General features: G+C 44.3%; 111 protein-coding genes, 4 tRNA genes and 1 pseudogene. 49 read left to right on the top strand and 67 right to left on the bottom strand.

Annotation, left to right across the window (positions count from 1 at the left end; translation table 11 throughout):
* Positions 1-138: 138 nt before the first annotated feature.
* Entirely contained in the window at positions 139-351 is a 213-nt protein-coding gene (locus D9A03_RS07050) for a DUF3126 family protein (RefSeq protein WP_120496751.1), read from the bottom strand.
* 143 nt (positions 352-494) lie between these two features.
* Here D9A03_RS07050 and D9A03_RS07045 point away from each other — a divergent pair, with 143 nt between their 5' ends.
* Entirely contained in the window at positions 495-695 is a 201-nt protein-coding gene (locus D9A03_RS07045) for a hypothetical protein (RefSeq protein WP_120496508.1), read from the top strand.
* 12 nt (positions 696-707) lie between these two features.
* Here D9A03_RS07045 and D9A03_RS07040 read toward each other — a convergent pair whose 3' ends face one another.
* The 8 genes from D9A03_RS07040 to ssb form a co-directional block, all read right to left on the bottom strand.
* Entirely contained in the window at positions 708-1,739 is a 1,032-nt protein-coding gene (locus tag D9A03_RS07040; protein WP_120496507.1) for a M23 family metallopeptidase, read from the bottom strand.
* Positions 1,736-2,500, bottom strand: coding sequence for a 5'-methylthioadenosine/adenosylhomocysteine nucleosidase (locus D9A03_RS07035; RefSeq protein WP_120496506.1), 765 nt, complete (start codon positions 2,498-2,500; stop codon positions 1,736-1,738). The genes D9A03_RS07040 and D9A03_RS07035 overlap by 4 nt, the downstream gene beginning before the upstream one ends.
* Before the next feature lie 183 nt (positions 2,501-2,683).
* A tRNA-Lys gene (locus tag D9A03_RS07030) sits at positions 2,684-2,759 on the bottom strand.
* A gap of 38 nt (positions 2,760-2,797) precedes the next feature.
* Positions 2,798-2,873: transfer RNA gene (locus D9A03_RS07025), tRNA-Lys, on the bottom strand.
* A gap of 152 nt (positions 2,874-3,025) precedes the next feature.
* The gene (gene coaD, locus D9A03_RS07020) at positions 3,026-3,544 is read right to left on the bottom strand and encodes a pantetheine-phosphate adenylyltransferase (RefSeq protein ID WP_120496505.1); all 519 of its coding nucleotides are present in this window, start codon (positions 3,542-3,544) and stop codon (positions 3,026-3,028) included.
* A gap of 33 nt (positions 3,545-3,577) precedes the next feature.
* On the bottom strand, positions 3,578-6,400 hold the full coding sequence (gene gyrA, locus D9A03_RS07015) for a DNA gyrase subunit A (RefSeq protein ID WP_120496504.1): 2,823 nt from the start codon (positions 6,398-6,400) through the stop codon (positions 3,578-3,580).
* A gap of 258 nt (positions 6,401-6,658) precedes the next feature.
* Positions 6,659-7,111, bottom strand: coding sequence for a GNAT family N-acetyltransferase (locus D9A03_RS07010; RefSeq protein WP_120496503.1), 453 nt, complete (start codon positions 7,109-7,111; stop codon positions 6,659-6,661).
* 73 nt (positions 7,112-7,184) lie between these two features.
* The gene (ssb, locus tag D9A03_RS07005; RefSeq protein ID WP_120496502.1) at positions 7,185-7,715 is read right to left on the bottom strand and encodes a single-stranded DNA-binding protein; all 531 of its coding nucleotides are present in this window, start codon (positions 7,713-7,715) and stop codon (positions 7,185-7,187) included.
* Positions 7,716-7,944: 229 nt separating this feature from the next.
* On the opposite strand from ssb, the gene uvrA reads away from it, so the two are divergent.
* Entirely contained in the window at positions 7,945-10,785 is a 2,841-nt protein-coding gene (uvrA, locus tag D9A03_RS07000) for an excinuclease ABC subunit UvrA (RefSeq protein ID WP_120496501.1), read from the top strand.
* Between the two features lie 56 nt (positions 10,786-10,841).
* Here uvrA and D9A03_RS06995 read toward each other — a convergent pair whose 3' ends face one another.
* Positions 10,842-12,095, bottom strand: a complete 1,254-nt coding sequence (locus tag D9A03_RS06995) for an adenylate/guanylate cyclase domain-containing protein (protein ID WP_120496500.1) — start codon at positions 12,093-12,095, stop codon at positions 10,842-10,844.
* A 150-nt stretch (positions 12,096-12,245) separates the two neighbouring features.
* Between D9A03_RS06995 and trmFO the strand changes: the two genes are divergently transcribed.
* A complete protein-coding gene (gene trmFO / locus D9A03_RS06990) occupies positions 12,246-13,607 on the top strand; it encodes a methylenetetrahydrofolate--tRNA-(uracil(54)-C(5))-methyltransferase (FADH(2)-oxidizing) TrmFO (protein WP_120496750.1) in 1,362 nt (453 codons plus the stop codon).
* A 57-nt stretch (positions 13,608-13,664) separates the two neighbouring features.
* On the opposite strand, the gene D9A03_RS06985 is transcribed toward trmFO, so the two are convergent.
* From D9A03_RS06985 to yajC, 5 genes are all read right to left on the bottom strand, one after another.
* Positions 13,665-14,534 (bottom strand): phytoene/squalene synthase family protein, encoded by an 870-nt coding sequence (locus D9A03_RS06985; protein ID WP_120496499.1) that lies wholly within the window; start codon positions 14,532-14,534, stop codon positions 13,665-13,667.
* Between the two features lie 21 nt (positions 14,535-14,555).
* Complete coding sequence (locus D9A03_RS06980) at positions 14,556-14,933, bottom strand: Mth938-like domain-containing protein (RefSeq protein ID WP_120496498.1); 378 nt, start codon at positions 14,931-14,933, stop codon at positions 14,556-14,558.
* Between the two features lie 12 nt (positions 14,934-14,945).
* Entirely contained in the window at positions 14,946-15,923 is a 978-nt protein-coding gene (gene secF / locus D9A03_RS06975; protein WP_120496497.1) for a protein translocase subunit SecF, read from the bottom strand.
* A 15-nt stretch (positions 15,924-15,938) separates the two neighbouring features.
* Positions 15,939-17,507 carry a protein translocase subunit SecD gene (gene secD, locus D9A03_RS06970; protein ID WP_120496496.1) on the bottom strand — a complete coding sequence of 523 codons (1,569 nt, stop codon included), beginning with the start codon at positions 17,505-17,507 and terminating at the stop codon, positions 15,939-15,941.
* Between the two features lie 124 nt (positions 17,508-17,631).
* Entirely contained in the window at positions 17,632-18,009 is a 378-nt protein-coding gene (yajC, locus tag D9A03_RS06965) for a preprotein translocase subunit YajC (protein ID WP_120496495.1), read from the bottom strand.
* 212 nt (positions 18,010-18,221) lie between these two features.
* Between yajC and D9A03_RS06960 the strand changes: the two genes are divergently transcribed.
* Positions 18,222-19,094 carry an ATP-binding protein gene (locus D9A03_RS06960; RefSeq protein WP_120496494.1) on the top strand — a complete coding sequence of 291 codons (873 nt, stop codon included), beginning with the start codon at positions 18,222-18,224 and terminating at the stop codon, positions 19,092-19,094.
* 105 nt (positions 19,095-19,199) lie between these two features.
* Here D9A03_RS06960 and D9A03_RS06955 read toward each other — a convergent pair whose 3' ends face one another.
* The 15 genes from D9A03_RS06955 to D9A03_RS06885 form a co-directional block, all read right to left on the bottom strand.
* A complete protein-coding gene (locus D9A03_RS06955) occupies positions 19,200-20,396 on the bottom strand; it encodes a M23 family metallopeptidase (protein ID WP_120496493.1) in 1,197 nt (398 codons plus the stop codon).
* Between the two features lie 47 nt (positions 20,397-20,443).
* Positions 20,444-21,085 (bottom strand): protein-L-isoaspartate(D-aspartate) O-methyltransferase, encoded by a 642-nt coding sequence (locus D9A03_RS06950; RefSeq protein ID WP_120496492.1) that lies wholly within the window; start codon positions 21,083-21,085, stop codon positions 20,444-20,446.
* On the bottom strand, positions 21,082-21,870 hold the full coding sequence (gene surE, locus D9A03_RS06945) for a 5'/3'-nucleotidase SurE (protein ID WP_120496491.1): 789 nt from the start codon (positions 21,868-21,870) through the stop codon (positions 21,082-21,084). Before surE ends, D9A03_RS06950 begins: the two co-directional genes overlap by 4 nt.
* Complete coding sequence (serS, locus tag D9A03_RS06940; RefSeq protein ID WP_120496490.1) at positions 21,863-23,140, bottom strand: serine--tRNA ligase; 1,278 nt, start codon at positions 23,138-23,140, stop codon at positions 21,863-21,865. Before serS ends, surE begins: the two co-directional genes overlap by 8 nt.
* Positions 23,141-23,291: 151 nt before the next feature.
* Entirely contained in the window at positions 23,292-24,101 is an 810-nt protein-coding gene (tatC, locus tag D9A03_RS06935; RefSeq protein ID WP_120496489.1) for a twin-arginine translocase subunit TatC, read from the bottom strand.
* 3 nt (positions 24,102-24,104) lie between these two features.
* On the bottom strand, positions 24,105-24,566 hold the full coding sequence (tatB, locus tag D9A03_RS06930) for a Sec-independent protein translocase protein TatB (protein WP_120496488.1): 462 nt from the start codon (positions 24,564-24,566) through the stop codon (positions 24,105-24,107).
* Between the two features lie 66 nt (positions 24,567-24,632).
* Positions 24,633-24,842, bottom strand: a complete 210-nt coding sequence (locus D9A03_RS06925) for a twin-arginine translocase TatA/TatE family subunit (protein WP_120496487.1) — start codon at positions 24,840-24,842, stop codon at positions 24,633-24,635.
* 127 nt (positions 24,843-24,969) lie between these two features.
* A complete protein-coding gene (locus D9A03_RS06920; RefSeq protein ID WP_120496486.1) occupies positions 24,970-26,031 on the bottom strand; it encodes an ABC transporter ATP-binding protein in 1,062 nt (353 codons plus the stop codon).
* 134 nt (positions 26,032-26,165) lie between these two features.
* On the bottom strand, positions 26,166-26,858 hold the full coding sequence (gene scpB, locus D9A03_RS06915) for an SMC-Scp complex subunit ScpB (RefSeq protein ID WP_120496485.1): 693 nt from the start codon (positions 26,856-26,858) through the stop codon (positions 26,166-26,168).
* Positions 26,859-26,906: 48 nt separating this feature from the next.
* The gene (locus D9A03_RS06910; RefSeq protein WP_120496484.1) at positions 26,907-27,710 is read right to left on the bottom strand and encodes a ScpA family protein; all 804 of its coding nucleotides are present in this window, start codon (positions 27,708-27,710) and stop codon (positions 26,907-26,909) included.
* A gap of 17 nt (positions 27,711-27,727) precedes the next feature.
* The gene (locus tag D9A03_RS06905; RefSeq protein ID WP_120496483.1) at positions 27,728-28,420 is read right to left on the bottom strand and encodes a site-2 protease family protein; all 693 of its coding nucleotides are present in this window, start codon (positions 28,418-28,420) and stop codon (positions 27,728-27,730) included.
* Between the two features lie 57 nt (positions 28,421-28,477).
* A complete protein-coding gene (gene nagZ / locus D9A03_RS06900) occupies positions 28,478-29,494 on the bottom strand; it encodes a beta-N-acetylhexosaminidase (RefSeq protein ID WP_120496482.1) in 1,017 nt (338 codons plus the stop codon).
* A gap of 17 nt (positions 29,495-29,511) precedes the next feature.
* Positions 29,512-30,585 carry an SPOR domain-containing protein gene (locus D9A03_RS06895; protein WP_120496481.1) on the bottom strand — a complete coding sequence of 358 codons (1,074 nt, stop codon included), beginning with the start codon at positions 30,583-30,585 and terminating at the stop codon, positions 29,512-29,514.
* A complete protein-coding gene (argS, locus tag D9A03_RS06890) occupies positions 30,585-32,339 on the bottom strand; it encodes an arginine--tRNA ligase (RefSeq protein ID WP_120496480.1) in 1,755 nt (584 codons plus the stop codon). The genes D9A03_RS06895 and argS overlap by 1 nt, the downstream gene beginning before the upstream one ends.
* Complete coding sequence (locus D9A03_RS06885) at positions 32,336-33,523, bottom strand: deoxyguanosinetriphosphate triphosphohydrolase (protein WP_120496479.1); 1,188 nt, start codon at positions 33,521-33,523, stop codon at positions 32,336-32,338. Before D9A03_RS06885 ends, argS begins: the two co-directional genes overlap by 4 nt.
* Positions 33,524-33,775: 252 nt before the next feature.
* Between D9A03_RS06885 and erpA the strand changes: the two genes are divergently transcribed.
* The 4 genes from erpA (at position 33,776) to ilvD (ending at position 37,751) form a co-directional block, all read left to right on the top strand.
* Positions 33,776-34,123, top strand: coding sequence for an iron-sulfur cluster insertion protein ErpA (gene erpA / locus D9A03_RS06880; protein ID WP_120496478.1), 348 nt, complete (start codon positions 33,776-33,778; stop codon positions 34,121-34,123).
* Between the two features lie 62 nt (positions 34,124-34,185).
* Positions 34,186-34,971, top strand: coding sequence for an exodeoxyribonuclease III (xth, locus tag D9A03_RS06875; protein ID WP_120496477.1), 786 nt, complete (start codon positions 34,186-34,188; stop codon positions 34,969-34,971).
* Between the two features lie 166 nt (positions 34,972-35,137).
* Positions 35,138-35,746, top strand: a complete 609-nt coding sequence (locus D9A03_RS06870; protein ID WP_162938012.1) for a rhomboid family intramembrane serine protease — start codon at positions 35,138-35,140, stop codon at positions 35,744-35,746.
* A 154-nt stretch (positions 35,747-35,900) separates the two neighbouring features.
* Positions 35,901-37,751 carry a dihydroxy-acid dehydratase gene (gene ilvD / locus D9A03_RS06865; RefSeq protein WP_120496475.1) on the top strand — a complete coding sequence of 617 codons (1,851 nt, stop codon included), beginning with the start codon at positions 35,901-35,903 and terminating at the stop codon, positions 37,749-37,751.
* Between the two features lie 82 nt (positions 37,752-37,833).
* Here ilvD and D9A03_RS06860 read toward each other — a convergent pair whose 3' ends face one another.
* The 15 genes from D9A03_RS06860 to ruvX form a co-directional block, all read right to left on the bottom strand.
* A complete protein-coding gene (locus tag D9A03_RS06860; RefSeq protein WP_120496474.1) occupies positions 37,834-38,457 on the bottom strand; it encodes a TetR/AcrR family transcriptional regulator in 624 nt (207 codons plus the stop codon).
* Positions 38,458-38,663: 206 nt separating this feature from the next.
* The gene (locus D9A03_RS06855) at positions 38,664-39,197 is read right to left on the bottom strand and encodes a GNAT family N-acetyltransferase (protein WP_120496473.1); all 534 of its coding nucleotides are present in this window, start codon (positions 39,195-39,197) and stop codon (positions 38,664-38,666) included.
* 113 nt (positions 39,198-39,310) lie between these two features.
* A protein-coding gene (locus D9A03_RS06850) for an IS3 family transposase (RefSeq protein ID WP_120496176.1) occupies positions 39,311-40,545 on the bottom strand; the annotation gives its coding sequence in 2 pieces (ribosomal slippage) (positions 39,311-40,203 and positions 40,203-40,545; 1,236 coding nt in all).
* A 98-nt stretch (positions 40,546-40,643) separates the two neighbouring features.
* A complete protein-coding gene (gene rpmG, locus D9A03_RS06845) occupies positions 40,644-40,811 on the bottom strand; it encodes a 50S ribosomal protein L33 (RefSeq protein ID WP_046507740.1) in 168 nt (55 codons plus the stop codon).
* A 143-nt stretch (positions 40,812-40,954) separates the two neighbouring features.
* Entirely contained in the window at positions 40,955-42,547 is a 1,593-nt protein-coding gene (locus D9A03_RS06840; RefSeq protein WP_120496472.1) for a S41 family peptidase, read from the bottom strand.
* A 149-nt stretch (positions 42,548-42,696) separates the two neighbouring features.
* On the bottom strand, positions 42,697-44,970 hold the full coding sequence (gene rnr, locus D9A03_RS06835) for a ribonuclease R (protein ID WP_120496471.1): 2,274 nt from the start codon (positions 44,968-44,970) through the stop codon (positions 42,697-42,699).
* A gap of 23 nt (positions 44,971-44,993) precedes the next feature.
* Positions 44,994-47,630, bottom strand: coding sequence for a type I DNA topoisomerase (topA, locus tag D9A03_RS06830; RefSeq protein WP_120496470.1), 2,637 nt, complete (start codon positions 47,628-47,630; stop codon positions 44,994-44,996).
* A 145-nt stretch (positions 47,631-47,775) separates the two neighbouring features.
* On the bottom strand, positions 47,776-48,921 hold the full coding sequence (gene dprA, locus D9A03_RS06825; protein ID WP_120496469.1) for a DNA-processing protein DprA: 1,146 nt from the start codon (positions 48,919-48,921) through the stop codon (positions 47,776-47,778).
* A gap of 77 nt (positions 48,922-48,998) precedes the next feature.
* Positions 48,999-49,616, bottom strand: a complete 618-nt coding sequence (gene plsY, locus D9A03_RS06820) for a glycerol-3-phosphate 1-O-acyltransferase PlsY (protein ID WP_120496468.1) — start codon at positions 49,614-49,616, stop codon at positions 48,999-49,001.
* Positions 49,617-49,682: 66 nt separating this feature from the next.
* Positions 49,683-50,984, bottom strand: coding sequence for a dihydroorotase (gene pyrC / locus D9A03_RS06815; RefSeq protein ID WP_120496467.1), 1,302 nt, complete (start codon positions 50,982-50,984; stop codon positions 49,683-49,685).
* Positions 50,981-51,955 carry an aspartate carbamoyltransferase catalytic subunit gene (locus D9A03_RS06810; protein WP_120496466.1) on the bottom strand — a complete coding sequence of 325 codons (975 nt, stop codon included), beginning with the start codon at positions 51,953-51,955 and terminating at the stop codon, positions 50,981-50,983. The genes pyrC and D9A03_RS06810 overlap by 4 nt, the downstream gene beginning before the upstream one ends.
* Positions 51,956-52,048: 93 nt before the next feature.
* Positions 52,049-53,275, bottom strand: a complete 1,227-nt coding sequence (locus D9A03_RS06805; RefSeq protein WP_120496465.1) for a CaiB/BaiF CoA-transferase family protein — start codon at positions 53,273-53,275, stop codon at positions 52,049-52,051.
* A 387-nt stretch (positions 53,276-53,662) separates the two neighbouring features.
* Complete coding sequence (locus tag D9A03_RS06800; RefSeq protein WP_120496464.1) at positions 53,663-53,842, bottom strand: PLDc N-terminal domain-containing protein; 180 nt, start codon at positions 53,840-53,842, stop codon at positions 53,663-53,665.
* 98 nt (positions 53,843-53,940) lie between these two features.
* The gene (locus D9A03_RS06795; RefSeq protein WP_120496463.1) at positions 53,941-54,159 is read right to left on the bottom strand and encodes a PLD nuclease N-terminal domain-containing protein; all 219 of its coding nucleotides are present in this window, start codon (positions 54,157-54,159) and stop codon (positions 53,941-53,943) included.
* 336 nt (positions 54,160-54,495) lie between these two features.
* A complete protein-coding gene (gene ruvX, locus D9A03_RS06790) occupies positions 54,496-54,984 on the bottom strand; it encodes a Holliday junction resolvase RuvX (RefSeq protein WP_120496462.1) in 489 nt (162 codons plus the stop codon).
* A 237-nt stretch (positions 54,985-55,221) separates the two neighbouring features.
* Here ruvX and D9A03_RS06785 point away from each other — a divergent pair, with 237 nt between their 5' ends.
* From D9A03_RS06785 to gatB, 5 genes are all read left to right on the top strand, one after another.
* Complete coding sequence (locus tag D9A03_RS06785) at positions 55,222-55,917, top strand: NnrU family protein (RefSeq protein WP_120496461.1); 696 nt, start codon at positions 55,222-55,224, stop codon at positions 55,915-55,917.
* A 183-nt stretch (positions 55,918-56,100) separates the two neighbouring features.
* Entirely contained in the window at positions 56,101-56,541 is a 441-nt protein-coding gene (locus D9A03_RS06780) for a YbaN family protein (protein WP_120496460.1), read from the top strand.
* A gap of 272 nt (positions 56,542-56,813) precedes the next feature.
* The gene (gatC, locus tag D9A03_RS06775) at positions 56,814-57,101 is read left to right on the top strand and encodes an Asp-tRNA(Asn)/Glu-tRNA(Gln) amidotransferase subunit GatC (protein WP_120496459.1); all 288 of its coding nucleotides are present in this window, start codon (positions 56,814-56,816) and stop codon (positions 57,099-57,101) included.
* Positions 57,101-58,582: an Asp-tRNA(Asn)/Glu-tRNA(Gln) amidotransferase subunit GatA gene (gene gatA / locus D9A03_RS06770; RefSeq protein WP_120496458.1), complete on the top strand. Its 1,482-nt coding sequence runs from the start codon at positions 57,101-57,103 to the stop codon at positions 58,580-58,582. Before gatC ends, gatA begins: the two co-directional genes overlap by 1 nt.
* Before the next feature lies 1 nt (position 58,583).
* On the top strand, positions 58,584-60,041 hold the full coding sequence (gatB, locus tag D9A03_RS06765) for an Asp-tRNA(Asn)/Glu-tRNA(Gln) amidotransferase subunit GatB (protein WP_120496457.1): 1,458 nt from the start codon (positions 58,584-58,586) through the stop codon (positions 60,039-60,041).
* Positions 60,042-60,203: 162 nt separating this feature from the next.
* Here gatB and D9A03_RS19745 read toward each other — a convergent pair whose 3' ends face one another.
* Complete coding sequence (locus D9A03_RS19745; protein WP_162938011.1) at positions 60,204-60,659, bottom strand: hypothetical protein; 456 nt, start codon at positions 60,657-60,659, stop codon at positions 60,204-60,206.
* 140 nt (positions 60,660-60,799) lie between these two features.
* Between D9A03_RS19745 and D9A03_RS06755 the strand changes: the two genes are divergently transcribed.
* Positions 60,800-61,123: an HlyU family transcriptional regulator gene (locus D9A03_RS06755; protein WP_120496455.1), complete on the top strand. Its 324-nt coding sequence runs from the start codon at positions 60,800-60,802 to the stop codon at positions 61,121-61,123.
* 284 nt (positions 61,124-61,407) lie between these two features.
* Positions 61,408-62,550 (top strand): PLP-dependent aspartate aminotransferase family protein, encoded by a 1,143-nt coding sequence (locus tag D9A03_RS06750; RefSeq protein WP_162938010.1) that lies wholly within the window; start codon positions 61,408-61,410, stop codon positions 62,548-62,550.
* Between the two features lie 149 nt (positions 62,551-62,699).
* Here the strand turns inward: D9A03_RS06750 and D9A03_RS20255 are convergent, their stop codons facing one another.
* From D9A03_RS20255 to D9A03_RS06735, 3 genes and pseudogenes are all read right to left on the bottom strand, one after another.
* On the bottom strand, positions 62,700-63,059 hold the full coding sequence (locus D9A03_RS20255) for a DUF805 domain-containing protein (RefSeq protein WP_371682948.1): 360 nt from the start codon (positions 63,057-63,059) through the stop codon (positions 62,700-62,702).
* Positions 63,060-63,261: 202 nt separating this feature from the next.
* A complete protein-coding gene (locus D9A03_RS06740) occupies positions 63,262-64,419 on the bottom strand; it encodes an amidohydrolase (RefSeq protein ID WP_120496452.1) in 1,158 nt (385 codons plus the stop codon).
* Between the two features lie 1,005 nt (positions 64,420-65,424).
* Positions 65,425-65,523, bottom strand: a pseudogene (locus D9A03_RS06735) (IS1595 family transposase); the annotation flags it as partial.
* Positions 65,524-65,729: 206 nt separating this feature from the next.
* On the opposite strand from D9A03_RS06735, the gene D9A03_RS20225 reads away from it, so the two are divergent.
* On the top strand, positions 65,730-68,090 hold the full coding sequence (locus D9A03_RS20225) for a calcium-binding protein (protein ID WP_120496451.1): 2,361 nt from the start codon (positions 65,730-65,732) through the stop codon (positions 68,088-68,090).
* A gap of 347 nt (positions 68,091-68,437) precedes the next feature.
* Here D9A03_RS20225 and D9A03_RS06725 read toward each other — a convergent pair whose 3' ends face one another.
* Entirely contained in the window at positions 68,438-68,755 is a 318-nt protein-coding gene (locus tag D9A03_RS06725) for a hypothetical protein (protein WP_162938009.1), read from the bottom strand.
* Positions 68,756-69,282: 527 nt separating this feature from the next.
* On the opposite strand from D9A03_RS06725, the gene D9A03_RS19740 reads away from it, so the two are divergent.
* Positions 69,283-69,972, top strand: coding sequence for a hypothetical protein (locus D9A03_RS19740; RefSeq protein ID WP_162938008.1), 690 nt, complete (start codon positions 69,283-69,285; stop codon positions 69,970-69,972).
* On the opposite strand, the gene D9A03_RS06715 is transcribed toward D9A03_RS19740, so the two are convergent.
* The 4 genes from D9A03_RS06715 to D9A03_RS06700 form a co-directional block, all read right to left on the bottom strand.
* Positions 69,884-70,411: a hypothetical protein gene (locus D9A03_RS06715; RefSeq protein WP_120496448.1), complete on the bottom strand. Its 528-nt coding sequence runs from the start codon at positions 70,409-70,411 to the stop codon at positions 69,884-69,886. The genes D9A03_RS19740 and D9A03_RS06715 overlap by 89 nt on opposite strands.
* 146 nt (positions 70,412-70,557) lie before the next feature.
* Positions 70,558-71,061 carry a hypothetical protein gene (locus D9A03_RS06710; protein WP_162938007.1) on the bottom strand — a complete coding sequence of 168 codons (504 nt, stop codon included), beginning with the start codon at positions 71,059-71,061 and terminating at the stop codon, positions 70,558-70,560.
* Between the two features lie 43 nt (positions 71,062-71,104).
* Positions 71,105-71,650 (bottom strand): hypothetical protein, encoded by a 546-nt coding sequence (locus D9A03_RS06705; protein WP_120496446.1) that lies wholly within the window; start codon positions 71,648-71,650, stop codon positions 71,105-71,107.
* A 236-nt stretch (positions 71,651-71,886) separates the two neighbouring features.
* Positions 71,887-71,961, bottom strand: a tRNA-Thr gene (locus tag D9A03_RS06700).
* Between the two features lie 118 nt (positions 71,962-72,079).
* Here D9A03_RS06700 and D9A03_RS06695 point away from each other — a divergent pair.
* The 8 genes from D9A03_RS06695 (at position 72,080) to D9A03_RS06660 (ending at position 78,425) form a co-directional block, all read left to right on the top strand.
* Positions 72,080-72,328: a hypothetical protein gene (locus tag D9A03_RS06695; RefSeq protein ID WP_120496445.1), complete on the top strand. Its 249-nt coding sequence runs from the start codon at positions 72,080-72,082 to the stop codon at positions 72,326-72,328.
* 217 nt (positions 72,329-72,545) lie between these two features.
* Positions 72,546-73,091: a dCTP deaminase gene (gene dcd, locus D9A03_RS06690; RefSeq protein ID WP_371682944.1), complete on the top strand. Its 546-nt coding sequence runs from the start codon at positions 72,546-72,548 to the stop codon at positions 73,089-73,091.
* A gap of 217 nt (positions 73,092-73,308) precedes the next feature.
* Complete coding sequence (gene murA / locus D9A03_RS06685; RefSeq protein ID WP_120496444.1) at positions 73,309-74,598, top strand: UDP-N-acetylglucosamine 1-carboxyvinyltransferase; 1,290 nt, start codon at positions 73,309-73,311, stop codon at positions 74,596-74,598.
* Between the two features lie 34 nt (positions 74,599-74,632).
* Positions 74,633-75,256, top strand: a complete 624-nt coding sequence (locus tag D9A03_RS06680) for a DUF2948 family protein (RefSeq protein ID WP_120496443.1) — start codon at positions 74,633-74,635, stop codon at positions 75,254-75,256.
* A gap of 78 nt (positions 75,257-75,334) precedes the next feature.
* Positions 75,335-75,997, top strand: a complete 663-nt coding sequence (hisG, locus tag D9A03_RS06675) for an ATP phosphoribosyltransferase (protein ID WP_120496442.1) — start codon at positions 75,335-75,337, stop codon at positions 75,995-75,997.
* Positions 75,987-77,279 (top strand): histidinol dehydrogenase, encoded by a 1,293-nt coding sequence (gene hisD, locus D9A03_RS06670; RefSeq protein WP_120496441.1) that lies wholly within the window; start codon positions 75,987-75,989, stop codon positions 77,277-77,279. Before hisG ends, hisD begins: the two co-directional genes overlap by 11 nt.
* A 206-nt stretch (positions 77,280-77,485) precedes the next feature.
* Entirely contained in the window at positions 77,486-77,980 is a 495-nt protein-coding gene (locus D9A03_RS06665; RefSeq protein ID WP_120496440.1) for a UPF0262 family protein, read from the top strand.
* Between the two features lies 1 nt (position 77,981).
* A complete protein-coding gene (locus tag D9A03_RS06660) occupies positions 77,982-78,425 on the top strand; it encodes a low molecular weight phosphatase family protein (protein WP_120496439.1) in 444 nt (147 codons plus the stop codon).
* Between the two features lie 2 nt (positions 78,426-78,427).
* On the opposite strand, the gene D9A03_RS06655 is transcribed toward D9A03_RS06660, so the two are convergent.
* Positions 78,428-79,201, bottom strand: a complete 774-nt coding sequence (locus tag D9A03_RS06655; protein ID WP_120496438.1) for an ABC transporter substrate-binding protein — start codon at positions 79,199-79,201, stop codon at positions 78,428-78,430.
* Positions 79,202-79,458: 257 nt separating this feature from the next.
* On the opposite strand from D9A03_RS06655, the gene D9A03_RS06650 reads away from it, so the two are divergent.
* From D9A03_RS06650 to D9A03_RS06625, 6 genes are all read left to right on the top strand, one after another.
* A complete protein-coding gene (locus D9A03_RS06650; protein WP_120496437.1) occupies positions 79,459-80,049 on the top strand; it encodes a nucleoside triphosphate pyrophosphatase in 591 nt (196 codons plus the stop codon).
* A gap of 6 nt (positions 80,050-80,055) precedes the next feature.
* Entirely contained in the window at positions 80,056-81,234 is a 1,179-nt protein-coding gene (locus tag D9A03_RS06645; RefSeq protein ID WP_120496436.1) for a ribonuclease E/G, read from the top strand.
* Between the two features lie 19 nt (positions 81,235-81,253).
* Positions 81,254-81,457 (top strand): DNA gyrase inhibitor YacG, encoded by a 204-nt coding sequence (locus D9A03_RS06640; RefSeq protein ID WP_120496435.1) that lies wholly within the window; start codon positions 81,254-81,256, stop codon positions 81,455-81,457.
* A 127-nt stretch (positions 81,458-81,584) separates the two neighbouring features.
* A tRNA-Phe gene (locus tag D9A03_RS06635) sits at positions 81,585-81,660 on the top strand.
* Between the two features lie 595 nt (positions 81,661-82,255).
* On the top strand, positions 82,256-83,635 hold the full coding sequence (locus D9A03_RS06630; RefSeq protein WP_162938006.1) for a TolC family outer membrane protein: 1,380 nt from the start codon (positions 82,256-82,258) through the stop codon (positions 83,633-83,635).
* A 246-nt stretch (positions 83,636-83,881) separates the two neighbouring features.
* Entirely contained in the window at positions 83,882-84,238 is a 357-nt protein-coding gene (locus D9A03_RS06625) for a hypothetical protein (RefSeq protein WP_120496433.1), read from the top strand.
* An 88-nt stretch (positions 84,239-84,326) separates the two neighbouring features.
* On the opposite strand, the gene D9A03_RS06620 is transcribed toward D9A03_RS06625, so the two are convergent.
* Entirely contained in the window at positions 84,327-84,965 is a 639-nt protein-coding gene (locus D9A03_RS06620; RefSeq protein WP_120496432.1) for a ribbon-helix-helix domain-containing protein, read from the bottom strand.
* A 106-nt stretch (positions 84,966-85,071) separates the two neighbouring features.
* A complete protein-coding gene (locus D9A03_RS06615) occupies positions 85,072-85,431 on the bottom strand; it encodes a hypothetical protein (protein ID WP_120496431.1) in 360 nt (119 codons plus the stop codon).
* A gap of 356 nt (positions 85,432-85,787) precedes the next feature.
* Here D9A03_RS06615 and D9A03_RS06610 point away from each other — a divergent pair, with 356 nt between their 5' ends.
* From D9A03_RS06610 to D9A03_RS06570, 9 genes are all read left to right on the top strand, one after another.
* A complete protein-coding gene (locus D9A03_RS06610) occupies positions 85,788-86,222 on the top strand; it encodes a hypothetical protein (RefSeq protein ID WP_216825406.1) in 435 nt (144 codons plus the stop codon).
* 158 nt (positions 86,223-86,380) lie between these two features.
* Positions 86,381-87,196: an LOG family protein gene (locus D9A03_RS06605; RefSeq protein WP_120496429.1), complete on the top strand. Its 816-nt coding sequence runs from the start codon at positions 86,381-86,383 to the stop codon at positions 87,194-87,196.
* Positions 87,197-87,656: 460 nt separating this feature from the next.
* Positions 87,657-89,345 (top strand): Na/Pi cotransporter family protein, encoded by a 1,689-nt coding sequence (locus tag D9A03_RS06600; RefSeq protein WP_120496428.1) that lies wholly within the window; start codon positions 87,657-87,659, stop codon positions 89,343-89,345.
* 237 nt (positions 89,346-89,582) lie between these two features.
* Positions 89,583-90,620: a putative 2-aminoethylphosphonate ABC transporter substrate-binding protein gene (locus D9A03_RS06595; protein ID WP_120496749.1), complete on the top strand. Its 1,038-nt coding sequence runs from the start codon at positions 89,583-89,585 to the stop codon at positions 90,618-90,620.
* A 321-nt stretch (positions 90,621-90,941) separates the two neighbouring features.
* Positions 90,942-92,063 carry a putative 2-aminoethylphosphonate ABC transporter ATP-binding protein gene (locus tag D9A03_RS06590; RefSeq protein WP_120496427.1) on the top strand — a complete coding sequence of 374 codons (1,122 nt, stop codon included), beginning with the start codon at positions 90,942-90,944 and terminating at the stop codon, positions 92,061-92,063.
* A gap of 1 nt (position 92,064) precedes the next feature.
* Positions 92,065-93,768: a putative 2-aminoethylphosphonate ABC transporter permease subunit gene (locus tag D9A03_RS06585; protein ID WP_120496426.1), complete on the top strand. Its 1,704-nt coding sequence runs from the start codon at positions 92,065-92,067 to the stop codon at positions 93,766-93,768.
* A 103-nt stretch (positions 93,769-93,871) separates the two neighbouring features.
* Positions 93,872-94,222 (top strand): nuclear transport factor 2 family protein, encoded by a 351-nt coding sequence (locus D9A03_RS06580; protein WP_120496425.1) that lies wholly within the window; start codon positions 93,872-93,874, stop codon positions 94,220-94,222.
* Positions 94,223-94,369: 147 nt separating this feature from the next.
* Positions 94,370-94,894 carry a TerB family tellurite resistance protein gene (locus tag D9A03_RS06575; RefSeq protein WP_120496424.1) on the top strand — a complete coding sequence of 175 codons (525 nt, stop codon included), beginning with the start codon at positions 94,370-94,372 and terminating at the stop codon, positions 94,892-94,894.
* 21 nt (positions 94,895-94,915) lie between these two features.
* Positions 94,916-95,317, top strand: a complete 402-nt coding sequence (locus tag D9A03_RS06570) for a YchJ family protein (protein WP_120496423.1) — start codon at positions 94,916-94,918, stop codon at positions 95,315-95,317.
* A 20-nt stretch (positions 95,318-95,337) separates the two neighbouring features.
* On the opposite strand, the gene D9A03_RS06565 is transcribed toward D9A03_RS06570, so the two are convergent.
* The 3 genes from D9A03_RS06565 to D9A03_RS06555 all read right to left on the bottom strand — a co-directional run bounded on the left by D9A03_RS06565 (position 95,338) and on the right by D9A03_RS06555 (position 97,608).
* On the bottom strand, positions 95,338-95,628 hold the full coding sequence (locus D9A03_RS06565) for a chorismate mutase (RefSeq protein WP_046509581.1): 291 nt from the start codon (positions 95,626-95,628) through the stop codon (positions 95,338-95,340).
* Between the two features lie 216 nt (positions 95,629-95,844).
* Entirely contained in the window at positions 95,845-96,633 is a 789-nt protein-coding gene (locus tag D9A03_RS06560) for an ABC transporter substrate-binding protein (RefSeq protein WP_120496422.1), read from the bottom strand.
* Between the two features lie 96 nt (positions 96,634-96,729).
* Positions 96,730-97,608 (bottom strand): LysR substrate-binding domain-containing protein, encoded by an 879-nt coding sequence (locus D9A03_RS06555; protein ID WP_120496421.1) that lies wholly within the window; start codon positions 97,606-97,608, stop codon positions 96,730-96,732.
* A 167-nt stretch (positions 97,609-97,775) separates the two neighbouring features.
* On the opposite strand from D9A03_RS06555, the gene D9A03_RS06550 reads away from it, so the two are divergent.
* The 4 genes from D9A03_RS06550 to D9A03_RS06535 all read left to right on the top strand — a co-directional run bounded on the left by D9A03_RS06550 (position 97,776) and on the right by D9A03_RS06535 (position 103,901).
* Positions 97,776-98,930 (top strand): 2-aminoethylphosphonate--pyruvate transaminase, encoded by a 1,155-nt coding sequence (locus tag D9A03_RS06550; RefSeq protein ID WP_120496420.1) that lies wholly within the window; start codon positions 97,776-97,778, stop codon positions 98,928-98,930.
* A 49-nt stretch (positions 98,931-98,979) separates the two neighbouring features.
* A complete protein-coding gene (gene phnA / locus D9A03_RS06545; RefSeq protein WP_120496419.1) occupies positions 98,980-100,230 on the top strand; it encodes a phosphonoacetate hydrolase in 1,251 nt (416 codons plus the stop codon).
* A 37-nt stretch (positions 100,231-100,267) separates the two neighbouring features.
* Positions 100,268-101,701: a phosphonoacetaldehyde dehydrogenase gene (gene phnY / locus D9A03_RS06540; RefSeq protein WP_120496418.1), complete on the top strand. Its 1,434-nt coding sequence runs from the start codon at positions 100,268-100,270 to the stop codon at positions 101,699-101,701.
* Positions 101,702-102,953: 1,252 nt separating this feature from the next.
* Positions 102,954-103,901, top strand: coding sequence for a LysR substrate-binding domain-containing protein (locus D9A03_RS06535; protein ID WP_120496417.1), 948 nt, complete (start codon positions 102,954-102,956; stop codon positions 103,899-103,901).
* On the opposite strand, the gene D9A03_RS06530 is transcribed toward D9A03_RS06535, so the two are convergent.
* The 3 genes from D9A03_RS06530 to D9A03_RS06520 all read right to left on the bottom strand — a co-directional run bounded on the left by D9A03_RS06530 (position 103,894) and on the right by D9A03_RS06520 (position 106,146).
* Positions 103,894-104,712 (bottom strand): metal ABC transporter permease, encoded by an 819-nt coding sequence (locus tag D9A03_RS06530; RefSeq protein WP_120496416.1) that lies wholly within the window; start codon positions 104,710-104,712, stop codon positions 103,894-103,896. The genes D9A03_RS06535 and D9A03_RS06530 overlap by 8 nt on opposite strands.
* The gene (locus D9A03_RS06525; protein WP_371682947.1) at positions 104,709-105,452 is read right to left on the bottom strand and encodes an ATP-binding cassette domain-containing protein; all 744 of its coding nucleotides are present in this window, start codon (positions 105,450-105,452) and stop codon (positions 104,709-104,711) included. Before D9A03_RS06525 ends, D9A03_RS06530 begins: the two co-directional genes overlap by 4 nt.
* Before the next feature lie 202 nt (positions 105,453-105,654).
* Positions 105,655-106,146, bottom strand: coding sequence for a Fur family transcriptional regulator (locus D9A03_RS06520; protein WP_120496415.1), 492 nt, complete (start codon positions 106,144-106,146; stop codon positions 105,655-105,657).
* Positions 106,147-106,272: 126 nt separating this feature from the next.
* On the opposite strand from D9A03_RS06520, the gene D9A03_RS06515 reads away from it, so the two are divergent.
* Complete coding sequence (locus D9A03_RS06515; RefSeq protein WP_120496414.1) at positions 106,273-107,349, top strand: zinc ABC transporter substrate-binding protein; 1,077 nt, start codon at positions 106,273-106,275, stop codon at positions 107,347-107,349.
* Between the two features lie 167 nt (positions 107,350-107,516).
* On the opposite strand, the gene D9A03_RS06510 is transcribed toward D9A03_RS06515, so the two are convergent.
* The 3 genes from D9A03_RS06510 to betI form a co-directional block, all read right to left on the bottom strand.
* Entirely contained in the window at positions 107,517-107,942 is a 426-nt protein-coding gene (locus D9A03_RS06510) for an HIT domain-containing protein (protein ID WP_120496413.1), read from the bottom strand.
* 44 nt (positions 107,943-107,986) lie between these two features.
* Positions 107,987-109,453, bottom strand: a complete 1,467-nt coding sequence (gene betB, locus D9A03_RS06505) for a betaine-aldehyde dehydrogenase (protein WP_120496412.1) — start codon at positions 109,451-109,453, stop codon at positions 107,987-107,989.
* Between the two features lie 69 nt (positions 109,454-109,522).
* Positions 109,523-110,110, bottom strand: coding sequence for a transcriptional regulator BetI (gene betI, locus D9A03_RS06500; RefSeq protein ID WP_162938005.1), 588 nt, complete (start codon positions 110,108-110,110; stop codon positions 109,523-109,525).
* A gap of 363 nt (positions 110,111-110,473) precedes the next feature.
* Here betI and D9A03_RS06495 point away from each other — a divergent pair, with 363 nt between their 5' ends.
* The 4 genes from D9A03_RS06495 to D9A03_RS06480 all read left to right on the top strand — a co-directional run bounded on the left by D9A03_RS06495 (position 110,474) and on the right by D9A03_RS06480 (position 114,404).
* Complete coding sequence (locus D9A03_RS06495; RefSeq protein ID WP_120496410.1) at positions 110,474-111,421, top strand: choline ABC transporter substrate-binding protein; 948 nt, start codon at positions 110,474-110,476, stop codon at positions 111,419-111,421.
* 189 nt (positions 111,422-111,610) lie between these two features.
* Entirely contained in the window at positions 111,611-112,471 is an 861-nt protein-coding gene (gene choW / locus D9A03_RS06490) for a choline ABC transporter permease subunit (protein WP_174233635.1), read from the top strand.
* A gap of 20 nt (positions 112,472-112,491) precedes the next feature.
* Positions 112,492-113,691 (top strand): choline ABC transporter ATP-binding protein, encoded by a 1,200-nt coding sequence (choV, locus tag D9A03_RS06485; protein ID WP_120496409.1) that lies wholly within the window; start codon positions 112,492-112,494, stop codon positions 113,689-113,691.
* A gap of 14 nt (positions 113,692-113,705) precedes the next feature.
* A complete protein-coding gene (locus D9A03_RS06480; RefSeq protein WP_120496408.1) occupies positions 113,706-114,404 on the top strand; it encodes an HAD family hydrolase in 699 nt (232 codons plus the stop codon).
* Between the two features lie 98 nt (positions 114,405-114,502).
* Here D9A03_RS06480 and D9A03_RS06475 read toward each other — a convergent pair.
* The coding region (locus D9A03_RS06475; protein WP_216825405.1) for an O-antigen ligase at positions 114,503-115,343 on the bottom strand (841 nt) is incomplete at its 5' end.

Raw genomic sequence — 115,343 nt, 5'->3', positions numbered from 1 at the left:
TCCTTTATTCTAAATCGTATGTATACAAACACGATACCCGGAACCAATCATTACAATTACATTCCGGGCATATGAAGCAAACTTAACCATAACGCAGAACAGGCCAAGAAACTCAGAGTTCGGCTTTAGGTACTTTTCTTACTTTGGTAGATCGTCAGCCAAAATAGCCATGTTAAAGGAATAAGAGAGTTCATCGTCTTCATCATCTCTGTATATGACGCCAATAAATTCACCACCCAGACTTACCTCAATAGAATCAGCCTTCTTTGTTTTTCTATCAAGTGCAATTGCTTCATTTCCAAAAGTTTGACGCAAGTATTTTTCTACGCTGGTAATTTCGTTGTTATCCACGCTTCCGATCTCCGACATTAAATCTAAAGGACCTGATTAACGAAACATCAGGTGAACTGAAAGTTTTTTCTCTCTTTAAATCACCAAAAAGTTCCCTATATTACATTAACACTTACTTAATATGTTTGTGTCAGGATGCAAATATGAACATTAATGCTACATCTTTCCAACCCACTGTCAGGTTCTCTGAACCTGCTGCTGCTATTGATATCAGCGTTGCTGAAAAAAATTCACAAGCAGCTGTGGAAACAAAGCGCCCTGTTGAAAACAGCGAAGCATCCGCTGATTCTAAACAGTTTAGCGGCGACAAAGATCGCGGACAAAACCTTGATATACAGGTTTAACAATCAAGTATTCTACGGCAAAATCATTGTTTTTTGACGAAAATCAATAGTCTGCCACTTTCCATCTACTAGCCTTTCCAGTGTAATTTCCCCTGTATATGGCCCTGAAATCCATCCGTTTTTTGGACGCTTTTTCCCTATATACTTAAAATATGACGCCTGATTTTTCTTCAATGCTTTTTGATCTCGCGTTACTTTCCCAAGCGGATTTTTATAACTGATTGTTAGGCGGTCAGCTATTCTCACCCCCCAAAGTTCAGCCCAAAACAATAGAATTTTAGGATCACTCTGCACAGAAATTCGTTTTTGTTCACTGCGAAATGCCAATAATTTATGCTTTGGTATCTCGGCAGCAAAGCCAGTATCGATAATTCCCGTACCTTTGTATGTAAAGTCCTTGTGTAATGAACGATCCCACAAAGATTGTTCTGTTGCTTCACCGCAACCTGACGGCTTCTTCCCCGTAAAGGGGTCCTTCAGTTCTTTGTTATGTGATACCTGAAAATGCAGGTGTGGAAATTCTGTTTTCCCACTTAACCCAATAATTCCAATTATATCACCAGAATTTACCTTATCACCAGGAGATACGGTAACAGATCCTTTTTTCAAATGAGCATAAGTTGTTTCCCAACCATTTGCATGCTCAATGATAACGCCATTACCAATCTCGCGCTGCTTTACAGCATCATTTCCCTTTAAAATATAGTCCCCCTCCTCAGCATTATTCCTCTTCCTAAGAACAACGCCATCAGCAGCAGCCAATACGGGAACTCCCTGATGATATAAATCATAGCTAAGAACCCTGAAATCCGTTCCTTTATGGCGTTCGTAACTCAGTGTTCCACAGGTATAATCACGATGTCCCGTTCCAGGGCGTGCATCTACATAATTCTGGATCGCACATTCCGTAGGAACAGAGCAGTCAACAGGGCTAATAAACTGCGGTGAACTGTCGGCAGAGAAGCTTGATGATGCTGTAAGAAGAAGGCCAAGAAAAGCGCTTAAACTACATGCAATAACTCTATTCTTAACGCCTGCACTCATAACAAGCGGATGATCCGTCTAAGCACCAAGGCTGCGCCCCCTGCGGTTTCTTCAAGGAACTTGATAAAGTCCATGGTACTTTCTTCTCCCGCCAGATCACTTAGCGAACGTATAATAACAAAAGGCATCTGATAGTGCTCTGCCACTTGCGCAATTGCAGCGCCTTCCATCTCAACAGCCAAACCACCTAACTCATTGCAAAGTCTGTCTCTTGCAATTGTACAACCAATAAACTGATCTCCGGTCAGAATCGTTCCCGATGTAATTATTGGCTTCCGTGCTTCTCCACCCGCAGCTTCGGCAGAGATCAGTGGGAGTTCGAAATTTTCAAGTTCACGAAGGAGTTTACTGATGAGTTCGACGTCAGCATCGTACCCAAGCTTTTCAGTTGGCATATGGATAGGTAAGTGTCCGGGCTGATAGGCTGTTAGCTTATCAGACACAATCATCCCGTAATCATGCTGGATAAGCTTGCTTCCGATAATAACATCCCCAACACCAAGCTTTGGATCCACACCACCAGCAACCCCGGAAAAAAGAACCGCGCGACAGTTAAATTGCTCTATCAGCAAAGTTGTTACAACAGCGGCATTAACCTTACCCATGCCAGCTTCGACAAGTACAGTGTGAACGCCATCCAGTTTCCCCAAAAAGAAAGAGAAGCCTGCGATCTGTTTTTCACCCGTTTTCTCGAAAGCTGACCCAAAATGCTGAATTTCATTTGGTATGGCACAAATCAGGCCAAGTGGTTTCTGGGACACGTTTTTTCCTTCTCAGCAGAGTGTATTTATCTGAAATAATTTTATGAGCGTGATATTAAAAATTTCAACATTTCAGCTTCCTCTTAAGACTATTATTCATAAAGGAAACGAACAAGAGAAGTTGTGATATTTTGAAAGCAGAAAAACAAAACCCCACCAGAAGGCGGGGTATTTTGTACAGAATGGTGGGCCCTACAGGATTCGAACCTGTGACCTGCCGATTAAAAGTCGGACGCTCTACCAGCTGAGCTAAGGGCCCAATCTGCAATATATAAATCCAGAATAATCTGGGGAGAATGGTGGGCCCTACAGGATTCGAACCTGTGACCTGCCGATTAAAAGTCGGACGCTCTACCAGCTGAGCTAAGGGCCCATTCTCATTTGCTTATCAACATTAAAGTGTAATGCTATAAGCGAGGCGGAAGATAGAACCACTTATTGATTCGGTCAACAGCCTTTTTCTCTTCTACAGTAAAAAAAGAAACATTTTTAAAGCAAGCAAGAAGAATTATACTTAAAAGTCAATTAATCCTTGGACTTACGCATAATTTCAAACTTCTCTTCCAGCTTCAATTTCGTCTCTGGGCTAACAAAAGAAGAAATATCCCCACCGAGATACCCAATCTCTTTGACAAATCGTGACGAAATAAACTGTTGTTTCTCAGAAGCCATTAAGAATACCGTTTCAATTTCAGCATCAAGACGGGCATTCATCCCAGTCATTTGAAACTCATATTCGAAATCAGAAACCGCACGTAGCCCACGCAAAATGACCCCGGCTCCAACTTCACGTGCAAAATTCACCAGAAGATTATCAAAGGGCAGAACTTCAATCTCAAAGCCTTTGTCCCGCAAAGGCGCTGTATCATGCAACACCATATTGACGCGTTCTTCGGTATTGAACAGCGGTCCCTTGCGGTCATTGCGTGCAACGGCAATAACCAACTTATCCACCACACGGCATCCGCGGGTAATAATATCCATGTGCCCTTTGGTTACAGGGTCAAAGGTTCCGGGATAAAGCCCAACATGTTTTTTCGTCATGCCCTTAAACTCTTCTTTATCAGGACGCGGGGATTACTCCCCACCCTTTTCCTCTTCAGACGCCTCAGATACAGCCTCTACGGCATCACCTTCTGCCGCATCCATAGCTTCAACACCTTCTGCTCCTTCAGCGCCCTCAAGGGTATCATCTTCCTCGTCTTCACCGTCATCAGCCAATCTGGATACAGAGACAATTTTCTCATCATCAGCAACATTGAACAGATTAACACCACGCGTTGAACGCCCTGCAATTCTAACATCGTGCACAGGACAGCGGATAAGCTTTCCTGCATCTGTCACCAGCATGATGTGATCAGCCTCGTCAATCGGGAACACAGAAATAACAGTCGTTGTTTTTCCCTTGGCTCTGGAAAGATCCAGATTTCCAATCCCTTTACCACCACGGCTGGTCACACGGTACTCATAGGAAGATGAACGCTTGCCCAAACCATCCTGAGAGATGGATAGAATGAACTGTTCACTTTCTGCCATACTATCAAGCTGTTCTTGAGACAATGTCGTCTCTAGCGCTGATGGATCAAATTCGCCCTCTTCCGCGTTTTCACTACGACGTTTTGCATTGGCATAACGAAGATACTGTTCACGGGTATCTGAATCGGCATCCATGTGATTGATAATGGCCATGGAAATAACCGAATCTCCTTCGGCAAGGGAAATCCCCCTCACACCAGTCGATGTACGGCCAGCAAAGACGCGAACACCGTTCACCGGGAAGCGAATACACTTGCCACGCGCAGTGGACAACATAATGTCATCGTGTTCGGTACAGGTCTGCACACCGATCAATCTGCTGTTTTCATCTTCCAACTTCATGGCAATTTTACCGTTTGCCATAACCCGGGTGAAATCTGACAACTTGTTACGGCGGATACCACCCGTAGATGTCGCAAACATAACGTACATTTCTGACCATGCTTCCTCGTTCTCAGGAAGTGGCATCATCGTAGAAATTGTCTCCCCCTGTTGCAGAGGTAACATGTTTACCAAGGCCTTTCCGCGCGACGTTGGTGTTCCAGGAGGAAGGCGGTAAACCTTCATCTTGTATACCATACCGCGGGAAGAGAAAAAGAGAACTGGCGTATGGGTATTACAAACAAAGATCTGGGATACAAAATCCTCGTCCCTTGTCGCCATGCCTGAACGGCCTTTACCACCGCGACGTTGCGCACGATAGGTGCTTAGCGGAACACGTTTGATGTAACCACTGTGGCTAACTGTCACCACCATGTCTTCACGTTGGATGAGGTCTTCATCGTCATATCCGAACACACCGTCCAGAATTTCTGTCCGACGCGGCGTAGCATATTTGGTCTTCATCTCGATGAGTTCTTCGCGAAGAATACCAAGAAGTTTTTCGCGAGAAGCGAGTATTTCGAGATAGTAGCGAATTTGATCCGCGATATCTTCCAATTCCTTGGCGATCTTATCCCGCTCAAGCCCGGTCAATCGCTGTAGACGCAACTCCAGAATAGCTCTGGCCTGTGCTTCTGAAAGGAAATAGTTACCGTCAGCATCGACATTACGGCCCGGCTCATCAATCAATTTAATGAGTGGTTCTACATACTTGGCTGGCCACGCACGGTTCATAAGCTGTTCACGCGCGATGACCGGATCAGAGGCAGCCCGGATAAGCTCAATAACCTCATCAATGTTCGCAACGGCAATCGCCAAACCAACCAACAAGTGGGCGCGATCACGTGCTTTATTGAGTTCAAAAATTGTACGACGCGTAATGACTTCTTCGCGGAATGCGATAAATGCTGAAATAATTGATTTCAGATCCAGCAGTTCCGGACGACCAGAATTCAACGCCAGCATGTTTGCGCCAAAAGACGTCTGCAACGGGCTATAGCGATAGAGCTGGTTCAGAATAACCTCTGGTTCGACATCACGGCGCAGTTCGATAACAACGCGAACACCGTGACGGTCACTTTCATCACGAATGTCTGTAATGCCTTCGATAGTCTTTTCACGGGCAATGTCTGCGATCTTTTCAAGCATTCTTGCTTTGTTAACCTGAAAAGGAACCTCGGTGACGACAATCGCCATCTTATCTTTACGGATTTCCTGAACTTCGGCCTTACCGCGCATAACAATCGAACCGCGCCCAGTATGATAGGCATCGCGAATAGTTGTACGCCCAAGAATAACACCGCCCGTTGGGAAATCAGGCCCGGGAATAATCTCGTTCAGTTGATCAATAGAAAGGTCCGGGTCATCAACAAAGGCACAACAGGCATCCAGAACTTCGCCAAGGTTATGCGGTGGGATGTTTGTTGCCATACCAACCGCAATACCACCAGCACCATTAACCAGAAGGTTCGGATAGCGGGCGGGAAGGACAATCGGCTCTTTCGTAGATTCATCATAGTTGTCCTGGAAATCAACCGTATCACGGTCGATATCTTCCAGAAGTGCTTCACTGGAAACGCGCTGCAGACGAGATTCCGTATAACGCATCGCCGCGGGTGGATCGCCGTCCATGGAACCAAAGTTACCCTGGCCATCAACCAGTGGCAGACGCATAGAGAAATCTTGTGCCATACGAACCATGGCATCGTAAATGGCCTGATCACCATGCGGGTGATACTGACCCATCACGTCCCCGACGATACGGGCAGACTTACGATAAGCTCTGTTCCAGTCATAGCCGGACTCTTTCATCGCATAAAGAATACGACGATGTACCGGTTTAAGGCCATCCCTGACGTCTGGAAGCGCACGCGACACGATAACGCTCATGGCGTAATCGAGGTATGATCGCTTCATTTCGTCTTCAATTGTTACCGGAAAAATATCCAGATTATCGGATGATGTATCAGAGTTCGAAGTCACGTAATTATCCTGTTTCTGTTTAACAGAAAGGCCCTCCTAACCCATGGACAGTACAAGACTGGAACACAAGTTATTTCAGGCGTAAAAAAAATCACATGAAATGTAACAAATTCATCGCGTAGCCACAACAAATTGTATGTAAAAAGAGAGGGAAAAATACTGTTCTACAGGGTTGAATTTAAATAATTTTTTAACCACAGCCTTAAATCGACAAATTCTACTTTATTTTAATTTGTCAAGGGGCAAGTTCTCACCATTTTATACAGCCTGGATCATGTCTACATGCGGTATACCCGCATCATCATAAGGCTCTTCAGAAACGGTTACATAATCAAGATTATTGTAGAATTTCTGTAAATGCTCCTGCGCTGAAATTTCAATTCTTTCCGCCGCTTCTTGCTTGGCAATAAAGTCATGTGCCCGCTCCATTAGCTCAACGGCAACCCCCTGTCCCCTAGCAGCCTTTGTAACAGCGACCCGACCAATCTTGAAACAGCTATGATCTTTAGGATCTTTCAGAATACGGAGAACACCCACAACAGTGTCTTCGTCGCCATAAGCGAGTACATGCCAGGCAACCGTATCCTGCCCGTCCATATCCCGATATAAAGATTCCTGCTCCAGAACAAAGACATCAGAACGAAGCTGCAAAACCCGATAAAGCTGCTCTATGGAAAGCTGCTCAAAATGAAGAAGATCAGTTTTGATCATAATGCCCTAAACCTACCATAAAAATAAAAAGCGACCCCAAAGAGCCGCTTTCATACAAGGTATACCAATAAGCTTAAAACGGGATCTCGTCGTCGAGGTCATCAACGGGCGCACCACCACCTGTTGACCCGCCACCAGAGGAGCCTCCACCGAAACCACCGCCGTATCCGCCGCCAGAGCTACCGCTGCCGCCAAAACCACCGGCGTCACCACCAGAAGAATCGCCGAAGCCGCCGCCGCCCTGACCATCGTTACGGCCATCAAGCATTGTCAGCTCACCACGGAAGTTCTGTAGAACGATCTCTGTGGTGTATTTTTCAACACCGGCGTTGTCCGTCCATTTTCGGGTCTGCAACTGGCCTTCCAGATAAACTTTGGAGCCTTTGCGTAAGAATTTCTCGGCAACATCAACCAGACGATCATTAAAGATAACTACGCGGTGCCATTCGGTTTTGTCCCGACGCTCTCCAGTATTACGATCTTTCCAGCTTTCTGATGTTGCTATGTTCAAATTAGCCACACGCTGCCCTGATTGCATGGAACGGATTTCAGGATCACGCCCCAGATTACCAACCAGAATCACCTTGTTAACACTACCAGCCATGGCCTCTTCCCTATGATTTACTTTAGAATCTAAAAAAATTGATCTGAAACCCTATCAGTCGGGTCGCTCAGAGCCAACGTCTAATAAAAGATCGATAACTTTTCTGCAAGATATTCACATTTTTCAGGAAGCTTTTCAGCAAAATATTCATCCCGTTTTATAAAAAAGGATGCATTTTGTTCACTGTTCGTCCATATATATTCCAACGAGAACATTTACAGGCGATAAAATGAGTTCAATACAGGAATCCCGCACTATTTCCGTACGTGGCGCGAGAGAACATAACCTGAAAAACATCAGTGTTGATTTACCCAGAAACGAACTCGTTGTTATCACAGGCCTCAGTGGGTCTGGCAAATCTTCTCTCGCCTTTGACACGATCTACGCAGAAGGGCAACGACGCTATGTCGAATCCCTTTCGGCCTATGCCCGCCAGTTTCTTGAGCTTATGCAAAAACCTGATGTGGATTCTATCGAAGGATTATCGCCAGCGATTTCAATCGAGCAAAAGACAACGTCAAAAAATCCACGTTCTACCGTAGGCACCGTTACAGAAATTTATGATTACCTGCGCCTTCTCTTTGCACGAGTTGGCATCCCCTACTCACCAGCAACAGGCCTTCCAATCCAAAGCCAGTCTGTCAGCCAGATGGTTGATAAAGTCATGGAAATGGAAAGTGGCACCCGTCTCTATCTGTTGGCACCGATTGTTCGGGGACGCAAAGGCGAATACCGTAAAGAGCTGGCAGATTTACAGGTTCGGGGTTTTCAGCGCGTTAAGGTCGACGGCGAACTTTATGAAATCGGCGACGTTCCCGCGCTTGATAAAAAGAAAAAGCACGATATCGAGGTTGTTGTTGACCGTGTGGTGGTCAAGGATGACATAAAAATACGTTTGGCTGACAGTCTGGAAACCGCCTTGAACCTTGCCGATGGCATCGCCTTTGCTGAAAACGCCAAGACAGGTGAACAGACAATTTTCTCGGCCCGTTATGCCTGCCCGGTATCCGGTTTTACCATTGACGAGATTGAACCCAGACTGTTCTCTTTCAACAATCCCTTTGGGGCCTGCCCCGCCTGTGACGGGTTGGGGAAAACCCTGATCTTTGACGGTGATCTGATCGTACTGGACCAACGTGTTACCCTCAAAGAAGGGGCCATTGCTCCCTGGGCAAATTCGACATCTAAATACTATTTGCAAACCCTTAAAAGTCTTGCCGAACACTACGGCTTTGCTCTTGATCTCGCCTGGAACGACCTGCCTGAAAAAATCAAAAAACTGCTTCTGCATGGCTCAGGTAAAGAGGTCATAGAAATGACCTATACAGATGGCAACCGGAGCTATCAGACCAAGAAGCCTTTCGAAGGCATTATTCCCAACATGGAAAGACGTTTTCGCGAAACCGACAGTGACTGGGTTCGCGAAGAGCTGTCAAAATACCAGACAAAACAACCGTGCCAGACATGTGATGGACATCGTCTAAAACCGGAAGCGCTAGCTGTTAAAATTGGCAAAAAACATATCGGTGAAATTGCCCAGCTTTCCATTGCCGAAGCCGAGAAATGGTTCAATGAGATTCCCGAGATTCTCAGCGACAAAGAAAATGAAATCGCAGTCAGAATTCTCAAAGAAATCAATGAACGGCTTTATTTCCTCGTAAACGTCGGCCTCGACTATCTGACCCTTTCCAGATCTTCGGCAACGCTGTCGGGTGGGGAAAGCCAGCGTATTCGATTAGCTTCTCAAATTGGATCGGGTCTGACGGGTGTTCTCTACGTTCTGGATGAACCTTCAATTGGCTTGCACCAACGAGATAATGCGCGGTTATTGGAAACACTGCGTCGATTGCGGGATCTTGGTAACACTGTTGTTGTTGTTGAGCACGATGAGGATGCCATTCGAACTGCGGATTACCTCGTTGATATGGGGCCGCGTGCCGGAAAGCACGGTGGGCAGGTCGTTGCCTGCGGCTCCCCCGATGAAGTCATGGCAACAAAAGGAAGTTTAACGGCTCAATATCTAACCGGCGAAGTCTCTATAACGCTCCCTGAAAAACGCCGTAAAGGTCATAAAGGGCAAAAGATTAAAGTCCTCAAGGCAAATGAAAATAACCTGCAAAATGTATCGATAGATGTTCCACTTGGCACTTTCACCTGCATCACAGGCGTTTCCGGTAGCGGTAAGTCAACATTGATCCTTGAGACGTTATATAAAGCCGTTTCACGTAAATTGCATAATGCCAAAGGACAGCCCGGAAGCCACGATGCAATAGAGGGGCTAGAGTTTATCGATAAGGTGATTGATATAGACCAATCCCCTATTGGCCGAACACCACGATCAAACCCTGCCACTTACACAGGCGCGTTCTCCCCGATCAGAGACTGGTTTGCCGGCCTACCCGAAGCCAAAACCCGTGGCTACAAACCCGGACGTTTTTCTTTCAATGTAAAGGGCGGACGTTGTGAAGCCTGTCAGGGGGATGGTGTCATCAAGATCGAAATGCACTTCCTGCCTGATGTCTATGTTGAGTGCGATGTCTGTAAGGGTAAGCGATATAACCGAGAGACACTTGAAATTCTCTATAAAGGTAAATCCATCTCAGATGTTTTACATATGAATGTTGATGATGGATTGGAATTCTTTAAGGCTGTTCCCTCTATTCGCAATAAACTGGAAACCTTGCAAAGAGTTGGATTGGGATATGTTCAGGTTGGTCAGGCAGCAACAACTCTTTCCGGTGGGGAAGCACAGCGTGTTAAATTGGCCAAAGAGCTTTCCAGACGGGCAACAGGGAAAACACTCTATATTCTGGATGAGCCCACAACCGGCCTACACTTTGATGATGTGAAAAAACTGTTGGAAGTCCTTCAGTCCCTCGTGGATCAAGGGAACACAATCCTCTGTATCGAGCATAATCTTGAAGTTATCAAAATCGCCGACTGGATTATCGACATGGGTCCAGAGGGCGGTGACAAAGGCGGACGCGTTGTTGCCACCGGAACACCGGAATCTGTTGCCAAGACAAAAGGTAGCTATACAGGTGAATATTTAAAACCCTACCTGAAATAACAAACAAGAAAGGTCGGTTAGAAATCTTTCTATCCGGCCTTTCTCGAATAATCTGATTAATCAGTCATACCTTTTGCTTCATCATCTAGCGTATAGATCTCACGGACCTCTTCGATCCCGCGTAATGTATGTTCCCCCATTGGCATACATTTGCGCCCGACGATTTCGGCGAACTCCTTGCTCATCAGAATGCGCCTACCAAGATCTTTGGTCAACGCTTCCAATCTGGCGACCTCGTTAACTGCCGGGCCAACCGTTGTGAACTGAAGGCGATCAGGCAGGCCAATATTGCCAAACATCACGTTTCCGACATGCAAACCAAGGCCAAAAGAGGCTTCGCATTTGCCATTATCACAGGCGCAAGCATTTAATTCCTTGATACGTTCGACCGCATCGTAAGCTGCCTTTACGGCCAACTCCCCGGTTTCGGCCTGTGTTTTATCTTCGGTAAACGGAAAAATCCCAAGAACAGCATCACCGATCAGTAACAAAACGTCGCCGCCATTATCAATAATGGCCCCCGCCGTACTTTCAAAATAGCCATTGAGTAGATCCAGATAATCCTCTTCCGGCATCATATCAGCCAAGGCGGTTGAATTTCTGAGATCACTGTACCAGATGACTGCGTGAATTTTTTCACCGTCACCACGTTGAATTTGCCCCTTGAGAACTCGTTGCCCCGCATTACGGCCAAGGTATGTTGTTGAGATATTATAGGCAATTTGCTGGGTGATAATGACTTTACAGGCAACAGCCAGACGATTTTGGACGCGAATAAGGGATTTTATATCGGTGTCACTCAAGCCCGCTTTAATATCACTCGACCAGGTTCCCAAAATCCCCCTGCCTTCGGTATCACCCAGAGATTCCTGATCAAAATGGATCGCGTAGCACAAGACATCTGTATAGCCATCGTCACGAAGATCTTCCATAAGCTTGAAGTCATGGATAGCTCCCTCGCCCACCAACCGTCGTCTAAGTAACCCGATCTCTTTGCTCAGCATGAAATAAAACGGACTTCTACGCCATTCTTCTGAACCGGAACTTTCATGCGACATACCGACCGTTTTAACGCCGTTGCCAAGTTCCCAGGTCAATCCCATGGCACTATACAAAGGATGGAGAGTACGAAAGGCAATATATCCACGAGCGATTGGAATGCCTGCCGATCTCATTCTGAGACAACATCCTTCGAATAACTCTTCGATCGTGGTATCGCGAAGCGCCTGAGCCATCACCCAATCGACTACAGAGCCAATCAGACTGTCTTCGTCGCCACCACGTCTAACGCGATCATCAATTCGTTGCATGAAATAAAGAGCTCCGGTTTATTGTGTTATTATAGGTTATGAGAAAGAAAATATATTTATTTAAAACATATGGGTGCAAAGCAGCTTTTTAGTAGATATAACACAAAAAATTTTATTATTGCAGACGCAATGAATAGTAAAGAGACAATCATGAGCAAGAATGACCTAAAAGAGATCCATGTCGTTGGCGGTGGTATGGCCGGAACGGAAGCTACCTGGCAAATTGCACAGGCAGGTGTTCCCGTAGTTCTTCATGAGATGCGTCCTGTTCGAAAAACAGAAGCCCATCAAGGTGAAGGCCTTGCCGAACTGGTGTGTTCCAATTCTTTCCGGTCTGATGATTATGAGAACAATGCGGTTGGTTTGTTGCACGAAGAAATGCGCAAAATGGACTCACTCATCATGTCCTGTGCAGGAAAGCACATGGTGCCTGCCGGTGGTGCGTTGGCTGTCGACAGAAACGACTTTTCTGATGAAGTCACCAAACGTTTGGAAGATCATCCCCTTGTGACCATCAAGCGAGAAGAAATTTCAACCCTTCCACCGGAAGAATGGGATTCAGTTATTATCGCGACAGGCCCTTTGACATCAGAAAGCATGAGCGAAGTCATTGCCTCTATCACCGGGGAAGAATACCTCGCATTTTTTGATGCAATTGCGCCGATTGTTTACAAAGATTCGATCAATTTTGACAAGGCCTGGTTCCAATCCAGATACGACAAGGTTGGGCCCGGCGGCGATGGTGCGGACTATATCAATTGCCCGATGAATAAAGAACAGTATGAAAGCTTTATTCAGGCATTAATCGATAGTGAAAAAACAGATTTCAAAGAGTGGGAAGAAAACACCCCCTATTTTGAAGGCTGCTTACCAATTGAAGTAATGGCAAGTCGAGGTGTCGAAACTTTACGTTTTGGCCCCATGAAGCCAGTTGGCTTGTCAAACCCGCACAGCGATGAAGAACCCTATGCTGTTGTTCAGCTGCGTCAAGATAACAAACTGGGCACCATCTATAATATCGTTGGCTTCCAGACCAAGATGAAATACGGCGCGCAGATGGAAATTATCCGCGCAATTCCCGGGCTTGAAGAAGCTGAATTTGCTCGCCTCGGCGGCCTGCATCGCAATACCTTCTTGAAATCACCAAAGCTACTGGATCATTCTCTTCGTATGAAACCAATGCCCCGCCTCAGATTTGCCGGGCAGATTACCGGCGTTGAAGGTTATGTGGAATCAGCTGCGTCCGGTTTGATGGCCGGACGTTTTGCTGCTGCGGAACGTTTGGGCAAGGACCTGCCCGCACCTCCGATTACCACAGCTCACGGCGCGCTGATCAATCACGTCACAGGTGGCGCGGATGCAAAAACCTTTCAGCCTATGAATGTGAATTTTGGCATTTTCCCGAACATTCCGAAAGGACCGGGTAAAAAGCTTAAAAAGAAAGATCGCAAACCGCTCTATTCAAAACGGGCACTCGAAGACCTGAAAACATGGTTGGACGAAAACCAATAATATTGGGAATCTAATTTATTCAGTTTAAAAGGTCGCTCTACTGAGCGGCCTTTTTATTTAATAGCGGCCCCATATGTTGGCCCACATAAGCTTCCATGTCGCAGAAGCTTTGGGATGATGGAGTGCAGGGTCAAAGGGGTTGTAATTATTCGCCTCGAGTTTTTTGATGTACTGATCAGCCAGAATACCAAGCAGTAGAGGAGACTTTGCTAACTTGGGGATTTTTCCCGAAAAACCACGTGCTTTGTTTAAATGAACCTTGGCTTGCCCTGTCAACTCTTTAGTAACCGCACACAGTTCCGGGGATGATTTCAATTCGAAAAGCGTTGAAGTGTTAAGCCCATACTGGGTGATAAGATCTTGAGGCAGATAAACTCTTTTTTTTGCAGCATAAAAAGGCGTTGCCCGAATAATACCGAGTATCCCCCAAGCCAAGCCCATGGATTGGCAAGCTTGTTCCAATGCTTCTCTCCCGACTTCACCCACATCGCTTTGTCCAAATGTAATATCTGCTGCCAAACTCAATAGAGCAGAAGACGTTCGGCTCACATATTCCTCAAGAGCATCTAAGTTTTGTGGGACGACATCTTCAAGATCAAATTCTCTGGCATCAATAAACGCATCAAGTTTGTCACGTTTCAATCCGTGATCTTTGACAGCCTTTGCCAAGGCTTCAACAACCAAATGTTTCCTTGGGTTTCCTTCGAAAATGCCTTCGATAGCTTCACGCCACCACTGCAACCGGATCATTCCGGTCAAGGGTTCACTGACAATTTCAGCTGTCTTGGCTATTTCCTGATTGAAGGCATAAAGGCCAAAAAGATTTTCTCGTACAGCGTCTTTTGCAAAAAGACAGGTCAGATAACGATCATAATCGTTCTTCTTAATGTCTTCACCGCAATAGGAAAGGCCGGGATTATTCGACATCTGGTTCGCTATCCGCAGAAGTTAATCAACAGCGATCAAAGCAGCGGCAACATTCCGCCCTTCGGAAAGCAGCACATTATAAGTACGACAGGCAGCACCTGTATCCATCGCATCTACAACCAGCCCTTTTTCTTTCAGGCTATTTCGGAAGGTCGGGGTAATAAATTCACCTTTGGCGCCGCACCCAATAATCAACACTTCAATTTCATTTGCCTTTTTGACAAAAGGATTGAGTGTCTCCAAAGATACGTCGGAAAACTGTTGTACTGACCAGGATTCTGTCAGATCAGGCAACACCAGAATAGAGCCTTCATGGTAATGATCGGATACCATGAACCGACCATTACCATACTTTTCAATAACCTGTTTTCCTTCTGGAATTTTAAGTGAGACTTCCACGAAGGTTAACTCCTAACTGGCTTTGTCGTTTTCCTGAACGAGTTCGATCTTCTGCCCATTCTCGTCCACAAGTCCCTCTTCCTCTTCTTCAGGAATAGAAGGTCTGACGTTCGTCGCAAAGAGTAATGGAACCGCAAGCCCAACCGAGGAATAAGTACCGATGGTAACACCCCAGATAAGTCCAAGGCTCAAGCCTCTGATGACTTCACCGCCAAATACAAAGAGTGCGATAAGCGCAAGAAGTGTCGTGACAGAAGTAAGGATCGTCCGGGAAAGTGTTCTGTTGATCGACATATTCAGGACGTCGATAACTTCCATCTTTTTATAGCGGCGTAATTCATCACGGACCCGGTCAAAAATAACAACGGTATCGTTGATGGAATAACCCGCAATGGTCAAGACAGCTGCCAGTGTCGCCAGATTGAATTCATACTGTGTCAGGGCAAAGAAACCGATTGTCGTAATGATATCGTGTGTCAACGCCATCAAAGCAGCAACAGAGAACTGCCACTCAAACCGGAACCAAATGTAGAAAGCGATACCCAGCAAGGCAAAAAGCGTCGCCAAAGCCCCGTCTTCTTTGAGTTCAGCACCAACCTTTGGACCAACAAATTCGACACGGCGATATTCTTCAACCGCGCTGCCCAGTTCATCTTTGACCAACTGAATGGCTTTCATCTGTTCTTTTTCATCACCATCCTGCTTTTGAATGTTGATCAAAACATCTGTTGGTGCTCCGAATTCCTGGAGGCTAATCTCACCCAACCCAAGAGATCCAATGCGGGATCTTAAAGAAGATAAATCAGCAGGTTCCGATGTTCTGATTTCAATCAGAATACCACCCCGAAAATCGACACCGAAATTCAATCCACGTGTTGCCACCAACACCAGGGACAAGGCAATCATAAGAGCAGAGAAAGCCATAAAGAGCTTTCTTTTGCCCATAAAATTGATGTTAAGATCTGTCGGAAGCTTTTTAATTAACGCCATTATTCCAGCCCCCTCTTATATACCAAGCGATTGCGGCCGACGGCGGCGCAACCAGGTCACAATAAGCAATCGTGTAAACATAATCGCTGTGAACATAGATGTAACAATTCCGATGGTCAGTGTTACGGCAAAACCTTTAATTGGTCCTGTCCCGAACTGGAAAAGCAAAACCGCCGCAATAAGAGTGGTAATGTTTGAATCCAAAATCGTCGCAATCGCACGTTTATATCCCGCATCAACTGCCATAACCGGCCCACGTCCATTACGTATTTCTTCGCGAATACGCTCAAAAATAAGGACATTAGCATCCACGGCCATACCGATCGTTAACACAATCCCGGCAATACCTGGCAAAGTAAGTGTTGCTTGGAAAAGAGAGAGCACGGCGACAATCAATACAAGGTTAGCCACCAGCGCAAAATTCGCCATGATGCCGAACAAACCATAAGACAACCCCATAAAGACCAAGACAAGAATCAAACCAATGATACTCGCGATCTTACCTGCATTGACGGAATCTTCACCAAGCCCGGCACCAACGGTACGCTCTTCAAGGATCTCAAGAGGTGCAGGTAAAGCTCCCGCCCTAAGTAGCAAAGCAAGTTCTTCTGCCGATTGCGTAGTAAAATTACCCGAAATAATACCATTACCCGTTAAAATTGGCGACCTGATCACAGGGGCCGAAATAACCTTGCCATCCAAAACAATCGCGAAAGGACGATTTACATTTTCCTGTGTTACCCGTGCAAATCTCTGTGCACCAGTCGTATCAAACGTAAACGAGATTACCGGTTGACCATCTTGAAATGTTGCCTGAGCATCTATCAGATTCTCACCACTTACCATGACCCTCTTTTTGATCACATATCGTTGCGGTTGCCCACTAGCCTGAGTTTCTTGCGATAACATGATCTGAGACCCCACAGGAGCTTTACCTGCATAAGGGTCTGCATTTTGATCAACCAAATGGAATGTTAGTTTTGCGGTTTGTCCAATTTTACTTTTAATTTCCTCGGGGTCTTTTACTCCAGGAACTTGTATAAGAATACGGTTTTCTCCCTGTCTTTGCAGGCTGATTTCCTTCGTTCCGGTTTCATCCAGCCTTTTGCGAAGAACTTCTATCGACTGGTTGATGACAGCAATTCGACGTTCCCGTAAAACTTGATCACTGTATTCAGAAATAACCTTGGCACCATCGGTCGAAATCAAAAGCCCCGGGTTATTTTGAAAAATCATCTGACGTACACGGGAAACCATCTCTTCACTAGAATCACGCAAAGTAAAGGTTGCGGCTTTGCCTTCGACACGCAGGTTTTGATATCCAATACGTTCGGTACGCAGGTTTACTCTGATTCCCTCTACAAGGTTGGTCAACTGCTCTTCTTCAACAGCTTCCAGATCAACTTCGAGCAGCAGGTATGACCCACCTTGGAGATCAAGTCCTAGATTAATCTGATCACTTGCGACCCAATCAGGGAATGTTTCAAGAGTTTGTTCTTTGAACAAGTTCGGCATGGCATAAAAGATACCGAGAACAAGAACGCCAATAACTGCAAAAATCTGCCACTTGGAAAACTGAACCATAACGGGCCGTATTATCTGTTAATATATGAAATAAACCTGCTCTGGATATAGGGCCAGAGCAGGTAAAAACCACCTCTAAAGATGCTTTTCTTAAAACTTTTCTCGAAACGGAAAGTTCTGAAAATTAATCTTTAGATTTTTTGTCTTTTTTATCTTTGTCATCGTTAGCCGATTTATCAGCAGGTTCTGTCTTGCTGACAACGCTGGCAATCGTGCTCTGAATAACAGTGATACGAACGTTTTCAGCAATATCCACTTGAACTTCGCCGCCATCTTTCACTTTTGCAACAGTTCCGACAATACCACCAGCTGTGACAACCTTATCGCCACGGCGAATAGCGTCAATCATCGCTTTTTGCTGTTTCATCTTCTTGCTTTGCGGACGAATAATCAGAAAATAGAAAACCGCGAAGATCAAAACGAGCGGGAATAGTGTCGCAAACAATTCATTCGGCGAACCAGCGCCACCAGCTGCCTGAGCATAGGCTGTGGAAATCAACATTAATCCCTCCAGAACTAAAGAACTTGGAATCGGTTGCCAAGCAACCCCCCAAAAAAAATTACCCGCGGACTATAACTGTCTGGCCCGGAAATGCAAACGAACAGAAAAACAAAGAAATCATCTCAAGATGACAGGACATTTGACTGACTTGAGTACGCTCGTTAGGGTTCCCAAAATGATCGACAAACAGGCTTTGCGCCGGAGTAGTACAAATGACTGATTCTAAAGACTTATATCCCGTACTGGAACGTATTGCCTCAGCGCTAGAGAAACTATCTCCACAAGCACAAAGTGCTCCGGATCTTTCCCAAGCAGATGCCTATGTATGGCAAACAGATCCTGATGCCTTGGAAGCCGTTGAAGAGGTGAATCGGATTGATTTCGACCTTCTCAAAGGAATTGATCGACAAAGAGAATCTCTTTTGAACAATACCTTGCGGTTTGTAGAGGGATATCCTGCGAATAATGCCTTATTATGGGGCGCGAGAGGAACCGGGAAAAGCTCCATCGTTAAAGCCGTGCATGACAAGGTAAACTCATTGGTGGAAGAGAATAACTTCAACAAAGTTACGCTTGTCGAGATTCATCGTGAAGATATCCCTTCCCTACCGCGGCTTTTGAAAATTTTAAAAACGTCAGAACGCCCCTGTATTCTGTTCTGTGATGATCTAAGTTTTGATACTCAGGACGATACCTACAAATCACTCAAAGCCGTCCTTGAAGGGGGTATTGAAGGCCGCCCCAAAAACGTGCTCTTCTACGCAACGTCAAATCGCAGGCACCTGATGGCTCGCGATATGATTGAGAATGAAAGGTCATCTGCAATTCACACTTCTGAGGCGACAGAAGAGAACGTCAGCTTGTCTGATCGTTTCGGCTTATGGCTTGGTTTCCATAACTGTGATCAGGACACCTTCTTTGCGATGATCGAAGGGTATGTGGAGAAATATGGCATTAAGATTGAACGAGACGCCCTACATGCCGAAGCACGTGAATGGTCTGTTACCCGTGGTTCTCGCTCTGGCCGTGTTGCCTGGCAGTTTATACAGGATCTGGCAGGACGGATGTCCATAAAAATCCCTTAAACGATAAGCAGATCGTGTATAAAAAGATTCGTTGAAATGATGAAAGCAGCCAAGCTGTGCTGGTGAAATCATGCTGTTACCAACATAGTAATAAAAGACAAAACTCTAGTTTGTCAGCAATTTATTGGGGTTAACAGCTTCAGAACCTTTGCGTATCTCAAAGTGAAGTTGGGGTTTGGAAACATTGCCTGTATTGCCGACCTTGGCAATATCCTGCCCCCTCTTCACGCGTTGACCTCGCCCCACTAATAATTGATCAGTGTGCGCATAAGCGGTCACCCATCCATCAGAATGCTTGATTAAAAGCATCTGTCCGAAACCTTTCAACTCACTCCCCGCATAGACAACAACACCGTTTTCTGCTGCTTTTACAGGTGTTCCCTTACGCGCGGCAATGTTTATACCATCATTGTGAATTCCACCCTCCTTTGGACCAAACGAAGAAATAACCTTCCCCTTAACAGGTCGCAAAAAATTACTGAATGAACGCGGTAAAGGTTTAGGGACTGGGCCTGTAAAGTTCTTTGGGCTGGCCGGAATAACACTTCGAACAGGCGTTTTCTGAACATTCGAGGCAGCAGTGTTTTGTGTATCCGTCGAGGATGAGACACTCGCTGAACGTACAACACTGTTCTGCCGTAAAGCAGGTAAGTTTAAACGTTGTCCGATATAGAGTGCATAGGGTGGGTTAATTTTATTAAGCTTTACCAGTGCCGTGGTTTCAACACCATAACGCCGGGATATACTGTAGAGAGTATCCCCCGCAATCACCACATGCTCCTTCGAAACAGGTAACTTTATAGCCTGTCCAACCAGTAACTTATAAGGCGGGGAAAGTTTGTTCAGTATAATAAGCTCGCGAATAGACACCCGTCGTTTACGAGAAATAGAATAAACAGTATCACCACGATTTACAGTATATTCAGTGGTTGAAATCTGTATCTGACTATTCGAAGGCTGCGAAGTTGTTCTTCTTTGTTCTTCTATAACAGCCGTTGAACTACTTTGCCTTACCTGTCTTCTGGGATTTCTTTTTGGCAATGGAATATTTTCAGGAAGTAACGCCGGAATTGAAACACCAGCAACCCGACCCGTCGTCTGTACAGCATTTGCAGGACGCGGAGGCGGCGTTGGCTTTCGCTTTGGCAAGATAGACGGCGGATAATTATAAACGGTTTGTGTGCTAGTCGTTTTTTTTGTCGTCGTCGGAAAGGAAGATGGATTGATCGTACACCCGTAAAGCCCTGCGCTTAACAGTAAAAGGCCGAGTTTCAGAGTTGATAAACTGGTGCGATTAAACATCAAATTAGTAACGAGCGTTTTCCTGTACAACAAACCGCCAAAGTAAATCAGCTGTCCTTTGGCATTCCGTGAACAAGAGGTACAAAACGCACCCCCCCAAGGTTTTCATGATCAAACCCGTTTTCCGTCCGCGTAATCCTGATCAATTCCTGATTATTACCTTGTGATCCCAACGGTAAAACCAGAATACCACCAATTGCCAGTTGCTCAAGCAGAGCTTCGGGAATTTCTTTTGGTGCAGCTGTGATAATTATGCGCTCAAACGGTGCTTGCTCTTTCCACCCTTTGTAACCATCCCCCAACTTTGTGGTCATATTGTGAAGGCGCAAATTTGTAAATCGTTCTTCCGCTTCACTCAAAAGTTCCCGATAACGCTCGATCGTATAAACACGTCGACATAAACGTGAAAGAATCGAAGCCTGATATCCCGACCCCGTACCAACCTCAAGAACCTTCATTCGTTTGGTCACGGAAAGAGCCTGGGTCATCATGGCAACGACTTGTGGCTGGCTTAGGGTTTGCCCTCTGCCAATTGGAAGCGCCATGTTTTCATAGGATTGATCCTGAAAAGGTGCCGGCACAAAAGCTTCTCTTGGAATACGCTCAATCGCCGAAAGAACGCCTGTATCCGAAATACCGCCGCGACGTAACTCCATAATAAGCCTGATTTTGCGTGCTTCCAGACTCATGGGAACAAAGATCCCATTTTTACCAAAAGGTCTTTATCCGTCAGGTCGTACTTCAAAGGTGTAATCGTAATATAACCTTTGGCAATCGCTGTCAGATCCGCATTCGGAACCGATGTATGATGACTGACAAACTGCCCAACCCACAAATAAGGCCGGCCGCTGGGATCATTGCCTTCTACGACAGTTGTTCCTTCGTCGCGATGTCCTTGAGCACAAACCTTGATACCTTTGACTTTATCAGCAGGTATTCCCGGGAAGTTTACATTGAACAACAGGTTTCCGGGTTCTTCCCATGTTGAAAGCCTTGTAATAACTTCAGGCGCAAACTTGGCAACAGTATCCCAGTGAAAGAGACTTTCATTCTGATCATCAGGCCTTAGACTTAGCGCAATAGATCGCGCCCCAAGAATAGCCCCTTCCATAGCCGCAGCTACAGTACCAGAATAGATAACATCTTCGCCAAGGTTTGCACCGACATTTACACCAGACAACACAACATCAGGCACCTGATCGGCCATCAGATATTTCATAGCCATCAGAACACAGTCCGTTGGCGTACCATCAATGGAATAGCGTTTATCATTAAGCTTGCGTTCCCGCAAAGGGCGTCGCAGGGTCAGAGAATGACTGGTAGCTGACTGTTCAGATTCAGGTGCAACAACCCAAACATCACCAGATAATTGGTGGGCTATTTCCTCTAGAACAGATAAACCTTTGGCGTGGATACCGTCATCGTTTGATAACAGTATCCGCGCATTGGCAAGGTTCTGTATGGTCTTAGTCATTCAGGAGGATACTTTCTTTACCCCCCATGTATGGTCTAAGCACCTCGGGAACAGTTATGGAGCCATCAGCTTGTTGGTAGTTTTCCATCACTGCAATCAGGCAACGTCCAACAGCAACACCAGAACCATTCAGAGTATGCACAAAAGCAGGCTTTTTGGTTTCTGCAGATCTGAAACGCCCGTTCATGCGGCGTGCTTGAAAATCACCGCAGGTAGAACAGCTGGAAATTTCGCGGTATGTATCCTGACCAGGCAACCAAACTTCGATATCATAGGTTTTACGCGCACCAAAGCCCATGTCGCCAGTACAAAGCACAACAACGCGATAATGCAGTCCCAATTTTTTCAAAACGTCTTCTGCACAGCCTGTCATACGTTCCAATTCATCATCGGATTTATCCGGGTGAACAACAGAAACCATTTCCACCTTATCAAACTGATGTTGACGCAACATTCCACGGGTATCTCGCCCAGCAGAGCCAGCTTCGGAACGGAAGCAAGGCGTCAAAGCAGTCATACGCTTTGGTAACTCGTCTTCCTTAAGAATTTCGCCTGCAACTGTATTTGTTAACGGAACTTCTGCTGTAGGAATAAGCCAGAAACCATCTTCAGTCTTGAAAGAATCTTCAGCGAATTTTGGTAACTGGCTTGTGCCGTACATAACATGATCGCGCACAAGAACTGGTGGTATCACTTCCGTATAGCCATGCTCATCAATGTGCATATCAATCATGAACTGTGACAAGGCACGGTAAAGACGGGCAACGCTTCCTTTCAGAACAACAAACCGAGATCCTGACAGCTTTGCCGCAAGTTCAAAGTCCATTTCACCGAGCTCTTCACCCAGTTCAAAATGCTGCTTTGCCTCAAAACCCAGTTCAGGCTTTTCACCAACGGTGCGGACCAGAACGTTATCATCCTCATCCTCACCAACAGGCACGTCATCTTTTGGGCGATTGGGAATACCAGCCAAAATCGTTTTAATCTGATTACCAAGGTCTGATTCAGCTGTCTCTTTTTCAGACATACCTTCTTTGATACCCGCAACCTCTGCCATTAGGTCCGACGCATCTTCGCCATTGCGCTTGGCAATACCAATCTGTTTCGAAGCTTCGTTACGGCGTGCTTGCATTTCCTGCAGCTCTGCCTGTAACGCACGATGCTGTTTGTCCAGATCCAGAATCTGGGCAGACATTGGTTCCATATTACGGCGCTTAAGCCCTTCATCAAAAACTTCAGGGGTTTCGCGGATCAACTTTAGGTCATACATAGGTATCTCTGTCCTTGTACTGAGAGAGACAAAATTCAATTAAAACGAATGTACTTATAAACAGGGTATACTTAACTCTGAAATAAGCAAAATTTCGTTGCTAAAGGCCTTAAAAAGGTTTCGGTTTCAGTCTACTGCCTAACGGACTATTTTAATCAGATGTAACGTCCGTCGACTCAGTATCTTCTTCCTTGGCACGCTTACGTTCCACCATTCTGGCCATCAGGATCGAAACTTCGTACAGAAGTACTATCGGAATAGCCAAAGCCAGCTGGCTCAAAGGATCTGGCGGCGTAAAGATAGCGGCAACGATAAAAACACCAACAATCGCGTATTTACGCTTATCAGCCATCCCTTTGGACGATGCAATACCGACCTTTGCCAACAGGGTCATCAAGACAGGCAGCTGAAAACAAAGACCAAAGGCAAAAATCAACTTCATCATTAATGAGAAGTATTCATTAACCTTGGCTTCCAATTCAATTGCGATTGAACTGTCTGTACCTTCGACCTGAAACGCGAGAAAGAACTCTGCGGCAAGAGGGAAGATAACGAAATATACCAACGCCCCACCGACAAAAAACAGGATTGGCGACGCAATTAGAAACGGCGCAAAAGCTGATTTTTCATTCTTGTAAAGACCCGGAGCAACAAACAACCAGATCTGAGATAAAAATATTGGACAGCTGATAAAAGCGCCAAAGAAGAATGCAACTTTTACATAGGTGAAAAAGACTTCAGTCAGATCGGTAAAAATCAGTCTTTGCTGACGTTCGCTGACCGAGTTTTCCCGCATGACTTCCGCCAAAGGGGCTGCAAGATATTCAAAAAGCTGTTCAGCAAAAGCGAAACAGGCCAAAAAAGCGACTAACAGAGTGACAACACTCCACAACAATCGCCTTCTAAGTTCAATCAGATGCTCCAGTAACGGCATCTTCTGTTCTTCGGTTGTATCACTCACTGCTTAGCTGCTTTTTGAAGAAGTTGTATTATCGACCTGAACTGTCTCAGGTTTCACTGTTTTTGAAGTTTTTACAGGTTCAGTCGTAGCCGGAGGTGTATCTGCAAGTGGCTTTCGAACAGAAGCAAAGGGATTATGATCTTCTTTATCTTCTTTCGTTATCGCTTCAACACCATCTTTGACTTCCTGTGATGTTTTAGTCAGCGCCTGAGTAGGATCAATAACATCTTCAACCGTCTTACGGATCGATTCACTATTAGCACCTTCCAGCGCTTTTCTCGCATCCTGAAGATCTGACTCACGAATAACTTCATCAACACCGGATTGGAATTCCCGGGCAAGCCCCTTCGCCTTGCGTACCCACTTAGAAACGGTACGAAGGGTATTCGGCAGCTCTTTAGGCCCCATTATCAAAAGGGTAAGAACTGCAACGACCATCATTTCCGACCAACCGATGTCGAACATTGGTTACTGCTCCCTAGGAATTACGGATCCCTGAACACAAATTAAATCAGTCTGGAAAAGACTGGCTTATACTTTATCTTTGTCTTCAGAGATTGTTTTGCTTTCTTCCTTATCAGAAGCAGCTGTATCTTTATTTTCTTCTTTAAGGCCCTTTTTAAAAGCTTTAATGCCTGAACCTGCATCACCCATAAGCTTGCTGAGCTTTCCGCCCCCACCAAAGAGAACCAAAACAACAACTAAAACAATCAGCCAATGCCAAATGCTGAACGCACCCATTACTCTCTCCTTAGAGACAATTACCTTTAATCTGTAAGGGACTATGGCAAAAAGAAAAGGCGCAAGCAACGATTCATACGTTAGAGCCCAGAGTGTTTTAGCTCTCAAGTTATTTGTCTGGAGATTTTCAATCAGGCGTCTTCGCGGAAAAGACAAAGGTCAGACGTTTATCCAGCTCGAGAACACAGGCCTTACCGGCAACCGGTATTGTATGGCCATCAAGCCGAGCCTTGACATAAAGATCATCCGCTAAGCCATTGGGAATCTTAAAATCCACAAGATTTGATTTACCAAGCATTCGCGATTTCAGAACACTGGCTTCAACCCCCGTGCCATTCACTTTTTCGCCAACAACAATGCCTTCATGTCGCACCAATATATCTACGGCAGTTCCATGGCGCATGTTTGGGACCTCAATAGCACCAAAGGGTGTGGCAACGTGTCCATCATTACAAACCCCCTTAAATTCGTTCACTTCACCAAAGAAGTGCGCAACAAAGGCATTTGCCGGATTACTGTAAAGTTCATTAGGGGGAGCAAATTGAACTATCTGCCCCTTGTTCATGATGGCAACGCGATCCCCCATAAACATCGCCTCTTCCGGGTCGTGGGTCACCATCAAAGTTGCAATGTTATTTTCCTTAAGGACCCTAAGAGTTTCCTCGCGAACCTGATTTCTGAGTCTGACATCAAGGCCGGAAAAAGGTTCATCCAATAAAACCAGCTTAGGGCGTGGAGCGATTGCTCTGGCTAGGGCAATCCGCTGTTGCTGCCCGCCAGATAATGTATGCGGATAGGAATGGAGATAATCAGCCATGCCAACTTGAGCCAAGGTTTCTCGTACGCGTTCTTTCCGATCTTGAGCAGAGAGATGTTTCAATCCAAATTCAATGTTCTTGGAGACATCCAAATGAGGGAAAAGAGCGTAATCTTGAAAAACCAGACCAACACTTCTTTTTTCTGGCGGTAAATCGGCTTTATCATTTGCCACAACAGTTTCACCCATTGTGATTTTGCCAGCCTGTAAAGGCTCCAATCCTGCGGCTAATCGCAAAATTGTAGTCTTGCCACACCCAGACGGCCCCAACAGGCACACGAACTCCCCAGCATCAATCGCCAGATTAACATTGTTCACAGCTGACAGGGTGCCAAAATTATGGCTAACGTTCTCTAAACAGAGGGCCGACATTTAGTAACCGTCTAAATTTACATACAATCTTTGCAGCAACCTCGCAGAACTGCAGTTAAAAATCAATATCAACTGACATCTTAATCCAAAATGTCGCAGTAAGTTGATTAATTTCTTTCTTTTACAGATAATTTTTAAACAGGAAGTGAAGATTGTTCACTTTCTTCATCTGCCAAATCTTCGCCGAACTCGCGGCTCAGGTGATTATCACTATCCTTGTCATCACTTGTTCCAAGATCAACGCCATCACCGGATACAGACAATAGATCACCATGATCACCAAGGGCAGTAATCGCCGGTCTTGCATCAAGCAGTCCGGCAACTTTCAATTCATCAAAACCCGGTAAGTCATCCAAACTTTCCAAAGCAAAGTTATCCAGAAAGGCCTGACTGGTAGCCCAGGTAACCGGACGACCAGGAGTACGCCGCCTCCCCTTTGGCTTAACCCATCCAATTTCCAAAAGCGTATCCAACGTACCCTTGGACAAACTGACACCACGGATTTCTTCGATTTCTGCTCTTGTTACCGGTTGGTGATACGCAATAATTGCCAGCGTCTCGACGCCCGCTCGTGTCAATTGCTTGGATTGGCTCTGTTCAACCCGAAGCAAAGGCGCCATATCAGGTGCTGTGCGAAACGCCCATCTATCTTCAACTTTGATCAGATTAACGCCACGATTTTTATAATAGGATTTTAATTCTTCCAACAGAGGTTTTAGATCTCTGTCTTTTTGAAAGTGTCTGGAAAGCTGTTCAACAGATAGCGGTTCTGTCGATGCAAAGAGTAACGCCTCCAGAAGTCGAAGATCATCAAAGCGTGTTTCCATGTACCTCCCCTTGCTTATCTTACCAACTCTATTTCAGTTTACTTACAACTATCCGCGTCGTGTTATCGTGCCATCTTTTATGTAGATCGGGCCATAGATTTCATCTTGCCTAAGGTCAATTTGTCCCTCCCGACACATTTCCAGACTAGCCGCAAACAAAGAAACCACCGCAGATCTTGCAAGAATGCCTCGCTCTATTTTAACAGGCAGAAACCGACTGAGATCCTGCCAATCGTGAATAGTTCCCAGAAAAGCAGATAATCGCTTGATCGCCTCATCCACAGAATGAAGTTCCATCTGTTCGATGAGCAGACTTTTTTCTTCGGTCCGCATCTGGCTGTTTGCATAGGATTTCAATAGATCAAAGAGCGAGACGTCATAACTTGTTTTGTGAATTACCCCAGTATTTTCCGGCAATCCTCTTGCAAAGAAATCAATGCCCAACTGCGGCCGCGACATCAGGGTTTTGCCTGCATCCTGCATCGCTTGTAAACGCTGCAACTGAAATTTAAGCGCAGCAGCCAGTTCTGCCCCACTGGGTTCTTCTTCGCCCTCTGGCTCCGGCAGAAGTAATCTCGACTTAAGATAGGCAAGCCACGCCGCCATGACTAAATAATCTGCCGCAAGCTCCAGCCTTAATTCATGGGCCTGCTGAATAAAGTCTATGTATTGATTAGCAAGCTCAAGAATGGATATTTGCGTCAGATCAACCTTTTGATCCCGCGCCAGCTGTAGCAGAATATCAATCGGCCCCTCGAAGCCATCCAACTCAAGAACAAGCGGATGCAGGGCTTTTAACCCTTCTGATTGTTCTGATCTGTCATCTTCTTCAAAGGGAAGTGTTTCTGACACTGATTTCCTTAAAGCATCTAAATAATGTTTAGATTTGCAATAGCCTGAAAGAAGGGAAGCATAGCATGAATTGATTTAATTATCACATAGCTGATTAAATTCAGGTCCATGCCAATTTGGCGTCCAATCATCGGAAGCACAAAAATCAAACCGATAAGAATAATCATGCCGTACTTTTCTAAACGAGAAAACGGAATAGCCAACGACGTTGGCAAAAGGCCGGTTACAACACGACCACCATCAAGCGGCGGTATAGGCAGCATATTAAAAACAGCCAGCATTAAATTGATCTTGATTGCATTTTCAAGGTTTTGCCCAACCCAATCCGCAGCAAAATCCGGAACCAAACCAAAGACAGCAAAACCTAATGCAGCAATCAATGCAATAAAGATATTTGATACAGGTCCAGCCAAGGCAACAAAAATCATATCTCTTTTAGGATTATTTAACCGACCGAAAACCACAGGCACAGGTTTAGCCCATCCCAGAATAAAAGGGGAACCAATCAATATCAGCATACTTGGAAGCAATATCGTGCCAAATGGATCAATATGTTTCGCAGGGTTCAAACTGACTCTGCCTAACTTTGATGCCGTATCATCACCAAGAAGGCGTGCGGCATAGGCATGTGCAGCTTCATGGAGAGTAACCGCCAACAAAACTGGTAACACCCAAACTGATGCACCTAAAAGAAACTCATTAATATCCATGAAATGAAAATACCTGTGTTTTAGAAATGGATAACCCTGAAATTCAGAGCCAATAACTTATGCCAAGTAAGGAGAGATTATTTCTATAAGCTCATCAAGTGTTTCATTCCACTCAACAATATTATTTTGACGCAGTTTCCAAGCCTGCTCCAAGCGATCCGACTTAGCACGATCAATTTGCTGTAAACCTTTGGCAACGGACATCATTTCTTCTTGATCTCCATTACAATGTAAAGCCAAGTCACAGCCTGCTGACAACGCAGCTTTGGCACGCTCTGCGTAAGTTCCTGCCATAGCCTTCATGGACAAATCATCCGAAAGCAAAATTCCACCAAAGCCGATTTCATCGCGAATCACCTGCTTAATCACAGTTGGTGAGACTGTCGCAATATGCTCAGGATCAATCGTTTCGTAGATAACATGCGCTGTCATCCCCCAAGGCGCAGAATTTAGAAGCTTGAAAGCTTTGATGTCATTATCGGAAAGCTCATCCCGGGACGTGTCCACCCTTGGCAGTTCCTTGTGGCTGTCAACCATCGCACGACCATGTCCCGGCAAATGTTTGATAACGGGCATTATTCCACTATGCAGGAAACCCTCAACAACCTTTGCCCCTATCGTCGCGACTTTCTCTGGCGTAGCCCCATAGGATCTATCTCCAACGATTTCATGTGCCCCCGGTATTGTCAGATCCAAAACAGGTGCACAGTCAGCCGTTACACCAAGTTCTCTTAGCTCATAAGCAATCAAGCAGGCATTGAGATAAGTCGCACGAAGAGCTTTCTCCCGGTCCTGATCAAATATCTGCCCAAAGATAGCTGCCGGCGGTGTCTTGCGCCAATGAGGTGGACGTAATCTCGCAACACGTCCGCCCTCCTGATCAATCAAAACGGGCAAATCATCATTTCCAGAAAGTGATTTCAGCTCAGAAATTAGTTTCTTTATCTGATCAGGGGTATCACAGTTTCGAGCAAAGAGAATATACCCATAAGGCTTAACTTCAGAAAAAAAACCTTTTTCCCAATCGGTTAAGCTATGGCCTTCACACCCAAAGACAACTGAATTCACCCCCACAACTTTACTCCCGAATTTTATTTAACCTTCTTGACCAAACAATCACGTTTGGCTGCTTTCAGTTTTGAACAAAAATCACTTGCGGCTTGTTTATTATCAAAAGGTCCAGTTTGCAGACGATACCGAACACCAACACCTGAAATAGATGCCTTTTCAATAATCGGCTGCTTGCTACCCAAAAGATCACTTAGCTTACGCTGCATGTTTTTCCATTCAGTCATTGCGCCATCTTTGGATTTCAGAGAGGCCAATTGCAAAACGTACTGACCTGACGCCGGTTTTTGTGCAACAGCGGTAGGAGCAGCTTCTTTTGGTTCAACCTTCTTCGCAGTCGTCGAAGTTGGCTCGGACACAGTTGGCTCGGGTGCTTTTGATGTTTCCGCTTTTTTAGCCACCTCAGCCTCCGACTGTGGTGCTAAAACAGATTCGACTTCAGATGCATTTAATTCAGGCACCTTCGGAATTGTACTCCCCTCACCTGTATTCGCCAAAGATTGCTCTTCTATCTTGGCTGCTTCAGCTTCTTTTTTAGCAGACTGTTGCGCCGTATCTTCTGTTGCGGTTATCTGTGCCTGTGTCTCGCTAGCCGAAGACTGGGCAACCGTTTCAGCGGTATTATCAACTTCGGGCTCGGGTGCTTTAGGTGGTTGCGGAATTTCCGGTGGTGGCAACAGCTTTTCGACCTGTGCATTAGCACTCGTACCGGAATCGTTATTCAGAACAAGCTTGTCCTGATGCGGGATAATCATTCCCCCTGGCGATTCAGGCTTGGTTTTTTCCGGCGTGGTTTCGGCCTCTATAAGGGGAATAGCATCGGGAATATTATTACTTGGCTTGTTATCACCAAGCATAATCAGAATGCCACCACCAACAACAGCAACAGCAATCAGGCCAAGACCAATCGGTACAAGCTTTTTAAACAGACCAGCACCGGGGTCATCATCAAAATCCAGGTCATCTTCCCAGTACTCTTCATTTGAAAACTCGTCATGAATATCCTGCGCATCGCGATCCGTAGAAACACGCATACTCTCGTTTTGACGAACTTTTTCGAAATCTTTCAAATCATTATCAGATGAGTTTGATGTCATCAACGCATCTCCTCAACAGGTTCAATACCAAAGACATCCAGCCCGGAAGCAATCACGAGCGACGTTGCTTTCACCAGAGCCATACGCGCCAGTGTCAGATCTTGATCATCAGTCACGATGAAACGTAACCGGGCATTGTCTTTACCTTTGGTCCAAAGACCGTGAAGTTCCGCCGCCAGATCATAGAGATAAAAAGCAATTCTATGAGGTTCATGCGCTTCACCTGCACTTTCCAAAAGGCGCGGCCATTCACAAAGGCGACGGATCAGGCTTAACTCGCCTTCACTATTTAATTCAGACAGATCAATTTTTTCCAACGCATCTATAGACAGATCCATATCAGGAAACTCGTTCTGCGAGTGCTTTAGAACTGAACAGGACCGAGCATGAGCGTATTGAACATAAAAGACAGGGTTGTCGCGGCTTTGTTCCACAACCTTCTCAAGGTCGAAATCAAGCGAGGCATCATTTTTACGGGTCAGCATGATAAAGCGAACAACATCTTTGCCAACTTCATCAATAACGGATCTCAGCGTGATAAAGTTCCCGGACCGCTTTGACATGCGAACCATTTCACCGCCACGCATAAGATTAACCAGCTGACAAACCTTGACATCAAGGCTGCCTTTCTTTTCGGTCATCGCGCTAACCGCAGCCTGCATCCGTTTGATATAGCCACCATGATCTGCGCCCCAGACATTAATCATGTTACTAAAGCCACGGCGATATTTATCCATATGATAGGACATATCCCCTGCAAAGTAAGTCCAGCTACCGTCAGATTTTTTGATCGGTCGATCAACGTCATCGCCAAAATCAGTTGATTTGAAAAGTGTTTGGGGACGGGCTTCCCAATCATCTGGCTTTTTGCCCTTTGGCGGTTCCAACACACCTGTATAAACCAGATTATTGGCTTCCAGAAACTTCATGACTTCATCGACACCACCCGCTTCAACCAAGGCACGTTCGGACGAATAGACATCCATCACAACGCCCAGCGCCGCGAGATCACCACGAATAAGATCAAGCAGTTGATCAATCGCAAATGTCCGCACTTCCGAGATCCAGTCAGATTCTTCCTTGCCCAGCCACTTATCACCGTCCCTGTCAGCCAATGCTTTACCAACAGCTTTCAAGTACTCGCCGGGGTAAAAACCTTCGGGAATTTCACCAATATCTTCGCCTAGCGCTTCGCGGTATCTGAGATAAGCAGAGTTTGCCAGAACATTGACCTGATTACCCGCATCATTGATGTAGTACTCTTTACACACATCATATCCGACTTTGGACAACAAAGCAGCCAGCGCATCGCCGACGACGGCACCACGGGCATGTCCAACAGTTAAAGGGCCTGTCGGATTTGCCGAAACATATTCAACATTAACCTTTTCGCCCTGCCCCATATCAGAATCACCATATGAGGTTCCGGCTTTGAGAATTATCCCAACCTGCTCAAGCCAGAATTTTTCATCCAAACGCAGATTAATAAAACCCGGCCCTGCAATATCGACTGATTTGATAACATCCAGATTTTCAAGACGTTTCGCCAAAAGACTCGCAAGATCACGCGGCTTCATGCCAGCAACTTTGGAAAGAACCATGGCGGCATTGGTCGCAACATCTCCATGCGAAGAATCACGGGGAGGTTCAGCAGCAACGCGACTGAAATCAAGACCCGCCGGGATTTCTCCGGCTGCAGCCATATCTTCTAATTGCGCAACAACTTTACTTCTTAGGTCTTTGAAAACGTTCATTTTATCTCAAAATCCAGATTAAAAATCTGTCTATGTTGTTCAAAAGCGTATCGGTCGGTCATACCAGCGATATAGTCCGCGATCAAACGCGCGCTACGCTTTGTTAGTTTAGTACCAGCTTCAAGACGCCAATAGTCAGGAAGCTCTTCTGGGTGCTCTGAATAATGCGAAAAGAGGTTTCTCACAACCTGCTTTACACGTTTACGCATTTCTTTGACTTTTTCATGGCGATACATGTGTTCAAATAAAAATGCGCGTAACTGCTTTTCTGCCACACGAAACTGATCCGAAAAGGCAACCATTGCCCTGTTTTGACAGCGAATGTCAAAAACTGTCTTTGGATTGGCTTCCTGTAATCTTGTCTGCGTCTCGCGCAAAACATCACTGATCATAAAATCAACCAGCCGACGTACCGCCTCGTGGACAAGACTTTCCGTTTCCAGATTAGGGTATTTCTTCAGAACTTCGCGGAATATATCACCGACCACCGGAATGGGCAAAAGATCATCAACAGTAAATAATCCCGCCCTTATTCCATCATCAATATCGTGATTATTATAGGCTATGTCATCTGCAATAGCCGCAACCTGCGCTTCAAGGCTAGCAAAGGACGAAAGCTCCAGATCCCGGGCATTCTTACAATACTTTAACATGGATTCCGGCACATATTCTTCCCGACTGTTTGGTCCATCGACAGGGCCGTTATGCTTTGCCAAACCTTCAAGGGTTTCCCACGTCAGATTTAATCCGTTAAAATCTGCATAGCGCCGTTCCAACTGTGTCACGATGCGAAAAGTCTGTTCGTTGTGATCAAAACCGCCAAAAGGTTCCATAACATCATGCATGGCATCTTCCCCTGCATGACCAAAAGGCGTGTGCCCAAGATCATGGGCCAGTGCAACACCCTCTGCCAGATCCTCATTTATACCGAGTGTCCGGCTCAAAGACCGGGCGATCTGTGCAACTTCCAGCGAATGTGTCAGACGTGTTCGAAAATGATCACCTTCGTGATAGACGAAGACTTGGGTTTTATATTGCAACCTGCGAAACGCAACCGAGTGGATAATACGATCACGATCTCGCTGAAAGCAGGTTCTTGTCTTGCTCTCAAGCTCTTTCAGCAAGCGCCCCCGGCTGCTTTCAGGGAAAGATGCATATAATTTTTTCGAATCGTTTTGCGTCATACAGAAAGACTAACCTGCGAAGAGACTTAGTAAAGTAATTTGAAGCATTTAGATCCTGACAAAGGGAAAATTCTATACAAAATTGCTAGGCTATAAAAAAGTTGCAGCCTTCAACAAAGAAATTCCAAAACATGAACCTGAAAAAATTAATAGATTTAGATGGCATGATAACCTATCTATAGAGTCAACTTAACAACAAGCCTCTACTATAATTACGTATCAAAGTATTGGCTTTCAGGTTATGAGTAGAACATGACAACAGATAATCAAACTGCTTTTATCTCTCTATCCAGCAGCGCCGCAAAGCGAGTGGCCTGGTTAGCAGAACAAGAAGGTAACCCGGATTTAATGTTACGAATAACTGTCTCTGGTGGCGGTTGCTCCGGTTTCCAGTATGGTTTCTCTTTTGATAGCTCTGTTAACGACGATGACAAAACTTTTCAAAAGGACGGCACCAAAGCCGTGATCGATGAAATGTCACTGGACCTTTTAAATGGTTCAGAAATTGATTTTGTCGAAGATCTGATGGGCGCATCTTTCCGTATCACAAACCCTAATGCGACAGCTTCTTGCGGCTGCGGCACCTCCTTTGCCATATAAAGCAGGGCGCAATGATGCGCCCGCGTTTCCCAATTCCAAATCTCTAATGTGAGCCTTATCCGATGGTCAAGATCGCAACCTGGAATGTGAATTCCATCAACAAACGACTTCCAAATGTTCTTGATTGGATAAAAACGGCCTCCCCTGATGTTCTCTTGTTACAAGAACTTAAAACTGTTGCAGAAAAATTCCCCTACATGGAATTCGAAGAGCTTGGATATCATGTCGAAGTCGTTGGACAGAAAAGCTATAACGGCGTTGCCCTGATCTCCAAAGAACCTATTACCGACGTTATCAGAGAACTTCCTGGCGATCTGGAAGATGATCACGCACGATATGTCGAAGGAACAACATTCGGCATAAGGGTAGCCTCCATATATCTGCCCAATGGCAATAACAACAGCAACCTGACCGACGAAATCAAATTTCCATACAAACTTAAATGGATGGATCGTCTTAACGCGCACGCTCAAAAATTGCTGAAAACGGAACAGCCTATTGTGCTTGCAGGTGATTTTAATTTGATCCCGACAGATGATGATGTCTTTTCCCCGAAACGCTTTGATGGCAGTGCACACACCCATCCAAGTTCAAGAGATCGCTTCCGGGCGATGGAAAATCTGGGTTACACAGAGGCATGGCGAGCTCTTAACAAAGAAGCCCATGTCTATAGCTATTGGGATTACCAGCGCAGTGCTTTTGATCACAACAACGGGATCCGCATTGATCTGATGATGCTTTCACCACAGGCTGCGGATATTTTAACAAGCTGCAGCATTGATAAAGAGCCTCGTGGAAAAGAATCGCCGTCTGATCACACTCCGGTTTTTTGCGAATTATCAGTCTGATCGTATATTTAATGCCCAAACGGTTTAGGTACAGGCAACTAACATGTTCTTTCCTCTATTCGATAACTTGCCAAGGCTGCTTATCGACAAACCGTGGGTCACGATAGCTGCTATTCTTTGTTGTTGTTTGATATATTTCATTCAAACAATCTCTCCAGAACCTTTCATGGTTCATATGATATATGGCTTTGGTTTAATTCCTGATGTATTGATTGGCGTTGCCCAACGCCCCCAATCCATTGACTGGATAGCCCCCATATTTACACTCGTTACCTATAATTTTCTGCATGGCAGCTTTATGCATCTTGCTGGAAACATGGTTTATCTCTGGGTGTTCGGTGATAACATCGAAGATGCAATGGGGCACAGGCGCTTTTTTGCCTTCTTTATCTGTTGTGGCGTAATTGCAGGCATCGGGCAAACTTTGATAACTGGCTCGCCTCAATCGCCAATCGTCGGTGCAAGTGGTGCTGTCTCAGGTATTCTCGGGGCCTATTTGCTACAATATCCGAAGGCAAAGGTTCTCGTCCCAATCTTCATGATCCCTATTTTTGTCCGGGCCTACCTGTTACTTGTTTTCTGGATTGGTTTTCAAGTTTTCTCAGCCTTTTTGCCCGGCCAATCCGGTGTTGCCTGGTGGGCGCATATTATTGGTTTCTTTGGCGGCATGGCTATTTTTCCTCTTTTCAGACACAAGACTTTGCCACTTCTTTGCCCTGACGAACTTCCACGAGGTATAAAAATACGGCACAAATCTAAATATAATCGTTCGTAAATCAGGGGTTCAGGCTCGGCATCCGGTTATTTTCCTTAGATTTGGTAACTTTTTTATTCTTTTGCGAAATAACCATGGACGCGAGGCCATGGATTACCTAATTATCTTACAAGAAACTTAATTAAAGACACGACGTAACGTTAGGATTATTACTGTGCCTGAGTATCGTTCAAGAACCTCAACCCATGGCAGAAACATGGCTGGCGCCCGCGGCTTGTGGCGCGCGACCGGTATGAAAGATGATGATTTTGGAAAACCAATCATCGCTATTGCCAACTCATTCACACAGTTTGTTCCCGGCCACGTTCATCTGAAAGATCTTGGTGGGCTTGTTGCCGAAGAAATTGAAAAATCAGGCGGTGTGGCAAAAGAATTTAACACCATTGCCGTTGACGATGGTATCGCAATGGGACACGACGGTATGCTCTATAGCTTGCCATCTCGCGAAGTTATCGCTGATGCCGTTGAATATATGTGTAACGCGCACTGCGCAGACGCTGTCGTCTGTATTTCCAACTGCGATAAAATTACCCCTGGTATGCTCATGGCCGCGATGCGTCTGAACATTCCTGCTATCTTTATTTCCGGCGGCCCAATGGAAGCGGGTAAAATTATTCTGGACGGTAACGAGCGTAAACTCGACCTTGTTGATGCCATGGTTGATGCCGCCGATCCAAATATCAGCGACGAAGACGTTGCCGCTATTGAACGATCCGCTTGCCCAACATGCGGCTCTTGCTCTGGAATGTTTACCGCAAACTCCATGAATTGCCTGAGTGAAGCCATGGGGCTCTCTCTTCCCGGCAACGGGTCGCTGCTTGCCACCCACAAAAAACGCGGTGAGCTGTTCAAAGAAGCTGGACGTCGTATCGTTGAGTTGACCAGACGCTACTATGAAGAAGGCGACGAGAGTGCGACCCCACGCGGTATAGCCAACTTTGAAACCTATCAGAACGCCATGGTTCTCGATATTGCTATGGGCGGTTCAACAAATACGATCCTTCACATCCTTGCGATGGCAAAAGAAGGCGGCGTTGATTTCACTATGTCCGACATTGATGCACTTTCCAGAAAAGTACCTCAACTTGCCAAGGTCGCGCCATCAACAACCAAATACCATATGGAAGATGTCCATCGTGCCGGTGGTATTATGGGACTATTGGGCGAACTGGACCGTTGCGGTTTGATCCATCGTGATCGTCCGACTGTCCATGAAAAAACAATCGGCGACGCAATCGACAAATGGGACATTATGAAAACTGATGATCCCGAAGTGAAAAAATTCTATTCTGCAGCCCCCGGTGGTGTGCGGACAACAGAAGCTTTCAGCCAGGATCGTTACTATTCCTCGCTGGATGATGATCGTGCCAATGGCTGTATCCATAGCGGAGAAAATGCTTTTAGTCAGGAAGGCGGTCTTGCCGTTCTGTTCGGGAACATTGCCTTGGACGGTTGCGTTGTTAAAACGGCAGGAGTAGATGAATCTATTCTCAAATTTACAGGAAGCGCACGTATCTTCGAATCTCAGGATGCTGCGGTAGCTGGTGTACTCAGTGGTGAAGTTGTCGCTGGCGACGTTGTCGTCATCCGTTACGAAGGCCCCAAAGGTGGTCCGGGCATGCAGGAAATGCTCTACCCGACCAGTTACCTTAAATCCATGGGACTGGGGAAAGCCTGTGCCTTGTTAACAGATGGACGTTTTTCTGGCGGCACTTCCGGCCTGTCAATTGGCCATGCTTCACCAGAAGCAGCACAAGGCGGTGCGATTGGCCTTGTCGAAGCAGGTGATGCTATTGAAATCGATATCCCTAATCGAACAATCAATGTTCTGGTCAGCGATGAAGAGCTCGACATGCGTCGTAAAGCCATGGATGCCAAAGGCAAGGATGGCTGGAAACCAGCAAAACCCCGTGAGCGTAAGGTAAGTTCTGCACTCAGAGCATATGCACACTTTGCAACATCTGCCGATAAAGGTGCCTACCGGGACGTTGATCAATACGATTGATAGATAGCATTTATCAAAAAGCCACAGAGTTTTGGGTAACTCTGTGGCTTTTTTTATATTTCGGATAAGGAGCCTTTTCTTTTTACCGAAAAGCAAGAGAAATCATTTCCAGTAGGGCCCCCCTACCCTTTTGGTAGAGAGCCTCCTGATCATCTCTTTTTGCATTCGCTAATGGAGTAACCAGAGCTCTTTCAAAATGGAAAATTAATGTCCCATGTTCCTGTAATTCACCTTTGGATAAATGAGATCCTTGATTGTCCATTAACTCTGCTAACCTTTTTGCAAGGATAATACTATGATCAAGATCCAGTTGTCTTAGATCTTCATTCATCCCCATTGCTTTAAGTAAGCGATCTCTGACAATTAATTCTGTTTGAACCTGATTAAGCGCATCAAAGATTTTGCCAAAGAGCTTCCGCCACCCCATCTGCTTGGATTGTTTCATCTCCATACAATCAAAGACACCATCCATTTCATTCAGCCATCTTTGATAAAGGGCAAGAATAATAGCCTCTTTGTTGGGAAAAAACTGATAGAGCGTGGCAATATTCACTTTGGCAAGTTCAGAAATCCGACGCGTGGTCAGCTTGTCCACACTGTTCGTTGTCAATAACGTTGATGCAGCAAGCAAGATTCTCTCGACACGCTGCTTTGATCTCTCTTGGGCTGGTAATCGCCGCCGAACTAATGTAGGACTTGGTGTCATCTCGTAAATCTTTGGTTATCATTTTTGACGAGAATACAAAGACCAAAGAGAATTTTATATACGTAGATAAACGTATTTTCCAATTGAGCGGAACCGGTTCTCTATTTTTAAAGACAGAAACAATACGATGTAAGATAAGTACAAGAAGATCTATTCCATTCCACTATTTTCATCCGCTAATCCAGAATTAATGTCAGTATTATGGACTAAGTTGTCATAGAGGTACGTGGTTTTGTCACTTGATAGGATTTTGCAATCTCTTCATCGAAGAAACGATCTTCGACAAATCGCATCCCGATCTTCTCCGCCACTTTAATTGATGGCGTATTTTGGGGATCAATATCTGCAACGATACGATCCAGCCCTAAAATTTGAAGTCCGTGATTGATTATCGCTGTGGCTGCTTCTGTCGCGTAACCACACCCCCAACTTTTACGATTAAACCGCCAACCAATCTCAACTTCTCTATTCACATTGGCGTAGGGTAAAAGCAATATCCAACCGAGAAACTCATCAGGTTTAGTCTGATTGACTACTGACCAATACCCAAGACCATCGGGATAATCAGTTGTCATTCTGGACAGTACGAATTCACGATGTTTGCTTGGTTTTCTCCAGGGACCAGAGATATAGCGCGTAACCAACGGATCTCGATCCATTGAAAGACAATCTTCAACATCTCCGATCAAACGCGGTCGCACAATCAATCTTTTTGTTTTATACGTAGGTAACTCGGCCATACAACATAACTTCTTCAATTAGTTTTATTATATACCATTCTACCTACTGCTAAGAGAATGCAAAGAACTCAGATTAATATTGGTTGACCCGTCCTGAAATATGTTGACGGTTTTTAAGTTATAGCCAGCTGTGTATTGCAGCTGGCTTTTTTGTGCACCTGTTCAGGTGTTTTCATACCCAGGCTCAAGTGCGGTCTGAGTTGATTGTATATTGTAATGGACTGAGCAACCAGCTTCTTCAGTTCAGCCAAGGTTTTGCATTTATAGAGCAGGAACTCTTGTTTGAGGATCCCGTTCACTCTCTCAGCCATTGCATTCTGATAGCAATCATATCCATCTGTCATAGAGGGTGATATCTTTTGTTGGGCTAGGAGTTTTTGATACTCACCAGAACAATATTGCAGTCCGCGATCAGAATGATGAATAGCAGGTTTATCTGTTCTTCTCTGTGTCATTGCCATCTTCAACGCCTTGATCACATCGCTTGTCTTCATTTCATTACTGACTTCATAGCCCATGATCTTTCGAGAATAGGCATCGGTGACCAGAGACAGATAATGTGTTCCCTCATCACTCTGGAGATAGGTGATGTCACTCACAAAGACCTGTTCAATCTGATCCGCTTGACGATCCTTCAAAAGGTTAGGATGTTTTCTGAGCCAGTGCTTACTCTGTGTCGTTTTCTGGTAACTCCTGCGAACAGGAACCAATAAACGCTCGTTCTTCAAATAAGAGAACAGCCCGTCACGCCCCAGCTTGATCCCCTGAGTATCAAGTTCAGACTTGATCAGGTGATAGAGCTTACGCGTCCCAATTCGAGGCATAAAACGACGCCAGTAAAGAACCAGATCTTTGACCGGGGATAAAACACGATGACGTTCTGCAATCCGACCTCTCCATTGATAAACCGACTGACGGCTTCTCTCAAACAAAGGGCACACCCTTGCGAGCTGGATCAGTCCTTTTTCTTTACTGACCCAGAGAGTGTGCTTAAGTACTTTTTTCGCAGATCAATCCCGTATTCTTCGTGAATAACATTCATCATTTCCCCATAAACAATGTTCTTGAGCTGTTCATCCTCAAGAGCCCGTTCAAGGCGTTTGATCTTCTGGGCGGGAGTTTCTTTGTTCTTTGGCATGGCTAAATGGTTCAAAGGTTTCGACCAATCAAGTTTACCATGCTTGCGAAGCCACGTTAAGCAAGTACTCCGGCCTTGAATGCCATAAAGATCCTGAGCTTGCTTATAAGTCAGATCGCCTTTTTCTATCTCATCAACAACTGAAAATTTAAAGCCTAAAGGATAATCCTTTTGACTACGCCTAACCCGCTCTGTCTTTGAATGTCCCATTATAAGTCTCCAATATGTAAACTTATTTCAGGACGGGACAGATCAGTCACAAAAAAAGGCCGCAAAAATGCGGCCTTTTTATTTAAGCTTTCAAAAGCTTATTTCATTTTCGCTTCTTTGAAAATAACGTGCTTGCGCGCAACGGGATCGTATTTGCGTAGCTCGAGTTTTTCAGTAAGTGTGCGCGGGTTTTTCTTTGCTACATAGAAGTAGCCAGTGTCCGCGGTGCTTACCATGCGAATTAGTTGAGTAGCCGGCTTAGCCATAGCGAAATCCTCATCGCGCTAAAATTACAAATATAACAGGGGCGAAACATAACGCTTTAAGCCCTCAAGTCAAGCCCTGATCTAACATTTTCTAGTCTGTCCCAAAGTTCTGTTTAAAGATGAGGAAATTAGAAAGGGTCTGTTCAGTTTATCAACTCAGATGTTGCGGGAGCACGCTGCCCCCGGGCGAGATCAAATAATACAGGTGATCCAAGCAACGTTTCTGCTATCTCTTTTTCAAGTTCGGATGGTTCGGCGCTTTGTGGGCATGTTGCTTTGATGTTATCAAGAGCAATATCATCGTCCAAAGCTGGCGATGAAGATCTTATTTCACTAGGTATGGGTAAGGCACCTGATTTTAGAAGTGAAACAATGTCAGCAACAGTTTTTGTATCTTTTGATGTAGTACAGACATTCGGGATGATGCCTCTTTTATGAATGGCGTAACCGGAAGGGGCATGGAATCTAGCCCAGGTAACGGCAATCTCTGCCCGGTTTGGTAATTGGAATACTTTTTGTACCGTACCTTTTCCAAATGAATTACTGCCCACAACTATCGCACGTCCAGAATCCTGTAATCCTGCCGCGAGAATTTCAGATGAAGAGGCGGAGTAGGAGTTAATCAGAACAATAATAGGACGGCCTTTGGTGATATCCTGACTATGAGCTGCGCTATACTGGTGACTATCCGGGTGGCGGCCTCTGGTAGAGATAATTGCGCCACTGGAGATAAAGAGATCAGCCGTGTTTACAGCCTCTTTTAATAGCCCGCCGCCATTGTTTCTGAGATCAATAATATAACCTTTGAGATTTTTACCAATTTCTTTTTGAGCTTTCCGTACTTTTTTCCTCATTGCCGATGTGGTGGAACGGTTGAACCCGGAAACCTGTAAATAAGCAATATCTCCAGCAGCAGAATAGTTTACAGTCTGCACCACAATTTTTTTACGGGTGATCTCAAACTCAATTCTTTCGGGAGCTTCAGGATTGCGAAGAACTGTAATTCTGACTTTTGAGTTCTTGGGTCCTTTAAGAATCTTGGTTATAGCGGATTCTGAAAAACTGCTGATATCAGTTGTACCAACCCGTACAATAATATCACCGGCTTGCAATCCAACACTTTCAGCGGGGGTATTCTCCATTACCGAGATAATATGAGCGCCCTTTGGGTCTTTTATGTAACGGATTCCCAAACCGCCAAAACCGTTACGGTTGTCTCTGTTGCTCTTTGCCTGATCAGGCCTCGAATATCTGGAAAAGCGATCCAGTTCTCCCAAAATACCGTCAAAGACAGCTTGGTGTATTTGATCAATGCTCGCATTTCTAAAGGATGAAGAGACGCCACGCGCTTCTGAGATAACTCTGGAGGTTAAAAGAGCCCAGGCTCTGTTATCCAGTGTTGAAGGAAAACTGTGCCTGGAGATCGGCTGCCCTTCGTAATTTACGGTGACCGAATTGCCAACATCAATGACTTCGAATTCCGGGTCGAGCGTTGTCAGATTATCCATTCCAGCGAGAGCCAGGCGAGACACATCAATTTCTTCAATGTAAAAATCGGTTACGTGGCTAAAGCCTTCAGCAAAAAGGCGCGAAGAGTTTTTGGGCTGGAACTCAGTTTCTTGAATGGGATAAGGAGCACTACAGCCTGTTACAATGGCAACAAGGCAAAGTATCCAAAGCCTGCGGATGGTTTTGGAATAGAGATAGTGCAGATGCAATCTTGAGTTAAAGGGCATCTACCCTGTCTCCCACAAAGATTTACTATTTAATTTATCGATCAATTTGGGTGAGTTTACTACTCAAACACAATTTTAACAGCATATTTTCTAAATACATCAAAAGACAAGGTTGGTGTTTTGATTTTCTGATTTTCTTTTTCAGCTGTTTATCGGCGTTTTTTTCTTTTTGGGGGCCGACGGGAAGAGGTGCCTATCTTGTTTCTTTTACGCCCCCGATGATGATTTTTGTTCCCTCTCTTGTTTTCTGGGGATGTATTTTCATTGTCGTCATCACCTTCGACAATACGTAAGGCAATGCCACCGGTTATAGGATTGGATTCAAAGATTCGAACCATAACGCTATCACCAAGATGGAATTCTCGCCCCCAACGACGTCCCGTCAGGCTGTGGTTTTTCTCATCATGAATGTAATAATCATCAGGTAGGTGGGGCATAGGCACTAATCCATCTGCACCAGTTTCATCCAGAGTAATAAAGAGACCAGCCCGGTGTACACCGTTGATTTTTCCAGGATAAATTGTCCCTATTTTCTTTGAGAAGAATGAGGCTGTGAAACGATTAACAGTATCACGTTCTGCGGCTGCAGAGCGCCGTTCTGTTGCCGAGATATGTTCTGCTATATCATTGAAATTTGTTGTTTCAGCACTCGTGAGACCATCTTTACCAAAGTTCAGGCCTTTGATCAGGGCACGATGAACCATGAGGTCAGAATAGCGTCGTATTGGTGAGGTAAAGTGAGCATATCTTGTTAGGGCCAAACCAAAATGACCAAGGTTTGTTGCGTCGTATCTGGCCTGGCTTTGAGCTCTGAGTATAAGTTCATTAATTAACTTTGCTTCGGGCAAGTCAGAAGCACGTTCCAAAATCTGTGTCAAAACTTTGGGGCGAATAACTTGCCCCTTGGCGAATTTGATCCCTATACCGTGCAAGCTGTCGGCTAAACCTTCGATTTTGACAGGATCGGGTGCTTCGTGAACCCGGTACATACATGGAAGCTGTTTGCTTTCCAGTTCTATAGCAGCTGCAACATTTGCCATAATCATAAACTCTTCAATTAGTTTATGACTATCAAGTCTTTGGCGCTTTATGATATCTGTGACTTCACCGGATTCGTCCATGACGACTTGAAATTCAGGGATTTCGAGCTCCAGAGTACCCCGTTTATGACGAGCTTTGAGCATTGTGTCATAAGCGCCTTTTAACGGCTTAAGCACGGGATCAAGCAAGTTGATTGTTTTATCACTTGGATAGCCGTTAAGTGCTTCCTGGACTTCTTCGTAGGTCAGGCGTGCTTGAGAGCGAATGAGTGCCCGGACAAATTTATGCTTTCTGAGTTCACCTTCTGCATCAATCCACATATGAACCGCCACCGAGGGGCGATCCTCATTGGGTTTTAGCGAGCACCATCCGTTGGACAACGCCTCAGGAAGCATGGGGACAACACGATCTGCAAAATAGGTTGAATTACCCCGGGTTTGAGCTTCGTCATCCAGCGGACTTCCTGATCTGACATAGTAGGCAACATCGGCAATGGCTACAATTATATGCCAGCCACCTTCATTATCAGGGTCAGGTTCAGCCCAGACAGCATCATCGAAGTCACGGGCATCAGCGCCATCAATTGTCACCAGCGCAAGATCCCGGAGATCTGTTCTTTTTCCTAGAGTGGTTTGTTTGGCTGCAGCTGCTTCTTCCAAAGCCTCTTCTGGGAATTGATTGGGAATATTGCGTTCGTGAATGGCAACCAGACTTAGTGCTCGGGGGCTATCAATTCGTCCAAGAACTTCGACAACTTTTACTTCTTTGAGGCCTTTACGTGAACGACCTTTACGAATCTCACAGAGAACAAGTTCGCCGTGTTTTGCTGTTTTGGCATAATCAGGATTAAGGATGAAATCCTTTTTTGCCTTTTTATCAACAGGGCGAACGAAACCGCCTTCTTCTGTAATCTGATAGATCCCCAGTATTTTAAGAGGGGCAGCCTCAAGCTTTCGTATGGGGATACCCTGATAACTTTTATTATCAAGCCTTTTGAGTTTAGCGAGTACACGGTCGCCAACCACCAGATCGAATTTACTTTTGCGATCTGGCAAAACATAAATCATTGGTGCTGGATGATCTTCTTCCCATGTGGCTGGAACAGCGATGAGCTCTCCGTCACTGTCGATCCGCATCAATTCGATAACCTGAACCGGTGGCAGGCGCCCATCAATATTATTCTTGCGTTGTTTGGCACCGCGTCCGAAATGTCCTTCGTCCTTTAGCTCTTTTAAAAGCTGTTTCAGGGGAATCTTGTCATTACCACGCAAGTTAAAAGCACGCGCGATTTCACGTTTTCCAACAGAAGTTGGAGATTGTTCAATAAAGTCTAAAACCGCTTCCTTTGTGGGAAAGGGCGGGGATTTTCGATCAGAGGTCACGCCCTTTTCCTAACATCTACTCTTCAGTTTTTTTTGTCTTTTTTTGTTGATGCTTTTTTTGCCGCAGGCTTCTTTGCGGCGGTAGTTTTCTTCGTCGTGGTTTTCTTGGCTGGGGCTTTCTTTTTCGCAGGCGCTTTTTTCTTAGCACCTTTTTTCTCTAGCTGTTTTGTTAGAAGCTCGACAGCTTCATCCAGTGTAATGGTGTCGACTTCTTTGTCTTTAGGTAAAGAAGCGTTCACTTTATTCCATTTCACATAGGGACCGTATCTACCGGAATGAACCGTAATATCAACACTGTCTTCCGGATGTGCGCCGATTGTTCTTAGCGCTGCTGCCGGGCCACGCTTTGGTGCCTCGGCGATCAGAGCAACGGCACGGTTCAGGCCGACAACAAGAACATCATCATCTTTGGTCAGTGATTTAAAGGTCGAGCCATGCTTAACATAGGGGCCAAAACGCCCAATACCTGCAATAATCATGGCGCCGTCATCCGGGTGAGGGCCAATGTCACGCGGCAGTGATAGCAATCCTTGCGCAAGTTCAAAGGTTACATCGCTGATTGCTGTTCCTTTGGGAATGGAAACGCGTTTGGGTTTGGTTTTCTCAACTGCTTCGCCCAGCTGAACGTAAACCCCGTATGGGCCTTTGCGGAGCGTTACAGCAAGCTCGGTTGCCGGATCGATGCCAAGTTCTTTTGGTTGACTGAGATCGTTTTCGCCGCCTTCACCATCAGGTAAAGAAAGCTGGCGTGTATAACGACACTCGGGGTAATTGGAACAGCCAATGAAGCCCCCGGTTTTACCAAGTTTGATGCCCAGACGCCCATCATCACAGGTCGGACACTCTCTTGGATGTTTGGCATCGGCGTCTTCCGGGGTTGGGAAGAAATGATCACTGAGATCTTCGTCCAAGGCTTCAATGACCTCTGTGATCGTCAGGCCCTTGGTTTCATCAACAGCAGAGTGGAAAGCTTCCCAGAAACCTCTGAGAACCTTCTTCCAATCAACAGAGCCAGCGGAAATATCATCAAGCTGTGTTTCCAGATCTGCAGTAAAGTTGAACTCAACATATTTGGAGAAGAAATTCCGCAAGAAAGTTACAACAATGCGCCCGCGATCTTCGGGTTTGAAGCGTTTCTTTTCCAGAACAACGTAATCACGGTCTTGCAAAACCTGTATGATAGAGGCGTAGGTTGACGGGCGTCCAATACCCAGTTCTTCCATTTTCTTTACAAGGCTTGCTTCTGAATAACGCGGCGGAGGCTGTGTGAAATGCTGTTCTTTTTCAATCTCTTCGCGGTTGGCGATGTCGCCTTCGGTCAGTTTTGGTAGGCGACGGTCATCATCCTGACCGTCTTTTTCGTCGTCTTTGTCTTCTTTATATAGCTTCAAGAAGCCATCAAATCTTAACACAGATCCGTTGGCGCGAAGAACGGCTTGCCCTTGGGCAACGTCGATGTCCACAGCAACCTGATCCAGAATGGCACTTTCCATCTGACTGGCGACGGTTCTGTTCCAGATCAACTCATAGAGTTTACGTCCTTCATCATCAAGATGGGCAACGACATCGCGTGGCAACAGCTCAAGATTTGTCGGACGGATCGCTTCGTGTGCTTCCTGCGCGTTCTTGGCCTTGCTTTTATAAACTCGCGGATTTGCGGGCAGATAATCTTTACCATATTGCTTGGCAATAAGATCACGCCCAGAAGCAATGGCATCTGCGGAAAGGCTGACACCATCAGTACGCATATAGGTGATCAGGCCGACAGTTTCGCCGCCAAGATCAACCCCTTCGTAAAGCTTCTGGGCAATGCGCATTGTCCGCGAAGCACCGAAACCTAGCTTACGAGATGCTTCCTGTTGAAGCGTAGAGGTCGTAAAAGGTGGTTGCGGGTTTCGGCGAGATTGCTTTTTCTCAACGGTTTTAATGGTAAAGCTTGTGGCATCTTCGAGTAGATCTACCGCATCCTGTGCCGCAGCAGCATTGGCAAGATCGAATTTATCGAGCTTTTTTCCTCTGAGTTGTGTCAGACGTGCGCCAAATTTCTGTCCATCTGCTGTAGATAGCTTGGCATCAACAGTCCAGTATTCCTGTGGTTTGAATACTTCAATCTCGGATTCTCGGTCACAAATCAGACGAAGAGCGACAGACTGAACGCGTCCAGCTGAACGACTTCCCGGAAGTTTACGCCAAAGAACAGGTGATAGAGTAAAACCAAAAAGATAATCAAGGGCACGGCGGGCAAGATAAGCCTCGACCAGTTCCATGTTCAGTTCTCTGGGTTCAGAGAATGCTTGCTGGATAGCCGTTTTGGTTACTTCGTTAAAAACAACCCGGGAAACTTTTTTGCCCTTAAGTTTTTTTCGTCTCTCAAGTTCTTCAGCCAGATGCCAGGAAATCGCTTCCCCTTCTCTGTCGGGGTCAGTTGCGAGGATCAATTGATCGGCATCTTTCAGGGCCGCAATAATATCTTTCAGACGCTTTTCAGATCCGCTGTCTACCTGCCATGACATTGCAAAGTCTTCTTCGGGATCGACAGAACCATCCTTTGGAGGAAGGTCACGCACATGCCCATAACTGGCGAGGACATGATAATCTTCGCCCAGATATTTGTTGATTGTTTTGGCTTTCGCCGGTGATTCAACAACGACAATGTTCATAGCTTCGGGTACTACCTACGTCTAAAATTCCAGGTCATTAACAGAAACCGGTTCTGTTATCTAATAGTCTGATACTCTTGTTATGATATTGGGAATAATGCCTGATATCATAAATTTCTTTCAAGAGATCCCATTAAGAAATCACTTAACTGATCAGGGCAACACGGTTCCCCGGTTGCCATTCGATCTGTCCTGCCAATTCAAATTCCAGCAAAATACCATTCAATTCTGTTGGTGATAGCTGGCTCTGTCGGAGCAGGTCATCTACATATACTGGGCTAGGACCTAACAACTCTTTTACAGAAAGTCGAGCATCAACCGCATCAACAGGTGTTTTTTTCTCAGTCACGATATTCAAAAGCGGCGCCGAAGGCTCTGCTGTAACTCTTTTGCGGGGTGTTTTGTTCGTGGGTAGATCAAAGGGCCGTTCGAGAGCTTCAACAACATCTTGAGCCGTTTCGACCAGGGTTGCTCCTTGTTTGATCAAGGCATTACCTCCTTTGCTTCTGGGGTCAAGTGGGCTGCCTGGTATTGCCATGGTCTCTCTACCCTGTTCCTGTGCGAGCCTGGCTGTAATCATTGATCCAGATTTAAGAGATGCCTCTATAACAATCACACCTCGGCTCAGGCCGGAAACCAGACGATTACGGCGCGGGAAATGTTTTGCTTGCGGCTCACTGCCCAACGGCATTTCGGAAATAAGGGCACCATTTTCGATAATCGCTTCATAGAGCAATTTGTTCTCTGGCGGATAAATCACGTCTAATCCCCCGGCCACAGCGGCAATTGTTCCATTTTGTATTGCCCCTTGATGTGCCGCGGTATCAATACCTCTGGCAAGACCTGATGCGATGAGGAAACCAAACCTTCCTAAATCTTGTGCCAGTTCCTTTGCCAGATTGAGGCCATTGGCGGAAGCATTTCTCGCGCCGACGATTGCAACCGTTTTTTTCTTGAGAAACTTTGTATTCCCAATAACTTGAATTAGAGGAGGTGCATCAGGAATCTGTGCAAGCAAAGGAGGATAATGCTCTTCTCCACAGGCGATGAGCTGTGCCCCGTACTTTTCAATTCTGGTTAGTTCAAGATCAATATTTGAGCGATTTGCAACTGGGTCTTTCTGATTATTCTTTATCGCTTTTGCGCTTAAGGCTTTCAGGGCCTCATGTGCTGATCCGAAGCGTTCCAGTAGCTTGTAAAAAGTTATAGGCCCGACAGATCTGGATCGGATTAATTGAAGCCAATCAAGTTTTTCTTGCAGATCTTTGGGGGGCTTTATGGTGTCAAACATACCTTTATTTGGGGTGTTGTTAGGTGATGAGTCAACCCCAGAGTGTTATGTTGAAAATGATCTTCTTATAGAAATGATTATTTCTTTTGCCCGATTTTAGGTTCTTCACCTTTAATCAGTCGTTTGATATTTTCATGATGGCGCACCCAAACTAAAATAGCCAATAGTGCTGTTAATTCAACCACTTGAAGGTCGTGATGAATAAACCAGGCTGCAATTGGTGTTGCAAGCATTGCCATAAGGGCAGACAGAGATGACATGCGCAGGGTTAACGCAGTGAGTAACCATGTTAAACAGGCAACAAGGCCAACCATCCACGATAGAGCTATGACGACACCCAGGGTTGTGGCAACGCCTTTTCCGCCTTTAAATTTGAGCCAAACAGGGAAAAGGTGCCCTAGTACGGAACCCAAGGCGGCTATCAGAGCCAGATCGGCCCCCCAAAGAGCTGCAAGCAGAACGGCAGCAGCGCCTTTGCCGCTATCACATATCAGAGTGAGAAGGGCGAGACCTTTGCGGCCCGTGCGTAGCACGTTTGTCGCCCCTATATTGCCCGATCCGATTTCGCGAATATCCCCCAAACCAAAGAGACGGGTAATCACAAGCCCAAAAGGAACAGACCCCAAAAGATAGCTTCCCGCAAATGCTAGCAGATAAAAGGGTGCCACGTGGCTCCACGATATGGGGTCTGGCATGAAAAACAGGTCCTTGTTTTGCAGGGGTGTTTGAGTTTTATGGGTGATGTTTATTTTCTATAAATTTTATCGTTCATAGATTGTACGTCCATCAACCACGGTTCGTAAAACTTTTCCTTGAGCTGGGAAGCCTGTGAAAGGAGAGTTTTTCGATTTACTCCTGAATTTTTCTGGATCTATGAAGTAAGGGCTATCCGGGTTGAAAAGTACAAAATCAGCAGCAACACCCTTTGCGATTTTTCCAACAGGTAATCCCAAGATCTCGGCAGGTTTATTGGTTACAAGCGAGAGACAGTTCAAAAGAGAGAGTGCTTTTTTGTGGTAGAGTTGAAGCGCAAGCGGGAAAAGAGTTTCAAGCCCGACAATACCAAATTCAGCCTGTGCAAAAGGAAGACGTTTTGAATCCTGATCATGAGGGCTGTGGTCACTGGCGATTGCATCAATTGTACCATCTGCCAAACCTTGGAAAATGGCTTCCCGATCTTCTTCGGAACGAAGAGGGGGTGATACCTTGGCAAAGGTTCTGTAATCAAGAACAGAGTTTTCGTTCAGGCAAAAATAATGAGGTGCTGTATCACAGGTGACGGGCAAGCCCCGGGCCTTGGCCTGACGAATAATGTCAACGGCCCCAGCCGTTGACAGGTGTGCTGCGTGATAGCGTCCGCCTGTCATTTCAACAAGCCTCATGTCTCGTTCAAGCATGATGATTTCTGCATGGGTCGGAATACCTGATAGCCCCATACGCGTAGAAATCTCGCCACCATTCATGACGCCGCCGGCAAGAGTTGGTTCTTCCGGGTGTTGAACGACGAGAGCATTAAATGTTTTTGCATAACTTAGCGCACGGCGCATGGTCTGCGCATTGGCGAGTGCTTTGGTGCTATCTGTAAAGGCAACAGCGCCAAATTCGGAAAGCAGACCAAATTCTGTCAGTTCTTTTCCTTCCAGGCGTTTTGTTAAGGCGCCATAGGGAAAGATCTTGACCATTTTTGCTTCACGGGCACGACGGGCAACGTATTCAACGCCGGAAACATCATCCAGAACAGGTGTAGAATCGGGTAAGGCTGCTATAGAGGTAATACCACCAGCTGCTGCTGCCTGACCCGCTGTTAGAATTGTTTCTTTATGTTCATCACCGGGTTCACGAAGATGAACCCGAATATCAACGAGTCCAGGTGCCAGATAATGTCCTTGGCAATCAATTGTTTCTATACCATCGGGGACACCGTCTTTGAATAGATCGGGGCCAAAGTCAGCGATATGAATGCCTTCGGTCAGTAGAGCCCCTTTCGCATCAAGGCAACTTGCCGGATCTATCAGATGAGCGTTTATATAAGCGCGTTTTGTTTTGTCATCGAGTTGGCTCATGATTTTGCTCCGTCAGACAAAGTTCCCTGTGTCAGCGCGTGTAAACAGGCCATACGTACCGCGACACCCATTTCTACCTGTGTCCTGATCAGTGATCTGTCCAGATCATCAGCCAGCTCACTGTCAATTTCGACACCACGGTTCATGGGGCCGGGGTGCATCACCAAGGCGTCTGGTTTTGCCATAGCCAATTTTTCCTGATCCAGACCGAAGTATCTGAAATACTCGCGGACGGAAGGAACAAAGGATCCCTGCATACGTTCAAGTTGAAGCCTTAGCATCATGACAATGTCACAGCCTTCCAGTCCTTCTTTCATATTGTGGAAGGTTTCGACACCCATGCGGTCAACCGCAGAAGGAAGAAGGGTTGGGGGGGCAATCAAGCGGACTTCTGCCCCCATTGTATTCAACAGGTGGATATTTGATCGGGCAACACGGCTATGGGCAACATCGCCACAGATAGCGACACGCAATCCGTAGAGATCGCCCTTGCGGCGACGAATCGTCAAGGCATCAAGCAGAGCCTGTGTCGGGTGTTCATGACTTCCATCACCAGCATTGATCACCGAGCCATTCACCTTCTCGGACAAAAGCTTCACAGCCCCTGAATCTGAATGCCGAACCACCATGACATCAGGATGCATTGCATTGAGTGTCATGGCTGTATCAACCAGCGTTTCTCCTTTTTTGATAGAGCTAGAGGCAACGGTCATGTTGATGACGTCTGCGCCCAGACGCTTAGCAGCCAATTCAAAAGAAGTACGTGTTCTGGTGGAGTTCTCGAAAAAGAGATTAATCACCGTGCGACCCTCTAACAAATCAATGGTCTTTTTCACGGCGCGATTCTGGTCAACGTAGCCGTCGGCTAGGTCAAGCAAATTGGAAATCTGATCAGCTCTCAGGCCCTCTATTCCTAGCAGGTGCCCGTGGCCTGTCTGGCCAGCAGCGATCGTTTCAGCATATGTCGTCATTAAAACCGCAATATGTCATTGAAGTTGCGTGGATGCAAATGCGGAAAGAGGATTCTTTTGAAATTCAAAAAAGCTTTATCTATTGGTCAAAATTTAAATAATTCCGCTCTCTTTTAGGCTATTCAACGTTGATTTGTCGAGATCTAGCAACTCTTCAAAAACTTCTTGTGTATCCTGTCCCATGCTTGGTGGTGCCTTGCGGTAATCAACGGGTGTTTGGGAAAACTTCATCGGACTGCCGATTAAGTCAACAGATCCCTGCGCCGCTGTTGGATGAGGCATGGAAATTTTCATCTCTCTGGCCTGTGTTTGGGGGTGTGCAAAAACGCCTTTCATATCATTAACGGGTCCACAGGGGACGCCAAGCGGCGGTAATTTTTCTATCCAATATTCTGAGGGATGTTGTGATGTGATTTCACTAACAAGGGGATAAAGCTCGTCCCGATTTCTTATACGGTTTTGGTTGGTGTGAAAGCGCTCGTCATTAAACAGGTGCATGCAGTCTGCAAAGTGGCAGAATTTTTCATATTGCCCGTCATTGCCGATGGCGAGAATAAAGTGCCCATTACTGGAAGGAACAACGTTGTAAGGGACGATATTGGGGTGACCGTTCCCCAGACGCGGCGGAAGTTCACCGGACGTTAGATAATAAAGCCCCTGATTGGCAAGCCAGGCAATTTGTGTATCCAGGAGTGAGACATCAATATATTGTCCTTGGCCTGTTTGGTTTCGATGATGAAGGGCAGCCAAGATTGCGTTGCTTGCGTACATACCACACATTAGGTCGACGATTGCAACACCGACTTTCATCGGTTGTCCATCTGGTTCACCAGTCAAACTCATGATGCCGCCCATGCCCTGGATGAGGAAATCATACCCGGCCTGCGGGGCATAAGGACCTGTTTGACCGAACCCGGTAATTGAGCAGTATATAAGGTTGGGAAACTCTTCCTTTAAGTCATCATAGGAAAGACCATACTTGGCAAGTCCGCCGACTTTGAAGTTTTCAACCAGAATATCACTTTGGGCAATAAGCTTCTTTGCAAGTTTCTGTCCCTCAGGCTGGGAAATATCCAAACTAACAGAACGTTTGTTTCTATTCGCAGACAGGTAGTAAGCGCTTTCGTCTGTGTCGCTGCCTTCTTTGTCTTTGAGGAAAGGAGGGCCCCATTTCCGCGTATCATCCCCTTGGCCGGGGCGCTCTACTTTTATGACATCTGCACCCATATCACCTAGTATTTGTGTACAGCTTGGCCCCGCCATGATACGTGAAAGATCGAAAACACGTAATCCTGACAGAGGACCTGTGGGCTTGGTCATTAGAGTATCCTTAAAGCCTTAAATTTGGATTGAACCCGGTTTGGCGTGACGCAAAACAAGTATGTAAGACAGAAAGTCTAAAAAGAGGGACGAGTAGATGCAACGGGCAAAGTTCTCATCACTTACTTTTGTTCAGATTATTGAACTAAGTAGTGAGAGACTTTGATCAAGTGGTAGATGAGGAATTTGATGATTTCTCAGCAGAAAAGGTCGCTTGTGCCTGTTTCATTAATGCAAAAACACGAATGTGTTTATTCTGAAATTTTTATGAAATGCCGAACTGGATCAGAGCAAAAAGCGCACTTCTTAAGTAGCACGCTTTTATCTCAGAGATAATCTTCGGGATAAGAAACTGTCTTTGGGGCAAAGAGTATTGGAGTTTTCAACCTATTTGGGTCCCATCAAGAACCAAAGGACAAGACCTATTACTGGTAAAAGCAGGATAAGAACAATCCAGAGCACTTTCGAGCCTGTTGTCGCGCCACTTTGAAAAATTTTTACAATTGCCCAGATATTTGCAACCAAAAGCAAGAGACCCAGGATGCCACCATATTCAAAGCCAAGCATTTTGATGCCTTTCTATTTAAAGCATTGTTATCACTTGCAGGAAAAGTAAGTCTTATTTTGCAGAAATGATATTCGTATGATTACGAATATATAAGGATTTATCGGGGGAGTCCCAGTTTTTCCTGTGGTAAATCTTCTTTGCGAGGACCGATGAAATACCACAACGCGCAACCAAGAGCTGGCAAAATAAAAATTGTGATTGTCCATAGGAGCTTAACAGCGGATCTTTCATCGCTTTGAAAGATTTTTGTTATGACCCATAAACTGACAAAAAAAATGGGTATAACAAGAATGCTGCCGGTTTCCAGGCTAAACATTTTGCTTTCCTTTTTTACAAATTTTCTCTTTTAGAGATTTTGCGAGCTAAAACTGGTGTTTGTACGTTTTTATGTAGATGCGAGAGAGAAAATACCCGCAATGCGAGAATGTAAACATTCGTATAAATACGAATATCCCATCAAGAAGCAACATTTAGAGGGGAACTATCGGTTTGGATTTGAAATTTTTTTTAGAGAAAAATGTTTTCAGTCGGAAAGAGAAATTATTTAAGTGATATTATTTCAAAATTAGGTTTTATATATAAGTATTCTTACTTTTTATGCAGTTTACGCATACCCGTAATGAGGGAACTATTACGGGATCATGTGTGTGACTTAGTAAGCCGTGTTACTTTGACGCTGAATTGCATCCAATGCCCCTTGAAGAATATAGGCTGCAGCTGCTTTGTCGACAACTTCGGCACGGCGTTTGCGGGTCATGTCAGCTTCTCCGATCAAGAATCGCTCTACGGCAGATGTTGACATTCGTTCATCCCAAAAAACGATAGGGATTTCAAAACCGGCAATTGTTCGCAGGTTGTCCGCAAGGGTTCTGACGGACTGACAGCGTGGACCTTCTGATCCATCCATGTTGACTGGTAATCCTATTACAATCCCGCCGATGTTTTTATCTGCACAAATTTCTTTAAGCTCTTGTGCGTCACTTTTAAATTTTGTGCGTTTGATTGTCTTTACCGGTGAGGCAACTTTGAAATCTCGATCCGAGACGGCAACACCTATAGTTTTTGTGCCTGGGTCTAGCCCTAACAAGCGTTTGTTGCGATCTACGAGGTCGGGAAGGTCGTAAATATCTATATCTTGCACTTTGGGTCCTGCACTTTGGTTGGCCTTATCTTTTTCTGGTCGCCTTATGATTTCGAGATAATCTCGGCAAGCAGCTCTATTTTCCCTGCTCTTGAACTTTCGCGAGCACAAAAGGATAATTCAAATGTATCACACATTGCTTATTCTTATGCGCGACAGGGTGTCCTATGGATTAGAGACAGTTGGTTTGTCATAAGTGTTTTGTACTTACCTTAGTTGATGTGAAACGGAAAGCATATGTTTGGTGGATTTGGCGGGCTAATCAGCTCTTTTCTGGTTTTTTTGCTCTTGCATTCAATTCCACCTATGCATCGGGTAAAACAATCTCTTATCAATCTGTTGGGCAAAGCGGGATACTATATTCTCTATTCTCTTGTTTCGACGTGTGTTTTGATCTGGCTTATTCACGAGGTATGGGCTGCGCCTTACATCGAGTTGTGGCCTTATGAGCCTTGGGCAGCGAGAGCAACGGCGCATATAATGCCTGTTTCACTTCTGTTCTTTGTTATGGGATTTTTACGGCCAAATCCGCTTTCTATTGGTCCCGGCAATGGGTTTGATAAAATGCGTATGGGTATCGTTGGAATTGTTCGGCATCCCATTTTATGGGGGTTTGCTCTGTGGGCGGGGGCGCACCTTTTTGCTAATGGTGGTTTGGCAGAGGTCCTGTTTTTTGCAGGTCTGTTTCTTCTTTCAGTTGGCGGCATGTTCATTGTCGATCAACGGAAAAAGCGTTTGCTGGGGGAAGAGGCTTGGATTGAAGTGTCCAGTGGTACATCGAATATACCTTTTGTTGGCCTGATAAAAGGCGGGAATTGCCGCCCAACCTTAAAGGATTTTTTAGGGGGCATTTTTGCTGTATTGGGTTTCGTGCTTGCTTTGTGGTTGCATCCTGCCTTGTTTGATGTTTCTCCTTTATCAGGTTTTCTTTGAAACCTTGAAAAGCATTTGTTCTTTATCACTTAAAGGATTGAGGTTGCTATCCAGGACACTTAAGCTGGATAAAAGAACTTTTAATTACGATCTGTTAGATTAACCATTTCCCTGCTTAAATAATCTTGATTGTATCGATAACCCTTTACTCGTTTTGTTGCACCCGAAGGCCTTTTGGAATTTATGTCGAAACCTGATGTCGCAGAAAATATAAAATCTAAAAAAGCAGGTATTCGACGTTTGTGCTTGATTGGTTTGGGTTGGTTATGTGTTGGGCTTGGTCTTATCGGTCTGGTCTTGCCTCTGTTACCGACAACACCTTTTCTACTCGTTGCCCTGTGGGCTTTTTCCCATTCGTCCGAACGCTTTCATAACTGGCTCTATCAGCATCATCTTTTGGGTCCGATGGTTCGGGACTGGGACTGTTATCGGGTGATCCCGGTAAAAGCAAAGGCCTTGGCGATTACGATGATGAGTGCCAGTTTGGCTTATGTGGCCTATAAGGATGTTGTACCATTATGGGGGCTTGGCCTTATTGGTTTATGTTTGCTTTGTGTTGCCATTTTTATTCTCAGGTGTCCAAGTCGCCCCCCGGCTAAAATTTCAGATCAGCCAACAGAATAAGATCCTCTTTACGTTGATTTGCGACCTGTTTCTCTGTGATAAATTAACAGAGACAGAGTAGATATCTTTTTGTTATTGAGCGATATAATCCAATCCAATTCGAGGCTCATTTCTCTGGCTATTTTGATAGCAGCCGCAGTTGAATAATAGAAAAGAAATTTTACTTGATAAAAAGCACTCTACAGGCGTTGCAGCTTGGGCGGGTGAGTGCTATTTTCCGCTCGAATTTAATACGTGATACTTTCGATATCCATAGAAGATTGGAACCGAGTATGTCTGTCGACAAAAATACGGTAGCGAAAATTGCCAGACTGGCGCGCATCCGGGTTGATGAAAAGCAGCAAGAAGAGCTGACCGGAGAATTGAACCAAATCCTTGGCTGGATTGAGCAACTCTCTGAACTGGACACAGATGGTGTTGAGCCAATGACATCTGTTGTCGAGATGACCCAACCTTTGCGTGAGGACGTGGTCAATGATGGGTACTATGTTGACCGGGTAACAAAGAATGCCCCTCAATCTGCCCATGGTTTTTTTGCTGTTCCTAAGGTGGTCGAATAATGAGTAACCTTAATAACCTGACAATTTCTGATGCTCTTGATGGCATGGAAAAAGGTGATTTTTCTGCGCGCGAGCTGACCGAAGCTCATATTAACGCGATGGAAGAAACCCGCGAACTTAACGCTTATATCGTTGAGACGCCTGAAATAGCCCTCGAAATGGCTGATGCTTCTGATAAGAAGCGCGCCGCAGGAGATGCTGGTTTGATGGAGGGGATTCCGATCGCGATGAAAGATCTCTTCTGTACGGAAGGAACGCAGACAACTGCCGCGTCGCGTATTTTGGATGGTTTTGTACCGACCTATGAATCAACTGTATCCGGTAATCTATGGAATGCTGGTGCTGTGATGTTGGGTAAATCCAACCTTGATCAGTTTGCCATGGGGTCTGCTAACATTACGTCGTATTACGGCAATGTTATCAATCCTTGGCAGCGTAAGGATAGCGATGCACAGCTTACACCTGGTGGATCATCTGGTGGTTCCGCAGCGTCTGTAGCAGCACGTTCAGCAATGGCTGCAACAGGTACTGATACGGGTGGCTCTATCCGTCAGCCTGCTGCGTTTTCTGGTATCGTAGGTCTAAAACCCACTTATGGTCGTTGTTCACGTTGGGGTGTCGTTGCCTTCGCTTCATCTCTTGATCAACCTGGTCCAATGACACGGTCTGTGCGTGATGCGGCAATCATGCTGGAAGCAATGGCTGGCTATGATGCCAAAGACTCCACATCGGTTAATGTTGGTGTACCTAGCTATCAAAAAGCTCTGACAGGTGATATTCGAGGCTTGAAAGTAGGTATTCCAAAAGAATATCGGTTGGATGGTACACCGAAAGAAATTGATGAAGCATGGGAACAGGGTATTGAGTGGATTAAGGACGCAGGTGCCGAACCTGTAGAGATCAGCCTGCCTCATACAAAATATGCTTTGCCTGCTTATTATATCATCGCACCTGCAGAATGCTCATCTAATCTGGCGCGTTATGATGGTGTCCGTTACGGCTTGCGTATTGATGGCGAAAGCCTGGATGATATGTACGAACGTACACGGGGCGAAGGTTTTGGTGATGAAGTCAAACGTCGTATTCTGATTGGAACCTATGTTCTGTCAGCAGGTTATTACGATGCTTATTACAACAAAGCGCGTCGTGTTCGCACCTTGATCGCGAATGACTTCAAAAAAGCCTATGAAAGTGTGGACGTAATCCTGACGCCAACAGCACCAAGTCCTGCCTTTGGCATTGGTGAAAAGATGGATGATCCGATTGCCATGTATTTGAACGATGTCTTTACCGTTCCTGCCAGCTTGGCCGGATTGCCGGGCATATCCGTTCCGACAGGTCTTTCCAGCGAGGGAACACCTCTTGGTCTGCAATTACTTGGTAAAGCTTTTGATGAAGAGACTGTCTTGAAGGTGGCGGGTGTTGTTGAAGAAGCTGCTGGTTTCTCTGCCTTGCCGCAGCTAATAGCGGGAGGTAAGTAACATGAGCTATCGTATTAAAGGAAATACAGGCGAGTGGGAAGTTGTGATTGGTCTTGAAGTTCATGCTCAGGTCATTTCAAAATCCAAGCTCTTTTCTGGTGCTGCAACAGCATTTGGCGCGGATCCAAACCATCACGTGTCGCTGGTGGATGCTGCGATGCCGGGTATGTTGCCTGTATTGAACAAAGAAGTTGTTGAACAGGGTATCCGAACAGGTTTAGGTCTTCGTGCGCAGATCAACATGAAGTCTGTGTTTGAGCGTAAAAACTATTTTTATGCTGACCTGCCACAGGGGTATCAGATTTCCCAGTTTCTGGAACCGATTGTTGGTGAGGGTACGATCACGCTTGACCTTGAAGGTGGTGAAGTTCGTGAAGTTGGGGTGGAGCGTATGCATCTGGAGCAGGATGCAGGTAAATCCGTACACGATCAACACCCGACACAATCGTATATTGATTTGAACCGCTCTGGCGTGGCTTTGATGGAAATTGTTTCCAAGCCGGATCTTCGCTCGCCTGAGGAAGCGGGTGCCTATCTGCGCAAACTTCGTTCTATCCTGCGTTATCTCGGCACTTGTGATGGCAACATGGACGAAGGTTCTATGCGTGCTGATGTGAACGTATCTGTCCGTAAGCCCGGCGATGAACTGGGTACGCGAACAGAAACGAAGAACGTGAATTCTATTCGTTATGTGCAGCAAGCAATTGAACATGAAGCCAAACGTCAGGTGAAAATTCTGGAAGAGGGCGGTGAGATTGTTCAGGAAACGCGTTTGTTCGATGCCAGTAAAGGCACGACACGTTCAATGAGAAGCAAGGAAGAAGCGCACGATTATCGTTACTTCCCTGATCCTGATCTGTTGCCGTTGGTTCTTGATCCGGCATGGGTTGAGGAAATCAAAGCGACAATTCCAGAGCTTCCAGATGAAAAGAAAGATCGTTTCATTAATGATTTTGCTCTGTCAGCTTATGATGCTGGTATTCTGGTCGCTGATCGTGAAAAAGCAATGTTCTACGAAGAGGTTGCCAAGGGCCGAGATCCTAAGTTAGCTGCGAACTGGGTGATGGGTGATTTCTTTGGGGCGTTAAACAAAAGCGGTCTTGCTTTGGACGAGTCCCCGGTTTCTGCGAAACAGCTTGGTGGTCTTATTGGTTTGATCAAAGACAATACAATTTCCGGACGTATCGCCAAGGAAGTCTTCGAGGTGATGTGGGATACCAGTAAAGATGCTGATACCATTGTTGAAGAAAAAGGCCTGAAACAGATTACGGATACAGGACCAATTGAAGCTGCAATTGATGAAATTATGGCTGCTAATCCTGATCAAGTTCAAGCTTTCCGTGGTGGTAATGAGAAGCTGATTGGCTGGTTCGTCGGTCAGACGATGAAAGCAACGGGTGGCAAAGCGAACCCCGGTATGGTGAACCAGTTACTTAAGAAAAAATTGACTGCAGAATAAGAACATTGGAAAGCTCGGTTGATATTATATAAAAATGCTTGGGTACTTTAAGTGCCCAAGCATTTTTTAACGCTGTTTATTTTGCCTGCAAATCTGTCCAATGCAGATGATGCAATGAACTTCTACATTTGTTGGTTTTGAAAAATAACAGGAGGTTTATTATTATGCAGTTGAAGATGTTGATGGAGCAGACGCATTTTGACTTGCAGCTCTCTGGTATACAAAAAATGTAATGACGACCAGAATAAAATAAGTTGAATGTTCAAGTAGCTCTGCTCGATCACCTGCAATAATATCAAATCCACAAAAAGCTAAAAAAGTCGCGGCATTGAGCGTGGCAATCTGTTCCAGTTTTTGTTTATTTCTATGGTAATAAAAAGGGATGGCCATGAATATGAGCGCCAATAAGACTTCCCAGATTCCTACAAAATATAAAAAGGGCGAGACATAATCCTGAGGAAAACTGAGACGTTCAAAATATTGAGTGAATTGCGTGCTTCTATCTTTTCCATGCCACCGAAATAATATAAGGTCTGAAGAATGACAGAATTTATCCAAGCCATTTAATCCCCAGAACAGAACCCAGTAAGCCGAGATTACGTTAGATAGTCTATGCATTGAGTAAAACCCCCTTCAACTTGCTTTGTTTTGTATTGCTGTATTCGTTATTATAAATATACATCTTTTTTAGGTGTATTTGAGATACATCTAAATAATTAATATTTATTAATTTTCTGTGACTATATAGGGGCAAAAAAATGTCATTTTTTTCTAAATTATTTGGACGTGCTAATTTAGATAAAAAAGAGACGCAACCTTCAGAAGAACCATTTTTATATGAGGGTTATGCAATTATTGCGACACCGGACAAGGCAGACAATGGGCAATGGCGGCTTTCGGGATATATAAAAAATGTGACTGAAAATCCTGAAGATATACAAATGGAACGTTTCTTTTTAAGGGCAGATACATTTTCTTCTCGGGAAGAAGCTGTTGAATTTACATTACGCAAAGGCCGTCAGATTATTGATGAACAGGGTAAACGGTTGTTTGCGGATGGTGAGCCAACAGGGCGTGCTTGATATCAATATCTGTTTCTATGAAATCCGTAGCTTGTAATAACGATAAGTTATTGATTTATTTATTTGTAGTTTATGGTCGCTAGTGACAGAGATGCTGATATTGGTTCCGGGGCAAAGTAAAAAGCTCGAGTTTTGGTTTTCACTATATCTTGAAGGTCGTATTAGATAACTTCTTGGTACAGCCTAACCAGTTCTGAATTAATAATTCAGGTGATATGAAACAAAGAGTTTTCATTCTCTTTTCTTCTCCCTATTCTTTCGCCAGATCTAAATGGGAGCTGGTCATGGGTGAAAAAAATAACGTTGAGACGCTTCTGGCTCAGGCTGGACATTATCTGGATAAAGACAGTGGTTCGGTTGTGCCGCCAATCCAGCCTTCAACAACGTTTGCCCGAAATGAGCAAGGCGATCTCTATGACAGCAATCGAATTTACGCCCGTGATCAAAGTGTAAATGCTGAAATGGTAGAGGCTATTCTCTGTGAGCTGGAAGAGGGGGCATCATGCAAGATTTTTGCTTCTGGAATGGCGGCTGCAACTGCGCTTGTACAAACACTTCGTCCTGGCGATCGTATTGTCGCACCAACAGTAATGTACTGGTCTCTTCGTGCCTGGCTTATTTCTTTTTGTGAAGACTGGAACATCAATCTTGCTTTTTTTGATCCGCGTGATGCCGCAGATATGGTCGCTGTGGTTAAAGCTGCACCAACCGACATTTTATGGATTGAAACACCTGCCAATCCAACCTGGGAAGTCGTTGATATTCAGAAAGCAGCTGATCTTGCACATTCTGTCAGCGCACAGCTTGTTGTTGATTCGACTGTTGTAACCCCGTTGATTACAAAACCGATAGCATATGGTGCTGATTTTGTGTTTCATTCCGCCACAAAATATATCAATGGACATAGTGATGTTATCGCCGGTGCTTTGATTGCTGCGAATGAAGATACTCGGTGGGAACGTTTGTGCAAGCTCCGCGCTCAACAAGGTGGGATACTCGGGCCATTTGAAAGCTGGCTTTTGCTCCGCGGGATGAGGACCATGCATGTTCGCGTTGAGCGGTCGTGTGAGAATGCGATGAAACTGGCGCGACACTTTGAGGGTTTCTCTGGCGTCAAGGAAGTGATCTATCCCGGACTTGTATCTCATACAAACCATGAGGTCGCAGCCAAACAAATGACCGGTGGCTTTGGCGGAATGCTTTCGATCCGCTTTAACGGTGGAAAAGAACAAACCGGGGTAATCATGGGACGCATGAAACGCTTTGTCAGAGCGACATCATTAGGCGGGGTCGAAAGTCTGGTTGAACACAGGGCATTGATTGAAGGCGAGGGAACACCTGTGCCTGATGATTTGTTACGCTTTTCTATTGGTATTGAAAATATTCAAGATTTGATTGAAGATTTGGAGCAGGCCATACGAGGATAATTGTGAAGGATCTTGTTGGTATTTCGATTATGACATCAATGGATCAACACAGCGCGATACATAAATTGAGTGCTGCAAACTCAGAATGATCACATGTTACTTTCTAAAATGGCAGCAACAATTCATTTCGAAATAGATGTTTTGTAAAATTAATTTTGTTCCAGAGTTTGAACGTGCTGATTTCTGCTTGGGATCAGGCATAAGATTATTATTGCAACTATAATTACTGGAGGGATGATACAAATCAAACCTATCCAATGGGATGTGCCAATATCATTTAGTCTGTATCCTATATATAATAGAGGAAGTATGGATATGCATAGTATGAGAGGAACGAAGACAAAAATAGTTATAGCTAGGCCGATAAAGAAAATTAGATAATCATTTAATTTTGTATCGAGCTGGCCAGCTAAGTGGATCACAAGTGCCATGCTTACCGAGATTGCTAACAGTTTACATATTTGTGTTATAAATTGAGTTCGGGTGTATTTCTTGTTTTTGTCTACCATTAACAAGCATAAAATAATGAAAAGTGGATAAGCTAGAAGTAGCAAGTATTGTTGTGAAATCTGATTACTCTCTAACATCTCAAGCTTGCCTTATTTCAGGGCATACTCTTTCCCTTACAGGAGAATAGCAATTAAAAATATCAACTAAAAGATTTATCTTCCACATATTGGTTTAAATCCTCCGACTTTAGTCAGAGGAGGTTTAATTATTGGGACCGAGTATATTTCTAATAACACGATGGAATACTTTCGTTCCTGTTTCTATTAAAACGTCGGGGAAATCAAAGTCCGGATTATGGAGTTGTGGTTGATTCAAGCCAGATCCAAGAGTGAACATTGCACTGTTACTGATTGTGCCGAATTGTCCAAAATCTTCTGACCAACGCATTGGTGTTGCCATTTTTTCGCATGTGATATTCTCGTCTGTAAAAGCGCTTGTGAGTATTTCTGTTGCCTCTGGTGCATTGACTGAATCCGCAAATACATCCTCATAGCCATAGGCTGCATTCAGATCGTATTTTTTTGCCGCATCATTGATCAGAGCTTCCGATTTTTTCTGCAACAAAGACATGACATTGTTTGTCTCACTTCTTAGTGTAACCATTACTTTGGCAAAACCGGGGGTAATGCCGAAGGCTTCTTCGCCTAAACGAGCATGAACAATTGTTACAAGGGCAAAATCGTTCGTAAAGTCTGGCGTATTTGGTAATTCCGTAAAGGCTGTAATCAAATCACACATGGCTGAGGCTGGGCTGGTGCCATCTTCTGGATGAGACGCATGAGATGTCTTGCCTTCCAGAGTAATCCAAAGACCTTGGGACGCACAGTTGAAGGGGCCTTCTTTGATTCCGACTTTGTGTAGTGCTTGACCGGGTAGATTGTGAAGAGAAAAGGAATAATCAGGAGTTAGTCTGGAAAATTTAGGGTCATTGATAACGGCTTTTGCGCCCGCACCGGTTTCTTCTGCTGGTTGGAATAAAAGAATGGCGCGTCCTTTTGCTGGACGTGTTCGATGTAAGAGAGTGGCAAGACCTGCAACCATTGCCATATGGCCATCATGACCGCATAGATGCCCTTTGCCTTGATGTGTTGCTTGATACGGCAGATCGTTTGTTTCTGTAATTGGTAAGCCGTCAAGCTCGCACCTGATAAGGACCGTGGGACCATCCTCCTTACCATTATATATGGCGGCTAATCCATAACCGCCTAGGTTACGGATAGTTTCATCGGGATCATATTGTTCAAGAAAACAGGAAACCAGATCACTCGTTTTTTTCTCTTTACCCGAAATTTCCGGGTAACGGTGTAACTCACGTCGAAATGAAATAAGCTTGTCGAGTGTTTTTTGATCAAGAAGCATTTCTCAAGCCTGTGAACAAGTACAAATAGAATTATGGGGTAAGCATAAAGGTCGTTATGTAGTAGAGAATTTCTTCGTGCGATTGCCGCATTGGGACATAGAATTTTCATATTAATTTTGTCATTAAAGCCTTTGAGAATTTCATTAACGAAGAGTTATCACTGGATTTTAAAAATCTGGTTAGCCGTTCAGTTACAGGTAGGTAAGTTGCCATGAATGGTTTTGGCTATTTAAAACTGGTTTTGTCGTAAAAAGAAAGGCACCGAGAAGAGGTTCATTTTCTTCCAGAATAATCAGGAGCCGAGGTAAAATATTAGGAAGGATTTCTGCAGCAAATTCTTCTCCTGTTGCTTCAATCCGTCTTTCTAGTCTCTCAAGTTTAGGGATGGCGGTAATGAAGGATTCAGGGTTTTTTATACTCGCCAGAGCATCGATTTCCTGTCGAGTGAGTCCTGCAGGACCTTTGTTTTTTGATAATTTGGCGTGCGCTTTTTGCAGTAGCTCAATATCTTTGATGCTGTGGAGAGCAATGATTTCGTCGTTGGTAAATTCAGTTGTAAAAATAGCTGCAATTTTGTTGATAAGGCTGGTCCTGTTTTTAATCATTTCCGCTGTTATGAGCGTGTTTATCTCTTCCAGTGCTTTATCTGGTAAACGAACTGCGGCAACTTCATTTTCTGCTTTGTACTGAAGAAAGGATTCCAGCAAGGCTTCTTTGATGAATTTGTCTGTGAAAATCATTTCGACAAACTCAACTGATTTTTCGTGTTTATTCAAAGAGGTCGATGGCCTCGTTTGCGCACAAGCTGATAAAACAGTGATTAGAATCGTAACAAGAAATAGGCGCGGTATCATTGGTTTTCCTGTTCCATAGCGGGACAATGCGTTGATAAGGTCATCGAGCGACGCTTGAAAGAGTTTAGCGTGATATCTCCTTGTAGGGGTAGGGAAATATTGTGTTCGTCTGCTTTTGTTTTCTAAAGAAGATCGCAAGTTAATAAAATTTACACCAACAAGAGAAGTTGCGCATCTCGCTGTTGTTCCGGCTACAAAATGTTCCTGTAAACGGGTTTGTTTCGATTGACTTAAACGACTCTTTCTCATCCTCACCATAATAACACCTATTCGGTATTATCTGGTACAGCCCCTTAATTCATTCTTGTGCACTACCATTATGTCTCATTAATGAAAATGATTATCTAAAGCTTTATAACATGTCACAAAAATTACATTTGGGCATCATGTGTTTATCAAATAACATGTATTTTATATGAATCTTATTTCAGTAAATATATAAAAAGGGGAGATAAATGTCGCAAGAAACAGACAATGATGATGAGGTACGGGTTGAAACTTTGCCAGATATAGAGATCAACCGTAGCTGGAATTCAATAAATTCTTTGTTACGTCACAAAACATCTACAGTTGTTGATGATGCCTCAATCAATGATAAAAATTTACTTCAGCAGAATGTAGCCGCTCAAGCTGAAAGTTCTTTGATCGAAGGAAAGAGCTTTGCCCCTGTTCCTGATGTTCCCGAACCGCTTCAGGGACAAACAATGATTGACCCGGTTTACGGAACAGCTGTTACACGTATCACAGATCATGAAAATGACCCGTCGTCTGGTTTTGCCCGTAGTTATTACTCGCGCATTCAAGCGTTCAACGCTGATGAAAGCAGAATAATGACGCATGCTGAAGACGGTTACTGGCACCTTTATGATCCAAATACGAATCAACATGTGAAGCAATTGCAAGGGCCAGCAGGGGCTTCGGAAGTACATTGGGATGTGGATGATCCTGACATTATCTATTTCGTTGATACAAATGGTGTTGGCAATAATTTTTACCAGATGAATGTTGTGACCGATGAAACAGTCAAGCTTGCCGATTTTGATGGTCGAGTTCCCTGGGATGACTTATTTTCATCTCGATCCCGATATGAAGGATCTCCTTCCGAAGACGGTGAAACATGGCCGTTCTTGGCTCAAGATGAAGGCTGGAATACACTTGGGATTTTTGTTTGGGATAAAAGTACTGATAAAATCCTGAGTACGTTTGATTTTGCCGAAAACGGTGTTCCAGAAGGACCAGATTACGTTTCAATGAGTCCGTCTGGCGAATACGTTATTGCGTCCTGGTCACATGAATCGGGGTTGGGAACACGGGCATATACAAAGGATTTTTCAAGCTTTGTTCAACTCCATAACGGGTCAGAACATTCAGATCTTGTAAAGTTGGCGAATGGTCATGACGCTTTTGTTTCCATTGATTACCAGGCCAATGGCGGAAGTGTTTTTTACATTGATATTCAAACAGGGGAAAAGGTGGACTTATTTCCCACTTATTTAAATGGTTCTGTTACGGCACTGCATTTTTCCGGGCGCGCATTTGATAAACCCGGCTGGGTGCTCATTTCAACCTACAATGAAAATGAAGCTACAGAATGGTTGCACCAGAAAATATTTGCTGTTGAGTTGACTGAAAATCCAAGAATATTCAATATTGCCAATCATCATTCCACGGAAGGTAGCTACTGGACAGAACCACAGGCTACGGTGAACAAAGATTTTACCAAAATTCTGTTTAACAGTAACTGGGGTAACGGTAGCAGCGATGATATTAATACCTATATGGTTGAACTAAAGGACCACGATATTCCTGATTTAGTCTTGAGTGGCAATATTGTCGGGACGGATCAGGATGATATTCTCATTGGGACAGATCAAGACGATATAATTAGTGGTCTTGCCGGTAATGACACTATTGATGGCAAAGATGGTGATGACGTTATATCCGGTGGCTTGGGTGCAGATATTATCAATGGTGGTGACGGCATTGATACCGTTGATTATCGCGAGGCCACAACTGGCATAACTGTTGATCTCTATTGGGGTAGTGGAGAACAGGGAGAGGCTGAAGGTGATCAGTATACATCGGTGGAAAACATAATTGGAGGTAACTCTGAAACTCATACGGATTATCTGTTTGGTAATGATGAGAACAATCATATTCAGGGGCTTGCCGGTCGCGATAATATTGAAGGCGGAAAAGGTGCTGATATTATTGATGGAGGTGATCAGGAGGACTATGCAAAATACAGGTACTCTGAAACTGGTGTAGATGTTGACCTAACGCGTGAAAAACAAGTCGGTGGAGATGCCGAGGGTGATATTCTTGTCAATATCGAAAACCTCTCAGGGTCTTCCCATAACGATAAGTTAACCGGGGATGAAGGTGACAATCAGCTTGATGGCAACGAAGGCGATGACACTCTCCGCGGGTTAGCTGGTGATGACACAATACTTGGCGGTATGGGTAATGACATCATTTATGGTGGTGAAGGGAATGATTCACTGCATGGGCAATGTGGTTCAGATATTTTTGTGTTTGAAGCTGCGAGCGCTTTTACCGGCGTTGATAAAATATATGACTTTTCCGCAGAAGAGGGGGATATTCTGGATGTATCTGATCTTCTGATTGATTATGACCCACTTGAAAGTAGTGTCGAAGATTTTGTGCGAATTACAGATGATGGCATAAATTCTATTTTATCAGTCGATGTTAATGGGACAGGGCAAAATTTTGTCGAAATTGCAACGTTCGTCTATCAGGCTGACCTGATGGATGAAAATGCTTTGGAAATGTCCGGAAATCTGGTTCTTGTTTGAGTGTAACCTATAATTTCTGGTTTGTTTTAGTTTCTAGTTTGTTTTATCGGGGGACGAGTTGATTTTTTCAAACCAGTCCAAGGTCCTTTTTGTCCAGCCTTTGGGAATGGAGTGTCCCCCGGTATACAGAACCAATAGTAAATTGCTGGTGGAGTTATAGCGTATCCACCAACGTTGCCAAAAAAGGTCGAGGCTGATGTTGTTGAGCTTGTATCAAACTCGTCGGTTCGCAGTCCTCTGCATTTGATTGATTTTCCGGATGACTTCCAGGTTATGAAGTACATTACCCTGTTGAATGATGCCTCCACCTAGGGGCGACCTTCCGGGGAACGGTTTTATCTCGCCAGCTAATCGAGTCTCAACTTAATTGGATCACTGCAATCTTGTGTAATTGGTTCGGGGAACCTGAATGCTCCGGCAACGGGTGCATGGGCCATGACAATTTTATTGTCCTGACAGGTTAAATACCACGCGGAGGATCTGCGGATGAAAAAGCCACTCATTAAAACCTGATCCCGATCAATATTGAATTTTGCAGACGCATCATCCGAAACTTTACGTGTAAAGGCCAACTCATCCCGCATTTTTGGGCGTTGAGGTATAAAAGGCCATCCCGGCCCAAACGAGAGTTTGACGCTTAAGGCCACTCGGTGCAATAACTGCATAACCATAATCGTGGATGGCTTTGATCATGTTTGTGTTATTTAATGTGTCAGCTCTAGATCTTCCGGCACCATGATGAAAGATAACCGCAGGAACTTTGGTGTCTGTTTTTATGTCGGATAGAGAAGCCGTCGGTAGAGAAACATTATATGAGCCGAGCTTTACTTGGCATTCATTCCCGATCTCTCCGCAAAGGTTGTTCGTTTCTTTCGAGAGTATAGTTATTTGGTCCGCTTAAAATAAAGACAGGGACGAGAATAAAGCAGAAACTATCTTCTTTATCATTAAATTCCGACAGGCCGGTTACCCAAAAGCGTTACGGTAATCCGTTTCCACTTGGCATAGCAGGGTAAAGTTATTATCCCGCGAGCGTGTGATTTTTTTTGTGCCATTTTCCCCGAAAGATTTTGATTATTGTATGGTGTGTTCTTTCTGATTCCGAGCAGCTATTCTCGCTGTCTTTTGGTAAATCACTATCTGTTATTGATTGAAATACTGTTCTTAACTGCTGGGGAGTGAGGGTGTTCGAATGCAAAAAGTAAGAATAATACAAGCTGTAACAAAGAAGATGTCAGATATAGAGACCACGTTATCTGACAAAGGGATAGCCATAGAAATGTGCGAAGACTTTCAGAAACTGGAAAAGATTTGTAACTCAATAGAAGACAGAAAACGCCTTTCCGAACCTTTTAGCACGAAATACTTTGACATTTTGCCGCGAGATGGCTTCTGGATCCGGGGTTTTGATCAGAATGGTAAGACCGTCAGCACACAGGTTATGCGTTATTCTGAATTGGGAGAAACCAACTTGGCAACTCTGTGGCAGCAGCAGCTTACGCGTCTGCACGGGGGGAAACTTATGAAAACATCCAGCCCAGGCGCACAACATATTAATGGCAGAGTTGTTTATCATGGCGATGTTTGGGTTGATCGTTCCTGCGCCCGGCTAAATCTGGGGGGGATTATGTCTCATCTCGCTCTGTCCGTTGCCCTATTGAAATGGGCACCAGATTTTGTTTATGGTTTCATGAGGGAAAAACTTTGTCTATCTGGGCTTGCACTCAAAGAGGGGTATTTTCATTGTGAACCCATAGGCTCACACTGGGTGGAACAACCGCGTGAGATCGATCCTAGCGATTGGTTGGTTTGGATGGGGCGTCATGACCTGGAATATCTTGCCCAACATAAAATGATTTCAGGCTTGTTATACTCCCGATAACATTTCCTCCGCTTTTGAAGCGACAGGGTAAAAGCAGGCGCTGGTAACCGACCAGACAATTCCCCTTCACAGGGTGAACCAATGGTGCAATGACTTCATGGGCAATCGGCTTGTTTTCTTCGAGAACCTTGATATAGGATTCCGTGACGGCCAAATCAAATTCAGCATCGGGCAAGGTCGACCCCGTACAGGTTTCTGCCCAGTTATGCCCAAATACCTGGGCTGTTACCGATGTATTTCCAGCATGAATAAGGGGAGGAATACGGTCTTCCCGTTGGATAACTGAGATTTGTAAATTTTCCAGTATACGTGTGGTGGCCTGATCCCGACCAATAATACCACCAGAATTTTCCCACCACTCCAGCCCTTGCGTTAACAGGATATCGGCTTTATCCGACGGCAAGGTTATGGGGGCTAATGTGATAACATCTTTTGTCATCGAAACTTACACGGCAAGGAACACACTACGAGCGAGATATGAACAATGCCATCAATAAGAGTGTTCGGCAATTGTTAAACACGTTTAATGTTGTTTTGATCGTGGAGGGGATTCAAGGCAATAGTCAGTAACTTTTAGATTTAGTTTCAAAAAAGGAGAAGCGATGCAAAAAAAGAAACTGCAATAATGAAAAATGAAAGTTTACCAATTAGGCTTTTCTCTTTTTCTTCAGGATATAAAATCCACTCAAGTTTTTCCATTTCACGTGATATTTTTTTCCCCCAATTGGGAGGTAAACTAATCTCAATAATCTCTTTTATCTCTATTGAATGATCACAATTTTCTTGGTTTTCGATATCTTCGGCGAGAAGAGTTATTTCATCTAGGCGATTTGGTATACTTCTAAGTTTATCAATTTGTGAGCCAATTGTGTCTTGAAGCAGGTTGGGTAATCCTTCTAAGCCTTCTGAAACACTTATAAACCTGACTCTTTCTTCGTGCTCTAAAACTTGGTGTAAAAGATCTCTGATTAGTGAGCAACTATGATGTATCTCGTCAACCTCGCCGGATAAACCTGGTTCTCCCCAGCTGTTAGTCAAAGATTCAAGCAATTTTTCTAATGGCAAAAATAATTTACTCATTTCGCTCATTCGTTCAATCGCCCAGGGTAAGATCTCATTATCATTGAGATGTTTATGTGGTTCTTGTGTAAAGGCCACTTCTTAGATCGTCTAGTTGGCGAAAATATGGAGTGTTGAAATGTCTCATAAACTCTGCGGTTAAACGAAACTCCCATCCAACAGGTTTATCAATAATAATACGCTTAATAATTGGAGGATAACCTTTAAGAATACTAAAGGTGGAATCAGAAAGGTGATCATTACTGAGAAGGGGGGCTTTTCCTAGCTGATTCTCTATTGACGTCTCGTGTTGCTCTCGCCACTTAAATAGTGTTTCCGGAGGATACTTTGTCTCATCTCGATCAACTTTTTTATGGCAATTACGGCATAACCAAACCCCATTTGTAATTTCACTTCGCGCATGATCTGTCATTTGATGTTTGAAACGAGCACTATTAGGCCTAGCGCCGTAAATATGGGCTGCTTCTCCTATAATAACTGTTTTATTTGAGTTTGAATTTGGCGCAACAGTAGCGACCTTACAGTTCGGATTTGAGCAATAAAATGCAGCGCGCTTGGCTAATATGTCTATGGTTTTTGGGCTAAAATCTGGCGACATCGATGTAATTTTGATCTGTGAAAATTTGATCAAGATACAATCAAAAGCTGTTTAATGCTATTGCTTGTTATTACGATGTTGCTTTGCGGATGTAAATTTCAACCAAAACTGTAGATCCATGTTACAGAAAATGAGATTATTTAAGCACTAATTAAGGCAACTAGTAATATTGCCCAAAAATTTAGGTTTATTGAAAGTATTCAGTTTCTTAGTAACTAGATTCTAATGAGAAAAAATGGTGCCGTGAGGCAGAATTGAACTGCCGACCCCGTCATTACCAATGACGTGCTCTACCACTGAGCTACCACGGCCTTGTTTGGACGGGCGTTATATGCCTTTGCCCGCATTTTAATGCAAGTCTTATTTTTATCTTTTTTTAAAATTTTGTCATCCCTTTAAATGCTGAACAGATAACAGGTGGAGTGATAATTGGCTGTTTATGGTCGCTTGAGGCTTGACCTTAACGACAAGACTTTGCAATCTGCGGCCATGACAGATCAAGACAAGACCGAAAGTTCGGCGGGCGAAAGCCTTACAGATAATAAACAGCGTAGTCAGAAGTCCATTAATGCTGAAAAGGAAATGGCAGAACGGACAAAAAAACGGCTGGAACGCGAAGCAAAAGCCTTGAGGGATAATCTCAAAAAGAGAAAAGGCCAGTTACGAGAGCGAAGGTAATTGTGTGTCGGTCATTTTATGTTGGCAATTTGTACAGATGATCTCTCTGAATTTGCCTATACATCTTTGGATAAATTATCACGAGAAATCTGCTGTTCTTCTGATCTTCAATCTTGAGCTTTGGGGCGGAAGACAGTAGAAGGCTTATGGCCTTGCGCGACAGTGACGTGCGAGAAAATGGAATCGGTGAACATTGGGAGGATATGCCGTGGGAATTATGCCGGATACTTGGATTCGAGAACAGGCCGAAAACCATGGCATGATTGAGCCTTATGTTGAGGCGCAAAGGCGTGAGGGTGTTATCTCTTACGGCGTCAGTTCTTATGGATACGACGCTCGGGTTTCCAATGAGTTCAAAATCTTTACCAACGTGCATAATGCCATTGTTGATCCGAAAGAATTCTCTGATCAGAGCTTTGTGGAAAAAGATGATGACGTCTGCATTATCCCGCCGAACTCATTTGCTCTGGCGCGAACCGTAGAGTATTTCCGCATTCCACGCGATGTTCTGGTTATCTGCCTTGGTAAATCCACCTATGCCCGTTGTGGTATCATCGTCAACGTGACGCCGTTGGAGCCAGAGTGGGAAGGCCATGTGACATTGGAGTTTTCAAACACGACACCGTTGCCTGCTAAAATTTACGCCAACGAAGGGGTCTGCCAGTTTCTCTTCTTGAAGGGTGAAGGGGATTGCGATGTTTCCTATGCGGATCGTGCTGGTAAATATATGAAACAGCGCGGTGTGACCCTGCCTCGTCTGTAATGAGTTTATGATGGGGGCATTTGAGGATAAACACGGTCGTTGAAGATATTTGAGTTTGTCTTGCCCCCGGTAACATAACAAAAACGTAACACAGCAAAAACAAGATGATTTATTTTAGGAATTGAGATCCTTTAAACAAATCAGTGCCACGATTTGAACAAAGCCTTTGGATAGTCCTGTCTGACAGTTGATAACCAGGCAGAAACGGTAAAGTACGATGGATAAGATAAAAATTCGCGGTGGTAATCCGCTTAAAGGCAAAATCTGGATCTCTGGAGCCAAAAACGCGGCCTTGCCGTTGATGACGGCTTCTTTGTTGACTGATGAAGTTCTGACACTCAAAAACCTTCCTCATCTGGCTGATATTACGACCCTTGCCAATCTGTTGTCACAACATGGTGTTGAACTGCATATGAACGGTTCTGCGGGTAGTGAAGGCTGTGCAGGGCGCGTTCTTGAGATGCATGCCAAAACAATTGAGACGACCAAAGCCCCTTATGAGCTGGTTCGTAAAATGCGTGCCTCTATCCTTGTTCTTGGTCCGTTGCTTGCCCGCGAAGGTCATGCAGAAGTTTCATTGCCGGGAGGCTGTGCAATTGGCTCACGTCCAGTTGATTTACATCTGCAGGGTATGGAACAGTTAGGTGCAGAAATCGAACTCAAAGAAGGCTATGTACACGCCAGGGCACCAAAAGGCTTGATCGGCGGCGAAGTCATGTTCCCGAAAGTATCTGTTGGTGCGACCGAAAACATTATGATGGCGGCAGTCCTGGCAAAGGGCACAACACGTATGATTAATGCGGCGCGTGAACCGGAAGTTGTCGATCTTGCAGAGTGCCTGATGGGGATGGGGGCTAAAATTCAGGGGGCTGGAACTGACACGGTTACGATTGAGGGTGTTGATCGTCTTCATGGCTACACACACACTGTTGTTCCAGACCGTATTGAAACTGGTACCTATGCCATGGCTGCGGCGATGACAGGTGGTGAATTGGAACTTGTAGGGGCAAGATCAGAACACCTTCGTTCCATGATCGATCAGCTTGCCCATGCTGGTGTGAGTATTGAAGAACTTGATAATGGTATGATTGCACGTTGTTCGGGGGAACGGGTAACGGGCGCTGACATTATGACAGAGCCTTATCCCGGCTATCCAACGGATTTGCAGGCACAGACAATGGCTTTGATGTCGACTGCAGATGGTGCATCAATGATTACCGAAACGATTTTTGAAAACCGTTTTATGCACGTGCCTGAGTTGTGTCGTATGGGCGCGAATATCACGGTGCACGGTTCTTCTGCATTGGTAAGAGGTCAGGCAAAGCTGACCGGGGCGGAAGTCATGGCAACAGACCTCAGAGCAAGTTTTTCTCTTATCATGGCCGGACTGGTTGCAGATGGTGAAACTGTGTTAAACCGTGTCTACCACCTTGATAGAGGTTATGAACGTGTTGAAGACAAGCTTGCTGCTTGTGGTGCTGATATTGAACGTATCAAAGGTGAATAGAGCCTGAACAGGAACCAGTTGGGAATTTGAGGATATGACTGAGGGACAAAGACTGAAGATCAGAGCGCGCGACGCCGAAGACATTCGTACACTCTCTGGCCTACTTCAGGATTCCCTGGCTCCTTTGTGTGATGTGGCCTATTTACGTGAAGAAAAACGATTTGTACTGGTTGTTAATCGTTTTTGTTGGGAAATGTTGCCGCAAGAACTTCGTGAGCGCGCTTTGTCAGCACCTGATACACCTGAAAGTCAGGCAGAGCAGAATGATGTTTCCTTTGAAGATGTTGATGATTTGCCAACTTTTCATAGGGTCAACACTGGGCTTTGTTTTGACAAAGTGAAATCTGTTCAAACCAAAGGTGTGGATCTCAAAAACAAAGATGAAATCCTGAACTTGCTGACAGTTGCAGCCATACCCGGTTACATTACGTTACATTTTTCTGGTGGCGCAGCTATTCGCTTGGTGGTGTCACAAATCCGTTGTCATATGGATGATATTAGTGAGCCATGGCCGACGCTCTATCAACCTCGACATAGCCTTGATGATGCTGACAAAGAGCAAGATAAGGGCACAAGCGCAGCACCAGATGCTGCGATTGATAGCAACCATGAAAAAGACGAGCATTCCGAGGGTACACGCTCCCCGGAAGAAGCGTGATTAAGAAACAAGTAAAAAGATTACCTGGCCTATAGAGATGTTTTCTCCTCTGGCCTTAAGAAAAAACGGATAAATATTATGCCCAAGATCGAACCGATGGTCCTGGCTGTCCCAAAGGGACGTATTCTTAAAGAGTTGTTACCCCTGATGAAAAGTGCTGGGGTTGTTCCTGAAGAGTCATTTTTCGACGAGAAGTGCCGCCAGTTACGTTTTGCAACCAATGTTGATTATCTGGAGCTTATCAGAGTACGCAGTTTTGACGTGCCAACGTTTGTTGCTTTTGGTGCTGCTCATCTTGGTGTTGCGGGTAGCGATGTTATTATGGAATTTGACTATCCAGAAATATACGCGCCTGTCGATCTGGATATTGGGCACTGTCGCATGTCAGTGGCTGCGCCAACCACGTTACTGGAAAACGAAGATCCGTCGCAGTGGAGTCACATTCGTGTTGCAACGAAGTATCCGAGTATAACCAAAAAGCATTTTTCTGCGCGCGGTGTGCAGGCGGAATGTATCAAGTTGAACGGTGCAATGGAACTGGCGCCAAATCTTGGCCTGTGTCGCCGTATTGTTGATTTGGTTTCTTCCGGCGCGACGCTTAAGGCTAATGGCTTGGCAGAAATTGAACAAATTTCTGAAGTCTCATCCCGGTTTATTGTAAACCGAGCGGCGCTAAAAACCCGACCAGATGAAATCAATCACTGGGTCCGCAGTTTTCAGGAGGCGGTCAATGCCAAGTGAACTCAAGGCTAATTCTGCTGACTTTGAAAATCAGTTTATTGATCTGCTTTCTTCAAAGCGTGAAGTTTCGTCTGATGTAAATGATGCTGTCGCTGAAATTTTAGCTGATGTGAAACGTCGGGGTGATCTGGCTCTGTTTGATTACACCAAACGTTTTGATCGTCTGGAATTGAACGAAACTTCAATGCGTGTTTCTGCTATTGAAGTTGAGGAAGCCGTTGCGTCATGTAATCCTGAATCTATCAAAGCGCTTGAGCTCGCTGCACAACGGATCACAGATTATCATGCGCGACAGAAACCAGAGGATTTACAATATACGGATGAGGTCGGTGTTCAGCTGGGGCATCGCTGGACTGCTGTTCAAGCGGCAGGCTTGTACGTCCCGGGAGGATTGGCAAGCTATCCGTCATCTGTATTGATGAATGCTTTACCTGCTAAAGTGGCCGGTGTTGAGCGGTTGGTGATGGTTGTACCGTCACCGGATGGTGTACTGAACCCACTGGTTCTTGCGGCAGCTTCTATCGCTGGTGTAGATGAGATCTATCGCATTGGCGGGGCGCAGGCTGTTGGGGCATTGGCCTATGGTACAGACACGATCAGCTCAGTGGATATTATTGTTGGTCCCGGTAATGCCTATGTAGCTGCAGCTAAAAAACAGGTCTTTGGTACTGTTGGAATTGATATGATTGCTGGGCCGTCAGAAATTTTGATTATTGCTGATGGTAAAAATGATCCTCGCTGGATTGCAGCAGATCTTCTTGCGCAAGCTGAACACGACACAGCAGCGCAATCTATTTTGATTACAGATAGTGCCAACTTTGCCGAAGCAGTAAAGCAGGCCGTGGATATTCATTTGCAGGCTCTTTCCAGGAGTGAGATTGCCAGCAAAAGCTGGCAGGATCATGGGGCGATTATTCTTGTTGATGATCTCGATGAGGCGGTTGGCTTAACAGATCGAATTGCTCCTGAACATCTTGAGATTGCTGTTGATGAGCCTCAGGTTCTTGCTGGTAAAATTAGAAATGCTGGCGCTATGTTCCTTGGCCGACATACAGCTGAAGTCATTGGGGATTATGTCGCTGGACCTAATCATGTGTTACCGACTGCAAGATCAGCTCGCTTTTCATCGGGATTGTCTGTGCTTGATTTTATGAAACGTACATCTTTGATTTCTTGTGATGAGCAGAGCTTGAAGGCAATAGGCCCTGCTGCTGTAACTCTTGCAAAAGAAGAAGGACTTACTGCGCACGCTTTGTCTGTGTCGCTGCGTTTGGGGGACTAAGTCTTAATTTCCTGCGTTTATTCTATATGTTTTAATGGGAAATAACCCGGTTTGCTGTGAAAAGATAAATAGCAAACCGGGTTATTCTGTTTTAGATCGGGGCTTTACCTCTTTACTATTCCGCTGGCATAGTATGTTGGTTGCTGGGTTTTGTTTTTGGCTAGTGACTGTGTCATTTGAATTATTAGATGTTTTGGGGGCTGGAGATGGAACAGGGCGGGCAGAAGTCATGTCACTATCTTTCCCATATTAATCTAGATGAGGCTTCATTGGCGCGAAGCTCTCCTGATGTTGAAAAAGAACGCGCTATTGCGATCTATGACATTCTGGAGCAGAACCACTTTTTACCCTTTGGATCAAAAGCCGGACCTTATGTGCTCGATCTGGCTATCATTGAAAATCGCCTAAGGTTTAGAGTTGATCGAGAAGAGGGAGCCTTTTTGTGTGAGCATATTCTCTCTCTGACGCCATTGCGGCGTGTTATTAAGGACTATTTTTCAGTCTGTCAGACATATTTTGAGGCCATTAAAATTGCCAGCCCTGCGAAGATCGAAGCAATCGATATGGGGCGGCGTGGGTTACATAATGAGGGATCAGAAATTCTGCAACAGAGGCTGGAAGGCAAAATTGAAATGGATTTCAATACTGCTCGACGTCTCTTTACCCTGATTTGCGCCCTTCATCACGTCAGGGGGCGTTGAGTTGAGTGATCTACCTGACGCAGTTCTTATTGCCTGCACTCATAATGCTGTGCGCTCACCGATGGCAGAAGGAATTTTAAAACATCTACTCGGACACAAAATTTTCGTGGACTCAGTCGGGGTGCGATCTCAGGAGATTGATGGCTTTGTAATCGAAGTTATGGATGAGATTGGTATTGATATTTCAAAGCATCGTGCCAAAAACTTTACTGACCTTGAAGATAGTTCATTCGATCTAATTATCAGCCTCTCGCCGGAAGCGCAGCATTCGGCGGTTGAAATGACGCGAACTATGGCTTGTGATGTCGAGTTCTGGCATACCTTTGACCCGACACTTATAGAAGGCAGCCGGGGAACAAGGCTTGAATCGTATCGGCAGGTGCGGGATTTTTTGAAAAAGAAGATAGAAACAAGATTTACGTTGGACCTTAAGCCCAATTTGTAGAATCAGTTTGTTAAATTAACATCATAAGAAGTTGGGTAAAGATTATGTTTTTTGAAAAGTGCTTCTAAAGTCCCGTCGGCTTTGATGAGTTTATACCCTTGGCTTAATCGTTCTGTGATTAGTGCCGCATCTAGACGGGTCGTGCTGATTGCCGGGTGGATGTCCTCTAAAAATAATGTTTCCAGATAGGTGATTGTGTCAGCGTGATCTAGATTCTTTGTCTGCAAAATGTAATTTCCGAGCACGTTTCCGGTAAAGAGAATATCAAAGCGTTTTTCGATCAACATTTTCATGCCATTAATTTCTTTTGGATAGAAGATTAGTTTTATTTCTTCATGAATTAGGCCTTGCAGAATTTTAGTATAAGCTCCGTCTTTAAGAGCTCCAAAAGTATATTTTTTCAAATCAATCAGCTGGTTGAGTTCAATATTGCTGTCCTTGCGAACAAATAACCCAACTTCTGTGATCCAGAATGCCTGTTGAGTATAAGTAAGCCAGCTTTGATGTTCTGCAACAAAGGTTGAGCAAGAAATACCGTCTATTTCACCAATTTTCGTGAGGGTGATTAGTCGATTCCATGGAAGTATCTGATGCTCTATATCGTACCCGGCACGTTTCCCTGCTGTTTTCAGAATATCAACAAAAAGGCCCTGGTTTGTTTTTGTTGCATCAACCAGTGGTTTCCATTCGTGACAGGCAAGAACGAGCTTTTCGGCTTTTGCTGGAAAGCCAAGTATCAATATAACGAATAAAATGGATGCAACGCGAATGATCATACTTGTCGCTTCCTTCCCCCTCTAGAATAACAGACAAATTTTATGATAGATCATTAATGAGAAAGCTTAACATTTCCCTTTAATCAGTAAAGTTTTTTTCAAGGTGCTGCACTATTGCGCATGTTCGGGGAAGGTCGTTGTTCGCGGTCAGGATTTTTGCTATCTAGCAAAGAAGTATTTTCCAGGAACTGTCCAATGCTTTCTTTTTAGAAGAGATGACGGATTATTCTGTGTTCTTTGAATGAAATGATTAACATATGAATCTTATTACAAGACAGTCTTCTGCCTCTTTTGTGCTGGCATCCGGATCTCCCCGGCGGCGTGATTTACTTGAAACATTAGGCATAAAACCTGATGTTATTGATCCTGCCGATATCGATGAAACCCCAAAGAATCGCGAATTACCATTGGATTATGCAAAGCGTATTGCCTTGGAAAAGGCGACGTTGGTTTCGAGTAGGCATAATGCTTCCTTCGTTTTAGCGGCAGATACTGTTGTTGCTGTTGGCCGACGTATTTTACCGAAGGCAGAAGATGAAATTGATGCTCGTGATTGCCTGGGGTTACTTTCTGGTCGACGCCATCGGGTTTTGACCGGACATGTTCTTGTGCTTCCAAATGGTGAAGTCAGAAAAAAGATTGTGGTAACAGCTGTGAAGTTCAAACGTCTGCATCAAAGCGAAATTGATGCTTATATTGCTTCTGATGACTGGCAGGGAAAAGCGGGAGGGTACGCTATTCAAGGGGGCGCATCAGCATTCATTCCCTGGATAAGCGGCTCTTATACAAATGTTGTTGGACTGTCTTTGCCTGAAGTCGCGAATATGTTGGTTGGAAATGGTTTTTAGCGTTCTATGAGCAACGAAGTCTATATAGATTTTCTACCAGGTCTGATTCGTGCTGCACGTATGGAAGAGGATCGCCTGGAAGCTCTGTTAATGATACGTGCTGATAAGCCCCAAGTTGTTGGCAATCAGTATGTGGGATGTGTTGCGGTAATAGACAGGGGGCTTGGTGCTGCTTTTGTCGATATTGGGTTGAAGCAGCATGGATTTTTACCCCTTCAGGATATTCCCAAAGCACTTGGAGGCGGGAATATCAATGAAGGAGATTATCTCTGTGTCGAAGCGGTAAGAGAGGCCTTTGATGATAAAGGTGTAAGATTAAGAGCCAGGGTAAAGAGTGATCTTCCTGGTAAAGTACAAACGCTGAAAACGATAGACAGATTACGTCAATGGATTTTGGGACAGAAACAGGAAATTGACTGTATTCATGTAACCGATGCGCGGATTGCACAAGAGATTAGAGGGTATCTGCCTGAATTAAAAAAGGAAGATCTCGTTGTTAATCATGTAGTAGAAAGACCTGATCTTTTTGAACGCGAAGCTATTGAAGAGCAGATCGAACAGTTATTTCAGATCAAAATTCCCCTTCCTTCTGGTGGCAGCTTGCTCTTTGAACAGGGAAGAACGCTTACTGCTATTGACGTCAATAAAGGGACAATGCAGCATAATAGTGGATCTGAGATGTTACATTATGTGCTTAATCTTGAGGCTGTAGAAGAAATTGGTCGACAGCTTCGGTTAAGGAATGTTGCTGGTCGAATTATGATCGATTTTCCCTATATGAAGTTAGTGGATCATCAAAAGAAGCTACAGGCAAACTTCAAGGCTGTACTCAAAAAAGATGGTGTTGGTCATAAATTACTTCCGCTTTATATGACTGGTGTGCAGGAGTTAACGCGAAAACGTGCTGGATTAAGTTTGCAGGATTTGCTGCTTGAGCCAGTTGGTATTGGGGGACTGGGGCAAGAGAAGGCGCCCTTTATGTATGGCATGAGTGCTCTAAGACGTCTTTGGTCTGAGAGTATTTACCAAAGAAGCTCAAAAGCACGGATTGTTGCCTCGAACCGTGTTATAGAGTTTTTAAGTTCTTGTGCTGCTTTGCCATATGTTGAGGAGAAAATCGGGACGAAAATTAGCTTATACGAAAATTCTGCCTGGACTCCTGATAATGTCATTTTATTTGAATAAGAATTGTATGTGAAAGAAAATGCCTGAGGAAAAAGTGAGTAACGAGAAAAAGATTAGTAAATTGGTATGCCCTGTGTGTCGTGGCGAAGCGGCAGAGAAATACAAGCCATTCTGTTCAAAACGCTGTGCCGATGTTGATTTGAATCGTTGGCTTGATGGCGGCTATCGGATTCCGACCGAAGAACGACCTGTTGGGCGTGTTGATGATGATGAAATAATGTAAGTAAGGATTTGAAAATATAGCAAAAAACTCTTTTTTTGTATTTTATTTGTAATAGGGCTGGACAGAGCTCCAATCATTTTCTATAAGCCCTTTCATCGGTAGCCAACTAGTCTGGCTAGCCCACGGTGCCCAGATAGCTCAGTTGGTAGAGCAGCGGACTGAAAATCCGCGTGTCGGTGGTTCAAATCCACCTCTGGGCACCATCTGATTTTCTATGTATAATTCTAGTTAAACAGATGTTCAAAAGTACAGACCCTCGTTTTGTACATTTGTTCCCCTTGCCCAATTTCATCAAATCTGAATTCCTTTGATTTCGTTACTTTGCTATGTTGCGTGTTGTTGCAGAGTGTATTTGCATGGGGAGGTTTTTATCGTGCGGGTTCATTTCATTTTGCATTCCTGGGTTCATCCGGTAATCGTCTGCGGTTTACTTTCTTGTGAGTGAAGGCTACGGCCTGCAGGAAGTAATAAGGATTGAATGTGAAAAATAAATGAAAAGTGGCATTTCAAACTTGAAGATATTTGGTTTTTGATATAGTTTCTGCGCCAAATAAAAAGTTTCTTGCTTATATTTTCTATGATTGAGACCAATTCTGATTTGTTAAGTAAGGAATGTATGTGTGATCTTTTTGCAACAGGCTTGCTTAAATAGCCGTATTCGCTATTGGATTCTTGACATTCAAGATCAGTGAATTGTAAAAGGGCACAGTATTCTATTTGTTGGTTCTGAATTAGTCATTTTATTTTGCCTGTGCGTCCTTAATGGGAACACAGGGAAGCATCGGGGGAAAAATACCAATGCGCCAGTTTGGTAAAACTTTGGCAGTAAACTTTAAAACCGCACTTTTTGTTAGTGCGTTTGCTGTTCCTACTATGTCTTCTGCAAATGCCGTAACATTGCAAGAAGCTATTACTCAGGCTCTCGCAACAAATCCTGATATCGGGGTTGTTGCTCATAATCGTGAAGCAGTTGATGAAGAACTTCGCCAAGCTCGTGGTCTTTATTTGCCTCAAATTGATTTGTCTGCCGGTGCAGGGATAGAAAGTAACGATGATTCAACATCACGTGCTGCTGGTGGAACTGGCAAACATGATGTGATTAATCCGACAGATGTTTCTATCACCGTTCAACAAAGAATTTTCGACGGCTTTGAAGCCGGTGCAACTGTTGAGCGTGAGAAGGCTCGAGTTGAATCCGCTGCTAATCGTGTCCGTGAAAATGCTGAATTTCTCGCTCTTGATGCTATTGGCGCGTATCTTGAGGTACTGAGACAGCGTGAGCTGCTGGAATTGGCTAAAAATAACCTGCAAATTCACATAGATATTGTTGCTAATCTGCAAGAGCGTCTTGCTGGTGGCGGTGGAAGCCGTGCAGACGTTTCTCAATCAGAAGCGCGTGCTGCACGTGCCCGAAACACTTTGACAACGACTTATAATGATTTGCGCGATGCAGAAGCTAATTATACGCGTATTGTGGGTCACTTCCCGGAAGATCTGAGTACACCGGAAGCATTTGCTGTTGAATTACCTGGTGGTTTGGATGAAGCTGTTGATTTGGCCGTGAATAGCAACCCAACAATTCGTATCTTTGAGGCAGATGTTCGTACAGCTGAGGCAGATGTTGAGCTTTCAGAAGTTCCTTTCTATCCAACAGTGAACTTAGAGGCTTCAAGCGAGCATCGTGATGAATTTGATGCTACACCTGGTTCGTATGAGCAAAACAATTCTGTAATGCTTCGTCTGCGTTGGAACCTGTTCCGCGGTGGTATTGATCGTGCTGCGAGACAGGAAGCTTTGGCGCGTTTGTCTGAAAGCAAAAATCAGCGCTATAGCTCTGTTGTTGATGCGCAGCGTGAAATGCGTCAATCATGGTTCGCGCTGGAAGCAAACCGTCAGTCTGTAACTGATTTAGCATCTTCCGTTCAGTATAACACGGAAACACGCGATTCTTATCGTGATCAATTCGATGTTGCACAGCGTACATTGCTTGATGTTCTAGATGCGGAAAATGAGCTCTTTACATCGCGTGGTCAGCTGATTTCTGCAATGACAAATGAACAGCTTGCTTCATACCGTATTCTTGCTCTTAGCGGTCAACTGATGGCAAATCTTGGTGTTCAGGCACCGGAACAGGCGAATGTTAAGCATGAATCTTGGGCCGATGGCTTGATTGATTAATCTCTATAACAGAGATATGGATTTGAAAGGGCGCCCTTGGGCGCCCTTTTTGTATTTGTTTATTTTTTTAGAAAATGACTTATTGATTTCTTTCTTGATTCAAAAAGGTCGCGAAGTCTGCAAAATAATGTTCATCTATCTAATTTTGTTCTTGGGTGGGCAAAAGTGAGTTGTTATTTTAAATAAATGCTATATATAGCAGGGCACAGGAAATAGGTTTATTTCTGTTTAAAGTTGCGAGTGGAAATGAGTCCCAACATTAAAGATCATACGGTTGTTGGAGCCGAGGAGAGCAATCTGGAGCCTTTGGTTCCGGATGATTATTTCCATTCTATATTTGAGACTGCCTATGACGATCAGATCGAAGTTGTTTCTCTTCATCTTGATGATTTTTTGCCTGATGAATCTGGTGCGGTTGTTTTATTTTCTGGTGAGGGTAATCAGATACACCTAGAATCGGGAGAATTGTTGATTTCCAGCGGCGTTGCCAGCTCTCATATTACGGCTTCTGGTGTGGATGTGACTGGGTTGAATGTATACAATTTTGCTAGTGGACTGACACTATATAGTGAAGGTGAAGTTACGATTCACACAGGAATTTAGTTTTGTATCTTGGATGATTAAGTTCTAAACACTATCGACAAAATTTTCACTTTACTGTTAAATCATACAAGTTATTGGGGCCACAATTTTAACCAGATCTGGGGGATGCTAAACGTGGGGCACTTGCTATCCAGATAACGATATTCTGCTTTTTTTGTTTGAAAAGACTTGCACGGACCATTCTGGCCTGAGCGGTAATAACTTTTCCTGGTATCATTCTTATTACTCGCGCGTCTATGTGAGTGGTCTGTGCTGTCAGGAGTTCTTTTAGGTTGTCCTGAAGTAACCCTTTTGTACGCAGCTGAAAAAGTTTATTGATACTTGAACCTTCCAAGGCATATTTATCCTCGCCAATCCAATTATAGAAAGCATTGTTACTTGCTATTATTGTCATGTCCTGGGCAATCAGTGCTGCTGGGCTGGGACTCGCATTAATAATGGATAATAGGGTGTCTTTGTTTGTATCAGCTTCTGCAGATGCTATATGACGTTCTGCTGATATCATGCAAAAAACTCGTAAGAACGAGGAAAAATTGGGGCCTTGATAGATAGTTTCCAGCTTACCTATAAATTTTCCTACCTTAAGATCATGGTCGCTTGCTACCATTTCAAGGGCGCGCCAAAAAACAGGCTCTAGCCGGATGGAATAGCGCTTTTTGTTATATTGCACGATCCGCGCTTTAGGGGCTTGATCTGCAAAATTCACCGGAAAGATGGGCTTAGGCATATTCCTCTTATTATATTAGTCTTTTGTAAACCTCAACAAGAAGAGCCGAAATTATTGCTGTTCAAGCGTTGCGATTGAATATTACGCTAGCTCTGACGTAGAAAATTTATGGTAGCATGATCTCTTCGTTTTGCCCGACAATCCCTCCTAGATCTGTTAACTTGCTTCGCAAGGCATAACGCTTGGACAGTTTTTGTTGAGCAGCTTTTGGCAGATCAGTCATCATTAGAACTCTTTTGTCAATCAGGGTTGTAATGAGATCCTCCAGTACGCGGATCATCTCTAGGTCAGAGGCTGCAAGCTCCTGGTGAATTTCGCCCTGTTTGCTATGCTGTTGATGCCCGATTTGCACAAGGAAAGAAACAAGTTCGGGATCGTCTGATTCCAAGAATTCATTTGCTGTGTTGGTTTTTTCCGGATGAATCCCGGCAATTTTTCCATCATCTGATCGTGATACATATGGCATGGATTCTCCTGTGGGTGAGTGATAATCACGACCCTCGTCTGGTATTGGTCAATACTAAGGCCTTCTATCATAGATAGGCATGTTTTTTTTAAGTTAAAGATAAATGGTTAATGACAGGTAAGTAACTGTGTTCATAAAGGAAAAATACTGCATATTCTTGAGTTGAGGTGATGATTTTTGCGGGTTTTGAATGTTTTGCTATGTGTGCGGTCTTGATGGAGACATATTTGCCAGCGATAGTAGAGGTATCACTAGTATGCTGTGTCGTGTGACATGTTGGAGATCAAGTGAATGATAAGTAGGGGATGGAAATGATAAAGCTTATGTTCAGGGCTGTTTTTCTTTTGGGATCGTGTTTGTCAATTTTAGTTATGCCGGCGACTGCTCGACCTTTAACAGGTGTGCAGGAAATAAAGCTGAATGTTTCTCCATTAGGGCATTATAGCAAGCAGTGTGGCTTAACACGAGAAGCGTTTGAGCGAGCGTTATTGGGTGCTATACCCGAGGGCGATATTCGGTTGAGTAATTCTTCATCCTATTGGCTGCATGCGCGTGTTACCACGGTTATTTTCGAAGAGATAAATTGTGTCAGTAATGTCGAGGTTACACTTTATGCCAATACACGTTATTACAACCCGGCAACCCAGCAAGAGCTTTCTGGTCGCGTTGAGCTATGGCGCGGTGGTGGATTGTATAGCTCTGTGAGTAATAGTCATCAGGTGCAAGTTAACAGTGCGCTTAGAAAACAGGGACGCAAGCTATATGACGCTTGGAGAAAGGATCAGCCGTAGGTACTTAAATCTGAGTTTCTTTCATGAAATATTCTGGATTTAAATTTTTAGTTAATAAGCGGATCTATAAAATAGTGATGTTGTTGATAAAAAAATGACTTTGTTCTCATGTATTTATGAGGAAGATTTATGTTTTCAGTGTGATTGAAAGGTATTACATGGACGATAATTCGTACGATATTCCCAAGTTTTATCATGATGACGACTTTATGGATTCTGGGGACGCTAGGCCTCTAAGAATTCTTTCTGAGTATTTTGGTCCCCAGAACCGATTTGAGAAATTTAATGTAGAAGATACAATTGTCTTTTTTGGATCGGCTCGTATTAAGTCCAAAGAAGAAGCTGAAGCCGCAATGGCAGAGGCTAAGCGTAATGGTGACGGAGTGCGTAAAGCCGAGCAGATGATGAAGGTATCTCGCTATTACGAGGAAACCAGAGAACTTGCGCGCCGTTTTACTGAATGGTCTAAAACTCTGACAGATGATGAACGACGGTTTGTCGTTTGTACAGGGGGGGGGCCTGGTATTATGGAAGCTGCAAACCGGGGTGCTTCGGAAGGAAAGGGAATTAATGTCGGGTTAAATATTTCCCTACCTTTTGAGCAGAGTGAAAATCCCTACATCACGCGTGAGTTAGCTCTGGAGTTCCATTATTTCTTTATGCGGAAATTCTGGTTCATTTATCTTGCGAAAGCTGTCTTGGTCATGCCTGGCGGGTTTGGCACTCTTGACGAGTTTTGTGAGCTATTGACGCTTATTCAGACAGAAAAAATTAAAAAGAAAATGCCGATTGTGCTTTATGGATCAGACTATTGGAACAAAGTGGTAAATTTTGAAGCGCTTTGTGAATTTGGTACGATTAGCGAGGAGGATCTGGATCTCTATCTCGTGACAGATTCTATGGATGAGGCATTCGAGTATGTAACCAAAGGACTCTTGGAGCATGCTTTGGAATCACCAGGCCCAATGCTCTAAGATTTTTACAACAAATATAAATTATCAAGCGGGCCTCTTGCTGTGCAGGAGGCTCGTCTTTGTTTGTTACTTAATCGATATTATACATATTATCTATATTTAACATGTATAATATCGATTTGATGAATAAAGCAGAACACGTCACAATGTTAAATGAATTCCAATCGTGGTGTTCATAGTAAAATAATTACAACTGAAGATATGTTTTTGTTAGAAAAATGCAGTATATTTGTTAAAATATGTTGTTATTTTGTTTTTAATACCACAAATTATTGTTATGAAAATGTTTCTAAAATGTTTCATTTTTGTGAAGTTGAGCTTACTTGGTAGAGGTGCTCGGCGTTACAAATGCTAATCTTGGAATAGGGTCATCTGTCGATATGTATATGCGGAGAGGATCGTATTTGTGATTTGTATTCTGTAAACGAAATATAATTTACTCAACGAGGTAAATGTAAGCGTGTCTGGTTTTGACCTTTTGTTAAAAATAGCTGGTGGAGTTGCTCTTCTGTTATGGGCAACAAGAATGGTGCGCACAGGTGTATTGCGTGCATATGGCAGTCAGCTACGCCGATTCTTGGGATCGGCGACAAAAAACACGCTGTCGTCATTCGGCATGGGGATCGGCATGGCCGGTATCCTGCAAAGCTCTACGGCAACGGCTTTGCTTGCAGTTGCTTTTACAGGTAAGGGCCTTATTGCAATTGCACCTGCCTTGGCTGTGATGCTTGGAGCTGATGTTGGATCTACGCTGGTTGTACAGATACTTTCTCTGGATATTTCGTGGCTCTCACCTGTGTTGATTTTAACAGGTTTTATTTGTTTTACGACCAGACCTACGATGACATTACGTCATTTAGGGCGTGTCTTTATTGGCCTTGGACTAATGTTGCTATCTCTTAAGCTTGTTGTCGCAGCTTCAGAGCCAATGAGAGATAGTCTCGTTCTACAAAATATTCTGGCTGCTTTGTCCGAAGCACCTTTGTTTGCCGTCATTTTAGCAGCATTGATTACCTGGATCACTCATTCGTCGGTTGCAATGGTTTTATTGATAATGTCATTGAGTGTAGCTGGTGTTGTGTCTGCAGATTTGGCTTTGATTTTGGTGCTCGGGGCAAATGTCGGCGCAGGTGTTGTGCCGATGGCTCTGACTATGTCAGAGACACCAACAGCACGACGCATTCCCGTGGGAAACATGTTGTTCCGATTTATAGGTGTCCTGATACTGTTACCTCTGATGGGAACCATAACACCTTATATTGCGGATCTAAGTGGTGCAGATGTTGGGCGCCAGGTCGCTAATTTTCATACAATATTTAACATTGGACTTGCGATTGTTTTTCTTCCGTTTGTCGGGGTGATGTCACGCTTAATGGAGCGTGCTTTACCGGAGGGCGCAGGGACAGAGGATGATCTCAAGCCAAAATATCTGGACGAAAGTGTTATCAATACCCCAACGGTTGCTGTGGCTTGTGCAACACGTGAAGTATTGCGTTTGGCTGATGTTGTCGAAGAAATGTTACGTAAGTGTATTGATGTCTTTGAAACAAATGATCCAATGCTGTTACAGGAAGTAAGTAAGGCTGATGATCAGGTTGATGAACTTCATGAGGCAATCAAGCTATATCTTACTCAGGTGAGTGTCAGTGAGTTGGATGAAGATACGAGTGCCAGATGTGTCGAGTTGATTTCATTTACAACCAACCTCGAGCACATTGGTGATATCATTGATAAAAACCTCCTCGAAATTGCCAACAAGAAAATTAAAAAGAGAATTGAATTTTCTGAACAGGGCTGGACTGAGCTTGTCGAATTGCACTGTATGGCTTTGGATCAGATGCAACTGGCAATGACTGCCTTTGTATCTGGGGATGTAGATGTTGCCCGACAGCTTATTGCAGGGAAAGAAAAGTTTCGGGAAATGGAACAGAGTGGTGGGGATAAGCATCTGGATCGACTTCGGGAAGGTCGCATTGAGTCGATCGAGTCATCTGCACTACATATCGACATGATCAGAGATTTAAAACGTATAAATTCGCACCTGACATCCGTTGCTTACCCTATTTTGGATGCCAGTGGTGAACTGCACGAAAGTCGTCTTCGTGTGCGACCTCATTCCGAGCGCCGTTCCGTGAAGGTGAGTACGTGATCCGGTGTAGCCGGTGAACTGAGAGAACTATTGGCAGGATACTCTCAGTTTGAAAGAGTCTTGATTTCTCTGCTAGAGAAATTGAGTTTGGACAAATGTTCAATTTAAAGTTTTTGAGTCACAGAGACTTAGCAAAAATGTAACAAAGTGTCGCTATAGACGGCGCGGTACATAAAATCGAATAGGGATGTTGAAGGGAAGAACCCTTTGACGATCACATTGAGGAGCATGGAAGTAATGAAAAAAGCATTTTCAACAAAATTGCTGGGTAGCATTGCCACTACTTTGGTCACTATTGGCTTTCTGACAGGTAGTGTGTCTGCTGAAAATTTGACTGTTTATACTGCTGTAGAAGCTGAAGACTTGAAACGTTATGCAGCTGCATTTAACGAAGTGCATCCAGACATTACGATCAACTGGGTGCGTGATTCTACGGGCGTTGTTACGGCTAAGCTTTTGGCTGAAAAAGACAATCCACAGGCTGATGTTATTTGGGGTCTTGCAGGCTCCAGTCTTCTTTTGATGAAAAAAGAAGATATGTTTGAAACCTATGCTCCTGTCGGTGTTGATCAGCTTGACAGTCGCTTCCGGGATAACTCTGACAATCCTGTCTGGGCCGGTATGGATGCTTGGGTTGCGGCTGTTTGCGTAAATACATATGAAGCGGAAGCCAATAATCTTCCAATGCCAACATCTTGGGCTGATCTGACTAAGCCTGAATACAAAGGTCATGTTGCGATGCCAAACCCTGGATCATCAGGTACAGGCTTCCTGGACGTTGCCAGCTGGCTGCAAATGTTTGGTGAAGAAGATGGCTGGGCATTCATGGATGACCTTCATGAAAACATCAGCCATTATACACACTCTGGTTCAAAACCGTGTAAACAAGCTGCTGCGGGTGAAGTACCAATCGGGATCTCTTTTGCTTTCCGTGCTGCAAAATCCAAAAGCCAGGGTGCTCCTCTGGAAATCGTAATGCCATCGGAAGGCGTCGGTTGGGAAATGGAAGCAGCTGCAATTGTTAAAGGCACCAAGAAACTGGATGCTGCCAAAAAACTGATGGACTTTATTGTATCCAAGCCTGCTATGGAGCACTACAATCAGGGTTATGCTGTCGTTGCTATGCCAGGAGTTTCCAAGCCAATCGAAAACTATCCTGAGAATGTTATCGACAGTATGATCGCAATGGACTTTGAATGGTCTGCAAATAACCGTGACGCAATTCTTGCTAAGTGGACTGACCGTTATGATTCTAAATCTGAGCCAAAGAACTAATCAGATTACGGTCATAAGGTAAGATTATGATCCCGCTCTTTGACGTACCAAAGGGCGGGATCCCTAGAGTCAAACACTTGTTTTGAGTTTGTAATACTTTTCCGGTTGGAAACTCGGACAATGATTTACAGTTAATAAAAGCTGTCAGTGATAAAAACATAATACGATAATCGGGATGTTTTCCGGGTACGATGAGGTCTGTGCAAAGATCTGATTTTTCACCCAATATAATACAACGGAATTGTCGACACTGATGCAATTAAGCTGTTGCAAAAGAGCACAGAAAAAACTGTGCCGTTTTGCCGCTTGAGAGGAATGGCAATGAGCGCAAATACTGCTGATACCCGGGCCGAGACAGGGAATGGGAAAAAACCCTATCTGACAACATCTAATCTAACAAAACAGTTTGGTAACTTTACAGCGTTATCCGATATTTCACTGGAAATCTTCGAAGGTGAATTCGTTTGCTTTCTAGGTCCATCCGGTTGCGGGAAAACAACGCTGTTACGAGCTATTGCTGGCTTGGACATTCAAACTTATGGAACCGTAACGCAGGCAGGGAATGATGTTTCATCTCTACCGCCGAGTGAACGTGATTTTGGTATTGTATTCCAATCTTATGCGTTATTTCCAAACTTGACGATCCATAAAAATATTGCTTTTGGCCTGGAAAATAGAAAACTGCCAAAAGCCGATATTAATAACCGAGTTAACGAGCTTCTTGAGCTTGTTGGTCTCAAATCACAATCCAATAAATACCCGGCACAGCTATCTGGCGGACAGCAGCAGCGTATTGCGCTTGCCAGAGCGATTGCAACCAACCCTGGTTTGCTCTTACTTGATGAGCCCTTGTCGGCGTTGGATGCGAAGGTCCGCGCACATCTTCGTCATGAAATCAAAGAATTGCAACGCACACTTGGCGTGACAACCGTAATGGTTACCCACGATCAGGAGGAAGCCCTGACAATGGCTGATCGTATTGTGGTGATGAATGACGGTGTTATTGAGCAGGTGGGAACACCGCTTGAAATTTACCGTCATCCTGCATCTGCCTTTGTTGCTGATTTTATCGGTACCATGAATTTTGTTCCCGGCAAGGTAAATGGTAGCGATATTCTTCAAATGGGTTCTGTTGAACTTAAGTGCGATCCAGAGAATATTACAGAGCGCGGCGACATTACTGTTGCATTCCGGCCCGAGAATCTTCTGGTTCAAGAGGGGGATGACAAGCTTCCAAATGCATTTGAAGCTGAAGTGAAATACATGGAGTTTATGGGGTCTTTCTTCCGTGTTGATTTGTTGAGCGAGCAAACCAATAGTGAAGCCCATATAAAAGGTGACTTTTCTATAAATATGGTGCGACGTACTGGTGTTAAAGAAGGCGATACTATTACCGTTTCTATTCCTCAGGATCGTTTGACTGTTTTTCCCGGAGTAAATTGATATGGCGGAGATAACGAATTCTACGCCATTAAAAATGGTGAAACCAAAGGCAAGTCGTGACGATTGGACCATGCGTGCCTTTATGGTGATGATTGGGGCCTATCTACTGATTGCACTGGCTTTCCCGTTATATACGATGCTTTCAAAGTCTTTTGAGAATAAAGATGGCGTTTTCATCGGCTTTGAAAACTATATAAAATACTTCTCGACACCAGCGCTTTTCAATTCAATTGAAAATTCAGTGACAATTTCGATCATCACGATGGTGATTACAGTTACGCTGGCTTTTATCTATGCCTATGCCCTGACCCGATCTTGCATGCGGTTCAAAGGGTTTTTCAAGATCATGGCGATGATTCCCATTCTGGTTCCATCTTTGTTGCCGGGGATAGGACTTATTTACCTGTTCGGAAAACAGGGCTATATGAAATGGCTTTTATTTGGAGAGACAATCTATGGTCCATTGGGGATCGTGATTGCTGAAGTTTTCTTTACTTTTCCGCATGCGCTTCTGATCATAATGACCGCTTTGTCCATTTCTGATGCGCGTCTATACGAAGCGGCAACAGTTTTACGTGCGCCAAAGTGGAAAATTTTCTGGACAGTTACACTGCCTAGTGCGCGGTACGGCTTGATTTCAGCCGCTTTTGTTGTATTCACTTTGGTGATTACTGATTTCGGTGTGCCAAAAGTGATCGGTGGGCAATACAATGTTCTTGCTGTGGATATTTATAAACAGGTTATCGGGCAGCAAAACTTTTCCATGGGCGCTGTCGTTTCTGTTGTTCTTCTTGTTCCTGCTATTTTTGCTTTCTTCATTGATCGGCAGGTGCAAAAGAAACAGGTTGCACAGTTGTCGGCCCGTGCGGTTCCTTTCGAACCAAAATCTAATAAATCTTTTGATGCCATTATGATGAGCTATTCCAGCTTGATTGTGGTAATTATTGTCACAATTCTGGCAACCTGTCAGTTTGCGGCTTTGGTTAAGTTCTGGCCCTATAATCTTACTCTGGGATTGCAGCACTATAACTTTGATCTGATGGATGGCGGCGGTTGGGATGCCTATTATAATTCCATCAAAATGGCTCTTTGGACAGCGGTTGTGGGGACAACAGTTGTGTTCACTGGTGCATACATGGTGGAAAAAGGACGTGGCTTTCAACAGGGAAGAACACTGTTTCAGTTCCTCGCTATGATGCCGATGGCCGTGCCGGGTATGGTTTTGGGCTTGTCCTATATCTTCTTCTTCAACAATCCGGATAACCCGTTTAATTTTATCTATGGCACCATGGCAATTCTTGTCGTTTCGACGGTGACTCACTTTTATACGGTGGCTCATCTGACGGCGATGACAGCATTGAAGCAGATGGATAAAGAGTTTGAGTCCGTCTCGCAGTCTCTCCAGCAACCTTTCTATAAAATGTTCTTAAAGGTGACTGTGCCTGTTTGTTCGCCGGCTATTTTGGAAATTGCAATCTATCTGTTTGTGAATGCAATGACGACGGTATCGGCTGTAGTCTTTATCTATTCCTATCATACACAGCTGGCATCTGTTGCAGTCTTGAATATGGATGATGCGGGTGATATTGCCCCGGCTGCTGCGATGGGAATGATGATTTTCTACACGAACGCAGCGGCACGTATTCTACATGCCGTTGTGTCTAAATATATGGATAAGAAAACTCAGGCTTGGCGACAACGCTAGAGCTTGCTTATAATCCATTATTAAGTATTTCGTAAAAAGAGGGGCGGAGGTTATCTGCCCCTCTTTGAGTCTGATCTATCTCGTTGAACAATAGGAACATCTTATGACTTCATCAGCTATTAAAATTGCTGAAAAACAACTTGTTGCTTATAACAATCACGATCTTGATCTCTTTTGTAGCTGCTTTAGTGAAGATGTGGAAGTACAGCTTTTACTTAATGACGAGGCATTGTTTTGTGGTCAATCAGCTTTAAGAGCGATGTACGCAGAACGATTCAGTCATCCAAAATTGCATGCGAAGCTGCTTAATCGTATTGCTGTGGGGCGCGTCGTTGTTGACGAAGAAGAAGTAACTGGGTTGGACAACGGAACATCATCTTTACATGTTCTTGCTATTTACGAAGTTGAGCAGGGGCTGATTTGTAAAGTGCGTTTTGAACGGGCAACAGGTTAAACGATGTTATCCTCTACACTTCATGGTTTTGTGATAAATACGATTTAATCGTTCTTGTGTAGGGTGGTAATGCTATATTAAAAGAAAGGTGGTAAGTTATAATTTGAGATAGTTTAGTCTATGATCATGGGGGTTCGGATATAAGCTATGCACATTTTATTAGGTATTATTGCTGTTCTGGGCGGAATTGCCTTTTTCATTTGGCGTGTGCGCTCAACCGCGCAAGCTGCTAGAGATGTTGTTGAAGCTGTTGATGATATCAGGGCAACAGCGCGACGTTATAATTATAGTCGGAAAACCAAGGCCAATCCGCTAGAAAATATAGATGATAATCGTGTTGCTGCGGCGACAATCCTTGCCGCTTTTGCCCGTATGGATGGTGACTATACGCGCGAGCAGTTGGTCGCAATCAAGGAAGAATGCAAACGGGTCTTTAAAACATCAGAAGAAGAGGCGGTTGAAATTACAGGGCAAAGTCGTTGGTTGATGGAGCAAACGGCCAATGTAGATGAAGCGATCAGGCGTTTAAGTCGGGTATTGAGAAGAGCCTTGGATGTTGAAGAGAAAAAGCAGCTCTTAACGATGGTAACTTACATTGCAACGATTGAGGGCGGTAGAATGAGCGAAGCACAGGAACAGAGCTTAAGCCAGTTAAGTCGCCAGTTAGCATAATATTCCAAGGCGTTGACGTTCATGGTTGATGATGATGTATGTCCCTGTGGTTCTGGCGGAACATATAGTGCGTGTTGCGGTTATTTTCATTCAGGCTTGGCTATTGCTGAAACTGCTGAACAGTTGATGCGTTCTCGCTATGCGGCCTACGTCAAACAAGAGGTTGGTTATCTAAAGGCCACTTTGTGGCCGCCCTATCAAAAGTCCTTTAATGAAATAGGTACGTTACTCAGAGCAAAAGACAGTCGATGGCTTGGTCTGGAAATTATTGGAACTTATAAAGGGCAATCAACCGATAAAGAAGGGTCCGTTGAATTTGTCGCGCGTTCTGTTGTAAACGGCGTTGCTGATGAACAACGAGAACAAAGCCTGTTCAAGAAAAAAGCAGGCCGTTGGTTTTATGTTCGTGCTGTGATCCGTTGAGTAGGTTGAAATAAGGTCACTCATCCTTTGCGGATTTTTTTGTGATTGCGAATGACTTCTTCAATAACAAAGTTGATAAACTTTTCTGAAAAATCGGGATCCAGCTTGGCCGACTTTGCAAGCTCTCTCAGGCGTTCAATCTGTTTCTGTTCTCTTGAAGGATCAGCAGGGGGTAAATCATATTCTTTTTTGAACAGGCCGACTTTTTCTGTGATCTTGAAGCGTTCGGATAACATATAAATTAAAGCAGCATCAATATTGTCAATGCTATCCCGATATTCACCAAGCTTTGCTTTAATATCATCTGTCATGCGTGCTGTACCTTCAATCTATCGATAACTATTAGATAGTATCTTTGCAGATTATTGTACTCAAATCGATGCAAAGAACACTCAGAGTATTTAACAAGAAATCTTATAGATGTGCAGACACGGCGAGTAAATTAGAATACGCAGACGATTTACATTTTTTTATGAGGATTTATTCGAAAACTTTTGGTTCGAAGTTGTCTCTTAGACTAAGTTGCTTCATTGTTTAATCAGGCCTAGATGGTCATCAATGATTTTTTGCAGGGTACCATCAGCTCTCATTTCCTCAATAGCTTTGTTCATGTCATCTACACGACTGGCACACTCAGCATTCTTGTTAATCATGACATGCATTGAGTTTGATAACACTGGTACAGCTAAGGGAATGATGGTTTTTTCCAGGTTTAAAGCATAGGCATGCTGTAAGCCTTCGATATAACCGAGTATTCCATAATCAGCCCGATTGTTCTGGAGCATCACAACCATACTGTCACTTTTGGGAACCTCTATGAAATCAAGATGATTTTTGGCAAAGGTATCAAAATCGTCACCAAGAGATCCACCGAGTAATCTCATTCCAGAGCGACCAATTAAGTCTTGTGGGGAAGAAAATGAAAATTGGTTCCCGTCTTTCACGAACACTCTTAACTCGTCAGTACCGAGTTCTTCGGAATAATGATACTTTTCGGCGCGTTCACTATTCCAATATGCGCCCAGAACCATATCAACATTCCCGTGTTCCAGATCATATAGGATGCGTTTCCAGGGCTTGTCGCTGTCGATGTTAAGTGTCAGGCCAATCCTCTTGAGGGCTTCGTGTGTACCGTCTACGACGATTCCAGTGAGTTGTCCGTCATCTTTTCGATATGCAAAGGGATACCAATTGTTAATGCCATTTCCACTGAATGCCGTGCAACCATCTGATGCTTTGACTTGAGAGGAAGTATTGATGCTAGTGATAGCGAAGCCAATAAGAGTTAGAAATATAAAGAATATTCTGGTGCGCATCACTTGACCTTTCTATAGAGGATAGGAAAAGGTTGATGCGATTATACCATAAACAGGTATCTGATTTAGTTAATGATTTTTTACTATTAATACAGATTAAGCGCGGTTCATTGCTGTAGAACTTTGAATTTGATCAAAGAAGGCCCGTATTACAGGGGAATTTTTTTGATCTTTGAGGCAAGCAACATACTCGAGACCTTCTAATTGAACATCTTTGACTATTAATCCGTGAAGTCGCGTATCATTTCCGAACTCGCTTTCAAAAACAACGCCGATCCCAAGTCCAGATGCAACTGCTTCTCTGACGGCTTCCCGGCTTCCTATTTCAAGAATATCAGTTAATTTTACGCCAGCGCTTTCAAGAGCAGTTTCAAAGATTTTACGGGTAACTGACCCTTTTTCACGTAGAATGATACGATGATAGAGGAGTTCTGTAATACCAATACTTCGCCGAGCTGACCATGGATGGTTACGGTCAACAAAGACAATCAGGGGTTCCCGTTTCAGAGGGGCGGCATGTAAGCGTCGATCTTCATGAATATTAGGTATGACCACAACATCTGATTTTCGTTCGAGTAAACCTTGCAGGACCTGTTGTGAATTCCCAAAGCTCATCGAAAAATTAATCCCGGGGTACAGTCGGCTGAATGTTGCGAGTAAAGGTACAACATGATAGGGCGCATCCGCAGCTACGCGAAGTTGACCAGACATCAACCCGCGGGCGGAAAGTAGGACCTGTTCTGCTTCGAGTTCTACTGCAAACTGTCTAAGTGTAACCGCGTGAAGGCGGTGACCAATTTCGGTTATTTCAATGCCACGCCCCCGACGTTCAAACAGCTTCACGCCATAAGTTTCTTCCAATGCGGCGACCTGCCCTGAAAGAGTGGGCTGGGTGACGTTGAGAACATCAGCAGCCTTGGTGAAGCTTCCTTCGCTGGCAACAGCATGAAACGCGCGAATTTGAGCATGGTTCATAGGTAAAATCAATCTGTAATATTAAAAGTATCGATTTGATTTATGATAAAGATTCGATGCATATAGAGCAAGACGTTCGAACACTTAAAGCGAAAAGTATCAAATTAAGTGGGCGATTGGACATTAAACCGTCGCTTTTATTTTCGGATCAAATGAGGAGATCCCATATGTCTGACAAGACATCTGCAGTTGCTGCTTCCCCATCAGGTGATCCCTGGCTTTTAACGCCAGGTCCCTTGACTACTTCTGTTATGACCAAGGAAGCAATGCTTCATGACTTCGGTTCGCGCGATAAAAAATTTATCGAAATAAACCGACATGTTCGCAGTAGTCTCTTAAGCATAATTAATGGGCAGGACGATTTTGTTTGTGTTCCGTTACAGGGCAGTGGAACTTTCTCTGTTGAAGCCATGTTGGGAACATTGGTGCCGCAGGATGGAAAACTTCTTATGCTTGTTAACGGTGCCTACGGCCATCGTATGGCAAAGATTTGTAGTTATTACGGACGTACACACGAAATCATGGAGTATCCTGAAGATCAGCCAGTGAGTGTTTCTGACTTGGACATTCGCTTGGGTGAAGATAAAGCTGTAACCCATGTAGCTGTTGTTCATTGTGAAACGACATCCGGTGTTCTTAACCCGATTGCTGGTGTTGCTGAAGTTGTTGAGAAACACGGACGTTCTCTTCTGATTGATTCCATGTCTGCCTTTGGGGCGCTTCCTGTTGATGCGTCAAAGATCAGATATGATGCTGTTGCCGCGTCTTCAAACAAGTGTCTGGAAGGTGTTCCCGGCATGGGCTTTGTTCTTATTCGTAAAACAGTTTTGGAAAAAGCAAAAGGTAATGCCCCGTCACTGGTTCTGGATTTGTATGACCAATGGATGCAGATGGAAAAAACGGACCAATGGCGATTTACACCACCGACCCACTGTATCGTTGCCTTTGCACAAGCTATTCGTGAATACGAAGAAGAAGGTGGTGTTGAAGGGCGTGGTGGGCGTTATGCATCCAACTGCAAGATCCTTGTCGACGGTATGCGTGCATTGGGCTTTGAAACTTTGTTGCCTGATCACTTACAGGCGCCGATTATTGTCACTTTCCACAAGCCAACAGATCCTAAATTTGATTTCCAGAACTTTTATGATCGTCTTGCCGAACGCGGATATTTAATCTATCCGGGAAAATTGACTGTTGCAGACTCGTTCCGTGTTGGCTGTATTGGTCGTATGGGCAACGATGACATTCGCAATGCGCTGGTTGTTATCGAAGAAACATTAAATGAAATGGGTGTGACAAATTGTGCGCCGGCGGCTGCCTAACCCGATATTCGTTCCTTGATTAGGCATTTGTTATAGTGGGAGATACCCTATGAGTACTGGTAAACTCGTTCAGGCCAATGGCCGTTTATATAAAAGATCTAATCGCCCTGTTGTGGTGGTCTGTGTTGACGGCAGCGAACCGGATTATATGGAAGTTGCAATGAAGGCCGGGCGTATGCCGTGGTTGAAAAGTCTGCTTGATAGTGGTGTGAATACAAACCGTATCGCAGAATCAGTGGTACCTTCTTTTACCAACCCGAATAACCTTTCTATCGTGAGTGGCTGCCCGCCACGATATCATGGTATTTGTGGCAACTACTTTTACAATCAGGAAACTGGCGAAGAAGAATTGATGAATGCACCTAGTTATTATCGTGCAAAAACAATCTTCTCTTCCTATCAGGATGCCGGGGCCAAGGTTGCCGTTGTTACTGCGAAAGACAAGCTTCGTCTTCTTCTTGGTCACGGGTTAAATTACAGCAAAGGCAATGCGATTTGCTTCTCTGCGGAAAAATCCGATCTTGCCAACATGGTCGATAACGGCATTGAGAACGTCAATGATTTTGTGGGAATGCCTGTTCCTTCTGTATACAGTGCTGACCTTTCCGAGTTTGTCTTCGCCGCTGGTGTCAAGCTGTTGGAAACTGTTCGCCCCGAGATCATGTATCTTTCCACAACTGATTTTATTCAGCACAAATACGCCCCTGAAGAAGAAGGTGCATTGGCGTTCTATGAAATGATGGATAAATACTGGGCACAGCTTGATGAGTTGGGCGCTGTCCTGACCCTTACAGCTGATCACGGTATGAACCCGAAACATGATGCTGACGGCAAGCCGAATGTTCTGTACCTTCAGGATCTGTTTGACGGATGGTATGGCAAAGGCGAAGCCCGCGTTATCTTACCAATTACAGATCCATATGTTGTCCACCACGGTGCGCTCGGTTCTTTTGCGACGGCTTATTTGCCAAAAGGACAGAGCGTGGATGAAGCAATCAAACGTCTCTCAGATGTTGATGGTGTCGAGTTGGCTATATCTGGTCCTGCTGGTTGCGCTATGCTGGAACTACCGGAAGATCGTATGGGTGACATTATCATTATTTCCGAACGTCATCTGGCTTTGGGAACTTCTGAAGAACGTCATGATCTCTCTGCGTTGGACCGTCCATTACGGACACATGGTGGCATTACCGAGCAGAAAGTACCGTTTATCAGCAACCGTCCAATGCCGGGCATTCCATCAGATATGCGTCTTCGTAATTTCGACGCGTTCTATTGCTCTGTAAACTACGCTGAGTAATTGGCCTTAAATAAGGGCAGGAAATAAGGATAGTAAAATGTCTGTAAAGATTGTTGGTCACGAACCAATGCGTGTCGCTGGTAAGAAAGTCGATACTGAAGGCCGTATTGATGTGCATTACCCCTACACAAACGAAGTGATCGGGACTGTTCCTCGCGGTACGGCTGCGCATGCAAAAGAAGCTTTTGAAATTGCGGCAAACTACGAATCAAAATTGACACGTTATGAGCGTCAGCAAATTCTATTCCGCGTGGCAGAGATTCTAAACGAGCGCAAAGAAGAAATTTCTGACATCATCACCGCTGAATCCGGTCTTTGTAAGAAAGATTCACTGTACGAAGTTGGTCGCGCCTATGATGTTTATACATTGGCTGGCCAGATGTGTATTTTGGATGATGGTGAGATTTTCTCTTGCGATATTACTCCGCAAGGTAAGTCCCGTAAGATCTTTACTGAACGTGAGCCGCTGAAAGCCATTTCTGCTATTACACCGTTCAACCACCCGCTGAACATGATCTCTCATAAAATTGCGCCTGCGATTGCGACAAACAACTGTATTGTTTGTAAGCCGACTGAGAAAACACCTCTGACAGCTCTGATCCTGGCTGACATCATCTATGAAGCTGGTCTTCCAAAAGAGATGCTGACCATTATCACTGGTCTTCCAAAAGATCTTGGGAATGAGTTCATCACCAACGAAAACATTGAGCTTGTGACCTTCACGGGTGGTGTTCCTGTAGGTAAGTATATTGCTGAAAATGCAGGTTATCGTCGGACTGTTCTTGAACTCGGCGGTAACGCGCCATTGATCGTCATGGAAGACGCTGATCTGGATAAGGCAGCGGAACTTGCTGTTGCGGGTGCAACAAAGAACTCTGGTCAGCGTTGTACAGCTGTAAAACGTATCTTGGTTGTGGAAGAAATCGCAGACGAATTTTCTAAGCTGGTTCTCGAGAAAGCACAGAAGATCAAGTACGGGGATCCAATGGATCCTGAAATTGATCTGGGTTGTGTTATCGATGCTGAATCTGCCTCTATGTTTGAACGTCGTGTAAACGACGCAGTCGAAGTTGGGGCAAAGCTTCTTTATGGTAACAACCGTGAGGGTGCGCTTTATCCACCAACTGTTGTTGACCACGTTCCTTATGACTGTGAATTGGTTCGTGAAGAGACCTTTGGTCCGGCTATTCCGATTATCCGCGTTAAGGATATTGACGATGCAATTCGGGTTTCAAACTCTACTGCATTTGGCCTGTCTTCTGGTGTTTGTACCGATAATTTCAAATACATCCAGCGCTTCATTAAAGAACTACGTACCGGTACGGTCAATGTTTGGGAAGTACCTGGTTATCGTATCGAAATGTCACCATTTGGCGGCATCAAAGATTCTGGTCTTGGTTACAAAGAAGGCGTTATCGAAGCCATGAAGAGCTATACAAACGTCAAAACCTATTCCCTGCCTTGGCTTTAAGTTGGAATTTCTTTGACACTTTGCTGAGTATTTAGCCCCGCGGTTTGAAAGTTGGTAGAAATCGTGCCCGTACTGGTTTGTTGCAGGCATTTAAAATGTCAGTAATTGGGGATCGCATACAGGTCTGGCTGATATGACTTAAGGGGAAACTTCTTGCTTCCCCTTCTTTCTTTATCGGGCTTTCTTGTCCGAGAAGGTTACAAGAAAAATTTACTTGATGGTAAAGGCTTAATCTATTTCAGCAAATTGAACTTATGCGTTGCCATAATGCTATAAATTGGGGTATTACAGGAATTGGAAGGCGGCTTGACATTTTAGGTGTTTGTGTCAGGTTAGCTAAACTTGGGCTGTAGCATTTTGCTACAGCCCATTTTTCTTTGTTATACTTATACCGCCTCATTAATTTGTTGTGCGGATTAGAATTTCTTTTTTACAATGCGTTAGGTGCGGGTAGTCGAAGGTTAAGATACTTTGTCGTAAATTATCACTGCCGCTTTGGGTGGTAACGGATAATCATGATATGCTTTTAGATAAATTGGGCTATGAGTCCCATTTATTATGAACGAATTGATAAATCTATGGATACCAGAAGGACGTGCCTTTGCCAGGGCTGACTGGCAAAGGCACGAGATTGAGGCTCAGTGGAGCCTCGCCAAATCGCGATAAAAAAGATAGAAGAGGTGAATTGGGAGAAGACACCTTGCCCCTATCTTTGGTTCGCGGTTTCTGGTACCGCCAGTGATGCTGTTCGTAAACTTCAGTGTGCAGGAACTGACATCGTCTCAAGCGGAAAATTATATTCGTATTTGTTTGACGGTGCCTGAAAGCCGATCACTTCTTAGTTTGGCGATAGATAAGATCATTGAATGCAATGTGTTGATCAACACATAGGTTTTTATCCAACGAAAAATTCTAGTGATATGGTAATTGACGGGGGCGTTCTTGTGGTTTTACATCCCAGAACCCGATGTCATTTTTGATATGTTGTGGTAAATAGTGCATATCCATAAGTGTAGTTACTTTTCTCTTGTTGTTTGATCTAAAAAGCTTTCTTAGCAAGTTACGTATAACCCATAAGCTATTTCTGCTTTTAATGGGCGTTGAAATGTAATTTGAATTACATGGATGATTCGCAACAATCATTTTGCTATTCTCCTCAACAGCGTTGTTTCTTCTGTTTCTAATGTGCGCGTTGATAGCTTGAATATCCAACTAAAATATGATTACTATACATAAGGAGATTTTATGTATTATGTTTTCAAACTTACCACCTCTTTCGTCCTTGCGGGTTTTTGAGGCAGCAGCTCGTCATAGAAGTTTTACACGTGCATCCGAAGAACTTGGGATGACACAGGCAGCTGTAAGCTACCAAATAAAAATTCTTGAAGAGAAAGTGGGGGCACCGCTTTTTTTCCGTAAGCCACGGCAAGTAAGCCTGACTGAGACGGGAAAGCGTATTGCACCAGTTATAACTGAGGCTTTTGAACTGTTACGTACTGCATTTGTTATAGCTGAAGATACAAGCCATAATCTGTTGTCAATAACAACACTTACAACTTTTGCGACCAACTTTTTAGCTGAGAGAATAGGTAGCTTTCAAATATTGCATGATGACCTTGCCGTGCGTCTTGATACATCTATGTCTATCGTAGATTTTTCTCGTGAAGATTTTGATTTAGGGATACGATCTGGTAAAGGTCAATGGCAAGGTCTAGAGGCTCATTTGCTGATACCAGCCAGTTTTTCACCAATGTTAAGCCCTGATTTGGCTAGATCAGTTGGTGGAATTAGCAAACCTGCTGATCTTTTAAAGCTACCTTTAATTGAAGCTTCTGATCCCTGGTGGAAACGCTGGTTTGATTCTGTTGGTGTGCAGTCTGAAGGCTTGCGAGGTAATAAGCGAAGTAGGATGGGGGTACAGATATTGGAAGCCAAAGCGGCGGAAGCGGGACAGGGAGTGGCAATTTTAACGCCAGCTTTCTACCGAGATTCAATAAATCGCGGTAGTTTGATTCAACCTTTTGACCATGTTTGTTGTGACGAAGGGCAAGGATATTGGCTCGTATATCCCAAGGCGCGCGGAAAAACGCCTAAGATTAAAAAATTCAGAGATTGGTTATTGAGTGAAGTCGAAGAGCACTATAGGCGTGAAGAAATTGCTATCGAGAAAATGCGTGTTTCTGGTCAGTTCGTTAATTAGAAACATGATATTTTTTTCTCAAGAACAGACTACCGAATATTAATCCTCCAAGAAACAAAACTACTTCGGCAACAACAATCGATGGACCGGATGGCGTATCCCATTCCAAAGAGCCAAAGAGACCAAAAATAACTGACAGGCTTCCAATCAGGGATGCAATAATGGCCATCTGTTCCGGTGTTTTTACAAACCGCCTTGCCGCTGCTGCAGGAATAATAAGCAAAGAAGTGATGAGCAACACGCCTACCACTTTCATAGCAATGGCGATGACTATTGCGACTGTTATCATAAACAAAGTCTGAATGACTGTGACATTTATGCCTTCGGCGCGTGCGAGCTCTTCATGAAGGGTCAGAGCAAGGAGGTCTTTCCAGATATAAGCAATGAGTGACAGCGCAACAGCCCCACCACCATAAATCCAGTAAATATCTTCATGATTTACAGCTAGAACATCCCCAAACAAATAGGAGAGTAAATCCACCCGATAACCTTGTAAAAGACCAAGAACGACAAGGCTGATCGCAAGACTGGAATGGGCCATAATGCCGAGGAGTGTATCACTGGCTATTCTTTTTTGATGTTGGAAAAGCGTAACCGTTAAGGCGATCAAGATGGCAGTTCCAATAATACCAACGGTCAGATTAAAGCCCAACAGCAACCCAAGCGCGATACCTAACAAAGCAGAGTGTGCCAGTGTGTCACCAAAATAAGCCATTCTGCGCCAGACGACAAAACATCCCAAGGGACCTGAAATCAAGGCAACACCAATACCTGCTACAAGTGCGCGCAGAAAAAAATCTTCTAGTATCATGCTTTGTCCGACGTTGTGTGGGAATGGTCATGGCCAAAATCATGAGAATGGTCATGAAGGTGATGGTAAACAGCTAATCCCGGTTTTGTCTGTCCGCCAAATAGAGCAAGATATTCCGGGCTGTCACTGACTTGTGTCGGTGCACCAGAGCAACAAACATGCCCATTGATGCAAATAACACGATCCGTTTCAGCCATAACAATATGTAAGTCATGAGAGACCATTAATATGCCAAAACCCGATTGTTCTTTGAGGCGGGATATCAGTTTGTAAAGCTCTGTCTGACCTTGAAAGTCAACACCTTGGACAGGTTCATCCAAAACTAGGAGGTCTGGTTTCCTGAGAATGGCGCGGGCAAGAAGGACGCGCTGGAATTCACCACCCGATAAGCTTTGAACTGCCTGCTTCAGGGTATGATGAGCGCCTACATCTTTAAGGGCTGCTTCTCGTTCTGAAAGTGGGCGCTTGTCAGGGATGGACAAAAAACGCTCCACAGTTATTGGCATAATTGGGTCGATGTTAAGTTTTTGAGGAACATAGCCAATGACCAGGCCGTGTTTACGCCAAACGCTACCTTCTGCAGGCTTTAAAGCTTTTAACAGCGCACGAAGTAGTGTTGATTTTCCAGCACCATTTGGACCGATCAAAGTAACAATTTCGTTTTTGTGAACTGTTAAGCTAACATCCTGGATCGCAGTTTTTCCACCAAATTTAATTGTTAGATTTTCGGCATAGATCAATGGTTCGCCACTGGGCAAAGGGGTGAGATGGTCATGCCCGCATCCACAATTCAGATCGTTTCCGTTTGCTGATATCTCAATACTAGATGGTGCGATACCGGGTGTCGCATTGTTATCGTTTTGGGTGTTCGCCATGGTTTCACGTGTACGTGGAAAGTTGTAAAACTTCAAATTAACATCAAGCTGGTGTTTGTCTGCTCTTTTACGCAGTGCAATCTGGGCAGAGGCCACGGACTTCGAGCATTCGTTGTTCTGCTTTAAAACCGAGGGTATCCGTTTTTTCCAATATGGCTTTATCAATAGCTGCATCGTGAACTTCTGCAGCACAGCCGCAATCCTTACAAATAAGAAAAAGACCCGAATGCTCTTCTGACGGGTGTGAGCAGCCAACAAAAGCATTGAGAGATTCTATTCTATGGATAAGGCCTTGTTCCAGTAAAAAATCAAGCGCTCTGTACACTGTTGGAGGGGCTGTCTTTCCACTTTCTTGTGACAGCTTTGAAAGAACATCATAGGCCCCGATCGGGTGGTGACTTTCCCAAACGAGTTCAAGTACACGCTTTCTCGCATCAGTGAGACGCGCACCACGTGAAATGCAGATTTGTTCCGCTTCGTTTAGTGCTGTAGCTACACAGTTCTTGTGGTCGTGTGTTCCGCCACAGAACGAAAGAGAGACTGTATCAAAGTTTTCCATATGCTTTTCTTATCTTGTCTTGACAAAGTTGTAAATGTTATAACATAACAAAACAAATTTATCTTCTAACTTTCTTTAGCTTGTGACTTTAATATAGCAGGCAATACCTGAGGAACATTATTCTCTATGTCGAGATTTCATAACAAGTTGCGAAATGGTGCCATTGTTGGTGCTGTTGTTGGATCTATCACTTGCGGTACTGCACTCTCAAGTTTAGCAAGTGAATCGCCCAGGGTTGCAGTTTCTATTTTACCAGTTCATTCACTGGTTCAATCTGTGATGGATGGTGTTGGCGAAGCCGAACTTTTGATGGATCAAGGGTCTTCCCCTCATGGCTATAGTTTGCGTCCTTCGCAAGTTAAAACCTTGAATAAAGCAGATCTTGTCGTTTGGGTCGGTGAGGGATTGGAAGCTTTTCTTGAAAAGCCACTCGCGGCGAGAAAAGAAAATTCGAGAACTCTGGAATTAATGGAGATTAAGGGGATCACTCTCCTGGAAAACCGTCACTCCGGGCAGTGGTCTGAAGAAACTCATGATGACCACCATGATGGTGAGCATGAGGAGCACGAAGACCATAGTGATCATGATAAAGATCACGATGCTCATGGACATGAAGAAGATCACGCACATGAACATGAACAGGAAGAACATGTTCACCATGATGATCATGAGCATGATCATGGAAAGTTCGACCCACATATTTGGCTTTCCATTGAAAATGCCAAGGCCATTGTAAATCGTGTTGGTGTAGAGCTTGCCGAAATTGATCCGGATAATGCTTCTGCTTATCAAAGCAATGTGGAGAAAACGCTAGCTGATCTTGATGTTTTGAAGCAAGATCTAAAGGGCCAAATCTCTGGGTATGAGAATACACCTTATTTGGTTTTTCATGATGCCTATCAGTATTTTGAAAATGAATTTTCTTTGGCTGCTGTTGGATCAGTGACGATTGATGCAGAGCGTAAACCGGGGGCGAAACGCATTTCTGAACTTAGAGATGTTATTCGGGATAGAAAAGCAGAATGTATTTACCAAGAACCTCAATTCAAGCCTGAGGTTGTTGAAGTTCTGGCTGAAAATCTAGAGGTCAAAATCGGAGAACTTGATCCGTTAGGTGCCAAGCTGGATGCGGGGCCTGAAGCTTATAAAACACTCCTGTCGAGCCTGGGGGAGAATTTGGTATCTTGTTTGGCTAAGAAGTAAATACATTTATTTGTTAGCTCATGACCTTAGCTACCAATGTATTTCCGATGGGAACTTGGTCGGACTTAATTGTTTAGCTCGAAAAAGGAAACCGCAATCGATGTGTGGGGTATGGTAAGGCAGGAAGCCTGAGGAAAGCAACTTGAGCTCAGCTCAGGGAGGCAGTTTTACTCAGGTGATTTGCACCCACTTTCGATTGCGGTTCCAAGCTTAACTTTTATCGCTTTGAGATCATCGTCCGTATATGGACATGGCTCTTTGACGCCCCAAACCGGACCTGGCCAGGCCGCGTCATTTTCAAAGCGTGCGATGACATGGATGTGAAGCTGTGGAACCATATTCCCAAGTGCAGCTACATTGATCTTAAAAGCATTACATTCTTTGGTAAGTACTTCAGAGACGTATCTGATCTCTTCCATTACGGCTGCAAAGAGGTCTTTTGGCAGGTCATGCAAATCACGAAGGTCATTGTAGCGCGGTACCAGGATCAGCCAGGGATATTGGCTGTCATTCATAAGCAGAACTCGACAGTATGGGAGTTCTGTTATGATTGCTGTATCGGCCTCAAGACGTTCGTGAAGTGCAAATTCCATGATGATTTAACCTTTATCCCGGAGAGGTGTCCCAGAAGAGTATTCTAGTAGGGACAATCTACATCACCCATCTCAACATAAACTGATTTCAGCTGAGTAAAGTGACTGATTGCTGCGGTGCCATTTTCACGACCAATACCAGATTGTTTATATCCGCCAAAAGGCATTTCTATTGGTGTTATGTTATAATTGTTGATCCAGCAGGTGCCAGCTTCCAGGTTTTCTATCACGCGATGTGCGCGATTGATGTCCTGTGTAAAGACACCGGCTGCTAACCCAAATTGTGTGTCGTTGGCTGCGGCGACGACTTCATCTTCATCGTCAAAGGTAATAACCGACATGACGGCACCAAAGATTTCTTCTTTTGCAATCCGCATATCTGCTTTTACATCTGTGAAAATGGCTGGTTCGACAAAACAGCCTCTCTCGAAACCTTCAACGGTGATCTGTTTTCCGCCATAAGCCAGGGTTGCCCCTTCGTTTTTTCCGGTTTCGATATAGCTGAGAACTTTTTCCATATGTTCTTTGTGAATTAGCGAGCCAACATGGGTTTCCAGATCCATAGGATCGCCAATGATCATTTTTGACGTGCGATCAATGAGCTTTTCCAAGAAAGCATCTTTGATGTCTTTGTGGACATATACCCGGGTTCCGTTGGAGCAAATTTCCCCCTGAGTATAAAAGTTTGCAAGCATGGCGGCTGATACGGCGTTGTCCAGGTTCGCGTCATCAAACACGATAAGGGGTGATTTCCCGCCGAGTTCAAGTGTTACATGCTTGAGAGTTTTTGAAGCTGATTCCATCACGCGTTTCCCGGTAGGAACCGAACCCGTCAGAGAAATTTTTTCGATGCCTTCATGTTCGGCCAACATTTGCCCAACGGGACCCAAACCGGACACAACATTGAAAACGCCATCCGGCAAACCGGCTTCGGTATAGATTTCAGCCAGTTTCAATGCGGTCAGCGGGGTAACTTCTGATGCCTTGTAAATTACGGCATTTCCGCAAGCAAGGGCAGGGGCCGATTTCCAGCATGCTATCTGGATCGGATAGTTCCAGGCACCAATTGCAGCGCAGACACCCAGTGGTTCTTTACGTGTATAGGCAAAGTTGCCATTGGCAAGTTGAATGTGCTCTCCATTAATAGAGGCAGCAAGGCCAGCAAAGTATTCAATGCATTCTGCACCTGATTCTACATCGATACAGTTGGCTTCTTGCATCGGTTTTCCTGTATCAGCGACCTCAAGAGCAGCAAGCTCGTCATTGCGTTCGCGAAGCAGGGAAACGGCTTTTAAAAGGATACGACTTCTTTCCGTGCCGCTCATTTTTGACCAGACTTTAAAGCCTGCCTTGGCGGCTTCGACAGCTTTATCAACATCTGCTGTTGAAGCAATCTGGACATCACAAATAACGTCACCGGTCGCCGGATTGATTGTTTCAAATGTTTCGCCGGATGTAGCGTTTGTATATTTACCGTTGATGTAAAGCTGTTGAGTAGGAAGCTTTGCCATTGTCTTGTTCCCTAGAATTCTAGTGTGTTGTTTTAATCTATCTGAATAACTTAAATGTGATGCTTGAAGTTATTTTTGGTGCGCCAATATTTGGCTGCTGATATAGTTTTCCATAATTGTTATTGCTTCTTTGGGCGTGACCCCACCTTCGGTCAGGGCGCAACGTATCCAGAGCCCTTCGACCATAGCGGCTAAGCCCGTTGCTGTGCTCGCAACCATCTGTTCGGGGAGTAAAGGTTTCAACGCGTGTTGAAAATTGCTTTGCATGCGCCGTTCGTTGATCTTATGCAGGCGCCCCAGTTTTTCGGATGTTGGAACCAAGGCCCAAAAAGCGAGCCAGACATCAACTACACCAGGCTTGAATTGCTCATCAGAAAAGTTTGAATTTACAACAGCAAGCAGTCGTTCAATTGGTGTGTTGGCGTGTTCCAGCTGTTTTTTTGTTTCTTCCCCCAATTTGCGCATAAGGTATTGAAGGGTAGCTGTTAACAAGCCTGATTTATCGTCAAAGTAATGGGCAACAATTCCAGAAGACAGGCCTGCTCGTTTGCTTATTTTCGAAATGCTGGCATTGGTAAAACCTTCTTCGTGGATCATCGCAATTGTTGCTTCGATCAACTGGGTTTTCCGAATCTCTTCCATTCCGACTTTTGGCAAGATCTTGTATCCTTTTTATCCAATGTTTCAGTTCTTAGGGGAGACATTGAAACAAAAAAACTTTGTACTTGTTTCCTGTTTTAGTTACGCATTTTTTTGAACTTAGTTTTTGATTTTATTTAAAAAACCAGAACATTTGTTCTTTGATTGATTACTGCGCTATATCTATCAATAATTTATTTTGATTGAACGTTCAATCAAAATAAATTATTGATAGTGGAGAGACGACGATAATTTCGATCGTACTAGGGAGTTAATCAGGCAAAATTATCCTGCTAGAATAATAATGAACTTGCAGGTATCTTGCTAAAATCAATTAGAGCCACGGGGTCCTCTTGTGGCGTAAAAAATGGAGACAAGTGAATGAACCTCAAACACTTGATTTCGGCTAGTACTCTGGCCATCGCTGCAGCTGGTTTTGCAACTGGGGCGCAAGCTGCTGACCCGGCTAGCTGTCAATCTGTTACTTTTTCTGATGTTCAATGGAGTGATATAACCGCGACGACTGCACTTACATCAGTGGTCTTAGATGGACTTGGTTACGAACCAAAAACACTTTTCCTTTCTGTTCCAGTTACATATGCAAGTCTTAAAAACGCTGACATTGATATTTTCTTGGGTAACTGGATGCCTTCAATGGAAGGTGATATCGCATCATATCGTGATGAAGGTTCAGTTGAGACCGTTCGTGTTAATCTCGAAGGGGCTAAGTACACACTTGCCGTTCCAACTTACCTCGCGGATAAAGGTTTGAAAGATTTTACCGATATTGCAAAGTTTAAAGACGAGCTAAATGGTAAAGTTTTTGGTATTGAGCCTGGTAACGATGGTAATCGTCTTATTTTAGAGATGTTCAAAGATCCAAATTTGGGGCTAGATGGTTTTGAATTGGTTGAATCTTCTGAACAGGGGATGCTCTCTGAATTAAAACGTGCAGTAAGGCGTGAGAAAGCGATCGTTTTCCTTGGCTGGGCTCCTCATCCAATGAACTCAAACTATGAGATCACTTACCTTACTGGAGCTGAAAATGTTCCAAACTCTGGCTTTGGTGACTCAAACGTTTATACGAATGTTCGGAAAGGATATGTTTCAGAATGTCCTAATGTTGGGCAGCTGCTGAATAATCTTGAGTTTTCAATTAACATGGAAGGCGAGGTCATGCAGGATCTTGCTGATGGTAAAGATGCGTCTGTTGCGGCAACAGACTGGTTAAAGGCAAACCCGGGCGTGCTTGATAAATGGCTTGACGGGGTTACCACATTCGATGGTGGTGACGGCCTAGCAGCAGTAAAAGGTCATCTTGGCCTTTAAGTGTTAAGCCAGATAAATTTTACAGAGGGCTGGCATTCTGTCGGCCCTCTTGTATGTTAGATAAAAATAAAACCAGTGATGGAAAAGAAGTTTATTAATAATAGCTTGTTAATTCTGAAAGCTGGTAACAACGAAAAAAAACACATAAGAAGCTAGTTATGGGTTCGCTAAATAGCAGAGGGATTAACAATGTCCGGCATCGAGCAGTGGTTAGTTGACCATAAAATTCCTGTAGGGAAATGGGGGGAAAGTTTTTTTGACTTTCTGATTGATAACTTTGCTGCATTTTTTGACTTAGTTTCAGATGTTCTTGGGTATTTAATTAACGGTGTAATCAATATCATGCTATTTTTACCGGCATTGATTTCAATTCTCTTGATAACTGGATTTTCATACTTTTTGCAGAGATCAGTGAAACTTTCCTGCTTTGTTTTTTTTGCTCTTTTGTTTGTTGTTAATCAGGGGTATTGGACAGAGACGGTGCAGACACTTGCGCTGGTTGTATCTTCTACATTGATTTGTATGTTAATAGGCATACCAATTGGGATTGCAGCAGCTCATAGACCATGGCTTTATGCCATTGTTCGTCCTGTACTCGATTTATTACAAACTATACCAACGTTTGTTTATTTAATACCTACTCTGATCTTGTTTGGGCTTGGTGTTGTTCCTGGCTTGATATCGACAGTTGTTTTTGCAATTGCTGCACCTGTTCGCCTTACATATTTAGGGGTTTCTTCCGTGCCGAAGCCTCTTGTGGAAGCGGCAGAGTCTTTTGGAGCAACAAAGAAACAGTTGCTGTGGAAAGTAGAAATTCCAAGCGCATTGCCAACAATTATGGCAGGGGTGACGCAGTGTATAATGTTATCGTTGTCTATGGTTGTTATTGCCGCTTTAGTTGGTGCTGATGGTTTGGGGAAACCAGTGGTACGGGCTCTTAATCAGATGAAGATTGATACTGGTATTGAAGCAGGACTTGCGATTGTTATCGTTGCGATTTTACTGGATCGTCTGTGTAAGCAGCGTAATGCGCCGGTTGATGGTGCCTAAGGTAGGGATGGATCAATAAAATGACAGCTGTAGAATTTAAAAACGTCGATATTGTTTTTGGCGATAATCAGCAAGAAGCCATCCCTATGGTTGATGCAGGCAAGACACGAGAAGAAATTCTTGAGAAAACCGGATGTGTTCTCGGTGTTGCTGGTGGCTCGATTAAAATTGAAGAAGGCGAAATTTGCGTTCTGATGGGGCTTTCCGGTTCCGGAAAGTCAACACTCCTACGCGCCGTGAACGGCCTGAATAAAGTTACACGGGGTGAGGTCCTCGTCCGCGATGGTGACAGTCTCGTTGATGTTGCTTCTTGCGATGCCAAGACGTTGCGTCACATGCGTATGGAACGCGTTTCCATGGTTTTTCAGCAGTTTGCGCTTCTGCCTTGGCGGACCGTATCAGAGAACGTTGACTTGGGGTTAGAGCTTAAAGGGATGCCAAAAGCCGAGCGTGAAGCCATTGTGGAAGAGAAGCTCAAGATGGTTAGTCTTGATCAGTGGAAAGACAAGTATGCGCATGAACTCTCCGGTGGGATGCAGCAGCGTGTGGGACTAGCGCGTGCATTTGCAACGGACGCGGACATTCTGTTGATGGACGAGCCTTTTTCTGCTCTGGATCCTCTTATCCGGGATCATCTACAGGATGAATTGCTTGAGCTACAGAGAAACTTGAAAAAGACGATTGTCTTTGTTAGTCACGATCTGGACGAAGCTCTCAAGATCGGTTCTCATATTGCGATTATGGAAGGTGGTCGTATTGTTCAATATGGTGAACCTGAAGAAATTGTGCTGAACCCTGCGAATGAATATGTCGCTGAATTTGTGGCTCATATGAACCCGTTGAATGTTTTGCGGTGCGCATCTTTGATGACATCAATTGGTGATCTTCGTAAAGATGGTGATCGTCTTATTCTGGATAAATACGATGCCTTCAAGGTGAACCTTGATAGTAAAGGGGCTGTGCAGAAAGTTACCTTTGAAGATAAAGAAGAGCTTCCTGTTGTTACCTTTGAAGGTGATCAGTCGATTGATAGCGTACCAGATTCCAGCATTGTCGTGACATCACCGGACTTCACAATGAAACGGGCTATTGAGTTACGACAAGCGACAGGCAATCCCGTTCTTCTTGCAGAAGATGGTGTATTGGTCGGCGTTGTGGGCGATGAAGAAATATACAAAGGTATTCTTCGTCAAAGCTCGATTGCTGATGCGGCTGAATAAAGGGTTTTGGTCTAATGGCGATTAAGGCGATCCTGTTCGATAAGGATGGAACCCTTCTTGATTACGAGCAAAGCTGGATGCCCCTGAACCAAAAAGCAGCTTTGATGGCAGCTGAGGGGGATGAGGGGCTCGCTGCACAACTTTTGGCTGCGACTGGATATGATGCGGAACAGGGGCGAGTTTTACCGGGATCCATGTTGGCGGCCAGCAGCAATGGTGAAATTGTAGCGAAGTGGTGTGAGTTTCTACCCAACGCGAATTATGATGTTTTAATTCAAAAAGTTGAAAAAATCTTTCAGGAAGACGGGGAAACTGCCGCTGTCGCTGTTACGGATCTTTCAGCTTTGTTTATTCGTTTGAAAGAGCGCGGTTTAAAGCTTGGTGTTGCAACAAGTGACAGTGAGCAAGGAGCGAGGCGTTCTCTGTCGCGGTTTGATTGTATTGATAAGCTCGATTTTATTGCGGGCTATGATTCTGGCCATGGCCTGAAACCGACTTCTGGTATGGTCTTGGGTTTCTGTAAGGCAATGGATGTGGCCCCGGAAAATGTTATTGTTGTTGGTGATAATTTGCATGACATGGAAATGGGGATAAATGCCGATGCTGGTTTGAGGGTTGGCGTTTTGACTGGGACAACAGAACGAGAAGAGCTCTCAACGCTTGCTGATCACGTACTGACATCGATCGAAGAGTTAGAAAGCCTCTTGTCATAATGGATACTTGGCTTTCTACTTAAAGTAAGCGTCTGGCGAGACGCGCCTTTTTATCTTTTCGCAAAGAGATCAAAAGACACGCCACACCCACATAAAGTTTATGCGCATCTGATTTTTTTAGAAAATACTCTGTTATTAACCGCAAACATCCCAATAATAAACCAAATCATACGCTGGTAAATAATCTCATGGAATTGTGAAAATCCAATTATAGTTATTAAAATTAAAAATAGGGCAGCATCTTCCCAATTAATATTTTTAGTTCCCTTACGAAAACTGTGCTTTAACAAACTGATTGGTAACACCAAAAACAGTGCCATCCCAAACAAGCCCATTTCAGCTAAAATCCATAATCCAGAGTTGTGAATAACTAAAGGAACGAGTGTCTGACTTTCTATAAATGCGCCTAAGCCCGCGCCGAATATAGGGTTTTCTATCCACATATTGAACCCACCAACAAGGCTCATCACTCGATCACTTTGAACCGTAGTAAAATTAAGTAAAGTTACATGGCTTATCAGCATATTCGAGTTTGATGAATTAAATCCATCGGAAAATATAAAAGGTAACCAAGTTAACAGTGCCCATTTGACCCCAAAGAGGAAAGCCACGTAACCAACAGTCTTTATCAAACCGTGGAAGTCGAAAAATCGTAACCACGTCGCTGCCATTATAACGGCAAATCCTACCAGAATCGCAGMCCGAGAATTCGATGCTATAATCAAAAAAATGACTATTCCCAAAAGCATATTAGGGTGCTTATGCAGGTGTGTTTTTGGAGCTACCAGTATGACAGATAAAATCAAAAGCATCTGTAGTGCAAAAGCGTTTCGATTGGTAATTAATCCATTGAATTGATGCGGATACCATTCCATTTGTCTAAGTATGCTTACTGGTAGTAAGTCAAGTGCCAAAGAGATACTGAATAGAATATATGCT

The sequence above is a fragment of the Kiloniella sp. EL199 genome, from assembly GCF_900313065.1.
GTDB lineage: Bacteria > Pseudomonadota > Alphaproteobacteria > Kiloniellales > Kiloniellaceae > Kiloniella.
This window is presented reverse-complemented; position numbering and strand designations above follow the sequence as displayed.

Coding starts and splice junctions, on each gene's coding strand:
- plsY (WP_120496468.1), bottom strand. CDS start 49,616: ATGCCAGACCCCATATCGTGGAGCCACGTGGCACCCTTTTATCTGCTA.
- D9A03_RS07040 (WP_120496507.1), bottom strand. CDS start 1,739: ATGAGTGCAGGCGTTAAGAATAGAGTTATTGCATGTAGTTTAAGCGCT.
- D9A03_RS06530 (WP_120496416.1), bottom strand. CDS start 104,712: ATGATACTAGAAGATTTTTTTCTGCGCGCACTTGTAGCAGGTATTGGT.
- gatB (WP_120496457.1), top strand. CDS start 58,584: ATGAGCTATCGTATTAAAGGAAATACAGGCGAGTGGGAAGTTGTGATT.
- D9A03_RS06855 (WP_120496473.1), bottom strand. CDS start 39,197: ATGGCCGAGTTACCTACGTATAAAACAAAAAGATTGATTGTGCGACCG.
- D9A03_RS06725 (WP_162938009.1), bottom strand. CDS start 68,755: ATGCAGTTATTGCACCGAGTGGCCTTAAGCGTCAAACTCTCGTTTGGG.
- erpA (WP_120496478.1), top strand. CDS start 33,776: ATGACAACAGATAATCAAACTGCTTTTATCTCTCTATCCAGCAGCGCC.
- D9A03_RS06595 (WP_120496749.1), top strand. CDS start 89,583: ATGAAAAAAGCATTTTCAACAAAATTGCTGGGTAGCATTGCCACTACT.
- D9A03_RS06665 (WP_120496440.1), top strand. CDS start 77,486: ATGGAACAGGGCGGGCAGAAGTCATGTCACTATCTTTCCCATATTAAT.
- topA (WP_120496470.1), bottom strand. CDS start 47,630: ATGAACATTGTCGTTGTTGAATCACCGGCGAAAGCCAAAACAATCAAC.
- choV (WP_120496409.1), top strand. CDS start 112,492: ATGACAGCTGTAGAATTTAAAAACGTCGATATTGTTTTTGGCGATAAT.
- D9A03_RS19745 (WP_162938011.1), bottom strand. CDS start 60,659: ATGCATAGACTATCTAACGTAATCTCGGCTTACTGGGTTCTGTTCTGG.
- dcd (WP_371682944.1), top strand. CDS start 72,546: ATGCCGGATACTTGGATTCGAGAACAGGCCGAAAACCATGGCATGATT.
- trmFO (WP_120496750.1), top strand. CDS start 12,246: ATGAGCAAGAATGACCTAAAAGAGATCCATGTCGTTGGCGGTGGTATG.
- D9A03_RS06570 (WP_120496423.1), top strand. CDS start 94,916: ATGGTTGATGATGATGTATGTCCCTGTGGTTCTGGCGGAACATATAGT.
- gatC (WP_120496459.1), top strand. CDS start 56,814: ATGTCTGTCGACAAAAATACGGTAGCGAAAATTGCCAGACTGGCGCGC.
- D9A03_RS06710 (WP_162938007.1), bottom strand. CDS start 71,061: ATGAGCGAAATGAGTAAATTATTTTTGCCATTAGAAAAATTGCTTGAA.
- D9A03_RS06740 (WP_120496452.1), bottom strand. CDS start 64,419: ATGCTTCTTGATCAAAAAACACTCGACAAGCTTATTTCATTTCGACGT.
- D9A03_RS06800 (WP_120496464.1), bottom strand. CDS start 53,842: ATGCTTGGCTTTGAATATGGTGGCATCCTGGGTCTCTTGCTTTTGGTT.
- murA (WP_120496444.1), top strand. CDS start 73,309: ATGGATAAGATAAAAATTCGCGGTGGTAATCCGCTTAAAGGCAAAATC.
- D9A03_RS06655 (WP_120496438.1), bottom strand. CDS start 79,201: ATGATCATTCGCGTTGCATCCATTTTATTCGTTATATTGATACTTGGC.
- xth (WP_120496477.1), top strand. CDS start 34,186: ATGGTCAAGATCGCAACCTGGAATGTGAATTCCATCAACAAACGACTT.
- D9A03_RS06590 (WP_120496427.1), top strand. CDS start 90,942: ATGAGCGCAAATACTGCTGATACCCGGGCCGAGACAGGGAATGGGAAA.
- D9A03_RS06805 (WP_120496465.1), bottom strand. CDS start 53,275: ATGACCAAGCCCACAGGTCCTCTGTCAGGATTACGTGTTTTCGATCTT.
- D9A03_RS06755 (WP_120496455.1), top strand. CDS start 60,800: ATGTCATTTTTTTCTAAATTATTTGGACGTGCTAATTTAGATAAAAAA.
- D9A03_RS06715 (WP_120496448.1), bottom strand. CDS start 70,411: ATGACAAAAGATGTTATCACATTAGCCCCCATAACCTTGCCGTCGGAT.
- D9A03_RS06680 (WP_120496443.1), top strand. CDS start 74,633: ATGACTGAGGGACAAAGACTGAAGATCAGAGCGCGCGACGCCGAAGAC.
- D9A03_RS06795 (WP_120496463.1), bottom strand. CDS start 54,159: ATGTTTAGCCTGGAAACCGGCAGCATTCTTGTTATACCCATTTTTTTT.
- hisD (WP_120496441.1), top strand. CDS start 75,987: ATGCCAAGTGAACTCAAGGCTAATTCTGCTGACTTTGAAAATCAGTTT.
- D9A03_RS06515 (WP_120496414.1), top strand. CDS start 106,273: ATGTCGAGATTTCATAACAAGTTGCGAAATGGTGCCATTGTTGGTGCT.
- D9A03_RS06810 (WP_120496466.1), bottom strand. CDS start 51,955: ATGACGACATATGCTGAAACGATCGCTGCTGGCCAGACAGGCCACGGG.
- D9A03_RS06565 (WP_046509581.1), bottom strand. CDS start 95,628: ATGACAGATGATATTAAAGCAAAGCTTGGTGAATATCGGGATAGCATT.
- D9A03_RS06895 (WP_120496481.1), bottom strand. CDS start 30,585: ATGACATCAAACTCATCTGATAATGATTTGAAAGATTTCGAAAAAGTT.
- phnY (WP_120496418.1), top strand. CDS start 100,268: ATGTCTGTAAAGATTGTTGGTCACGAACCAATGCGTGTCGCTGGTAAG.
- D9A03_RS06785 (WP_120496461.1), top strand. CDS start 55,222: ATGTTTGGTGGATTTGGCGGGCTAATCAGCTCTTTTCTGGTTTTTTTG.
- hisG (WP_120496442.1), top strand. CDS start 75,335: ATGCCCAAGATCGAACCGATGGTCCTGGCTGTCCCAAAGGGACGTATT.
- D9A03_RS06920 (WP_120496486.1), bottom strand. CDS start 26,031: ATGTCGGCCCTCTGTTTAGAGAACGTTAGCCATAATTTTGGCACCCTG.
- secD (WP_120496496.1), bottom strand. CDS start 17,507: ATGGTTCAGTTTTCCAAGTGGCAGATTTTTGCAGTTATTGGCGTTCTT.
- phnA (WP_120496419.1), top strand. CDS start 98,980: ATGAGTACTGGTAAACTCGTTCAGGCCAATGGCCGTTTATATAAAAGA.
- D9A03_RS06550 (WP_120496420.1), top strand. CDS start 97,776: ATGTCTGACAAGACATCTGCAGTTGCTGCTTCCCCATCAGGTGATCCC.
- D9A03_RS06645 (WP_120496436.1), top strand. CDS start 80,056: ATGAGCAACGAAGTCTATATAGATTTTCTACCAGGTCTGATTCGTGCT.
- uvrA (WP_120496501.1), top strand. CDS start 7,945: ATGAGTTCAATACAGGAATCCCGCACTATTTCCGTACGTGGCGCGAGA.
- D9A03_RS06560 (WP_120496422.1), bottom strand. CDS start 96,633: ATGCGCACCAGAATATTCTTTATATTTCTAACTCTTATTGGCTTCGCT.
- serS (WP_120496490.1), bottom strand. CDS start 23,140: ATGTATGACCTAAAGTTGATCCGCGAAACCCCTGAAGTTTTTGATGAA.
- scpB (WP_120496485.1), bottom strand. CDS start 26,858: ATGGAAACACGCTTTGATGATCTTCGACTTCTGGAGGCGTTACTCTTT.
- D9A03_RS06925 (WP_120496487.1), bottom strand. CDS start 24,842: ATGGGTGCGTTCAGCATTTGGCATTGGCTGATTGTTTTAGTTGTTGTT.
- D9A03_RS06950 (WP_120496492.1), bottom strand. CDS start 21,085: ATGAGTCTGGAAGCACGCAAAATCAGGCTTATTATGGAGTTACGTCGC.
- D9A03_RS06860 (WP_120496474.1), bottom strand. CDS start 38,457: ATGACACCAAGTCCTACATTAGTTCGGCGGCGATTACCAGCCCAAGAG.
- D9A03_RS06535 (WP_120496417.1), top strand. CDS start 102,954: ATGTTTTCAAACTTACCACCTCTTTCGTCCTTGCGGGTTTTTGAGGCA.
- D9A03_RS06580 (WP_120496425.1), top strand. CDS start 93,872: ATGACTTCATCAGCTATTAAAATTGCTGAAAAACAACTTGTTGCTTAT.
- D9A03_RS06985 (WP_120496499.1), bottom strand. CDS start 14,534: ATGTCGAATAATCCCGGCCTTTCCTATTGCGGTGAAGACATTAAGAAG.
- D9A03_RS06960 (WP_120496494.1), top strand. CDS start 18,222: ATGACTGATTCTAAAGACTTATATCCCGTACTGGAACGTATTGCCTCA.
- coaD (WP_120496505.1), bottom strand. CDS start 3,544: ATGACGAAAAAACATGTTGGGCTTTATCCCGGAACCTTTGACCCTGTA.
- yajC (WP_120496495.1), bottom strand. CDS start 18,009: ATGTTGATTTCCACAGCCTATGCTCAGGCAGCTGGTGGCGCTGGTTCG.
- secF (WP_120496497.1), bottom strand. CDS start 15,923: ATGGCGTTAATTAAAAAGCTTCCGACAGATCTTAACATCAATTTTATG.
- D9A03_RS06620 (WP_120496432.1), bottom strand. CDS start 84,965: ATGCCTAAGCCCATCTTTCCGGTGAATTTTGCAGATCAAGCCCCTAAA.
- D9A03_RS06650 (WP_120496437.1), top strand. CDS start 79,459: ATGAATCTTATTACAAGACAGTCTTCTGCCTCTTTTGTGCTGGCATCC.
- surE (WP_120496491.1), bottom strand. CDS start 21,870: ATGACTAAGACCATACAGAACCTTGCCAATGCGCGGATACTGTTATCA.
- D9A03_RS06995 (WP_120496500.1), bottom strand. CDS start 12,095: ATGCAACGAATTGATGATCGCGTTAGACGTGGTGGCGACGAAGACAGT.
- D9A03_RS06480 (WP_120496408.1), top strand. CDS start 113,706: ATGGCGATTAAGGCGATCCTGTTCGATAAGGATGGAACCCTTCTTGAT.
- D9A03_RS20225 (WP_120496451.1), top strand. CDS start 65,730: ATGTCGCAAGAAACAGACAATGATGATGAGGTACGGGTTGAAACTTTG.
- D9A03_RS06750 (WP_162938010.1), top strand. CDS start 61,408: ATGGGTGAAAAAAATAACGTTGAGACGCTTCTGGCTCAGGCTGGACAT.
- gatA (WP_120496458.1), top strand. CDS start 57,101: ATGAGTAACCTTAATAACCTGACAATTTCTGATGCTCTTGATGGCATG.
- choW (WP_174233635.1), top strand. CDS start 111,611: ATGTCCGGCATCGAGCAGTGGTTAGTTGACCATAAAATTCCTGTAGGG.
- D9A03_RS06630 (WP_162938006.1), top strand. CDS start 82,256: ATGCGCCAGTTTGGTAAAACTTTGGCAGTAAACTTTAAAACCGCACTT.
- D9A03_RS06885 (WP_120496479.1), bottom strand. CDS start 33,523: ATGACGCAAAACGATTCGAAAAAATTATATGCATCTTTCCCTGAAAGC.
- D9A03_RS07045 (WP_120496508.1), top strand. CDS start 495: ATGAACATTAATGCTACATCTTTCCAACCCACTGTCAGGTTCTCTGAA.
- dprA (WP_120496469.1), bottom strand. CDS start 48,921: ATGTTTGACACCATAAAGCCCCCCAAAGATCTGCAAGAAAAACTTGAT.
- argS (WP_120496480.1), bottom strand. CDS start 32,339: ATGAACGTTTTCAAAGACCTAAGAAGTAAAGTTGTTGCGCAATTAGAA.
- D9A03_RS07010 (WP_120496503.1), bottom strand. CDS start 7,111: ATGATCAAAACTGATCTTCTTCATTTTGAGCAGCTTTCCATAGAGCAG.
- D9A03_RS06575 (WP_120496424.1), top strand. CDS start 94,370: ATGCACATTTTATTAGGTATTATTGCTGTTCTGGGCGGAATTGCCTTT.
- D9A03_RS06955 (WP_120496493.1), bottom strand. CDS start 20,396: ATGTTTAATCGCACCAGTTTATCAACTCTGAAACTCGGCCTTTTACTG.
- D9A03_RS20255 (WP_371682948.1), bottom strand. CDS start 63,059: ATGGTAGACAAAAACAAGAAATACACCCGAACTCAATTTATAACACAA.
- D9A03_RS19740 (WP_162938008.1), top strand. CDS start 69,283: ATGCAAAAAGTAAGAATAATACAAGCTGTAACAAAGAAGATGTCAGAT.
- D9A03_RS06705 (WP_120496446.1), bottom strand. CDS start 71,650: ATGTCGCCAGATTTTAGCCCAAAAACCATAGACATATTAGCCAAGCGC.
- D9A03_RS06605 (WP_120496429.1), top strand. CDS start 86,381: ATGGACGATAATTCGTACGATATTCCCAAGTTTTATCATGATGACGAC.
- D9A03_RS06640 (WP_120496435.1), top strand. CDS start 81,254: ATGCCTGAGGAAAAAGTGAGTAACGAGAAAAAGATTAGTAAATTGGTA.
- ssb (WP_120496502.1), bottom strand. CDS start 7,715: ATGGCTGGTAGTGTTAACAAGGTGATTCTGGTTGGTAATCTGGGGCGT.
- D9A03_RS06585 (WP_120496426.1), top strand. CDS start 92,065: ATGGCGGAGATAACGAATTCTACGCCATTAAAAATGGTGAAACCAAAG.
- D9A03_RS06905 (WP_120496483.1), bottom strand. CDS start 28,420: ATGGATATTAATGAGTTTCTTTTAGGTGCATCAGTTTGGGTGTTACCA.
- tatB (WP_120496488.1), bottom strand. CDS start 24,566: ATGTTCGACATCGGTTGGTCGGAAATGATGGTCGTTGCAGTTCTTACC.
- D9A03_RS06840 (WP_120496472.1), bottom strand. CDS start 42,547: ATGCCCTTTAACTCAAGATTGCATCTGCACTATCTCTATTCCAAAACC.
- D9A03_RS06510 (WP_120496413.1), bottom strand. CDS start 107,942: ATGGAATTTGCACTTCACGAACGTCTTGAGGCCGATACAGCAATCATA.
- D9A03_RS06520 (WP_120496415.1), bottom strand. CDS start 106,146: ATGGAAAACTTTGATACAGTCTCTCTTTCGTTCTGTGGCGGAACACAC.
- D9A03_RS06625 (WP_120496433.1), top strand. CDS start 83,882: ATGAGTCCCAACATTAAAGATCATACGGTTGTTGGAGCCGAGGAGAGC.
- D9A03_RS06615 (WP_120496431.1), bottom strand. CDS start 85,431: ATGCCATATGTATCACGATCAGATGATGGAAAAATTGCCGGGATTCAT.
- betB (WP_120496412.1), bottom strand. CDS start 109,453: ATGGCAAAGCTTCCTACTCAACAGCTTTACATCAACGGTAAATATACA.
- D9A03_RS06870 (WP_162938012.1), top strand. CDS start 35,138: ATGGTTCATATGATATATGGCTTTGGTTTAATTCCTGATGTATTGATT.
- D9A03_RS06780 (WP_120496460.1), top strand. CDS start 56,101: ATGTCGAAACCTGATGTCGCAGAAAATATAAAATCTAAAAAAGCAGGT.
- D9A03_RS06555 (WP_120496421.1), bottom strand. CDS start 97,608: ATGAACCATGCTCAAATTCGCGCGTTTCATGCTGTTGCCAGCGAAGGA.
- D9A03_RS06495 (WP_120496410.1), top strand. CDS start 110,474: ATGAACCTCAAACACTTGATTTCGGCTAGTACTCTGGCCATCGCTGCA.
- rpmG (WP_046507740.1), bottom strand. CDS start 40,811: ATGGCTAAGCCGGCTACTCAACTAATTCGCATGGTAAGCACCGCGGAC.
- pyrC (WP_120496467.1), bottom strand. CDS start 50,984: ATGAGCCAACTCGATGACAAAACAAAACGCGCTTATATAAACGCTCAT.